The 115,343-nt window shown below is 57.7% G+C and carries 93 protein-coding genes, 1 tRNA gene and 1 riboswitch (2 of these 95 running past the window's edge); of the genes, 56 read left to right on the plus strand and 38 right to left on the minus strand.

Going from position 1 to position 115,343, the window contains the following annotated elements; all coding sequences use genetic code 11:
* The 4 genes from ACTG2T_RS16645 to ACTG2T_RS16660 all read left to right on the plus strand — a co-directional run.
* A protein-coding gene (locus tag ACTG2T_RS16645; RefSeq protein WP_005334411.1) for a YceI family protein crosses the window boundary here: on the plus strand, positions 1-532 show its 3' portion. Its footprint begins 29 nt before the window's first position; the window shows 532 of its 561 coding nt (coding positions 30-561); its start codon lies off the left edge, out of view; its stop codon occupies positions 530-532.
* The gene (locus ACTG2T_RS16650) at positions 532-1,269 is read left to right on the plus strand and encodes a hypothetical protein (RefSeq protein WP_330124784.1); all 738 of its coding nucleotides are present in this window, start codon (positions 532-534) and stop codon (positions 1,267-1,269) included. The genes ACTG2T_RS16645 and ACTG2T_RS16650 overlap by 1 nt, the downstream gene beginning before the upstream one ends.
* Before the next feature lie 182 nt (positions 1,270-1,451).
* Positions 1,452-2,576: an adenosylhomocysteinase gene (locus tag ACTG2T_RS16655; protein ID WP_005361782.1), complete on the plus strand. Its 1,125-nt coding sequence runs from the start codon at positions 1,452-1,454 to the stop codon at positions 2,574-2,576.
* A 76-nt stretch (positions 2,577-2,652) separates the two neighbouring features.
* Positions 2,653-2,961, plus strand: a complete 309-nt coding sequence (locus ACTG2T_RS16660) for a SelT/SelW/SelH family protein (RefSeq protein ID WP_330124785.1) — start codon at positions 2,653-2,655, stop codon at positions 2,959-2,961.
* Positions 2,962-3,078: 117 nt separating this feature from the next.
* Here the strand turns inward: ACTG2T_RS16660 and ACTG2T_RS16665 are convergent, their stop codons facing one another.
* On the minus strand, positions 3,079-4,788 hold the full coding sequence (locus ACTG2T_RS16665) for a lysophospholipid acyltransferase family protein (RefSeq protein WP_330124786.1): 1,710 nt from the start codon (positions 4,786-4,788) through the stop codon (positions 3,079-3,081).
* Positions 4,789-4,997: 209 nt separating this feature from the next.
* Positions 4,998-6,221, minus strand: a complete 1,224-nt coding sequence (pepT, locus tag ACTG2T_RS16670; RefSeq protein ID WP_330124787.1) for a peptidase T — start codon at positions 6,219-6,221, stop codon at positions 4,998-5,000.
* 1,014 nt (positions 6,222-7,235) lie between these two features.
* On the opposite strand from pepT, the gene speA reads away from it, so the two are divergent.
* Positions 7,236-9,137 carry a biosynthetic arginine decarboxylase gene (speA, locus tag ACTG2T_RS16675; RefSeq protein ID WP_005344160.1) on the plus strand — a complete coding sequence of 634 codons (1,902 nt, stop codon included), beginning with the start codon at positions 7,236-7,238 and terminating at the stop codon, positions 9,135-9,137.
* Between the two features lie 84 nt (positions 9,138-9,221).
* Here the strand turns inward: speA and ACTG2T_RS16680 are convergent, their stop codons facing one another.
* Positions 9,222-9,746, minus strand: a complete 525-nt coding sequence (locus tag ACTG2T_RS16680) for a hypothetical protein (RefSeq protein WP_005361774.1) — start codon at positions 9,744-9,746, stop codon at positions 9,222-9,224.
* Positions 9,743-11,740, minus strand: a complete 1,998-nt coding sequence (locus ACTG2T_RS16685; RefSeq protein WP_330124788.1) for an alkyl/aryl-sulfatase — start codon at positions 11,738-11,740, stop codon at positions 9,743-9,745. The genes ACTG2T_RS16680 and ACTG2T_RS16685 overlap by 4 nt, the downstream gene beginning before the upstream one ends.
* Positions 11,741-11,975: 235 nt before the next feature.
* Here ACTG2T_RS16685 and ACTG2T_RS16690 point away from each other — a divergent pair, with 235 nt between their 5' ends.
* A complete protein-coding gene (locus tag ACTG2T_RS16690; RefSeq protein WP_005334402.1) occupies positions 11,976-12,164 on the plus strand; it encodes a hypothetical protein in 189 nt (62 codons plus the stop codon).
* 80 nt (positions 12,165-12,244) lie between these two features.
* Here the strand turns inward: ACTG2T_RS16690 and ACTG2T_RS16695 are convergent, their stop codons facing one another.
* The 3 genes from ACTG2T_RS16695 to ACTG2T_RS16705 form a co-directional block, all read right to left on the minus strand.
* Complete coding sequence (locus tag ACTG2T_RS16695) at positions 12,245-12,532, minus strand: hypothetical protein (protein ID WP_330124789.1); 288 nt, start codon at positions 12,530-12,532, stop codon at positions 12,245-12,247.
* A 268-nt stretch (positions 12,533-12,800) separates the two neighbouring features.
* On the minus strand, positions 12,801-14,807 hold the full coding sequence (locus ACTG2T_RS16700) for a methyl-accepting chemotaxis protein (protein ID WP_330124790.1): 2,007 nt from the start codon (positions 14,805-14,807) through the stop codon (positions 12,801-12,803).
* Between the two features lie 203 nt (positions 14,808-15,010).
* A complete protein-coding gene (locus tag ACTG2T_RS16705) occupies positions 15,011-16,306 on the minus strand; it encodes an amino acid permease (RefSeq protein ID WP_110302463.1) in 1,296 nt (431 codons plus the stop codon).
* A 251-nt stretch (positions 16,307-16,557) separates the two neighbouring features.
* On the opposite strand from ACTG2T_RS16705, the gene ACTG2T_RS16710 reads away from it, so the two are divergent.
* From ACTG2T_RS16710 to ACTG2T_RS16740, 7 genes are all read left to right on the plus strand, one after another.
* On the plus strand, positions 16,558-16,941 hold the full coding sequence (locus tag ACTG2T_RS16710) for a Rid family detoxifying hydrolase (RefSeq protein WP_005344164.1): 384 nt from the start codon (positions 16,558-16,560) through the stop codon (positions 16,939-16,941).
* A 22-nt stretch (positions 16,942-16,963) separates the two neighbouring features.
* Positions 16,964-18,253: an L-cysteine desulfidase family protein gene (locus ACTG2T_RS16715; protein WP_330124791.1), complete on the plus strand. Its 1,290-nt coding sequence runs from the start codon at positions 16,964-16,966 to the stop codon at positions 18,251-18,253.
* Between the two features lie 64 nt (positions 18,254-18,317).
* Positions 18,318-18,971, plus strand: coding sequence for a helix-turn-helix transcriptional regulator (locus ACTG2T_RS16720; protein ID WP_005334376.1), 654 nt, complete (start codon positions 18,318-18,320; stop codon positions 18,969-18,971).
* A gap of 154 nt (positions 18,972-19,125) precedes the next feature.
* Positions 19,126-19,713 carry a histidine phosphatase family protein gene (locus ACTG2T_RS16725; RefSeq protein WP_330124792.1) on the plus strand — a complete coding sequence of 196 codons (588 nt, stop codon included), beginning with the start codon at positions 19,126-19,128 and terminating at the stop codon, positions 19,711-19,713.
* 323 nt (positions 19,714-20,036) lie between these two features.
* Positions 20,037-21,662, plus strand: coding sequence for a methyl-accepting chemotaxis protein (locus tag ACTG2T_RS16730; RefSeq protein WP_330124793.1), 1,626 nt, complete (start codon positions 20,037-20,039; stop codon positions 21,660-21,662).
* Positions 21,663-21,949: 287 nt separating this feature from the next.
* Entirely contained in the window at positions 21,950-23,143 is a 1,194-nt protein-coding gene (gene fabV, locus ACTG2T_RS16735; protein ID WP_005361765.1) for an enoyl-ACP reductase FabV, read from the plus strand.
* 162 nt (positions 23,144-23,305) lie between these two features.
* Positions 23,306-24,781, plus strand: a complete 1,476-nt coding sequence (locus tag ACTG2T_RS16740; protein WP_330124794.1) for a YfcC family protein — start codon at positions 23,306-23,308, stop codon at positions 24,779-24,781.
* 63 nt (positions 24,782-24,844) lie between these two features.
* Here ACTG2T_RS16740 and ACTG2T_RS16745 read toward each other — a convergent pair whose 3' ends face one another.
* Positions 24,845-26,059 carry a pyridoxal phosphate-dependent aminotransferase gene (locus ACTG2T_RS16745; protein WP_005334367.1) on the minus strand — a complete coding sequence of 405 codons (1,215 nt, stop codon included), beginning with the start codon at positions 26,057-26,059 and terminating at the stop codon, positions 24,845-24,847.
* A 381-nt stretch (positions 26,060-26,440) separates the two neighbouring features.
* Between ACTG2T_RS16745 and ACTG2T_RS16750 the strand changes: the two genes are divergently transcribed.
* Positions 26,441-26,653 (plus strand): DUF1653 domain-containing protein, encoded by a 213-nt coding sequence (locus ACTG2T_RS16750; protein ID WP_005334366.1) that lies wholly within the window; start codon positions 26,441-26,443, stop codon positions 26,651-26,653.
* 270 nt (positions 26,654-26,923) lie between these two features.
* Entirely contained in the window at positions 26,924-27,613 is a 690-nt protein-coding gene (aqpZ, locus tag ACTG2T_RS16755) for an aquaporin Z (RefSeq protein WP_005334357.1), read from the plus strand.
* A gap of 92 nt (positions 27,614-27,705) precedes the next feature.
* Here aqpZ and ACTG2T_RS16760 read toward each other — a convergent pair whose 3' ends face one another.
* The gene (locus ACTG2T_RS16760) at positions 27,706-28,404 is read right to left on the minus strand and encodes a lytic transglycosylase domain-containing protein (protein ID WP_439973801.1); all 699 of its coding nucleotides are present in this window, start codon (positions 28,402-28,404) and stop codon (positions 27,706-27,708) included.
* A 378-nt stretch (positions 28,405-28,782) separates the two neighbouring features.
* On the opposite strand from ACTG2T_RS16760, the gene ACTG2T_RS16765 reads away from it, so the two are divergent.
* A complete protein-coding gene (locus tag ACTG2T_RS16765) occupies positions 28,783-29,223 on the plus strand; it encodes a GNAT family N-acetyltransferase (RefSeq protein ID WP_041980377.1) in 441 nt (146 codons plus the stop codon).
* Positions 29,224-29,228: 5 nt separating this feature from the next.
* Here ACTG2T_RS16765 and ACTG2T_RS16770 read toward each other — a convergent pair whose 3' ends face one another.
* Positions 29,229-29,771 (minus strand): DUF1439 domain-containing protein, encoded by a 543-nt coding sequence (locus ACTG2T_RS16770; protein ID WP_040065150.1) that lies wholly within the window; start codon positions 29,769-29,771, stop codon positions 29,229-29,231.
* A gap of 97 nt (positions 29,772-29,868) precedes the next feature.
* On the opposite strand from ACTG2T_RS16770, the gene cls reads away from it, so the two are divergent.
* On the plus strand, positions 29,869-31,350 hold the full coding sequence (cls, locus tag ACTG2T_RS16775) for a cardiolipin synthase (protein WP_005361740.1): 1,482 nt from the start codon (positions 29,869-29,871) through the stop codon (positions 31,348-31,350).
* A gap of 107 nt (positions 31,351-31,457) precedes the next feature.
* Entirely contained in the window at positions 31,458-32,720 is a 1,263-nt protein-coding gene (locus ACTG2T_RS16780) for a DUF945 family protein (protein WP_151287280.1), read from the plus strand.
* Between the two features lie 79 nt (positions 32,721-32,799).
* On the opposite strand, the gene purU is transcribed toward ACTG2T_RS16780, so the two are convergent.
* Positions 32,800-33,636, minus strand: a complete 837-nt coding sequence (purU, locus tag ACTG2T_RS16785; protein WP_005361738.1) for a formyltetrahydrofolate deformylase — start codon at positions 33,634-33,636, stop codon at positions 32,800-32,802.
* Between the two features lie 259 nt (positions 33,637-33,895).
* Positions 33,896-34,052: riboswitch (FMN riboswitch) on the plus strand.
* 106 nt (positions 34,053-34,158) lie between these two features.
* On the opposite strand from purU, the gene ribB reads away from it, so the two are divergent.
* Positions 34,159-34,812 carry a 3,4-dihydroxy-2-butanone-4-phosphate synthase gene (gene ribB / locus ACTG2T_RS16790; RefSeq protein ID WP_005334344.1) on the plus strand — a complete coding sequence of 218 codons (654 nt, stop codon included), beginning with the start codon at positions 34,159-34,161 and terminating at the stop codon, positions 34,810-34,812.
* 225 nt (positions 34,813-35,037) lie between these two features.
* Positions 35,038-35,280, plus strand: a complete 243-nt coding sequence (locus ACTG2T_RS16795; RefSeq protein WP_005334342.1) for an Lpp/OprI family alanine-zipper lipoprotein — start codon at positions 35,038-35,040, stop codon at positions 35,278-35,280.
* Between the two features lie 172 nt (positions 35,281-35,452).
* Here the strand turns inward: ACTG2T_RS16795 and ACTG2T_RS16800 are convergent, their stop codons facing one another.
* Together ACTG2T_RS16800 and ACTG2T_RS16805 are read right to left on the minus strand one after the other, a co-directional pair.
* Positions 35,453-36,301 carry a tetratricopeptide repeat protein gene (locus ACTG2T_RS16800; protein WP_005353298.1) on the minus strand — a complete coding sequence of 283 codons (849 nt, stop codon included), beginning with the start codon at positions 36,299-36,301 and terminating at the stop codon, positions 35,453-35,455.
* Positions 36,298-37,020 (minus strand): 4'-phosphopantetheinyl transferase family protein, encoded by a 723-nt coding sequence (locus ACTG2T_RS16805; protein ID WP_330124795.1) that lies wholly within the window; start codon positions 37,018-37,020, stop codon positions 36,298-36,300. The genes ACTG2T_RS16800 and ACTG2T_RS16805 overlap by 4 nt, the downstream gene beginning before the upstream one ends.
* Before the next feature lie 275 nt (positions 37,021-37,295).
* On the opposite strand from ACTG2T_RS16805, the gene ACTG2T_RS16810 reads away from it, so the two are divergent.
* The 4 genes from ACTG2T_RS16810 to ACTG2T_RS16825 all read left to right on the plus strand — a co-directional run bounded on the left by ACTG2T_RS16810 (position 37,296) and on the right by ACTG2T_RS16825 (position 41,536).
* Positions 37,296-37,784, plus strand: a complete 489-nt coding sequence (locus tag ACTG2T_RS16810; protein ID WP_005334331.1) for a C40 family peptidase — start codon at positions 37,296-37,298, stop codon at positions 37,782-37,784.
* Positions 37,785-37,932: 148 nt separating this feature from the next.
* Positions 37,933-38,904 (plus strand): 23S rRNA (adenine(1618)-N(6))-methyltransferase RlmF, encoded by a 972-nt coding sequence (gene rlmF / locus ACTG2T_RS16815; RefSeq protein WP_330124796.1) that lies wholly within the window; start codon positions 37,933-37,935, stop codon positions 38,902-38,904.
* Between the two features lie 245 nt (positions 38,905-39,149).
* Positions 39,150-39,875 carry a MaoC family dehydratase gene (locus tag ACTG2T_RS16820; RefSeq protein WP_019445964.1) on the plus strand — a complete coding sequence of 242 codons (726 nt, stop codon included), beginning with the start codon at positions 39,150-39,152 and terminating at the stop codon, positions 39,873-39,875.
* A gap of 245 nt (positions 39,876-40,120) precedes the next feature.
* A complete protein-coding gene (locus tag ACTG2T_RS16825; protein ID WP_021229232.1) occupies positions 40,121-41,536 on the plus strand; it encodes an SLC13 family permease in 1,416 nt (471 codons plus the stop codon).
* A 115-nt stretch (positions 41,537-41,651) separates the two neighbouring features.
* Here the strand turns inward: ACTG2T_RS16825 and ACTG2T_RS16830 are convergent, their stop codons facing one another.
* Both ACTG2T_RS16830 and ACTG2T_RS16835 read right to left on the minus strand, forming a co-directional pair.
* Entirely contained in the window at positions 41,652-42,638 is a 987-nt protein-coding gene (locus ACTG2T_RS16830; protein ID WP_330124797.1) for a DUF481 domain-containing protein, read from the minus strand.
* 39 nt (positions 42,639-42,677) lie between these two features.
* A complete protein-coding gene (locus tag ACTG2T_RS16835) occupies positions 42,678-43,634 on the minus strand; it encodes a L,D-transpeptidase family protein (protein ID WP_139460342.1) in 957 nt (318 codons plus the stop codon).
* Positions 43,635-44,035: 401 nt separating this feature from the next.
* Between ACTG2T_RS16835 and ACTG2T_RS16840 the strand changes: the two genes are divergently transcribed.
* Positions 44,036-44,125, plus strand: a tRNA-Ser gene (locus tag ACTG2T_RS16840).
* A gap of 331 nt (positions 44,126-44,456) precedes the next feature.
* Here ACTG2T_RS16840 and ACTG2T_RS16845 read toward each other — a convergent pair.
* On the minus strand, positions 44,457-44,900 hold the full coding sequence (locus tag ACTG2T_RS16845; protein WP_330124798.1) for a hypothetical protein: 444 nt from the start codon (positions 44,898-44,900) through the stop codon (positions 44,457-44,459).
* The gene (locus ACTG2T_RS16850) at positions 44,851-45,498 is read right to left on the minus strand and encodes a winged helix-turn-helix domain-containing protein (protein WP_330124799.1); all 648 of its coding nucleotides are present in this window, start codon (positions 45,496-45,498) and stop codon (positions 44,851-44,853) included. The genes ACTG2T_RS16845 and ACTG2T_RS16850 overlap by 50 nt, the downstream gene beginning before the upstream one ends.
* A gap of 969 nt (positions 45,499-46,467) precedes the next feature.
* Between ACTG2T_RS16850 and ACTG2T_RS16855 the strand changes: the two genes are divergently transcribed.
* The 13 genes from ACTG2T_RS16855 (at position 46,468) to ACTG2T_RS16915 (ending at position 62,995) form a co-directional block, all read left to right on the plus strand.
* Positions 46,468-47,253: an ABC transporter permease gene (locus tag ACTG2T_RS16855; protein ID WP_330124800.1), complete on the plus strand. Its 786-nt coding sequence runs from the start codon at positions 46,468-46,470 to the stop codon at positions 47,251-47,253.
* Between the two features lie 3 nt (positions 47,254-47,256).
* Complete coding sequence (locus ACTG2T_RS16860; RefSeq protein ID WP_330124801.1) at positions 47,257-47,907, plus strand: ABC transporter ATP-binding protein; 651 nt, start codon at positions 47,257-47,259, stop codon at positions 47,905-47,907.
* A 93-nt stretch (positions 47,908-48,000) separates the two neighbouring features.
* Positions 48,001-49,194: a sugar transporter gene (locus ACTG2T_RS16865; protein WP_330124802.1), complete on the plus strand. Its 1,194-nt coding sequence runs from the start codon at positions 48,001-48,003 to the stop codon at positions 49,192-49,194.
* Between the two features lie 222 nt (positions 49,195-49,416).
* Positions 49,417-51,006 (plus strand): polysaccharide biosynthesis/export family protein, encoded by a 1,590-nt coding sequence (locus ACTG2T_RS16870; protein WP_330124858.1) that lies wholly within the window; start codon positions 49,417-49,419, stop codon positions 51,004-51,006.
* A gap of 51 nt (positions 51,007-51,057) precedes the next feature.
* Positions 51,058-52,053 (plus strand): KpsF/GutQ family sugar-phosphate isomerase, encoded by a 996-nt coding sequence (locus ACTG2T_RS16875; protein ID WP_330124803.1) that lies wholly within the window; start codon positions 51,058-51,060, stop codon positions 52,051-52,053.
* 150 nt (positions 52,054-52,203) lie between these two features.
* Positions 52,204-55,668, plus strand: coding sequence for a hypothetical protein (locus ACTG2T_RS16880; protein ID WP_330124804.1), 3,465 nt, complete (start codon positions 52,204-52,206; stop codon positions 55,666-55,668).
* Between the two features lie 90 nt (positions 55,669-55,758).
* The gene (locus ACTG2T_RS16885) at positions 55,759-56,499 is read left to right on the plus strand and encodes a hypothetical protein (protein ID WP_330124805.1); all 741 of its coding nucleotides are present in this window, start codon (positions 55,759-55,761) and stop codon (positions 56,497-56,499) included.
* 196 nt (positions 56,500-56,695) lie between these two features.
* Positions 56,696-57,493: a 3-deoxy-8-phosphooctulonate synthase gene (kdsA, locus tag ACTG2T_RS16890; RefSeq protein WP_330124806.1), complete on the plus strand. Its 798-nt coding sequence runs from the start codon at positions 56,696-56,698 to the stop codon at positions 57,491-57,493.
* A gap of 138 nt (positions 57,494-57,631) precedes the next feature.
* Complete coding sequence (gene kdsB / locus ACTG2T_RS16895; protein WP_330124807.1) at positions 57,632-58,426, plus strand: 3-deoxy-manno-octulosonate cytidylyltransferase; 795 nt, start codon at positions 57,632-57,634, stop codon at positions 58,424-58,426.
* Between the two features lie 110 nt (positions 58,427-58,536).
* Complete coding sequence (locus ACTG2T_RS16900) at positions 58,537-58,929, plus strand: hypothetical protein (protein ID WP_330124808.1); 393 nt, start codon at positions 58,537-58,539, stop codon at positions 58,927-58,929.
* 90 nt (positions 58,930-59,019) lie between these two features.
* Positions 59,020-61,119 carry a capsular polysaccharide biosynthesis protein gene (locus tag ACTG2T_RS16905; protein ID WP_330124809.1) on the plus strand — a complete coding sequence of 700 codons (2,100 nt, stop codon included), beginning with the start codon at positions 59,020-59,022 and terminating at the stop codon, positions 61,117-61,119.
* 14 nt (positions 61,120-61,133) lie between these two features.
* Positions 61,134-62,378, plus strand: a complete 1,245-nt coding sequence (locus ACTG2T_RS16910) for a capsule biosynthesis protein (RefSeq protein ID WP_330124810.1) — start codon at positions 61,134-61,136, stop codon at positions 62,376-62,378.
* A 113-nt stretch (positions 62,379-62,491) separates the two neighbouring features.
* Positions 62,492-62,995, plus strand: coding sequence for a hypothetical protein (locus tag ACTG2T_RS16915; protein WP_330124811.1), 504 nt, complete (start codon positions 62,492-62,494; stop codon positions 62,993-62,995).
* A gap of 393 nt (positions 62,996-63,388) precedes the next feature.
* Here the strand turns inward: ACTG2T_RS16915 and ACTG2T_RS16920 are convergent, their stop codons facing one another.
* Positions 63,389-66,523: a multidrug efflux RND transporter permease subunit gene (locus tag ACTG2T_RS16920; RefSeq protein WP_330124812.1), complete on the minus strand. Its 3,135-nt coding sequence runs from the start codon at positions 66,521-66,523 to the stop codon at positions 63,389-63,391.
* A 15-nt stretch (positions 66,524-66,538) separates the two neighbouring features.
* Complete coding sequence (locus ACTG2T_RS16925; RefSeq protein ID WP_330124813.1) at positions 66,539-67,696, minus strand: efflux RND transporter periplasmic adaptor subunit; 1,158 nt, start codon at positions 67,694-67,696, stop codon at positions 66,539-66,541.
* Between the two features lie 157 nt (positions 67,697-67,853).
* Between ACTG2T_RS16925 and ACTG2T_RS16930 the strand changes: the two genes are divergently transcribed.
* The 3 genes from ACTG2T_RS16930 to ACTG2T_RS16940 all read left to right on the plus strand — a co-directional run bounded on the left by ACTG2T_RS16930 (position 67,854) and on the right by ACTG2T_RS16940 (position 73,973).
* Positions 67,854-68,582 carry a response regulator gene (locus ACTG2T_RS16930; RefSeq protein WP_330124814.1) on the plus strand — a complete coding sequence of 243 codons (729 nt, stop codon included), beginning with the start codon at positions 67,854-67,856 and terminating at the stop codon, positions 68,580-68,582.
* The gene (locus ACTG2T_RS16935; protein ID WP_330124815.1) at positions 68,579-69,685 is read left to right on the plus strand and encodes an ATP-binding protein; all 1,107 of its coding nucleotides are present in this window, start codon (positions 68,579-68,581) and stop codon (positions 69,683-69,685) included. Before ACTG2T_RS16930 ends, ACTG2T_RS16935 begins: the two co-directional genes overlap by 4 nt.
* A gap of 412 nt (positions 69,686-70,097) precedes the next feature.
* Positions 70,098-73,973, plus strand: a complete 3,876-nt coding sequence (locus ACTG2T_RS16940; protein ID WP_330124816.1) for a DEAD/DEAH box helicase — start codon at positions 70,098-70,100, stop codon at positions 73,971-73,973.
* Between the two features lie 156 nt (positions 73,974-74,129).
* Here ACTG2T_RS16940 and ACTG2T_RS16945 read toward each other — a convergent pair whose 3' ends face one another.
* Complete coding sequence (locus ACTG2T_RS16945) at positions 74,130-75,023, minus strand: DNA replication terminus site-binding protein (protein WP_139741342.1); 894 nt, start codon at positions 75,021-75,023, stop codon at positions 74,130-74,132.
* 526 nt (positions 75,024-75,549) lie between these two features.
* Here ACTG2T_RS16945 and ACTG2T_RS16950 point away from each other — a divergent pair.
* Positions 75,550-75,759: a DUF1127 domain-containing protein gene (locus ACTG2T_RS16950; RefSeq protein WP_005337823.1), complete on the plus strand. Its 210-nt coding sequence runs from the start codon at positions 75,550-75,552 to the stop codon at positions 75,757-75,759.
* A gap of 294 nt (positions 75,760-76,053) precedes the next feature.
* The gene (astE, locus tag ACTG2T_RS16955; RefSeq protein WP_158112368.1) at positions 76,054-77,079 is read left to right on the plus strand and encodes a succinylglutamate desuccinylase; all 1,026 of its coding nucleotides are present in this window, start codon (positions 76,054-76,056) and stop codon (positions 77,077-77,079) included.
* A gap of 160 nt (positions 77,080-77,239) precedes the next feature.
* On the opposite strand, the gene ACTG2T_RS16960 is transcribed toward astE, so the two are convergent.
* Together ACTG2T_RS16960 and gloB are read right to left on the minus strand one after the other, a co-directional pair.
* Positions 77,240-78,793, minus strand: coding sequence for a lytic transglycosylase (locus tag ACTG2T_RS16960; protein WP_216953219.1), 1,554 nt, complete (start codon positions 78,791-78,793; stop codon positions 77,240-77,242).
* 70 nt (positions 78,794-78,863) lie between these two features.
* The gene (gene gloB / locus ACTG2T_RS16965) at positions 78,864-79,628 is read right to left on the minus strand and encodes a hydroxyacylglutathione hydrolase (protein WP_005337817.1); all 765 of its coding nucleotides are present in this window, start codon (positions 79,626-79,628) and stop codon (positions 78,864-78,866) included.
* Between the two features lie 72 nt (positions 79,629-79,700).
* Between gloB and ACTG2T_RS16970 the strand changes: the two genes are divergently transcribed.
* Positions 79,701-80,423, plus strand: coding sequence for a methyltransferase domain-containing protein (locus ACTG2T_RS16970; RefSeq protein WP_005361718.1), 723 nt, complete (start codon positions 79,701-79,703; stop codon positions 80,421-80,423).
* On the opposite strand, the gene rnhA is transcribed toward ACTG2T_RS16970, so the two are convergent.
* Positions 80,411-80,875: a ribonuclease HI gene (gene rnhA / locus ACTG2T_RS16975; protein WP_005353268.1), complete on the minus strand. Its 465-nt coding sequence runs from the start codon at positions 80,873-80,875 to the stop codon at positions 80,411-80,413. The two genes, ACTG2T_RS16970 and rnhA, sit on opposite strands and share 13 nt — an antisense overlap.
* Before the next feature lie 79 nt (positions 80,876-80,954).
* Here rnhA and dnaQ point away from each other — a divergent pair, with 79 nt between their 5' ends.
* On the plus strand, positions 80,955-81,689 hold the full coding sequence (dnaQ, locus tag ACTG2T_RS16980; protein WP_110302430.1) for a DNA polymerase III subunit epsilon: 735 nt from the start codon (positions 80,955-80,957) through the stop codon (positions 81,687-81,689).
* Positions 81,686-82,951 (plus strand): TIGR03503 family protein, encoded by a 1,266-nt coding sequence (locus tag ACTG2T_RS16985; RefSeq protein ID WP_330124859.1) that lies wholly within the window; start codon positions 81,686-81,688, stop codon positions 82,949-82,951. The genes dnaQ and ACTG2T_RS16985 overlap by 4 nt, the downstream gene beginning before the upstream one ends.
* A 93-nt stretch (positions 82,952-83,044) precedes the next feature.
* Here the strand turns inward: ACTG2T_RS16985 and ACTG2T_RS16990 are convergent, their stop codons facing one another.
* Positions 83,045-84,562, minus strand: a complete 1,518-nt coding sequence (locus tag ACTG2T_RS16990) for an HD domain-containing phosphohydrolase (RefSeq protein WP_005361714.1) — start codon at positions 84,560-84,562, stop codon at positions 83,045-83,047.
* A 324-nt stretch (positions 84,563-84,886) separates the two neighbouring features.
* Between ACTG2T_RS16990 and ACTG2T_RS16995 the strand changes: the two genes are divergently transcribed.
* The 6 genes from ACTG2T_RS16995 (at position 84,887) to ACTG2T_RS17020 (ending at position 91,927) form a co-directional block, all read left to right on the plus strand.
* The gene (locus ACTG2T_RS16995) at positions 84,887-85,690 is read left to right on the plus strand and encodes a siderophore-interacting protein (RefSeq protein WP_330124817.1); all 804 of its coding nucleotides are present in this window, start codon (positions 84,887-84,889) and stop codon (positions 85,688-85,690) included.
* A gap of 278 nt (positions 85,691-85,968) precedes the next feature.
* Positions 85,969-87,936 (plus strand): TonB-dependent receptor domain-containing protein, encoded by a 1,968-nt coding sequence (locus ACTG2T_RS17000; RefSeq protein ID WP_330124860.1) that lies wholly within the window; start codon positions 85,969-85,971, stop codon positions 87,934-87,936.
* A 125-nt stretch (positions 87,937-88,061) separates the two neighbouring features.
* The gene (locus ACTG2T_RS17005; RefSeq protein ID WP_330124818.1) at positions 88,062-89,078 is read left to right on the plus strand and encodes a FecCD family ABC transporter permease; all 1,017 of its coding nucleotides are present in this window, start codon (positions 88,062-88,064) and stop codon (positions 89,076-89,078) included.
* 7 nt (positions 89,079-89,085) lie between these two features.
* The gene (locus tag ACTG2T_RS17010; protein WP_231719633.1) at positions 89,086-90,123 is read left to right on the plus strand and encodes a FecCD family ABC transporter permease; all 1,038 of its coding nucleotides are present in this window, start codon (positions 89,086-89,088) and stop codon (positions 90,121-90,123) included.
* Positions 90,123-90,926, plus strand: coding sequence for an ABC transporter ATP-binding protein (locus ACTG2T_RS17015; RefSeq protein WP_330124819.1), 804 nt, complete (start codon positions 90,123-90,125; stop codon positions 90,924-90,926). Before ACTG2T_RS17010 ends, ACTG2T_RS17015 begins: the two co-directional genes overlap by 1 nt.
* Positions 90,927-91,009: 83 nt before the next feature.
* Entirely contained in the window at positions 91,010-91,927 is a 918-nt protein-coding gene (locus tag ACTG2T_RS17020) for an iron-siderophore ABC transporter substrate-binding protein (protein WP_330124861.1), read from the plus strand.
* Between the two features lie 119 nt (positions 91,928-92,046).
* Here the strand turns inward: ACTG2T_RS17020 and ACTG2T_RS17025 are convergent, their stop codons facing one another.
* From ACTG2T_RS17025 to ACTG2T_RS17040, 4 genes are all read right to left on the minus strand, one after another.
* Positions 92,047-92,400: a copper-binding protein gene (locus ACTG2T_RS17025; protein WP_042018794.1), complete on the minus strand. Its 354-nt coding sequence runs from the start codon at positions 92,398-92,400 to the stop codon at positions 92,047-92,049.
* Between the two features lie 44 nt (positions 92,401-92,444).
* On the minus strand, positions 92,445-95,573 hold the full coding sequence (locus ACTG2T_RS17030) for an efflux RND transporter permease subunit (protein WP_330124820.1): 3,129 nt from the start codon (positions 95,571-95,573) through the stop codon (positions 92,445-92,447).
* Positions 95,570-97,078 carry an efflux RND transporter periplasmic adaptor subunit gene (locus ACTG2T_RS17035; RefSeq protein WP_330124821.1) on the minus strand — a complete coding sequence of 503 codons (1,509 nt, stop codon included), beginning with the start codon at positions 97,076-97,078 and terminating at the stop codon, positions 95,570-95,572. Before ACTG2T_RS17035 ends, ACTG2T_RS17030 begins: the two co-directional genes overlap by 4 nt.
* Before the next feature lie 297 nt (positions 97,079-97,375).
* Positions 97,376-97,876: a hypothetical protein gene (locus tag ACTG2T_RS17040; RefSeq protein WP_330124822.1), complete on the minus strand. Its 501-nt coding sequence runs from the start codon at positions 97,874-97,876 to the stop codon at positions 97,376-97,378.
* Between the two features lie 394 nt (positions 97,877-98,270).
* Between ACTG2T_RS17040 and ACTG2T_RS17045 the strand changes: the two genes are divergently transcribed.
* From ACTG2T_RS17045 to ACTG2T_RS17055, 3 genes are all read left to right on the plus strand, one after another.
* Positions 98,271-99,455, plus strand: a complete 1,185-nt coding sequence (locus tag ACTG2T_RS17045; protein ID WP_330124823.1) for an OmpP1/FadL family transporter — start codon at positions 98,271-98,273, stop codon at positions 99,453-99,455.
* A 284-nt stretch (positions 99,456-99,739) separates the two neighbouring features.
* The gene (locus ACTG2T_RS17050) at positions 99,740-100,045 is read left to right on the plus strand and encodes a hypothetical protein (RefSeq protein WP_330124824.1); all 306 of its coding nucleotides are present in this window, start codon (positions 99,740-99,742) and stop codon (positions 100,043-100,045) included.
* Positions 100,042-101,127 (plus strand): HlyD family secretion protein, encoded by a 1,086-nt coding sequence (locus tag ACTG2T_RS17055; RefSeq protein WP_005353238.1) that lies wholly within the window; start codon positions 100,042-100,044, stop codon positions 101,125-101,127. The genes ACTG2T_RS17050 and ACTG2T_RS17055 overlap by 4 nt, the downstream gene beginning before the upstream one ends.
* Before the next feature lie 60 nt (positions 101,128-101,187).
* Here the strand turns inward: ACTG2T_RS17055 and ACTG2T_RS17060 are convergent, their stop codons facing one another.
* From ACTG2T_RS17060 to ACTG2T_RS17085, 6 genes are all read right to left on the minus strand, one after another.
* Positions 101,188-104,292 (minus strand): efflux RND transporter permease subunit, encoded by a 3,105-nt coding sequence (locus ACTG2T_RS17060; protein WP_330124825.1) that lies wholly within the window; start codon positions 104,290-104,292, stop codon positions 101,188-101,190.
* A 9-nt stretch (positions 104,293-104,301) separates the two neighbouring features.
* Positions 104,302-105,501, minus strand: coding sequence for an efflux RND transporter periplasmic adaptor subunit (locus ACTG2T_RS17065; RefSeq protein WP_005353223.1), 1,200 nt, complete (start codon positions 105,499-105,501; stop codon positions 104,302-104,304).
* A 398-nt stretch (positions 105,502-105,899) separates the two neighbouring features.
* Positions 105,900-106,706 carry an exodeoxyribonuclease III gene (gene xthA, locus ACTG2T_RS17070; RefSeq protein ID WP_005337776.1) on the minus strand — a complete coding sequence of 269 codons (807 nt, stop codon included), beginning with the start codon at positions 106,704-106,706 and terminating at the stop codon, positions 105,900-105,902.
* 251 nt (positions 106,707-106,957) lie between these two features.
* Complete coding sequence (locus ACTG2T_RS17075) at positions 106,958-107,920, minus strand: ion channel (RefSeq protein WP_164536449.1); 963 nt, start codon at positions 107,918-107,920, stop codon at positions 106,958-106,960.
* Between the two features lie 66 nt (positions 107,921-107,986).
* Positions 107,987-109,633, minus strand: coding sequence for a tetratricopeptide repeat protein (locus ACTG2T_RS17080; RefSeq protein ID WP_330124826.1), 1,647 nt, complete (start codon positions 109,631-109,633; stop codon positions 107,987-107,989).
* Positions 109,634-109,792: 159 nt separating this feature from the next.
* On the minus strand, positions 109,793-110,839 hold the full coding sequence (locus tag ACTG2T_RS17085) for an FAD:protein FMN transferase (protein ID WP_330124827.1): 1,047 nt from the start codon (positions 110,837-110,839) through the stop codon (positions 109,793-109,795).
* Positions 110,840-111,174: 335 nt separating this feature from the next.
* Here ACTG2T_RS17085 and azu point away from each other — a divergent pair, with 335 nt between their 5' ends.
* On the plus strand, positions 111,175-111,615 hold the full coding sequence (azu, locus tag ACTG2T_RS17090) for an azurin (RefSeq protein ID WP_139428543.1): 441 nt from the start codon (positions 111,175-111,177) through the stop codon (positions 111,613-111,615).
* A gap of 114 nt (positions 111,616-111,729) precedes the next feature.
* Here the strand turns inward: azu and ACTG2T_RS17095 are convergent, their stop codons facing one another.
* The 4 genes from ACTG2T_RS17095 to ACTG2T_RS17110 all read right to left on the minus strand — a co-directional run.
* On the minus strand, positions 111,730-112,287 hold the full coding sequence (locus ACTG2T_RS17095) for a HutD family protein (protein WP_330124828.1): 558 nt from the start codon (positions 112,285-112,287) through the stop codon (positions 111,730-111,732).
* Positions 112,288-112,371: 84 nt separating this feature from the next.
* The gene (locus ACTG2T_RS17100; RefSeq protein ID WP_139428384.1) at positions 112,372-113,031 is read right to left on the minus strand and encodes a YceH family protein; all 660 of its coding nucleotides are present in this window, start codon (positions 113,029-113,031) and stop codon (positions 112,372-112,374) included.
* Between the two features lie 139 nt (positions 113,032-113,170).
* Positions 113,171-115,309: a diguanylate cyclase domain-containing protein gene (locus ACTG2T_RS17105; protein ID WP_330124829.1), complete on the minus strand. Its 2,139-nt coding sequence runs from the start codon at positions 115,307-115,309 to the stop codon at positions 113,171-113,173.
* Positions 115,306-115,343, minus strand: the final stretch of a protein-coding gene (locus ACTG2T_RS17110; RefSeq protein ID WP_330124830.1) for a sugar ABC transporter substrate-binding protein. 1,156 nt of this gene lie beyond the right edge of the window; only the last 38 of its 1,194 coding nucleotides appear in the window; the start codon falls outside the window, past its right edge; the stop codon is at positions 115,306-115,308. Before ACTG2T_RS17110 ends, ACTG2T_RS17105 begins: the two co-directional genes overlap by 4 nt.

Below are 115,343 nucleotides of genomic sequence, written 5' to 3' on the forward strand. Positions count from 1 at the left end.
CTGCCTGTTTATGGCGACCCCTCTGATGGCGGCGGATTACGATGTGGATGCGGCGCACACCACGGTGCAGTTCAAGGTGGGTCACCTGGGCTTCTCCGAGCTGGTGGGTCGCTTCAACACCTTCAGCGGTACCTTCAGCATGGATGACGCCAACCCCGCGGCGGCCAAGGCGAGCTTCGAAGTGGATGCCGCCAGCGTTGACTCCAATCACGAAGCCCGCGACAAGCACCTGCGCAGCCCTGACTTCCTCGACGTGAAGCAGTATCCCAAGATGACCTTCGTCAGCTCCGCTTACGAGGGCACCAAGGATAAAGGCGTGCTGAAAGGGACTCTGACCCTGCACGGCGTCTCCAAGGAAGTGGCCTTCGATCTGGTCAAGATCGGCGAAGGCAAGGATCCCTGGGGCGGCTACCGCAGCGGTTTCAACGCCTCCACCACCATCAAGCGCAGTGACTTTGGCGTGAGCTACATGCTGCCCGGCATTCCGGACGAGATGAACATCAACCTGTTTGTCGAAGGCGTGCGCAAGTAATGGGCGCGGAACTTCTGCTGCAAACCCTGGCGGCTCCTCTGGGAGCCGCTTTGCTATCGTGGCGCTGGCCGCGACTGGGGTATCTGTGGGGCGCGCTGGCGCTCTGGCTGGTGGGATCCTGGCTCGGCGGCTTCTATGGCATGCCGGAAAAGGCGTGGCAGTGGCTGCCGCTGACCCTGCTGGTGCCCGCCATTGCGGCTCAGGTGAACGATCTGCGTGGCTCGCTGCTGCTCTTTGCCGTGATCAGTGTGCTGGTGTGGTGGCAGGGATTGGCCTCGGTACTGGCGAGCGAACCCGGGATCTGGCTGGCGCTACTGCCCGCCATCCTCTGGTTTGGCTGGAGCACCTTGCGCTGTGATAGCCGCGAGGGGCTCGGGTTTGCCCTCGGCTTTATCTGGTTGGCACTGGTGATCGGCATCGATGGCAGTCTGCTGATTGCCCAGCTGGCCGGTGCGCTGGCCGCTTTCGCCGGTTTTCGCGCCCTGCTTGCCACCTTTGTTGACATCAAGGTAGCACCCGCCGGTCTGGCGCTGGCCCTCGCCTTCGTCCAGATGCTGGCCTGGCAATATGTGGAGGTGCCGCTGGTGGTGTTGCTGCCGGTCTGGTTGCTGCCGCTGCTGGAGTGGGCGTTACGTGACACACCCTGGCCAGTGCGTTGGGGTGGGCTGATCCTGCTCGCAGCCGCGGGAACCGGGCTCAGCCTATGGTGGGTGTGGCCTGCTGCTTCTTTGTACTGATTTTTGCATGAAAAACAGGCAATTACAGTCATTTTTGCATACTCGCTCATACTCTTGGCAGATAATGATTGAGCCCCATATGTGTTTCAGATAAAAAGGATTTTCATTTTATTTGGACACACACAGAACCCGGCCGCGCCGGGTTCTGTTTGCCTGCTTTGCGGCACATAAGGAGGCCACAGTTGCGCAGTCAAGGATCTGAGCATCTGTTTTTTCGCCATTTCACCGGACAGGGACGTATCGATGGTCTCTGCATTCTGCTGGTCACTCACCTGCTTCCCGATCGCCCCCGTTTTATCGACGCTCTCGGTCAGATTGGACGGATTGGCGCCATTTTGCCCAAACCGAAATCGGTACACGGTCCGACCCTGGAGTGGGTATCCCAGCACTATCCGGTGCTGCCCCTCAACCGACGCTGGACCAATGAACCCGACAGCATCATCCAGCAGATTGCGCCGCTGGTGGCCCCCCACGAGCGGTTGCTGATCCTCGATATAGGCGGTTACTTTGCCAAAACCCAGGTGATCTTGAGTGAATACTTCGGCCCCCGTTTCCTAGGGGTGGTGGAGATGACCGAGAACGGCCACCAGCGCTATGAGCAGGAGGTGCTGGCGACCCCTGTGGTGTCGGTGGCGCGCAGTCCCCTCAAGCAGGCCGAGGATATCCAGATTGGTTTGAGCGTGGTCTACTCCGCGGAGTCGTTGGCCCGCAACCTCAACCGTACCTTCAACGTCTGCGAAGCCGTGCTGTTTGGCTATGGCAAGGTGGGGCGCAGCATCGCCCGTGACCTGCGTTGTCGCAACCTCCATCTCGGGCTGGTGGAAACAGATGTGCTGCGACAGGTCGAAGCGCTCTCTCACGGTTTTCGCTTGATCACCAAGGCTGAAGCCTTGAGCCGCGCCGAGCTGGTGATCTGCTCTACCGGCAACGGCTCGCTGGATTTGGCGGATCTGCAGGCGCTGCGCCCCGGCACCATGGTGGCCTCGGTCACCTCGGCCGACGACGAGTTTGCCTTCTCGCTGGCCCAGTTGCCGTGGCCGAGCGAAGAGGTGTGCCCCCATGTGCTGGCCCTCAACCGGCCGGATGGTACCCAGATCTACCTGCTCAACCGGGGCGAGGCGGTCAACTTCGTCCATGGCGCCGTGATTGGCGAATATGTCTATCTGGTGCTGGCGGAGATCATGGAAGGGATCCGGATGCTGGCGGCAGGCCCTCTTGCACCCGGCCTGTTCGAGCTGCCAGAATCGGCGATGCGTACCATTGCCCGCCATTGGCTGGCCGATTTTCATGGGGTTGATCAGCACTGATTTGACCAAACCGGGATCGGCCATTGGGCAGCGGTACCCCACTTCCCGCCATTGTCGTTTTTTTATGGAGTCACTCATGACCGAGTCTGAAACCCTGATCAGCAAACCCCGCATCGAGATCCGCTACTGCACCCTCTGTCGCTGGATGCTGCGCGCCGCCTGGCTGGCGCAGGAGCTGCTCTCCACCTTCGACAGCGATCTGGGGGAGGTGGCGCTGGTGCCGGCCAGCAAGGGGGAGTTCCGCATTCTGGTGGGCGGGTTGCAGGTGTGGGATCGGGTGGTCGATGACGGCTTCCCCGAGGCCAAGGAGATCAAGCAGCGGGTGCGTGACGTCATCGCCCCTGAGCGGGATCTCGGCCACTCGGATCGCAAGGCGGCCGAGTAACGCCAGATGGGCCGAGCGCCTCGAAAAGGTGCTGAGCATGAGAGCGAAAGGAGAGGGAGGCGATGGCCTCTCTCTCCTTTTTTTTTTCATTTGGCTGTTTGCCTGGCTCCAGCAGGGCTATAAGCGCGGCTCGGCCAGATGACTGCCGATATAGCGGGCCCGCTTGTGGGACTTGATGCGGCTCACATCGACCCACACCAGCCCATCGATGCAGTGGTTGAAGTCGGGGTCGATGCCAAAATCCATAAACTGGACGCCGCCCGGCTCGCACAGCTCGGAATACTGCTTGTAGAGGGTAGGGATGGCGCAGCCCAAATTGTCGAGGCGGGCCTTGAGTGCTTTGAGGTCGGCGCCGTAATCCAACCCCTCGAACAGAGGTTGCGTCTCGGGGTAGGGACGGCGGGAGGGAGCCAGCGCCAGCTCGGGGGCAAAGTGCTGGCGGTAGAAGCTCACCAGCAGATCCTTGGCCGCTGGCGGCAGGCTGCCGGAGAGCGACACCGGGCCAAACAGGTAGCGGTAGCGGGGATAGCGGGCCAGATAGGCACCGATGCCGAACCAGAGATAATCGAGCCCCCGCTTGCCCCAGTAGGCGGGCTGGATAAAGCTGCGGCCAAGCTCGATGGCCTGCTCCAGTCGGGGCAGCAACTTATCCTCGAAGCCGAACAGGGTATGGCTGTAGAGACCATCCTTCCCCTTGCTGGCCAGCAGCTCCACCACTGGGGCAAAGCGGTAGGCGCCGATAATGTCGAGTCGGGCCGGATCCCAGAGGATCAGGTGGTGATAGTCGTTGTCAAAGCCATCGAGATCCCGCCGCTTGCCGGATCCTTCCCCCACAGCACGAAAGGCGATCTCCCGCAGTCGCCCCAGCTCGCGCAGGATCACCGAGTGACTCAGTTCATGGCGGCGGTAGAGGTAGATCCCCTGACCATCCGGGGTGGTGCCGAGCTGTTCGCAGCTTTCGATGGCCTGTTTGAGCTGGCGGCGATCCTCCGGCAGGGCGATGGGGGCCTCGGTCTGCAGGCGCCCTGCCTTGCCCCGGCCAATCCGGTAGAGGTGGTTGCGCACCAGCCGCGCCGCCGTCTTGGCGGGCAGCTCATGAAAACTGCCGAGTGGAATGCGCGCTCCTATGGTCACCGGCAGGGTCTGCCCCTGCTGGCGAAACAGCTGGCGTACCAGCAACAGGGCGGAGGCGGGCTTGTTGAGCCAGGAGGCGAGATAGAACCAGAGGCTATTGCGTCCCCCCAGATGGATGGGCACCAGCGGGGTGCGGGTGCGCTGGGCCAGCTTGATAAAGCCTGCCTGCCAGGGGCCATCTTTCACTCCCTTCAGGCCAAGCCGGGAGACTTCGCCTGCGGGGAAGATCACCAGCGCCCCTTCATGGGCGAGGTGCTCGTTCATGGCGAGGATGGCCTGTCGATCGGTCTTGCCCTCCATATTGTCCACCGGCAATAGCAAAGGGCGCAGCGGCGCGAGCTGGGCCAGCAGCTGGTTGGCGACGATCTTCACATCGGGGCGGATGCGACCGAGCAGTTGCAGCAGCGCCAGTCCATCCAGCGAGCCGATGGGGTGGTTGGCAACAAGAATGACCCGGCCGCTGGCGGGAATATGCTCCAGTTGCGCCTCGCTGACCCGATAGTCGAAATCGAGCTGGGTCAGCGCCTGCTCGACAAAGTCGAGGCCGCGCAGGTGCGGGTAGCGGGCGGCAAAGTCGGCAAAGGCACGTTCGTTGAGCAGCCAGCCCAGCAGCCGCTTGAACAACGGGGTGAGCAGGGGGTAGCCAAGCAGGCGGGGGAAGTGCTGGGTCAGCAGGGTATCGATAGTGAACATCTGGAGGGCTCCGGCGATCCGTTGCTCCCAGCATGATGTGGCACTGTTCCCGCGACATGTCAGCGGGATGACAGTTTGATGGCAGCGGCAGCCAGTAGCTCCTGAGCGACCCTCCCCGGTTTACCTTTGTTGATGGGTGATGGCCAGATAGCAAGGGGGGCCGGTTGACCGGCTCCCCCTTGGTTGTCGCGGTAAAGATAGCGACCCGATTAACCGCGCCAGGCTGCGGTGAGGCGCACCAGCTCCACCAGGGTGGCGACCGATTTCTCCATGGATTGCAGCGGGATGAACTCGTGCTTGCCGTGGAAGTTGTGGCCACCGGTGAAGAGGTTGGGGCAGGGCAGGCCCATAAAGGAGAGACGGGCGCCATCGGTACCGCCGCGAATGGGCTTGATTTTCGGCACCACGTCGGCGGCCTCCATGGCGGCCTTGGCCAGCTCGACGATATGCATGTGCGGCTCGATCTGGCTGCGCATGTTGCGATAGCTGTCGGTCAGGGTCAGCTCGATGCGGGCCTTCGGATACTCGGCCAGCAGGGCTGCCACCCGGTTCTGCATCTCGGCTTTGCGTGCGGCAAAGTGCTCGTCGTCGAAGTCACGGATGATGTAGTGCAGGGTGCTCTCCTCCACGGTGCCGCTCATCTGGGCCAGATGGAAGAAGCCCTCATACCCGTCGGTGCACTCCGGGGTCTGCTCGGCAGGCATGGCGGCGTGGAAGCGGGCGGCCAGGGTCTGACTGTTGATCATGCTCCCCTTGGCGGTGCCGGGGTGGACGTTATTGCCGATAAAACGAACTGTGGCGCTGGCGGCGTTGAAATTTTCATACTCCAGCTCGCCCAGTTCGCCGCCATCCACGGTATAGGCCCACTTGGCCGGGAATCTCTCCAGCGGGAACAGGTTGGCGCCGCGGCCGATCTCTTCATCCGGGGTAAAGCCGACCCAGATATCGCCGCGCGGGATCTCGGGGTGGGCCTGCAGGTGGTCGATGGCAGTGAGGATCTCGGCGATACCCGCCTTGTCGTCGGCGCCAAGCAAGGTGGTGCCGTCGGTAGTGATAAGGTCCTGACCCAGATAGTTTTTCAGGAAGCGGTAGTCACGGATGGCGAGCACCTCGTCACCCTTGCCAAGGCAGATGTCGCCGCCCTGATAGTTTTCGATGATTTGCGGTACTACGTGCTCCGCCTCGTAGTCGGCGGTATCCATGTGGGCAATCAGGCCGATGGCGGGGGCGTCCGGCTGGTTGCCCGGCAGGCAGCCGGTGAGGTAGCCGTGTTCATCCAGGGTGACCCGGGTTAGCCCCAGCGCCTTCATCTCTTCTTGCAGGGCGCGGGCAAAGATCAGTTGTCCCTTGCTGCTCGGGCAGGCTGGATTGGTCTCATCGGAGCGGGTATGAAAAGTTACGTAACGCAGAAAACGCTCAAGCAGGGTATCCATTAGTCAGCCTCTAACCGATTGTGAGCGGTCATTGTGGCCAATCCGTGCGGGGCACTCATTGCGTCAGCGCAGGTTTTTCCCATTTTTTGACGCAAGGGGAGGGTGGGGAATGTGCGGCGCACGGCGCAACCTCGGGGAGGGAGATCGCATAAATGTTGCGTTTATCGCGATATTTAGGCGCTGGCGGTGGTGGCCAAATTCCCCTCAGTGACCGCACAGCAAGGCGTCAGCCCAATCATGGCGTTTTCACACACTTTTCAAGGGGAAACCGGGCTGTCGCATAACCTGCGCCATCCCAGAGCCCGCCTGCCCGCCAGCAAGATTTGATCGACTTATTAAAAGGGGATTTTGAACACTATTTTTTATTGTCACTGCCCGCGGTAAGTGTGTACACTCCGCGCCGATCCAAGGGTAACCCTGAAGCAGGCAGAGCCGCCAGAAACCCGACCGATCATACGCCTATAGGGCGAGGCACGCAGAAACGACAGACACTGCTGGGGAATGGTTTCTTTAATACCGGTTAGGCTCCGGTATCAGGGAGAACAACAGACTCTCATCCTTCATTTGACCGAGTGGGCCACCGGCTCATCATCTTCCCTTGTCATGGGCGGTCACTGACGGTGAGGTGGGCTGTGGTTGTTGTCGTCTATCAACACGCATGCGTGCTGGCGCCTTCGCTTCTCTTCCTTGGAACCCTCTCCTTCTGTCGGGATCGCTGCCGAATGATGAACTGACGGCGTGGCTGATGTCGTCTGTCATCAAAGTACCGCGGCGCTACGGCATAGTGGCACCGCATACCGTTGAGCTTGATGTAAAGCCACCAGCCCCACATCAAGACTCGTTACTTCCCCAAGATCCACCAGGCAGCCTCTGGCTTGCCGCGATGTGCAAAAGGTTGGTTTGGGTGGCTGCGTCTCGTGATGGCAGCGCTCGCCGTACTCTGCACTAGATGGTCTGGATGTGATTGAGGGTAACGAAGGCGACTTTGGGTCGCTCATTTGCGAGGCATAGCCCATGACTAACTGGTCCAGCAAGGACTCCTTGAAGGTCTACAACGTTCCCTACTGGGGTGCGGGTTTTTTCAATATCAATGACGCCGGTCATGTGACCGTCGCCCCCGACAAATCACGCCCTGACGCGCATATTGTGCTCTCTGACGCCATCGAACAGTTGCGTCAGTCCGGGCTGACCACCCCCGTGTTGCTGCGCTTCCCCGACATTCTCAAGAGTCGGGTCGATGCGCTGTTCAACGCCTTTGGTCAGGCCATCGAGAAGTCAGGCTATGAAGGGGACTACCTCTGCGTTTACCCGATCAAGGTAAACCAGCAGCGTCGTGTCATCGAGACCATCAGCCAGTCCTACAGCGACAAGCCCCGGCTTGGCCTGGAAGCTGGTTCCAAACCGGAACTGCTGGCCGTGCTGTCCCATCACCATGAGCAAGGCTCGGTGATCGTCTGCAACGGTTACAAAGACCGCGAATATATCCGCCACGCCCTCTTGGGCAACCTGATGGGCCACAAGGTCTACATCGTGGTGGAGAAGCCCTCCGAACTGGAAATGGTGCTGGACGAGTCAGCTCGTCTCAACATCAAGCCCAACATCGGGGTGCGTGCCAAGCTCGCTTCCACCGGCTCCGGCATGTGGGAATCGAGCGGTGGCTCCATGTCCAAATTTGGTCTCTCCGCCTCCCAGATCCTGGCGCTGATCGAGCGTCTGCGCGGGCTGGGCAAGCTGGATTGCCTGCAACTGCTGCACTTCCATCTGGGTTCCCAGATCGCCAATATCCGCGACATTCAGGGTGGCATCCGCGAGTGCGGCCGTTTCTACGCTGAACTGCGTCGCCTCGGTGCCAACATCGAAGTCGTGGACGTCGGTGGCGGCCTGGGTGTGGACTACGAGGGAACCCGTTCCCAGAGCCACTGCTCCGCCAACTACAGCCTCTCCGAGTACGCCAACAACGTGGTATGGGGCATCGGCGATGTCTGTCGCGAGTTCGATCTGCCGCACCCGACCATCATCAGCGAGTCTGGCCGTGCCCTGACCGCCCACCACGCCGTGCTGGTCACCAATATCATTGGTGCCGAAGGGGTGGAGATGAACGACATCAGCGCGCCGGACGAAGATGCGCCGACCATTCTGCAGAACATGTGGAAAGGCTGGCTGGATCTGCGCAGCGAAGATCCCTCCCTGCTGGAGATCTTCCATGACTCGGTGGCAGATCTGGGTGACGTGAATACCCAGTACACCATGGGCCTCTTGAACCTTGAACAGCGTGCCTGGGCCGAGATGCTGCACCAGAACACCTGTCTGGCGCTCAAAGAGATGCTCAACCCGGTCAACCGCAACCACCGTGCGCTGGCTGACGAACTGAGTGAAAAGCTGGCGGACAAGTGCTTTGCCAACTTCTCCCTGTTCCAGTCTCTGCCGGATGCCTGGGGTATCGGTCAGGTATTCCCGGTGATGCCGCTGGCTGGTCTCGATCGTCCGCTTAGCCGTCGCGGTATCCTGATGGATATCACCTGTGACTCCGACGGTCAGGTCGAGCACTATGTCGACGGTCTGGGGGTCGAGAGCACCCTGCCAATGCCGGTCTACGGCGAGAACGAAGAGTGCCACGTCGGCTTCTTCCTGGTGGGTGCCTATCAGGAGATCCTCGGCGATCTGCACAATCTGTTCGGTGACACCCACTGCGCGGAAGTGTGGTTGGACGAAGAGGGCAAGATGGACATTCGCAACGTGGTGCGTGGCGACACCGTCGACCAGCTGCTGCGTTACGTCAACATCGACCCGTCCGTGATCCGCGAGAACTACCAGCGGATCGCTGCCCACCCGGCGCTGGACGATGCCACTCGCAAAGCCCTGCTCGACGAGCTGGAGCTGGGCCTGCAAGGCTACGCCTATCTGGAAGACGAATAAGCGCCCGCGCTTGACGTTCGCGGTGAAGGCATAAAAAAGGGAGGCATTTGCCTCCCTTTGTCCTATCTGTTTCTCCTGTGGTGGTCAGGTCTGCGAGCTCAGCGCCTTGTGCAGATCCCGCTGCAACTGCTGATTGTCGTCTCTTTGCAGCTCCACAATACCCAATTGCAGCCCCTGCTCGATGGTGAGCGACCCATTCAACATGGCGTTGATGGCGGCTTCACTCAGCAGCATCACCCGGTCTTTGGGGTTTGGGCCGCTGGTGTGCAACTGGAGCAGTAGGGACTCCTTGCCTCGTACTCTGGACCAGAGTCCTGAGTCGATAAGCAGGATGGAGATCCCGCCACCTACCCCTGCCTGCTGGAGTCGACTTTTGAGGGTTTGTAGCCATGCCTGGCTACGGGAGAAGCCGGCTTCGCCTGTCAGGGCTGCCAAGGGGGGCAACTGCTCACGGCTCACCGCAGTCGCCGTCGCCATGGCAATATTGACCGTGCCGGGCCAGCTCTGTTCGAACGGATTGGGATAAAGGGCATCATAACCACAGCTCTGCCCTATCCCAGGGATGAGGCAGAGCAGGACCATGCATGCGCGCAAGGTGCGTTGCATCATGGCGTCACTATGTTGAACCAGAAGTTGAACTTGTCGAGCAGGCTGATGAAGTCACTGAACGTCTGCTGATCACCCTCGATCTTGATCTCGCCGTTGGCGATCTTCTGCTCCATGGTGCCCTGACCGAGCTGGATATCATCCAGCGTCTTCTTGCTCAGGGTAATGGTCACATCAGGCTTGGCGGCATAGCGGGTTGTGTGGTTGAGCACCGAGTTCTCCAGACTCAGGGTATGTTTCTCCTCGATGTCGGTGAACGCCATGTTGATGACCATCTTCTTGCCCGCCGCTTTCTCGGGATTAATGCGCACCGAGAGATAGTCAAACAGCATGCTGGGGCTCATGGCCCGGATGGTGTCCGGTGAGGCGGTGACTGTTCCGCCAACATTAGGAACGCCATTGCGCAGCTCATAGGCGCCTTGCAGATAGACGGAGCGCCACGGGCCGGATTCAGCCTGATAGCCCAGCTGCTCCAGTGCATCTGCCAGCAGCAGCTTGCCCTCTGTGTTGTTCGGGTTGGCAAACACCAGATGTTTGAGCACTTCTGCTACCCAGCGATATTCCCCCTTGTCGAACGAGGCCTTGGCTTTTTTCAGTACCTCCTGCTCGCCCCCCATGAACTCGATATATTTGGGGCCGACCATTTCTGGGGGCAGGTTGTCGAGATCGGAGGGGTTGCCGGAGTACCAGCCCATATAGCGCTGATAGATGGCGCGGCTGTTGTGGCGCAGGGTGCCGTAATAACCGCGGTTCGGCCAGAAGTCGTTGAGCTCGGGGGGGAGGGTGATTTGCTCGGAGATCTCCTCGCCGGTGTAGCCCATGTTCATCAGGCGCACCGACTGGTCGTGGATGTATTTGTAGAGGTCACGCTGCTTCTTGAAGTAGTCGACGATATTGGTATTGCCCCAGCGTGGCCAGTGGTGGCTCTGGAACTTGACCTCGGCCTGATCACCCCAGGTTTCGATGGTCTCGTTGAGAAAGCTGGCCCACTTCAGCGCATCACGCACCTGGGCGCCGCGCAGGGTGAGGATATTGTGCATGGTGTTGGTGGTATTTTCGGCCATCCATAATGCTTTGCTGTCCGGGAACCAGGTGTTCATCTCGGCCGGGGCTTCGGTGCCCGGGGTCATCTGGAAGACCATCTTGACGCCATCGACCGTCAGCGTCTCACCGGTTTTGGTGATAAAGCGGGTTGGCAGCAGCAGCGAGGGCACGCCGGTGGAGGTGGTTTGCCCCAGACCGCCATTGACGCCCCCCTGCGGGTTACGCGGCAGCAGGGCGCCGTACATGTAGACGGCGCGGCGGGCCATGGCATTGCCGGCGATGACGTTCTCCGACACCGCGTGTTCGGTAAATCCTTCCGGCGCGATGATCTCGACGCCGTTCTTTTTCACCTCGTCCAGCGAGTTGAACAGACCGGCGGCACCGCCGTAGTGATCCACGTGGGAGTGGCTGTAGACCACCGCAGTGACCGGGCGCTCCCCTTGGGTCTTGTTGATGAAGGCCAGCGCCGCCTTGGCGGTTTGCGGGGAGATCAGCGGATCGAACACCACCCAGCCCTTGTTGCCTTCGATAAAGGTGATGTTGGAGAGATCAAAGCCGCGAATTTGGTAAATCTTGTCGGTGACCTTGAACAAGCCGTACTGCATGTTGAGCTGGGCATTGCGCCACAGGCTGGGGTTGACGGTCTCCGGCGCGGCCTTATCGAGGCCGATGTAGGTCTTGTACTGCTCCAGATTCCACACCACGTTGCCCTTGTCATCCTTGATGGTCAGGGTCTCCGGTTTGGCGATAAAGCCACGCTGGGCATCCTCGAAATCCTGCTTGTCATTGAAGGGCAGGGTATTGAGCACCTGCTGGTTTGCCTTGATGGTAAATTCGCTGGCAGGCTTGGGGTCGATGGCGGCCTTGGCCGACTGCACAAGAGCAGGCTGCACAAGCAGTGCGCCACAGAGCAAGAGCGAGAAAATCGTGGGGGTGGAAAGCCTCGGTTTCATCGGTATGGCTCCAGATGGTGGTGTGGGTCGACAGGGCTAAGTGTAGTCAGGCTCAAGTCAGGGAAGAGAAGAAAGGGGGACTTGCGCTACACAACGCCATCCGGGAGGAAAACAGCAGGAATTGCGCCTGCAGGAGCACTGCCGTTGCACATCTTGATCTGTATCAAGATAGGTCGCAACGGGTTGTCTTACGGTCAGGAGTGATGTTGATGGGATGTAACAAAAGGATGTGCATATGGAACTGAAAAGGGACCCGAGATGCTATACCGACGTTTGTATCGACGGTAAGTGGTATCACTACGACCACTGCAGCACCAACGTCTATATGCTGATGGGAGGCGCCGCGCCGAGCCTTCAGCTAGCCTATGAGCCGAGCAGCGAAGAGGAGCTGATCGAGATGCTCCAGCAGCTGGGGCGCTTCTGACTTACCGAATTGATGTCTTGCCATATGGCCATCGGGCGCGTTGCCACGATGGCCACCACTCTTCACCGCTGTACCTTATCTCAGCGGTTTTTATTGCCCAATAACCCCTTGCCAATCTCCAGCATGGCGACGGCCGCGGCGTAGCTGCTATCGGACTTGCCAATCTCATCCGCCACATAAAGAAAATTGGACTGGTACTTCTCGACGGCCTCTCGCGGGCTGGCTGCGTCAATAAAGTCCTCCTCCACCTCGAATCCTTGGGTCAGCAGTGCCGCCTTTTCACTCAGAAAAGTCGGAGACGCCATGTCGATAAAGGTGTATTGCTGCCGATTGGACACCGGAATGGTAAAAAACTGGTATCTGGCCATGGGTAAATCCTCGCTTGAAGCGGGTGATAGATGACGTGACGCTGGTTTTAATCTGTGGCTCGCAGGCGGCTTCGTTTCCCTCGACGTCGCAGACCGTGCATGTCGGGAATGCCGCATTTTGTTTTCGTTCGAGACTACTTTGTTGGCGTTTGCCCGGCAAGTGGGTCGCAGAGATTTTCTGGATGATCCGAGCAACCGAGATGTTGTGGGCAGGGGCGAGACCGGGATAATGCCGGGCTCACGTTGAGCCCGGCTTGTCAGCGCTCTGTTACAGCACGAAGCTCTGTACCATGGCGCGCAGCTGTTCGGTGAGCTGGTGGATCTGGCGGGCGGCATCGCGGGCGGCGTTGGCCACTTGCAGCGCCTCGTCACTGCCATCGGAGATGCGCACCACGTTGCGTTCGATCTCGTTGACCACGGCTCCCTGCTGCTCGATGGCGCTGGCGATGATGGCGTTGGTATCGACCATTCGATCCACCTTCTCGGTGATGGCGCCGAAAGCCTGTTTTGCCTCCTGCGCCAGCCCGACCCCCTCCTGCGCTTCATGGCTGGCCGCCGACATGGCGGTGACCGAGGCGCGGGCACCGGATTGCAGCTGTTCAATCATCTGCTGGATCTCGACGGTGGCCCCCTGGGTGCGGTTGGCAAGAGACCGCACCTCGTCGGCCACCACCGCAAAGCCGCGACCCTGCTCACCGGCCCGGGCAGCTTCGATGGCAGCGTTGAGGGCCAGCAGGTTGGTCTGTTCGGCGATGCCGCGGATCACGCTGATGACGCCGCCAATCTGGCTGCACTGCTGTTCCAGTTGGCCTATGGTGTCGGCGGTACGCAGCACCTCGCGGTTGATATGGTCGATGGCCTTGATGGTTCGTTCCACCACATTCTCGCCCTGACCGACCACGTTCTGCGCCTCCTGGGTCATGCGGGCAGCTTGCAGGGCGTTGCCCGCCATGTCTTGTGAGGTGGCGGCCAGCTCCTTGATGGCGGTGGCCACCTGATGGGTCTCCCCTTGCTGATCGGCAATGACCTCCTGCGAGCGGCAGGTGCGCGCTTCGATCTCGGTGGCGCTCTTCACTACTGTGACGCCATTTTCACGCACCCGCAGCATCAGGGTGCGCAGGGTCTCCAGGGTCACGTTGTAATCCCGGCTGATGGCGGCCAGCTCGTCCTGACCGACGATCTCGATGTGCTGGCTGAGATCCTGGGCGTTGACCCGGGCGGCGATATCACGCACCCGCCCTACGGTGCCGCGCAGGGAGAGATAGGCACCGATCATCAGGTAGAGGTAGAGCAGCAAGCTGGCGGTCAGCGGCGCGGTGATCCACCAGAAGTGGCGTTGGTTGGCGGTCAGCCGCTGATGTAAGTCGGCCTCCAGCCGCTGGCGTACCTGGCCTGCCAGTGCAGTGATGGCCTCGTCCATCTTATCCCCCAGTGCCTGCACCTCCTTGGTGGAGAGCTGCACCAGCTGATCCTTCATCATCTTGTTTTCCATGGTCTCGACCCCCTGACGCACCAGCTGTATCAGAGCATCGGTCTGCTGACCCAGCTCGGCGCGGTAGGCCGGTTCCATCTGGTAGAGCAGGGTCAGATCGGCCTCCAGCTCCTGCAGGGTGGCGCTGATAAGGTCGAGGCGAAAACGCAGGCCGCTGTAGCCCTCTGCCTGAAACAGGCCGAAGTCGGCGATGGTGGCGGCGCGATCTCGCACTTGAGCCAGCAGGTCGCGCAGCTGCGGCAACCGCTCGCTGGCGAGGATCACCATGTAGTAGGTACCGAGCGCCGGATCCTGGATCAGGCTGCTACTGGCAGTAATGTGCTTGTAGAGGTGGCGCACCTCGGTCAGCAGCTTGTCGTGGCGCAAGTTGCTCTGCTCCACTTCCAGCTTGCCCGCTTCATTCTGCAAAGCGGCCCAGCCCTGCTGGATTACCTCAAAGGAGGGGGTGTTCTGGCGGGTGTCGGCAAAGGCTTGCAGGCTCTGATCAACGGCTTGTGCGGCTGCCTTGACCTGATCATCACCGACCGGATCCACCTCATGGGCGTGACGGGTCACCAGATTGCGATGGGTGAGCAGGGCTTGCTCGATAGCGGGCACGGGGGCGAGATTGACCACTCCCGCCAGCTCGCGGTTGGCCTGGACGTTGTCATCCTGCAGCCGCCCCAGCAGATTGGTCATGCTGTAGGCCAGTGGCAGCAGCATCAGGCAGGACCAGAGCAGGAATTTGTATTTGAAGGAGAGCTGATTGCCCAGCCGGATGGCGGGGTTGAAAATCCATTTCATGTTAAGCCTCGATACCTGAGTGCGGGCGTGATTCGTGTTGCCTGAATAGTACTCCGAGCGGCCTCCCTTGGGTGATGGCCGGTTGCAAGTTGTGATCCCCTTGGCTTTTTACTTCCGGGCGGGGGCGCGGTCAGCCGAGCCAATAGAAAACGGGCCACCCGAAGGTGACCCGCGGTCGATAAGGGGATATCCGCCTGCAACCGTCAGTTGAACGCCAGGAAGGGCGAGACGCAGAGCAGCAGGCCGGTGACGATGATGATGTAGAGGGAGGTGCCCTTGTACTTGTGTAGCGCCGGTACCTGATAGACCAGATAGGCCGGGATGAGGCAACCCACCATACCGAAGATGGGGCTGCAGATGGAGGTGAAGCTCAGTACCGGTGCGTTGAGCACGATGGCACCCCAGGAGAGCATGACGGTAAACACCATGATCCCTTTGCCTACCAATCCTTTGTTGATGCGGTTTTCCGGCAGCACCCGGCGCAACAGGTTCATCGCCAGACCCTGACAGGCTTCACGGAAACCGAGGTAAACGCCGAAGTAGGCGGTCATCACCGCGAAGATGTTGAGGGTGAGGCTGAGCAGCTTGAGGGTCTGGCCGGGCATCCCCTGGGCTACCATCGCCAGTGCGGAGATGTTCTCTTCAGAGGCTTTGACCGCCTGATCGTGGCCCATGGCCAGAGTGAAGGAGATCGCGTAGAAGAACACCACCACGAACAGGATGCCGAAGGCGATATTCATGGCGCGCATCGCCTTGAAGCGGGCTACTTCCAGCGACTTTTCCCGCGAGCGGTAGGAGATCACCATGGGGCTCAGGCTCTGGATAAAGAGGATGGAGGTGAGGGTAAAGGGCAGCATGATGATGGCATCCTTCATCCAGTCACCGGCAGCGGGCATGGCGGTGATGTTGGCCGCATCCCACTTGTCCACCATCATCAGGCCGAGCACGGCCACCACGCTGATCTTGGTCAGCACCATAAAGGTGGAGATCTTGAACAGCAGGTTTTCGCCGCGCGATGCCAGTGCCACCAAGCCACAGATCAGCACCAGACCGTAGAGCGGGTTTTCGGAGAGCAGGCCGTCGGTGACGCCGAAGCTCTGCAGGAAGGAGGCGCTGTCATTGGTGATGGCGGTGGAGTAGACGAAGACCCAGATCACCAGCATCACGAAGTAGAGCGCGCCGAGCAGCACACCCCAGTTCTTGCCAAGGTAGCCGGTGATGACGCTGGGATAATCCTTGCACTCCGGCGAGGTGGCCAGGGTGTTGATAAAGAGGCGCTGGAACATGTACATGGCGGGGTAGCCGATCACCGCTGAGAGCAGAAAGACCCACAAGCCCATCAGACCCACCTGTACCGGCAGGAAGACGATCCCTGCGCCGATGGCCATGCCGATGCTCATGATGATCCAGCCCCAGTCGGTGCTGTCGAAGCGAACCGCTTCTTTCCATTCCAGCGTGCCCATCACGGGGCTGGCGAGTGTAGTGCTATGCGCGTCCATTAAAACCTTCTTTTTTGTAGGGATGTGGGAAAGCGGCGCAAATATAGTTGAATAAAACTGTCATAAACAATGCCCATAAGAGTACTTTTGTTCAAATCAGGATGGTGATCACGGTTTATATTGAGGCCGAAAGGTGCCTTTAAACGCCATTTCTGTATCTTTTTGTTGAATGGATAAAATAAAAAGCAAATAATGTTGAGCGGAATGAGATTCATAATTGCAAAAAAAATTGCACAAACAGGAGTGGCTATATGAAACGCATCATCACAGCAGCAGCGGCACCTGACGCTATCGGTCCCTACAGCCACGGCACAGCCTATGGCGACCTTATCTTTACCTCCGGTCAGTTGCCGGTTTGCAAGCAGCAGGGTGGTGTGGTGGAAGGGGGGATTGCCGCCCAGACCCGCCAGTCACTGGAAAACCTGAAATCCGTGCTGGAAGCCGCTGGCGGCTCGCTGGATACCGTGCTCAAAACCACCTGCTACCTCGCCGAGATCAGCGATTTTGCCGCGTTCAACGAGGTCTATAAAGCCTATTTCCAGAAAGATTGTCCGGCGCGCAGCTGCTTCGCAGTGAAGGATCTGCCGATGGGCGTCAAGGTTGAAGTGGAAGCGATCGCCCATATCGCTCGTTAATGCTGATAAAAAGGTTCAAGTGATGAAACAAGCGTGGCAGCAGTATCTGCAGATTATTCAACAGGTTGTCAAACCAGCGCTGGGTTGTACCGAGCCAATTGCCGCCGCCTATGCCGCGGCTGTCGCCGCCCGGCAATTGAGCTGTGAGCCCGGTCGCCTCGAGGTTGCGGTGTCGGACAACCTCTATAAAAACTCGATGGGTGTTTATGTGCCGGGCACCGGCAAGATCGGTCTGGCCATTGCGGCCGCGGCCGGTGCCATCGGCGGCAACGCTGATGCCGGGCTGGAGGTGCTGGCCGCGATCCAGCCAGAACAGGTGGAGCGTGCCCAGCAGCTGATCGATGCCGGCAAGGTGCAGGTGAGCCGCACCGCCGCCCCCGAGTTTATCTTCTGCCGCGTGACCGTTTATGGCACTGATGACAAGGGTGAAGAGCACAGCACCGAAGTGACCCTCTGCGGCGGTCATACCCGCATCGTCGAGCAGCGCCGCGATGGCGAGGTGACCTTCACCGCCGATCAGAGCCAGGGCGGCGCCACCGGTTCCATCTGCGATGGCGTCGATATCAGCATCGCCGCCATCTACGAGTTCGCCACCCAGGTGGAGTTCGAGCAGATCAGGTTCATCCTCAAAGCCTCCGAGCTTAACGGCAAGCTCTCTGCCGAGGGGATGAATAACCCCTATGGCCTGGAGATTGGCCGCACCATGCAGCAGAACATCGATGCAGGTCTTATCGGCGAGGATGTGATGAACCGCATCGTGATGATGACGGCGGCTGCCTCCGATGCCCGCATGGGGGGGGCGACCCTGCCTGCCATGAGCAACTTCGGCAGCGGCAACCAGGGCATTGCCGCCACCATTCCGGTGATGGTGATTGCCGAGCGCTTTGCGGCCAGCGAAGAGCAGCTGGCTCGCGCCCTCATCATGAGCCATCTGGGCGCCATCTATATCAAGTCCCACTATCCGCCGCTGTCGGCCTTCTGTGGCAATACCGTGACCAGCGCGGCCGCCTCCATGGCCATGGTTTATTTGGCGGGCGGCAGCTTCGAGCAATCCTGCTTCGCCATCCAGAACGTGCTGAGCGACAGTGCCGGTATGGTATGTGACGGGGCGAAGGCCTCCTGTGCCATGAAGGTGAGTACCTCCTCCGGCGCGGCGGTGCGCGGCTTCCTGATGGCCCTCAACAGCCACTCGGTGTCGGGGCAGGGGATCGTCGCCGGCGACGTGGATCAGACTATCCGCAACGTCGGCCAGATGGTGAAGGAGGGCATGTCTGCCACAGACAGCACCATTATTGATATCATGTCCGCCTGATGTCCCTGTCGGTTGCTGCCCGGCGTCCATTGTCCGGCAGCAACCCTTGCAAGAAGGTCCCATTGTGAAGCTGCAAGAGTTGAGTCCGAGCGATTTTGAGATCCTCAAGTCGATGGAGAACATAGTGGATGGCATCGCCGCCATGTATGGTCAGCACACCGAAGTGCTGCTCCACAGTCTGGATGCGCGCAATCCCTCGATCGTCAAGATTGCCAACGGTCATATCACCGGCCGCAGTGTCGGCGCCCCCATCACCAACCTGGCGATGATGAAGCTCAAGAGCGGGCAGGATATCTCCAGCCCCTACATGACCAAGTGCGCCACCGGCAAGACCCTGCGCTCCATCACGACCGTGATCCGCAACGGGGAGCACAGGGCCATCGGGTTGCTCTGTATCAACAGCGACATGGATGCCCCGCTGCAATCCGTGCTGCGCACCATGATGCCGGAGTGCATGCATCCCCACGAGAGTCATGCCACCCCGGAGGTGTTCGCCCGCAACATCGACGAAGCGCTCAACAGCACTATCGACACCGTCAGTGCCGAGGTGCGCGGCAACGAGGCTGTGCCCCCGTCCCAGAAGACACGGGTCATCGTCAACCAGCTGCACGATATGGGGATCTTCGAGTTAAAAGACAGTGCCCAGATTGCGGCGCGCCAGCTCGGCATCTCGGTCCACTCCATCTACCGTTATCTGCGGGAGATCAAGAAGGGCTGAGCCGATACACTCTGGCCAAATTGGCAGCAAACGGGTCAGCCTTGACCCGTTTTTTACGCCCGCTTTAGCCTCTCTGTTTGGGCCATCCTTCGGGCTCATCTGCTATCATCTTCCCCCTCTATTTTTCTATCTCTCTGAACGTACTGGAGAAATCATGTCTCGACTCATCTATCTGCTGCGCCATGGCCAGACCCGCTTCAATGCCGAGCAGCGTCTGCAGGGGCGTTGCAACTCCGATCTGACCGACAAGGGTGAGGCGCAAGCCATCGCCATGGGGCGGCGCCTTGCCGCCGAACTGGCGGATCCCGCCCGCTGGACCGTCTATGCTAGCCCGCTCGGTCGCGCCCGTCAGACTGCACTGCTGGTGTGCGAGCAGTTGGGGCTGTCAGCTGATCGCATCATCTGGGACGACCGGTTAATGGAGCTCGGCATGGGGGAGTGGGAGAGTTGCCAGATACCGGTGCTGCTGCTCGCTCATCCCGAGCTCGATACCGGCAAGGGGGACTGGTATCTGCAGGCACCGGGGGCCGAGAGCTTCGAGAGCATTCAGCGCCGGGCACACCAGTGGTTGCAGGATCCCGCCATCACCGAGCGGGCCATCGTCATCTCCCACGGTCTGCTCGGTGCCATGTTGCGTGGCGTCTATGCCGATCTCGACTATGAGGCGACCTGGTCACAGGAGTTGCCGCAAGATGCCTTCTATAAGCTGCAGGATGGCCACATCACTCGCATCAGCTGTTAGTTTCGTGGACGTTGCCGCCATCAGTGCATGGACGATGCAGGCTGCAAAACGCTACGGATTTTGCTTTGCGAAGATTAGACATCAATGAAATGATGAATAGACTCAAAAAGCGCATTATCAATAAGGGCATTAGCCCTGCTCCTGCGGTGATGTGTTTAAGGTCTGGTTTTGCGAACAGGTTGCAACTTGCATTGCACTATGGTGCACAGACCGCGCTTTTTAATGAGGTAAGCGGGTGATTGTATTGAAATGAGTGGTCGCGTGATGCTTGGTGTATCAATTGCATATTAAACGACCAGTGGCCTGAGTATGAGGACGACACCATGAAAGGGATCTCGGTTCGTAGCAAATTATTGATGCTGGTTGTGGTACCGCTGTTTTGTATGATTTTGCTGTGCACTCTCTCCCTTTGGGGGATGCGCCTGATGAATCAGGCTGCCCATCAGGTGAATGAAGAGGAGGTGCAGCAGTTATCCGAACTGAAGCTGATTTCAGACTTGTATGCGGTCAGTGTCGTTGATGCGATCAATAAAGCGCATGTTGGATTAATCACCCGTGAAGAGGCAAAACGTTCCGTTACTGAAGCGCAGTTAAAAGCCGCAACGGAATGGAAGCGTTACATGGCCCAGAAGATGTCTGCGGAAGAGCGGGCGATAGCGGAGTCTGCCCAGGTATTGATGAACAAAGCCGACATTATACTGGATGGTATTAAGAGTGATCTTTCATTAAAAGCTCCTCTTGATAAGGCAATTCATCAGTTATACAGCACGGTTGATCCTTTTAATGAGGAGCTGGGCAAGCTGGTTGAACTCCAGCTGAGATTTGCAGATGAGCATGTTGGTACCCTGGAAAGTCTGGCCGTTGATTTTTCATTTGCCTTCCTCTCCATTACCGGGATTGCCCTGTTCGCTTTATCCGTGCTGGGGATCTGGATTTTTCGCGGGATCAGTCAACCGCTCACCGCTTTGCGCAGAGCACTTTACAAATTGCAGCATGAGCAGGATTTGACCGTCACCGTCCCCGTCATTCGGGAAGATGAATTGGGGCAAGTCGCACGGGCGCTGAATGATATGGTTAGCCATTTCCGCAGATTGATTGGCGAAATGGATGACGTGGCCGAACAGTTATCGACAGGCGCCGATGCACTGAACGAGCTGGGACTAACCAGTGCAGAGCAAATGGCCCAGCAGCGTCTGGAGACAGATCAGAGCGCTGCGGCGATGAATGAGATGAGCGCAACGGTTAACGAAATCGCTCAAAATACAAATAGTGCTGCAATTGCCGCCCGTCAGGCTGAAAACAAGGCAGAAGAGGGGCAAGCGGTTGTCAAGGAGACCATTGGGAATATGGCTCTGCTCTCTGGTCAATTGCAAAATACATCCACTGTGCTGCAAAACCTGGCCATCGAAAGCAATAACATTACCCAAGTGATGGGGGTTATTCGCTCGATTGCCGAACAAACCAATTTACTGGCACTGAATGCGGCAATTGAAGCCGCCAGAGCTGGTGAGCAGGGGCGTGGCTTCGCTGTTGTGGCTGATGAAGTCCGGGTACTTGCTCAGCGCACCCAAAACTCTACCGGAGAAATCCAGAATACCGTCAATCGCCTGCAACAGAATGCAACTATGGCTGTTGATAGTATGAATATCGGATTATCTGAAGTGGAGAAGACGAATACCCTGATGCTGACCTGCGGCGTCTCTTTGGAAGAAATTGTGAGTGCCGTGGATGATCTGAATAATCTCAATGTGCAGGTCGCCGCTGCAGCCGAAGAGCAAAGCAAAGTCACCGAAGAGATGACGCGCAGCATGGTCAATATTGCCGATATCGCAGTACATACCTCGGACTCGGCAGCCCATGTATCGGCCAAGTGTCAGCGTCTTGATGAGATGGCCAAGTCAATGAGAACACAGATTAATCATTTTAAATGGCGATCACATGCCGCTTGATATAGTTCGATGACATTACCCCCAGGCCCCGAGAGTTCGGGGCCTTTTTGTATCATGTTGGTCGTACTGCACCTGTGTTGAAACATGTCATCGGTTTCCATAGATATGGGAAGATTCATTACCGGACTGATGAAGTGAGGCTTTCCGAAAAATTGTGCATTTTTGACGGCAGCTGTCACCCTGAATGGCCATTTTTGCCGCAGTTCAACACATCAGAGCACCTTATCGCGGCAAGATGAGGTATCTTATGCCCCGATTTCATCCATTAAACGGATCCGAGACCCCATATGATCATCAAACCCAAGGTTCGCGGCTTTATCTGCACCACGACTCATCCGGTCGGTTGTGAAGCCAATGTTCGTCGCCAGATCGCTTATACCAAGGCCAAGGGCACCATCGAGAATGGTCCCAAAAAGGTGCTGGTGATCGGCGCTTCCACCGGTTATGGCCTGGCCTCCCGGATTGCGGCTGCCTTCGGTAGCGGCGCCGCCACCCTCGGCGTCTTCTTTGAAAAAGCGGGCACCGAGTCCAAGACCGGTACCGCTGGCTGGTACAACTCTGCCGCCTTCGACAAGGCAGCCAAAGAGGCGGGCCTCTACGCCAAGAGCGTCAACGGCGATGCCTTCTCCAACGAGTGCCGCGCCAAGGTGATCGAGCTTATCAAGCAGGATCTGGGTCAAATCGATCTGGTTGTCTACTCCCTGGCCTCTCCGGTGCGCAAGATGCCGGAAACCGGCGAAGTGGTGCGCTCTGCCCTCAAACCGATCGGTGAGGTCTACACCACCACCGCCATCGATACCAACAAGGATCAGATCATCACCGCCACCGTCGAGCCGGCGAACGAGGAAGAGATCCAGAACACCATCACAGTGATGGGCGGTCAGGATTGGGAGCTGTGGATGGCCGCCCTGCGTGATGCCGGTGTGCTGGCTGACGGCGCCAAGTCCGTGGCCTACTCCTACATCGGTACCGATCTGACCTGGCCAATCTACTGGCATGGCACTCTGGGCCGCGCCAAGGAAGATCTGGACCGCGCCGCTGCCGCCATCCGTGGCGATCTGGCTGCCAAGGGCGGCACCGCCCATGTGGCCGTGCTGAAATCCGTGGTGACCCAGGCCTCTTCCGCCATTCCGGTGATGCCGCTCTATATCTCCATGGCTTTCAAGATCATGAAGGAGAAGGGCATTCACGAGGGTTGCATGGAGCAGGTGGACCGCATGATGCGCACCCGTCTCTACGCGTCCGACATGGCGCTGGACGATCAGGCTCGCATCCGCATGGATGACTGGGAACTGCGCGAAGATGTGCAGCAGACCTGCCGCGACCTGTGGCCATCCATCACCAGCGAAAACCTCTCAGAATTGACCGATTACACCGGCTACAAGCAGGAGTTCCTGCGCCTGTTTGGTTTCGGTCTGGATGAGGTCGATTACGATGCGGATGTAAATCCGGACGTGAAATTCGACGTAGTCGAGCTCTGAGTCTGACTCAAGTGAAAACAGGGCCCCGCGGGGCCCTGTTTTTTTGGCAAACATTCCGCTAATTTGCGGAATTTTATTATCAGCGATCACCTTTTCCCCATATCAAACCCGCTAGTCTTGCGCTGATCGGATCACAGACGGCATTGCCGAGGTACGGAAGCTATGACCACTCCAAACGAGGCGCCCAAGAAGCGCCAACTCCCCACTGTTTATACCCTGCTTTTTATCATCATCGCTCTGATGGCCGCCCTGACCTGGGTGCTGCCAGCGGGCAAATATGACTATGTCACCGCCAAGACCCAGCAGCCGGTTGCGGCAGCGGCCGTGGCTGATTACAGCGGCGACGAGCGGCTGTTGCCGGTGCCCGGCAGCTACACCAAGTTACCCGCCCACCCGCAAGGAGTGTTCGAGGTGCTCAAGGCCCCCATTCAGGGCTTTCACAAGGCAGCCGACGTGGCGCTGTTTGTGCTCATCATCGGTGGTTTTCTTGCGGTGACCATGCAGAGCGGGGCGCTGGATGCCGGGGTGGGGGCCATTGTGCGCGGCTTTGCCGGGCGTGAGCGGCTGCTAATTCCTGTGTTGATCGCCCTGTTTGCCCTCGGCGGCTCCACCTTCGGCATGGCGGAGGAGACGGTAGCCTTCTGGGCGCTGATTGTGCCGGTGATGATGGCGGCGGGCTTCGATCGCATGGTGGCGGCGGGCATTATCCTGCTTGGCTCCGGGGTCGGGGTACTCGCCTCCACCGTCAACCCGTTTGCCACCGGCATTGCCTCCGGTTTTGCCGGTATCCCCATCGGTGAGGGGATTGGCCTGCGGGTCATCCAGTGGCTGCTGCTGGTGATCTTCGCCTCCTGGTTCGTGATGCGCTACGCCAAGCAGGTGCAGCAGGACAAGTCCCGCTCCGTGCTGGCCGACATCGTCTATGACGACGAGTTCTCCCAGATGAAGAGCGGCAACCTCGCCTTCACCGGCAAGCAGAAACTCACCATGCTGGTCTTCTTCGGCACCTTCCTGCTGATGATCTATGCGGTGGTGCCTTGGTCAGATCTGGGCATCGATCTGCTGCCCACCTTTGGCTGGTGGTTTGACGAGCTATCCACCCTGTTCTTCAGCGCCTCCATTCTGATTGCGCTGATAAACCGGATGCCGGAGTCCAACTATGTGGCGACCTTCCTGAGCGGCGCTCGGGATCTCATCGGGGTAGCGCTGGTGGTGGCGGTGGCGCGCGGCATCTATGTGGTGATGGAGCAGGGCGTCATCATCGACACCATTTTGCACTGGGCTGAAGGGCTGGTGACCGGACTCTCCTCGTCGGTCTTCATCCTGATGGCCTATTTGGTGCACATCATCCTGAGCTTCTTTATCCCCTCCACCTCGGGGCTGGCGACCGTCTCCATGCCGCTGATGGGGCCGCTGGCGGACTTCTCCGGTATTTCGCGGGATCTGGTGATCACCGCCTATCAGTCCGCCTCCGGCTGGATCAACCTGTTCGCCCCCACCGCCGCCCATCTGGTGGCCGGTCTGGCGCTCGCCAAGATCCCCTACGATCGCTTTGTGCGCTGGGTGCTGCCCTTCATCATCGGGGTGGCTCTCATCACCATGGCGGTGCTGGTGGCCGGTGCCCTGCTGCACGGCTGATGGCACGGATAAAACCACAGATAACAAAAAGGCTCCCGCGGGAGCCTTTTTCATGAGCTTTGCTTACTGCTTGTAGCCCTTGAGGAAGCGGGCGAGGCGACCGATGGCATCCTCCAGCTCCTCTTCGCGGGGCAGGAACACCAGCCGGAAGTGATCCGGCGCCGGCCAGTTGAAGCCGGTGCCCTGTACCAGCAGCAGCTTTTCCTGTTGCAGCAGGTCGAACACCATCTTCTGATCGTCGCGGATGTCATACACCTTGGGGTCGAGGCGCGGGAACATGTAGAGCGCCCCCTTGGGTTTGACGCAGGAGACCCCGGGGATCTCGTTCAAGAGCTCCCACGCCTTGTCCCGCTGCTTGCGCAGGCGACCGCCCGGCAGGATCAGCTCGTTGATGCTCTGATAGCCACCAAGGGCTGTCTGGATGGCGTGCTGCATCGGCACGTTGGCGCACAGCCGCATGGAGGCCAGCATCTCCAGTCCTTCGATATAACCGCGGGCACGGCCTTTGGGGCCGGTGATGACCATCCAGCCCTGACGGAAGCCGCAGGCGCGGTAGGCCTTGGAGAGGCCGTTGAAGGTCACCACCATCACATCGTCACACAGGGTGCAGACGCTGGTGTGGGAGATATCGTCGTAGAGGATCTTGTCGTAGATCTCGTCGGCGAAGATGATGAGGTTGTGCTGGCGGGCGATCTCGATCACCTCCAGCAGGAACTCGCTGCCGTAGACGGCGCCGGTCGGGTTGTTGGGGTTGATCAGCACCAGGCCGCGGGTGCGCGGGGTAATGCGGGCGCGGATGTCGTCGAGATCCGGATACCAGTCAGCCCCTTCGTCGCAGCGATAGTGCACCGCATGGCCACCGGAGAGAGTGACGGCGGCGGTCCAGAGCGGATAGTCAGGGGAGGGTACCAGCATCTCGTCGCCATTGTTGAGCAACGCCTGCATCGCCATCACGATCAGCTCGCTGGCGCCATTGCCTATGTAGATGTCGTCGATATCGACCTTGCGCATCCCTTTTTGCTGGTAGTACTGCATCACCGCTTTACGGGCAGAGAACAGCCCCTTGGAGTCGCAGTAGCCTTGGCTCAGCGGCATGTTGAGGATCACATCCTTGATGATCTCTTCCGGCGCATCAAAGCCGAACGGGGCCGGGTTGCCGATGTTGAGCTTGAGAATGCGGTGGCCTTCGTCTTCGAGACGGCGAGCCTCTTTATGCACCGGGCCGCGGATGTCATAGCAGACATCGTCGAGCTTGTGCGACTTGTCGATTGTGAACATGGTGACAGTGATTCCTTCCCCACAGGGACGCGTTGGCGAAAAAGGCGATTTTTAGTATCAAATTTCTTTTCCCCTATTCTTCACAGAATTGAATGCTAGAACAATCCTCTTTTTAGAAGAATTCCCTGATTTTTAGCCCTAAAACAGGGTTGCTAGAACGTTAAATTCAGCACGATCTTTGGTGCTAACCAAGGTTAACTAGTGAAACATGGGGAACGAATTAACAAAGCTGCCTGACTGTGTTGCAATATCCGGATCCTGTGGCACGATTGGCTTGTGTAAAAAATCGTCTTCGTCCCCCTTTTCGATGAGTTGAATGGCACTCATGGTGTCATCTTTATGTGGTTCGCTCATCGGCGTTCACTTCTGCGAGGTTTTCCCATGCAAGCACCCGTTCCAGGCCGCTATCGTCACTTCAAGGGGGGTTACTATCAAGTGCTTGCCTTGGCTCTGCATACCGAAACCCAGGAGCAGCTGGTCATTTATCAATCCGAGCAGGATGGTCAGGTCTATGCCCGTCCCGTCGCCATGTTTATGGAGTGGATTGAGCATCAGGGGCAGGTTGTCAGCCGTTTTGCCCCTGCAGGAGACTGACCACGCCTCCGTTTATATCGTTCAAGGGATGAGCACTCGAGCTAAACGGTGTCACAAGTTGTCGCATGACGCCCTTGGGTATGAGATGTGCAGCCAGCTGTCTTAATGATAAATCCCTTATCTAATCAACTAATTGTGACGAACATCACATTCAATGAGACCTGCCTGCCGGGTTCGCAATCTGGACTCACACTCCCATAATGCTGCGCTTGTTCAAGCATGGGCCCTTCTCGGGTCTTGTTCGGTGTTATCTCAAATGGGAGAAATAATGTGAAACCTGTTGCTGCTGAGTTTATGGGCACTTTCTGGCTGGTATTGGGCGGGTGCGGCAGTGCCGTGCTGGCTGCAGCCTTCCCTCACGTCGGGATTGGTCTGCTGGGGGTCTCGCTGGCTTTCGGTCTGACCGTGCTGACCATGGCGTTTGCCATCGGCCATATCTCCGGTTGCCACCTCAATCCGGCCGTGACCGTCGGTTTGTGGGCGGGTGGTCGTTTTCCGGCATCCGGTGTACTGCCTTATATCGTGGCGCAAGTGTTGGGTGGCATTGCCGCCGCTGCCGTGCTTTACGTGATTGCCAGCGGTCAGGCCGGGTTTGATCTCTCTGCCGGTTTTGCTTCCAACGGCTACGGTGAGCACTCTCCGGGTGGTTACAGTCTGACTGCCGCACTCGTATGCGAAATGGTGATGACCGGTTTCTTCCTGTTCGTCATCATGGGGGCCACTGATAGCCGTGCGCCTGCCGGTTTCGCGCCGATCGCCATCGGTCTGTGCCTGACCCTGATCCACCTCGTCAGCATTCCGGTGACCAATACCTCGGTCAACCCGGCCCGCAGTACCGGTGTTGCGCTGTTTGTCGGTGACTGGGCTATCAGCCAGCTGTGGCTGTTCTGGGTTGCCCCGATTGTCGGTGCCATTCTGGGTGCGCTGGCTTATCGCCTGGTGGCGACTGAGCAGAAGTAATCATTTGCGAAACAAAGTGTGGTATCGACACGCCTGCGGGCGTGTTTTTTGTTTCTGGAGGGGCGAGAAAAGAGCATTAACCGAGGCTAACCTCAGAGCCCTTTGACCTGCAGCATCTCTTTGTAGCGCAGGTGGAGGAGCTGGACGCGCTCCACATAGGCACGGGTTTCCGCATAGGGCGGGATACCGCCATGTTTTTGTACGGCGCCCGCGCCGGCGTTGTAGGCCGCGGTCGCCAGCGCCACGTTGCCGTCATACTGCTTGAGCAGTCCCGCCAGGTATTTCACCCCGCCGAAGATATTCTGCTCCGCCAGCAAGGCATTGCCGACCCCCAACTCCCGCGCTGTGGCGGGCATCAGCTGGGTCAGCCCCATCGCCCCCTTACGGGAGACCGCCAGCGGATTGAAAGCGGATTCCGCATGGATCAGCGCCCGGATCAGCGCCGGCTCAACCTGATAGGTTTTGGCGGCCGCCTTGATGGTGCTGGCATAGTCATAGAGAAACAGCCCTGTGGTCTGCCAGTTGACGCTGGATTTGGGGTCGCAGGCGAAGCAGTCGTTGAACAGCAGCAGCTCGTAATGGCCCTCTTCGGGTGCCATATCGGAGTAGCGAACCACCCCGTTTTGTTGCACCGATTTATAGACCTGGATCTGCTTCTTGCCGTTGGTGGCGACTGCCGCTGTTTGAGCGGTGTCGGGTTGTGAGGCGGGAGTGGCATCTTTGCTCGGACGCAAGGGGGAGGGAGCTGCGGTCAGGAAGATCACCTCCGCGGGGGGGGAGTCTGGCTCCATCCGCTCAGGGGGATCAACAACATATGGCCTGCCAGCATCCATGCTTTCAACCCTGATACTCCTTCTTGTGATGACCATGTTGAGTAAAGCATCATGACGAGGGCAGAACAAGCGGCCAACAGGGGGCAAATGATCCGATTCGGTGACCGGGATCAAAGTATCCGCCGCAATAAAGGATTGTCATCATAAAGCACGGTTTTGGCAGTCGGGCGGTGGGTCATGGCCTCTTCCACCGGGTAAGCAAGCTGCCCACGACGTCCGCTTTTTTGTTGACGAAAGGCATGCTATCGTGCTGGCGTCATGTGGTCGGATTAGCGCACCGTATCTGGCACTAATAACTGATTATCAAAGGATTTGTCTGTGACAAGCAAGCTGGCGATGGAACTCACTTTCGAAGAGTACTGCGATGCCGACCTCTCCCTTATCAGGGACTATTACGAGACGACGTTTTCCCACTATGTGCCGGATCTGGCCGAGCGGATCTTTGTCGTACGTGATGCTCACTGGCTGGTGGGGGCGGTTCGGTTGCGGGACGAGGAGGAGTTTTACCATCTGTGCGGCTTTCGCCTGTTGCCCCACTACCAGTCGCTGGGATTGGGGTCACGGCTGCTGCAGCACGCCTGTCACGGTCTGTTGGACAAACCTGTGGTCTGTCAGGCGCTGCCCTTCGAGAAGCCTTTCTATCTCAAGGCCGGGTTTGCCGATATGCCCCTCAATCAATTGAGCGGGTCGCTTTTCTCCCTCTACGAGCGGCAACAGCAGCAGGGGTATCAGGTGGAGCTGCTGGTACGGGATACCACCCAGCCCCTCCTGAATTGAGCGGTTTAGCGGGGTTTGGTAAGCAGGTGGATCTTGCCCGGTGACAGCTCCAGCCCCAGCAGATTCTCCTTCAGCCACGCCTGATCCGGATCCTTGTCATTGAGTTTGTAGACCGGTTTGGTCTCGAGCCGCTTCTCCATGCTCTGCAGCAGCATGTTGAGCATCAGCCCGAACTTCTTCTCGGCCGCCTCCGGCTCCAGCTTGTACTCCACCAGCTTCATGTTATCGAGAAACAGCGCGCTCTGGCTCTTGTCATAGCGGGGCCTCGCCTCATAGGTCATCTGCAGGCGGGCGTCATATTCGGTATTGTCTGGCAGGGCGATTTTGAGCTTGCCCTTGCCATAGACCCGGGCGGTATCAGGGCGTTGGCGACCGATTTGGACGTCGCTCTGCTCCAGCTGCACATGGGCCTTGATGATGCCCGGCAGCTCCAGCTGTTTGTCGACTTGCACCTGAGATTGCAGGTACTGGTTTATCTGTTGCTCATTGATGTCATATGAGCCTTGGCCTAGCATGGCCAGGCTGAGCAGCATAGATTGCAGGATCATGCGTGCGACCTGATAGAATGGATTTGCCTTACAGCATACCATCCCGGCCGGTTGGGGTCTGCCCACCGCGCTGTTTGTCGATTAGAAGGAGTCCCCGTTGTTTAACGGTCTGGAACACGATCTTCAACTGCTGTTTTCCCGTTTTCTGGGTTGGCTGCTACTGCTTTTTCATACCGTGATTGTCACCGGGGTGTCGTTTCGGGTGGTGATGAAACGCCGTCCCATCGGGGTGTCGCTGGCCTGGCTGGCGCTGATCTATGCCATTCCGTTTGCCGGGGTGGGTTTCTATGTGCTGTTTGGTGAAATAAAGCTGGGGCGCCGTCGTGCCGAGCGCGCCCAGGCCATGTATCGCCCTTATGCCATCTGGATCCGCCAACTGGCCCGTCTGTTCCCGCAGCACTGCTGCGAAGTGGGCGCCAAGGCACAGCCGCTGCACGATCTCATCCAGGGACGGCTCGCCATGCCGATGCTCTCTGGCAACCGCATGACCTTGCTCAACAAGCCGGACTGGATCTTGCGCGAGATTGCCCAGGATATCCGTCGCTCGACGCTCTCCTGCTATCTGGAGTTCTATATCTGGCATCCGGGCGGCGATGCCGATGAGGTGTGCGAGGCGCTGATTGAAGTGGCGCAACGCGGCGTGGATTGTCGCTTGCTGCTTGATTCGGTGGGTAGCAAGCAGTTCTTCCGCTCCCACTGGCCCAAAAAGCTGCGCAAGGCGGGGGTCAAGCTGGTGGAGGTGCTGCCGGTCGGCGCCTGGCGCATTCTGTTCCAGCGTCAGGATCTGCGGATGCACCGCAAGCTGGTGGTGATCGATGACAGGGTGGGTTACACCGGCTCCATGAACATGGTGGATCCCCGTTTCTTCAAGCAGGATGCAGGGGTCGGCCAGTGGGTCGACATCATGATCCGGGTGCAGGGGCCCATGGTGCCGCTGATGTGGTCGATCTTTGTCTGGGACTGGGAGATGGAGACCGGCGAGCGGCTGCTCGACAGTCTGCAGCATGAGCCGGAGGCCTGGCCCCAGACCAACTACCGCGCCCAGCTGATCCCGTCCGGCCCCTTCGTCGGCGGCGACTGCATCCAGCAGAGCCTGCTGCTGGCCATCTATCAGGCCCGCAGCCATCTGGTGCTGACGACCCCTTACTTTGTACCCGACGATCCGCTGGCGGCCGCACTCAGTTCGGCGGCGGCGCGCGGGGTGCAGGTGCAGCTGGTGTTGCCAGCACGCAATGACTCCATCATGGCCAATTACGCCTGCAACGCCTTTATGGAGGAGCTGCTGGCGGCCGGGGTGGAGATCTACCGCTACGATGCCGGTCTGCTCCATACCAAGAGCGTGCTGGTGGATGATGACTTCGCGCTGGTGGGGACGGTCAATCTGGATCGGCGCAGCCTCTGGCTCAATTTCGAGGTGACCCTGCTGGTGGATAACCCCTCGTTCGTGGCCCAGATGACCCGGCTGGTACAGGGCTATATGGCGGAAGCCACCCCGATGACCCTGGCCCAATGGCAGGCCCGCCCCTGGTACAAGAAGGCGATGGAGAACATCTTCTATCTCTTCAGCCCCTTGCTGTGATGTTGTGGCGAGCCGCAAGAAAGTGGACTCGCCATCTGATTGGACTTGCCTAGCCCCGAGTCCGCCCCGTAGAGTGCAGTGACAACTCCCTGGAGACACATGGATATATGAAAAAGATAGTGGCCCTCGCCGTGGGTGCGGCACTGGTAGGTGGTGGTCTGGCTGCGTGCTGGTACACGGGCAACAGCTTCGACAACATCATGGCGGAGCAGATCGCCAAGGTGGAGAAAGAGAGCGGGCTCGACATGCAGTGGCAGCCGGGCAGCAGCAACCTCTTCACCCGTGACGGGATCCTGAAGGTCGTGGTGACGCCGGAGGAGCTGGCTGCCATCGACAGCGAGCTGGAGGGCAGTCAGCCCATCGAGTTACAACTGGTGGTCAAGAGCCAGATCCTGCCGCTCTACATCAAGAGCCACTTCCTGCTCGATACCCATAATGGCACGCTAGCGCCGGTTTTCACCGCACTGGGCATGGAGCAGTGGGAACTCGGTCTGGAGTCGGTCACCAGTCTCTGGACCCAGGGTAACAGCAGCCGTTTCTGGGCCAATGAATTCAAGATCAAACAGGGGCTGGACGAGTTCAGCTTCCTGCCCCTGAGCGGCGAGTTCCACGGCAATCTGGAGGGGAATGGTCACCTCACCATGACCTGGCAGGGGATGACGGTCCATGAAGAGCAGAGCAAGATGGACTTGGTGCTGGCCGATCTGAAAGGGAGTGCCGACATTGCCGAGATCAGCGGTGTGCTCCTCTCGCCCCAGAGCGAGATGACCCTCTCGGCCCTCACGGTACAACTGCCTGACAGTGTCAAGGTCGCCCTGCAGGGGATGACAACCGAGACTCAGCTGACTGGTGATGATGCCCAGACCCTCTCCAGCAGCTATCAGATGAAAATTGCCAAGCTGGAGCTGGAGAACGAGACCGACACCCTGGCGGTGACCGACAGCAAGCTGGCGCTCAACCTCAACGGTCTGGATCTGGAAGGGTATCAGGGGCTGCAGGCCGCCGGTGGCAAGGGAGTTGAAGATGCCGCTATCCAGCAGGCGCTGGACAAAATGCTCAAACGTGGCGCGACCCTTGAACTGGCCGATCTCAGCGCCAAGCTCAACGGTGAGGCGGTGACCATGAAGGGGGACGTGAAGCTGGCCTCTACCTCGCTGGAGCAGCTGTTCAACAGCGACGCGGGGATGCAGGCCCTCTCCGGCGTGCTGCATGCCAGCCTCAGCGACAAGCTGGGCAAGGCGGTGCCGCAACTGGCCCCCATGCTCGATCAGCTGACCCTGATGGGTTATCTGAAGGCCGACAAGCAAGCGCTGACCTCCGAGCTGAAGCTGGAGAAGGGCGCGGTGACGGTAAACGATCTGCCGCTCTGACACTCGGCGCAGAAACAACAACGGCTCCCGCGGGAGCCGTTGTTGTTTCTGGCGTTTGCATATGGGCCGTGTGGGCGAATTACTTGAAGACCACCGTCTTGTTGCCGTAGACGAACACCCGCTCGTTCAGTACCAGCTCCAGCGCGCGGCTCAGCACCGATTTCTCCACATCCCGACCCGCCTTGGCCATATCGTCCGCACTGAAGGCGTGACCGACGTGGATCACGTCCTGTTCGACGATGGGGCCTTCATCCAGATCGTCGGTCACGAAGTGGGCGGTGGCGCCGATCAGCTTGACGCCGCGATCAAACGCCTGCCGGTAGGGGCGGGCACCGATGAAGGCGGGCAGGAAGGAGTGGTGGATGTTGAGGATCTTGCGCGGATAGGCCTCGACGAAGCTCGGGGTCAGCACCCGCATGTACTTGGCCAGGATCACATAGTCAGGCTCATAGCTGTCGATGATGGCGCGAACCTGCTCCTCATGTTCAGTCCGGCTCAGATCCTCGTGACTGACGGTGTGGAACGGGATATCGAACTTGCCGGTGAGCTCGGCCAGTGTATCGTAGTTGCCGATCACCGCGACGATATCCATATCCAGCGCACCCGCGTAGTTCTTCATCAGAATATCGCCGAGGCAGTGGGTCTCTTTGGTCACCAGGATGACGATGCGCTTCTTGCCCGCCTTGACCAGACGGCGCTGGGCACCGGTGGGCAGGGCATCATCGAGGTCGGCCAGCAGGGTCTCGTCGTTGAAGCGCCCCTCCAGCTCGGTACGCATAAAAAAGCGGCCATTCTCGTGATCCACAAACTCATCGTTCTTGATGATGTTGAGCTGGTGCTTGTAGCAGATGTTGGTGATCTTGGCGATGAGCCCTTTGGCATCCGGGCAATCCGTGAGCAGTATTTTCTTTTCCATCTCTGTCATTTTCCGTTTGTGGTGTTGGCGCTGCTGTCTGCGCCGGCAGCGTTGTTCAGGCTCTCTTTTCGGGCGCTGTTTTTTTGTTTCGGGAACTATGCCATAAACCGATCCGAGCCATAAAGAAATTCGCCAGTCATGGCCTCTCGTGCTGGCGAGCGTGCCGCAGAGCGGGATCCCGGGCGCAATGTTGAAACGCTTTTCAGCCTGCGGGGGATTTTGGCTGGTATCTGCAACCGTTTTTCTTTAGGCTGTCTGCGCTTATTCTCAGGGCGGGGCGCAATTCCCCACCGGCGGTATCCCGATTGACTCGGGGAGCCCGCGAGCGCCCGACCCGGCTGATTGCCAGGTCGGGGTCAGCAGATCCGGTGAGATGCCGGAGCCGACGGTCATAGTCCGGATGAAAGAGGATAAGACAGACCTTGCCGTGTTGGCCCTTTTGTGGGCTGGCCGCTGCATGCCCGTCTCTGTCTGCCTTTCCATGCCCTGATTCTGGTCCTTGTCTTGTTTAGGAGTTTTACCATGAATCAGTCTCTACTCAGTGAATTCGGTGATCCCGTTGCCCGTGTCGAAGCGGCCCTGTCTGCCTTGCGTGCCGGAGGCGGCGTGCTGGTGGCCGATGATGAAGATCGGGAGAACGAGGGCGACCTCATTTTCGCCGCCGAATCCATGACCAATGAACAGATGGCGCTGATGATCCGCGAGTGCTCCGGTATCGTCTGCCTCTGCCTGCCCGACGAGCGGGTTCGCCAGCTCGAACTGCCGATGATGGTGGAGGCCAACTCCAGTCACTACCAGACCGCCTTTACCGTGACCATCGAAGCGGCGCAGGGGGTCACGACCGGTGTCTCGGCGGCTGATCGCATCACCACCATCCGTGCAGCCATCGCAGACGGCGCTAAACCGGGCGATCTGCACCGCCCGGGTCATGTTTTCCCGTTGCGTGCGCGAACCGGTGGGGTGCTTACCCGTCGGGGTCATACCGAAGCGACGGTCGATCTGATGCAGCTGGCTGGCCTCAAACCGTTTGGTGTGTTGTGTGAATTGACCAAAGAAGATGGCTCGATGGCGCGTCTGCCAGACCTGGTTGCGTTCGGTCGCAAGCACCAGATGCCGGTGCTGACCATCGAGGATCTGGTGCAATATCGTCAATTGTTGTCAGAACGTACAGCCTGAGCCTCATACGAAATTGTAATAAGGCAAAAATTTGGTTAACCTTTGTCCGTGCCCCCACCACACGGCACTCATTTTTTAGACGAATCTGGACAAAAACTGTTCATTCAAAAAAAAATGAGGGTTTTAATGCATTTATCTGTGGTGGGGACTATGCAAAGTAGGATTTTTTTGTGCCATAATCACGCCGCTTGCTAAACGTCTGGCGAGTTCAAGGGAGCTTTAAAAATGAAAAAATTGTTGTTGGTAGGTGTTGTTGGTCTGTCCGCTCTGCTGGGCGGTTGTGCAAACACCAGCGAACTGGAAACTTCCGTTCAGAATCTGTCTAACAAAGTTGACCAACTGGCTCAAGATGTTAGCGCAGTTCGTGCTGATCAGTCCAAAATCGCTGCTGATGTTGCCGAAGCCAAGCAAGAAGCTATGCGTGCTAACCAGCGCATCGACAACATGGCTACTTCCTACAAGAAGTAATCCATGCGAGAAAAATGGCGCAGTTTTGCGCCATTTTTTTTTGCCTGAAATTCACCGTATCTCCACTATTCCCACAGCACCTTATTCCCACAATACCTTCTTCGTACTTGACCCATGAGGTCATGCCGGTCTCCCGGCACTCCCCCATCATTACCAGCCAGTTCGATTCTGATCAGTAGAGCAGACTATAGAGTTTGCGACGGTAGCTCTGCGCCGCCGGTGTGCTGCCCATGGTCGCCAGAATATCGAGATAGGTCTTTCTGGCATCGCCGAATGCCAAATCCCGCTTGAGGATCTCCAGCAGCAGTCCCAATGCCTCTTCCTGACGACCAGCCTGGTTGTATTGCACCGCCAGCTCCTGAGCCAGGGCAAAATCATCAGGCTGTTCTGCATGGCGGGCTTCCAGCGCGCGCAGCTCCGGGCTGTCTGCCGCTTGCAGGGCCAGCGCCAGTCGTGAGCTCAGGGTATGGAAGTGGCCATCCTGCGCCGCCATCGGGATGGTGCCGAGGCGCTCCTGCGCTTCATCCAGCAGGTTGAGGTCGAGCGCAGCTTGAATGAGCCACAGGCTGATGTCGTGACGTTCAGGAGCCAGCTGGTGTGCCTTGGTCAGATGGGCATAGGCGATGCTGGGCTGCTCGTCAGCCAGCGCCTGTTGCCCCTTGGCCAGCAACTCTTCCTCTTCTTTGGGGGCGAAAGCGGCGAAATACTGGCGCAGGGTGGCTTCATCCTGCGGTCCTTCGATGATCCCCTGTTCGTCAGGGCGCCCCTGATGGAACAGCACCAATGCGGGCAGGGCGCGCAGGCCGAGCTGACTGGCCAGCGGCTGCAGCTGGGGATCGTTCATATCCACCTTGGCCAGGGTGACCTGCTCATTGGCGGGCCCAACCAGTGATTCAATCAACGGTGTCATCCCCTGGCACTCTGGCATCTGCGGAGCATGGAAATAGATGACGACCGGCTTCTTCATGGACGCATCGATAAGTTCAGCGTGAAAATTCTGGGGAGTAATGTCGACGATCATGAGTTGGACTCTTCAGAAAGGGTGTTGAGTAACATGGGGTTAAGCGAGTGGCAATTCAAGCGCTCATCCAGCCGGTAAAAGGTCACGGGGGCTGCCGTCGCCGCGAGACTGAGCCAGCCGCTGGCAAAGGGCCAATCCTGTACCTGATAAGGGGTGTCATCGAGCCGGTTGTCGAGTCGCCATTCTTCCTCCGGGAGAAACCGCACCTTCTCCAGTCCCGCCGCTATGCCGCCACCGTGGGCTTTCAGTACCGCCTCCTTGCGCGACCAGAGCCGGTAGAAGGCACTCTCCTGCTCTTGGGCAGGCTGTGCGCAGAGCCACTCATATTCACTCTGTGCATAAAACCGGCGGGCCAGGGGGAGGGGATGATGCCGCCGTTTGCCCAGTTCGATATCCACCCCAAGCGGCCCCTGCGGGCAGAGCGCCAACACCAGCCAGCTGCCACTGTGGCTCAGATTGAACTGCCAAGCATCATCATGCAGTCGGGGCTTACCCTGGGGGCCGTTGCAAAATTGCAGAGTGGCTGCAGGTTGTTGCAGCCGCTCGGCCAATAGCTGGCGCAGCAGGGCGCGGCTCACCAGATATTCCTGACGCCGTTCAGGATGGGTCATGGCTTGCCAGATATGCAGCTCATCGGTTGACAGCCATTCAGGCAATTGAGCAAGCAGCTCTTGGCATACCCTGGCCGGTTTTAACAAAAAAAGATCGGTTTCGATCATGATTTTTCACTTTAAAAAGGTGCTGAAGCAGGGATAAAAGCCAGTTATCTATGAGGCCCAAGGCTCTTTTTGCGATTGTATATTGTTTGGGCATGATCACATTAATTATGAAAAATCGTGCATTTCCTTGCAAAAATGTGAGCTTGATAGGGATTTTCACTTGCCTCGATAGAATTCTTGGATATAGTCGGGTGCTGTTGCCTTATAAATTGCCCTTTGGGGCCGTATTTTAACAAGATTTACTATTTAGCGGGGATAAAGGATTGCGCCACCTGATGCTACTGCTGGTCGCACTCGGAATGGTGGGTTGTGCCTCGGCACCCCAACCCGAGGTCGCGAGCAAGATCGAAGTTTCCATGGTCGAACCTGTCATCGAACCGGAAGCTTCCCAGACACCCGATGTGAATGAAATCCTGACTGTATATAAAGAGTGGCGTGGTGTTCCGTACCGGATGGGTGGCAGCAGCCAGCGCGGTATCGACTGTTCCGCCTTTGCCCGTGAAGTGTTCCGCAATGCCGTCGGTATCGAATTACCCCGCGATACCCGCTCCCAAGTCCATGAAGGGACGCGCGTTTCCAAGCAGGATCTGGTCGAGGGTGACTTGGTCTTCTTCAAAATCAATCGTCGTCTCAACCACGTTGGTATCTATGTCGGCAATGGTGAATTCATCCACGCCTCGACTCGAGCCGGTGTGACGCGCTCCAAGTTGGATAGCCAATATTGGCGCAACAAGTTCTGGCAAGCTCGCCGGATCGATATCTGAGTCAGGCTGGACAAACGGCTCGCAGTACGGACTGTTTTTCCAACCTCACTTGAACCGGGCTCGATAGCCCGGTTTTTTATTGCCCTCGTTTAGACTTTCCCGAGTCAAATCACTATAGTGTGGGCCCGTTTTCTTCGGCAGGCTCAGTATGAAACCCCGCATCCCATCAGCCGGTGGCCCCAAGTCGGGCGACCGCAAATCCGGACTTCACTCTCGTAATCGCCATCAGGCGGGTTACGACTTTGAGGCGCTCTGCCTGCGAACTCCCGAGTTGGCTGCCCACGTCTTTATCAATGACTACGGCACCCGCACCATCGATTTTGCCGATCCCGATGCAGTGAAGACCCTCAATTGCGCCCTGCTGGCCAATCACTACGGGATTGCCCACTGGGACTTGCCTGCCGGTTACCTCTGCCCGCCTATCCCGGGACGGGTGGACTACCTGCACTGGGCGGCCGACCTGTTGGCCGAGAGCGCAGGCCAGCTCCCTACCGGCAAGGGGGTGAGGGTGCTGGATATCGGGGTGGGGGCAAACTGCATCTATCCGCTGCTCGGCTGCCGCGAATATGGCTGGCGTTTTGTGGGATCGGATATCGATCCGGTCTCGGTCAAGGCGGCCACCCTGCTGGCCAAGAGCAACGGACTCGGCAACCAGATTGAGTGTCGTTTGCAGGGTAACCCCAACCATGTGTTTCGCGGCATCATAGGGCCGAAGGAGCGCTTCGCCCTGACGCTGTGCAATCCACCGTTCCATGCGTCGCTAGAAGAGGCGAGCAAGGGGACGGAGCGCAAGCTGCGCAATCTGGGCAAGGAGGTGACAGGCGCCCCTGTGCTTAATTTTGGCGGCCAGAAGGCAGAGCTCTGGTGCGAAGGGGGCGAGGCGGCGTTTCTGGCCAACATGATTGCCCAGAGCAAGGAGTTTGCCACTCAGTGTCTCTGGTTCAGCTCGCTGGTGTCGAAAAAAGAGAACCTGCCGGGGGCGAAAAAGGCGTTGAGCCGGGTGGGGGCGCGTCAGGTACGGGTGATCGACATGGCACAGGGCAACAAGGTGAGCCGGATCCTCGCCTGGTCCTTCCTGGATGAAGAGGGATTGCGTCGCGGCTGGTCGAGCGCGCGCTGACTCCCCACCACAAGGCCCGACGAGGGCCTTTTTTCATAACGACCCCGATGAATTTCCCCTGCTGGCGGCATCTTTGGCAATCGATTTCCTCATTGGCAGATCGTGCTGGTTTACATGGTCTAAGTAGTTACTTCCGCCTTGGTACAGGTGTACGCCGAGATTTTTTTGCACTTACAGCTGAAACTTTAATAAAATAGGACTGGTTAGACCTCTTTACAGGCATTGAATCAAATAGGGATCGGTAGATGAAAGTTGTCGATTTTCTGAAGCGCAAGCGCGAAATTCTGGCGCAGCACCCCTTTGAGCTCAAGGATTGGCTCTCTCCGGCGATCCGCGACTACTGGCGTGAGTTTCAGCAAAAGGCACATCTTCACCCTTTGCTGGGGCGTGTGCTGGACTTGCAAGCCGAGTCCCAGAGCGAGCAGCAACAGGATGCAGCAACCGTGGCACAAGTGGCCAACGGTCAGCCTGCCGTGGCTCAGGAACCCGCAGTTGAGCTGGGGGCCGAGGCGGCCGAGCTCTATGCCGCCCTGCAGGCCCGCATCGGTGAAGAGACCCATGTCGGCGAGTGGCTGCACGTCAGCCAGCAGATGATCGATCAGTTTGCTGCCGTGACCGGGGATCACCAGTGGATCCACACCGATCCGGAGCGTGCGGCCGCCGAGTCGCCTTTCAAGACCACCATCGCTCACGGATTCCTGACCCTGGCGCTGTTGCCGCAGTTGACCGGCTCGGTCGATGAGGCCACCCCCGAGTTCCCGACCGCCCGCATGGTGGTGAACTTCGGGCTGGATCAGGTACGTTTCCCTTATCCCATCAAGGTGGACAGCAACATCCGCGCCCGCACCAAGCTGGCCCGGGTCACCCCCATCAAGGGTGGGCTGGAGCTGCTCAAAGAGATCAAGGTCGAGATCGAAGGGATCCGCCGCCCGGGTTGCGTCATCGAGTCGGTGACCCGCATCTACTTCTGAGCCCCCTCATCGGCATGAATGGTGAAACGGGCCCGCTGTCGTGTGCAACGAACAGCGGGCCCGTTTTTTTGCCTGTTTGCTGCAAGGGGTGAGGCGTCAGCCATAGCGCGCCGACCCCAGCTTGATATGACTCACAAAACGGTGCGCCGTGCAGTTAGCCAGCTCTCATTTTGGCGAGTTGGCCGCGTGAGGCGATAGCATGTTATGCCACTATTGGCTTCTTACTCCCGATCCTGGAGACAATAGTGCCCATCAATAACAAGATTATTCTGCCACTGCTGCTGAGCCTCGCCATCCTGCTGATCCCGACCCACTGGATCCCGCTGGAGGGGATCACCGTCATCGAGCAGCGGGTCGTGGCCATTTTCGTGCTGGCCGCCCTCTGCTGGATCCTGGAGCCCATCCCTATCTTTGCTACCTCGGTGCTGATTATCGTGCTGGAGCTGCTGCTGCTCTCCGACAAGGGGCTCTGGTTCATGACTGCCGACAAGGCTGAACCGGGGTTTGGTGAGCTGCTCAAGTCCACCGAGGTGATGGCGACCTTTGCCTCGCCGGTTATCATGCTGTTTCTCGGTGGTTTTTTCCTCGCCATTGCGGCGACCAAGTACCATCTGGACGTCAATCTGGCGCGGGTGCTGCTGCGCCCGTTCGGTCAGGATCCCCGGATCGTCATGCTGGGGCTGATGTTGATCACCGCCACCTTCTCCATGTTTATGAGCAATACCGCCACCACCGCCATGATGCTGGCCATCCTTACCCCGGTGCTGGCGGCGTTTCCCGACAAGGACCCGGCCAAAATCGGCTTTGTGCTGGCCATTCCGCTGGCGGCCAACCTCGGCGGGATCGGCACTCCCATCGGCACTCCGCCCAACGCAGTGGCCCTCAAATACCTGACCGGCGAGCATGCCATCTCGTTCGGTCAGTGGATGGGATTTGCGGTGCCCTTTGTGGTACTGCTGTTGCTGCTTGGCTGGTTTCTGCTGGGGCGCTTCTTCCCGAGCACCCTCAAGCGGATGGATCTCAAGATTGAGGGGCGCTTTATGCAGACCCCTCGCGCCTGGGTGGTCTACCTCACCTTTATCACCACCATAGTGCTCTGGCTACTGGGGGATCTGCACGGCATGAGTTCCTACGTGGTCGCCATGATCCCGGTAGCTGTGTTCCTGACCACCGGCATCATCACCAAGGACGATTTGCACAAGATCTCCCTCGACGTGCTCTGGCTGGTCTCGGGCGGTATCGCGCTGGGGCTGGCGCTGGAGGACTCCGGGTTGGCCGAGCGGCTCATCACCCACATTCCGTTCCACGAATACTCCACGCTGGCGGTGCTCATTGGTGCCTGTCTGCTGGCGGTGGTGATGGCCAACTTTATGTCCAACACCGCAACCGCCAATCTGTTGCTGCCACTGGTGGCGGCACTGGCAGTCAGCATGCCGGAGCTGGCAGAGTGGGGCGGCAGCCACACCTTGATCCTGGCCGTCACTATTTCGGTTTCGCTCGGGATGTCGCTGCCCATCAGTACCCCGCCCAATGCGCTGGCCCACGCCACCGGTCTGGTGGAGAGTCACCAGATGGTGCGCATCGGTGTCATCATGGGGTTAGTCGGCACCCTGCTGGCGATGGTATGGATCTACCAGATTGCCGCCTGGGGGCTGATCTGAGCGTACGGCGGTTTCTCATCTGTTGCCTGCTCCATCATCGGAGAAGTACCATGGCAGGTGATGACCAAAACAGAAAGAGGAGCCAAATTGGCTCCTCTTTCTGTTTGCAGTTGACTCAGAAACTGGCGCCCAGATTGAGCAGGTGCCTGAATTCGGTCTCTTTGTACTTTTGCTCGAGACCGACGAAATGCACTTCGCCATCTTCCCACTCCATCTCGCTCGACCAGGAGAGGCGCAGGTGGTCGTTGAAGTAGTAGCGCAAGCCCACGCTGCCGGTCACATCTCGCTTCAGAGTGATATAGGGGGAGGGTTGATCCAGATAGAGCAGATAGCGCCCCTGACTGAACAGCTCCAGTTTTTCCCGCCATATCGGGATGGGTTGGCGATAATCCCAGTTCATGCTGGCAAAGGGATAGTCGATGATCCGGTTGCCTTTGAAGAGCAACCCAATCCCGCTCTCTTCCCTGAAGTAGGTCTTACGCAGACCCCCCTGCGCTACGAACTCCAGCCGACGGCGCTTCTCGTTCCAGAAGCGGTAACCCGGCCCGGTACCATAGTCGAGGCTGAGGTAGTTGCTCTCCAGCATGTCATATTCGGCATTGAGCGAGCTGCGCACAAACCACTGTTGATCGAAAAAGTAGTCAATGGTCGGGTTCAGTTTGTAGTCGTGGTTATCGGTGACGCTGTCAGACGTTTCGTAGGAGTACTCTCCGGAGAAGCTGTAGCGCCAGTCCAGATTGGCCAACTCGGTCTTGCCCTTGAAGTTGACGTTGTTGGTGTGCTTGTCCTTATGTTTGAGCTTGATGTTGAGATCGCCACTACCGGTCCAGAGCCAGGCCTTGCGTTCATCCTGCTCATCCTTGAACAGGGTGAATCCACCTTTGGCGGTCGCCTTGGGTTTATCCTGATGCTCTAGTCGCCAGCGCTTGATGGCATCCCGCTTGACGGTAACGGCACCGGTATAGGGCAAAGAGATGCGTACCGACTCATCGCCAATCTCTTCGATGGTACCGGTCAGACGATCGCCATTGTTCATCCAGAGAATGTCCTTGGCCCACAAGGAGTGACAGGCCAACAGGAGTAGGAGGGGCAGGAATTTCATGAGGTAAGGTGACTCCGGTGCGACTTGGGCGCTGGTGACTTAGCCACTGACAAGTTGGCTGCTGATGGGGCGGGGCAGGCCGTTTTTGCTCTCCAGCGCCGCCGTCACCTCATCCTGCATCACGTCAGGTGCACTGATAAAGCTCTCTATGGCCGGTGATAGCATCAGCGGGGCGCCATTTTCAAGCTCCTCTTCGGTGCGGGAGAGCGGGGAGTGTACCTCCAGCCAGCGCCGACCATCCGGTTCGATGGCTACCTTGACCGGTTGATTGATGACCCGCACCGGCGTGCCGATCGGCACAATCTTGAACAGGGCCTCGATATCGTCAGGTCGCAGCCGGATGCAGCCTGCACTTACCCGCAGGCCAACGCCAAAATCCTTGTTGGTGCCGTGGATCAGGTAGTCGCGCTTGCCATAGCCAAGGCGCATGGCGAACTTGCCAAGGGGATTCTCCGGGCCGGGGGGTACCACGGCGGGCAGGGTGATCCCTTTTTGCTCCAGCCAGGATTTGCGCACCATGGGGCCGGGTACCCAGGTCGGGTTGGGATTCTTCTCGATGACGGTGGTGGTCATCTCCGGAGTCTCACGGCCGATATCACCAATCCCGATGGGCAGCACGATGACCTCGTTCTTCCCTTTCGGGAAGTAGTAGAGGCGCAGTTCGGGCAGATTGATGACGATCCCCTCACGAGGCACATCAGGCAGCAGCATCTGGGTGGGCAGCGTCAAGCGGGTGCCCGGCTTGGGTAAATAGGGATCTACACCCGGATTTGCCTCAAGCAGCGCCAAAAATCCAATTTGCGTATTTTTGCCAACCAGTTCCAGATGTTCATTCTGCTGGATGATGTAATCCTCCAGCTCACCGATGAGGCGACTCCCGGCAGGTGGCAGCGGGTAGCGTTTGGCCTCTGCCGGCGCCGCGCAAAGCAGGATGGCTGCCAGCAGCATGGAAAGGGCAGGCGTTATGGAGAGGGGCATGAGTTTTGGCAATCGCATAAGGAGATCCATCAGTTCAATCGGGGCGGAACATTATCAACACAGCCGCCAGAATGGCGCGATTGTTCCTCAATCAGCCCATGATTACCAGCTTGCCGCGCACCCGCAATGATGTGGGGATACATAGGAAACCGGCCAAAATCGGCATCACCCATAAATTTGAGCGCCAAGCAGGAAAAATAGACGCCTCATGGCAATGGGGGAATGTCACGATATGGATAATCGCCGGGTGTGTGAGAGGGTTAATGGCGGGTGGATGCAGGGCTATACAGGGTGGCCTCGCAACGCGAACAGCACGCGCCGCATTGTGAGCCTGCTCCCAGATAGCTGATTCAGCCATTTGATATCTAAGAAATTTTTATTGCATCCTCGGCCCAGCTTGGGTAAAAATCTCTCCCCACGGAGAGATGCCGGAGTGGCCGAACGGGATTGACTCGAAATCAATTGTGGCAGCAATGCCACCCAGGGTTCGAATCCCTGTCTCTCCGCCACATACCAAGCCCAACCTATTGAATAGGTTGGACTTTTTCATTATTTTACTTTTGCTGATGTACCATTCAATATGCCATCGGGTATTGACTGGCATAGAACATCACTGAACAGCGTTGGACATTTTTTCATTCCAGCTCTTAGTGAAAATTCCTCTATTTTGCTCACCCTCGGGTTCGAGGTTGGTCAGCTTGGACTATTCCAGTGGATGGGAACCAGACACCTCTTTGGCGTGATCTTCCCGAGGATAACTCATGTCTATTAGGGGGGTTAAATGAGGCCTTTTATGCTGCAAGAGTTTGAACCACTGTGAATTCGATTTGGATCGTTTGGTTACCAGAGAGACTGCTTACCGAGCGTTTTGACCTTCTGCAGGCGGTAGTAGGGATAGGTCATGACAATCCAATCTTCCTTATCTTTATGAATGATCTTGGCAATATAGAGAAAGTCGTTGTGCATCACCGAATACACATTGCTATGGAGATCCTGATGTGGTGTTGTTCGAGTCACTTTGTTTGCAATAAAAATGACTGTATCACCACGTTTCCCTAAAAAACCTTCATGTTTGAGCACTTCACCCGTAGCCTTGTTATGCACAACGCTCTTGGCATAACCAAACTTGCAGGTTGAGTAAAATGAGAAATCATCACGCTCATATTGTTGCTGATAATCACATCCTAGCCCATTGATAAATGGCGTTGCAGAATAAACTAGCAATAGAGTGAAACTAATCCATTTTATGGATTTGAAGCTGACCCAATTCTTTATCATATCCATAGAGGTAAGTTCCTTCAGACGCACTAACTTTTTTTTCAATGCATTTTACATCATGATCACTAAGCTCTGAATAACCACAAAGATTTGCCTTGTTAATCTTGTTTCGGATAATCGGAGTATCTAGTGTTGTAATAAATAGCGACCATAAGGCCATTAGCGCAAATACACTATAAAATATAATGCCAATGAAAATGGAGCCAAATTTATGTAGTTTTCTCTCATGGCTATAATTAGGCTCTATTATTTCATTTGAAGTTTTTTGGTCAACGGAAAAATCCATCAAAGAAACATCACATTCTATTTTTTTAGTGGTGCTCACGACAGAGTGAAATATATATCCTCGCCGATGACGCGTTTCAATTATGGGACCATCGGTAATTTCTGCTAACGCTTTTCTGATGTTTTTTATGGCAACGGTCAATGAATTTTGCTGTACAACCTTGCTGGGCCAGCCTGCCTCCATCAATGCCTCTTTGGATACCAGTACGTCTGGCTGATCCATCAAACATTGCAAAACCAGTATTTCACTACTGCTCAATTGTGCTGTTGTCGAGCCATTAAAAAGTAGCTCACCACTATTTATGTTTAGCGAAATCATATATCAATATCACCAAGTATCAGATCATTCAACTTTAGAATAGTGGGCGTGTTTAAAATCAAGTTGATATTGTACGTTATTTGTTAGCAACACTGCAATCAACATTCCATGATCACGTCTGTATATCAAGTTGTACGCCTGTAGAGAGCTCCATGTTTGGCGATATGTTGTTTGCAGTAGGGGATTGAAAATCGTGAAGAAAAGCATGCGCGATGATTCTCATTGAACATTAAGCCTTCAACGGATACCAAACCGCGATATAGGTCTGCAGACAGCTTCTGGCGGTTATACAGCACTACGGAGTTTTGGGTGTCTATCTATATCAGCTGTGGGTGTGCCTGAGTGGTTAATGAATGCCATTTGTAGGGTCGGCGCAGTAAGCATTGCATCTGTTGTTGAGAATAACTTTCAACAACTGCGAAAATGTGGCTTGTTAATGCTTAAATTGCCTTTTTTATAGATAGTTTTTTCACTTTTCACAGAAAAATCATCCTTTTTTCACTCAATTGTCATGGTTTCGAGTGGAAACAAACATGTCGTGTGGATATATTTTCTCTCGCCGTTTTCAAGCCTCTTAGACAGCATCAATAGGGTTGGAAATGGCGGCAAGCAGCCACAGTTGGTGAGCAAAGGTAAATCGGAAGCTTATTTATAAGTAAACTCCGGCATCCCGCTCAACCAGAGAAGGGATAACTCAAATCGTACCATTGCCTCTTTGTCTGATACGAATCGGCAGAGTGGCGGCCGTTTTTTGCATGGATGCCCACCGGAATGTGTCATTTCCGTGCGGTAGCTATGGCAAGAGAAAATTGGATTAAAGCTTATTGTCGGGAATTGTCATTTCCGTGCGGTAGCCATGGTATTTTACTAGCAGTCGACAGCCTGGCGTACAGACGATAGTGCTGGGCTGCTCATTCAAACTTGATGCTACATCCTTATCTATTAACTGAGGTGTTCAAGCCAAACGCAATGTTGATACAAAGACGCAGTCCTGCTGTGGTATTGAAAGATGTCACCTTCGGATTATTGATGCGGGAGTTGAAGACTCGCTTTGGCAATTATCGCATGGGATATACCTGGGCCTTGCTGGACCCCTTGATTACCATCGCCGTATTCTGTGTCATATTCGGTATCAGGCAGCGTAATGGTTTCGGTGGGGTTGAAGCGCCGGTGTTTATTGCTAGCGGTTATTTACCCTTTTTGATGTTTAGGAGTACTGCGAATCGCCTAATTTCGGCTGTTAGTGCCAATAAAGGGCTATTTTGCTATCGCCAGGTCACTGTCTTTGCCACCTTGTTCTCCCGATTTGTACTGGAGTCCATTATAGGGATATTGGTGGCTATTGTATTAATCCTGATTCTGGTCTGGTCTGGTTTTGATGCGATACCCGATGACCCGCTGGCGGTGATCATGGGGTATGGCACCCTGATGATCTTCTCATTTGGCCTCGGTACTCTGCTCTGCATTGTGAGCAGTCTTTCAGCCGAAGTGGACAAATTAATTCCGATCTTGATGCGTCCTCTACTCTGGATATCGGCAGTCTTTTTCCCGCTGGCGGCGGTGCCGCAAAGTTATCAGCATCTGCTGCTCTGGAACCCTATCGTGCATGCACTCGAATTGATCCGCAGTGGCTGGATTGCCGGTTTTCAAACCCAAGGGGGGAGTTGGAATTATCTGCTCGGTACCACCTTGATAACATTGGCGTTTGCGATGAGCGCCTATCGCCTGAGCCACCGTCGATTGATTGCAAGTTAAAAAATGATAACCCTCGAACATGTCAGCAAATATTACCCCACCAAATTCGGGCGTAATTATGTCTTGAAGGATGTGAACTTCACGCTGCCGGGAGATAAAAATATCGGCATTCTGGGTGCCAACGGGGCGGGTAAATCCACCCTGTTGCGCCTGCTTGGCGGCATGGATATGCCGAGCAGGGGCAAGATCACCCGCCACAATCGGGTCTCCTGGCCGCTGGCGCTGAGCGGTGGATTTCAGGGCAGCATGACTGGTCGTGAAAATACCCGTTTTATCTGCCGGATCCATGGCCTTAATGACACTCGCCGGGTCGAGGAGTGGGTCAAGGGCTTTTCCGAGATAGGCCAGCACTTTGAATTGCCTATCCGGGGTTACTCGAGCGGGATGAAATCCAAATTCTCGTTTGCAGTCAGTATGGCGTTTGATTTTGACATCTATCTGACCGACGAGATCACCTCGGTGGGGGATGCCAGGTTCAAGCAAAAGTGCATCGATGTTTTCAACCAGAAGCGAGAAACGGCGAGCCTCATCATGGTCTCCCACGATATGAATACCCTGCGCAAGCAGTGTGACATGGGGATTGTGCTGAACAATGCCAGCCTGACCCTCTACCCCGATATTGAAGAGGCCATCGCGGTCTATAAAAACCTGTAATTACCGCTCTCACATTTATTTTTCAATCACTTGCCACGATATCATTTCGGTTTGCGCGATGCGGGCCGATTGCCATCATCACTCCGGATAGTCATGAACACCAGCACCCTTAAGACGCATATCGGTCGCAAGCTGCGCAAATTCAGGCGCGACCCCAAACGCTTCCTTATCGATTCAAAGGGATATCGGGCTGCCCGTTTCTCATGGAAAAAGGCCATCAGGCTGGGCAGCTTTCTCTGGGTCTTGCTCTGCTTTGGCGTGGCGACCCTCTATTACGTTGCAATCGCCAGTGATCGCTATGTCAGCGAAGCGAGCATCATCGTCAAGCAGGCAGATCAGCTCAAGATGATGCCGGATGCCCTCTCCATGCTGGGGCTGGGTGGCAGCAATCATCAGGATGTGCAGGTGCTGCATGCCTATCTGGGTTCATGGGACATGCTGCAGCGGCTCGACAAGGCGCTCGACCTCAAGGGGCACTATCAGGGCGGTCACGCTGATTGGTTGTCACGACTCCCATGGGATGCCAGCAATGAAGAGTTTCTCGCCTACTACCGTGACCATCTCACCCTCACCCTCGACGAGCTGTCGGGGATCCTGACCATCCGGCTACAGGCATTCGAGCCCGAGTATGCCCGCGAGGTGGTGGCCCTGATGCTGAAAGAGGGGGAGGGCTTTATCAATCGGCTGGGTCATCAGGTCGCCCTCGAGCAGCTCACCTTTGTAGAAAGTGAGGTGGCTCGTTCCCACGAGCGGTTGCAGGCCGAGCGGGACAAGATGCTGGCGTTCCAGAATCGCCACAAGCTGATGAGCCCGGAGGCAACCAGCAGCGCCATGCTGGGGTTGGTGTCCGAGCTGGAGGCCGAGTTGGTGCGTCAGGATACCGAGCTCAAGCGGCTGCAAATCTACATGAATCCCAAGGCTCCCGATGTGGTGGCGGCCAAAGATCGGGTGGAAGCGCTGACCCGCCAGTTGGCACAAGAGAAGCGGCGGCTGACCAGCAACGACGAACAGTCGCTTAACGAGGTGAATGCCGACTATCAGGCGGTGCAGGTGCAGACTCAGCTAGCGGCCGACATCTACAAAACCGGCCTGGTCAGTCTGGAGCAGGCCCGGGTCGAAGCTTATCGCAAGCTCAAGCACCTGTTGGTGGTGAGTACGCCAAGTGCCGCACAGGAGGCGCAGTACCCGCGCCGCCTCTACAACCTCGCCACCATTGGCGTGCTGCTTTGCCTCTTCTATGGCTTGGTGGTAATGGGACTCGCCACCTTGCGCGAACATCAGGATTGATGGCCACTGCTACCCGCCAGCGTGGGTGGCGACCGATTGATACTCGTCCTTTTCAATACCCGATGGCTCAGTGCATAAACTTGTGCCCGGCAGGAGTTTACCTTGATTTCAACCTTGCTCTCTCGACCCCGTTACCCCGGCCGCAATCGGCGGTTAACGTCTATCCACTTCACTCTCCACTTTACTATCCGCGCCGCATCGTTGGCGCTCGTCACTGCGCTGATGATTCCGCCTGCTTACGGGCTGGGCGTCGCCCAGGAGGCGGCGCCGGTGCGCAAGGTGGTGAGCGACACCCAAACCCGCGATCCCGTCTTTGGCAACTGGCTGTTTCGCGGCGAGTTTGCCCGTGAATCATTTAACGGGTTCAACCCCGATTACCGCATCGCCATCGGCGACAAGCTGCAGGTGCAACTGTGGGGCGGGGTCGAGTTTGATCAGAGCCTGCTGGTCGATCACCAGGGCAATATCTTTCTGCCCAAGGTCGGGCCGGTCAAGGTGGCCGGGGTGCGCAACGAGCAGCTCAATGACACCTTGCTTGGCGCCATCACCCGCGTCTATCAGAAGAACGTCAGCGTCTACGCCACCCTCGATGTGAGCCAACCGGTCAAGATCTTCGTCACCGGCTTTGTCAATCAACCCGGCCTCTATGCCGGTCAATCGGGGGACTCCATCCTCTATTTTCTCGACAAGGCGGGTGGCATCTCCCCCGAGCGGGGCAGCTATCTGGATGTGGCGCTCAAGCGCGCTGGCAAAACCCTGCGCAATTTCAACCTCTACCAATTCTTGCTAAACGGCAATCTGCAGCCGACCCAACTGCGCGACGGCGATACCCTGGTGGTGGCGCCGCTGCGCTATCAGAGCACGGTGCGTGGCAAGGTGGCCAATGCCAACAAGTTTGAGATGGTCACCCCCCATATGACCCTGGCCGAGCTGTTGCAACTGGCCAGACCCGATGCCGATGCCACCCATATCCGGGTCAGCCGCAATCAGGGGGAAGATATCCGGATGGATAACTATCCCCTCAGTGATACTGCTACTTTGGCTCGGGTAATGGTCAGCAGCGGCGATACCGTGGAGGCCATCGCCGACAAGCGTTATGCCTCCATCGCGGTACGCATTGAGGGGGAGCACGATAGCGAGCAGGAGGTGGTACTGCGCTACGGCGCGCGGTTGGGTGAAGTGCTCAATGGCCTGAAGTTGACCCGTGATGCCGATATCAGCGCCATCCAGCTCTATCGCGATTCGGTCAAGGTACGCCAGAAAGAGATGCTGGGATCCTCCCTCAAGGCCTTTGAAGCGAGCATTCTCACCGCCCGCTCTGCCTCCGATGGTGAAGCGAGCTTGCGCAAGAGCGAGGCGGATCTGCTGATGCAGTGGGTTGCGCGGGCCAAAGAGATCGAGCCGAGCGGTCAGGTGGTGCTGGCCAACGCCCCCAATCTGGAAGAGGTGCGTCTTGAACCCGGCGATATCATCCGCATTCCGCGCCAGACCAATCTGGTGATGGTGCACGGGGATGTGATGTTCCCGAATGCCATTCTGGCGGATCAGAAACGCACCGTGGCGGACTATATCAATCTGGCCGGTGGCTTTACCCAGAAGGCGAGCAACTCGCGCATCCTGTTGCTGCATCGCGACGGCACCTTTAGCCAGATAGAGAAGGGGGAACTGGACGATAGCGATATTCGCGTCAGCCCGGGTGACGAGATTTTTGTCTTGCCGCAGGTTGAAACCAAATCGCTGCAAATTACCAAAGACTTTACCAGCGTGCTTTACCAGATCGCCGTGTCGGCAGGTGTGCTAGTGGCGCTCTGATGCGTATTTCTCAATATATTTTTCAACATCAAACCGGGATAAGGTGAATCCATGAAAAGCCAGCCATCTGTGGATATTCGCAGTTTTTATGATGAGGTGCCTTTTGGCGGAGATGTCATCGAGAGCATCAAACTGACGTTCAAACAGCAGGGGAAAACCCTGCTTGATCTTGCCGCCACCTTCAATAAGGCACAATATAAACTGGCCTTGTCACTGATGATCCAGTGCAAAGGGCATGTGATTATCTGCGGCATGGGAAAATCAGGTCATGTGGGGCGGAAAATATCGGCCACCCTGGCCTCTACTGGCACGCCAAGTTTTTTCGTTCACCCTGCCGAAGCGTTTCACGGGGATCTGGGGATGATCACCCCCGATGATGTGGTGGTGCTGATATCCAACAGTGGTGAGACCGATGAAGTATTGAAACTTATTCCATCACTGAAGAACTTTGGAAACCGGATTATTGCCATTACCGGCGGGATGCAATCCACGCTGGCAAAAAATGCCGATGCTGTGTTGGAAATTAAAATGCAGGGAGAGTCTTGCCCCAACAACCTGGCACCCACTACCTCGACCACCCTGACCATGGCGATTGGTGATGCACTTGCATCCGCCTTGATGAATAAACGAAACTTTATGCCCAATGATTTTGCCAGATTCCATCCCGGTGGCAGTTTGGGGCGCCGACTTCTGACCCGCTTAAAAGATGTTATGAGTACTCACCTGACTAAGGTAAGTCCAGAAACTTCACTGAAAGAGGTGATAGTGGCAATGACTAAAGATCAGCATGGTATTGCTCTGGTGATGGAAGGCGATAAATTAGCTGGAGTGATTACCGATGGAGATCTGCGTCGTTCGATGATGCGTGATGATTTTGATATAAATAAAATGACCGCAAGTTTTATCATGACTCAATCACCTATAACAGCCTCTTCGCATACCATATTGAGTCATGCTGAAGAATTGATGCGTGCAAATCATATCAAGCAACTATTGGTAGTTGATTCATACTCTCACCCAGTGGGTATTATCAACTTTTATCACTGATTTTAAAACTTTAAAACATAGTATTCTGTTATTTACTCAATTTTGTAATGATATTATATGTTTGACGTGTTGGTTATATAATAAAATCCGTCAGTTTTAATTAAGATGTTGATAACTAACCATACTCTCTATGAACATCGGAGTCTACTTATGAAAATACTTTATTTTATTGAGCCTAGAGAGGAACTTGGTAAACCTCTCTTTCGTTTTGGCTCTGTGCGCAACCATATTCACAAAGAGATAATTGCATTAAACTCCTTGGGGGAAGGGTGCGACGCACGAATTTTGACTAGTGATATTATTAAAAAAGAAGCTATTAAAGAGAATATTCTATCACAAGATGTTTTTTTTACAATTTCACAAAGGAATTTGAAAAAAAAATTTCCGAATGAACGCATTATATCCAATAAGTTTTTCAACAATACTTACTCTCAGAAAGATTTTGAAAACATGCGTCACCTATGCAAAGATGCGATTGGTGATTGGATCCCTGATGTGATTGTGTGTTATGAAGGTGCAGCCCCATACTTAAAGGATATGTATCCTACAGCTGCATTCTTGAACAGTTGCCTAGGGCTTTTTTCACGTGCGCCCTTCCCTGAGTTAGGTTGTTTTGATCCCTGTGGATTATTCAAAAATAGCTTTATAAAAAAGTTTGAAAAAGAGTTAAAAGAGTTACAAGCTACTGCATATCAGATAGAGCTATTGAATAAACTTAGAAAAACATATGAAGAATATATAGATGCACATAATCCAATCAAGGCTTCAGATATTAAATGTGGTTTTGATAAAGTCATTTTAGTCCCTTTGCAAGTTTCAGGTTATTTTGCATTTGATGACAATCTGCCCAATGATATTGAGTGTAAAAGCCAGCTAGACTTTATCCATTATGTTCTCGAAAAAACACCACCATCCATAGGTGTTTATGTAACTCTACATGGTGTAGAAGACCAATTTCTTGATGATTATAATCTGGAACAATTAAGGGGAAAATATCCTAATTTTATTTTTTGTTCAGAAGTACAAAAAGTGAAATGGTGTTCGCAATGGATTCTTCCATTCGTTGATGGAGTTGCAACAGTATCGAGCTCAGTAGGTCTTCAGGCTGCACTCTGGCATAAGCCTGTATTTACTCTAGGTGATTCACATGTTTCTGTGTTTAATGCTGGTGATTTATCTAATGCTGATAAAATCCTTGGTCGTGAACATAATTTCGATGGAGCGTTGTTCTATCTTTTGACAAGATATTACCCCCATATGCAGGATCAAGTGCAAAATCCTGAATGGTTATACTCATTTTATAAAAAAGCCATCAATAAAAATCACCATGGTGAAATTAAATTTGATTACTATGAACCACCTAAGAATGAATATGCTACAATTCATAAAATAATTGACAGTTTGAATAATGTTCAAACACTTAGTGACTTGGGGCGTTTTGCATCTCATATGTTGAATAATAAGGTTGTAGATGTTGCTCTAGCTAAAAAACGCATATTAGAACATGATGTTATTTCATTTGATATATTTGACACATTGATCACTAGGCAGCTTATGCACCCAAATCATGTTTTTGATTTGATGTGCGATGAAGCAAAAACGATTTTTAATGAAAGTGAACAAGATTTGGATAGTTATGGTGGTTATCGAAATCTTCGAGAAAGAGCGGCAAATAGGGTTTATAGAAAAATAAAATCTCAAAACGGGGAGGAATTATTATTTAAAGATATTTACAATGAAATTAGAGCTCTTACAGGGTTGACTCATAATGCGATTTTAAAACTGCGAACGCTAGAGCTAAAAACAGAAAAAGAAGTAATGACTGCTCGCACATTAGGTCAAGAGCTATATAAATTTGCCCTGTCTCAAGGGAAAACAGTGATTCTTGTGTCTGATATGTATTTAGCAAAAAATGATGTCGAATTCCTTCTGCGAAAGAATGGCGTTGATGTATATCATCAAATTTATCTCTCTAGTGAACACAATAAATTAAAAAAATCTGGCTCGTTGTTTAATGTTGTTAAATGCGATTTTAACAACAAAAATATCATCCATTTTGGAGACAACTATCATTCTGATGTTTTAAAGGCCGCAGAGTCAGGATTTACATCGATGCACTTACCATTGATTAACGATACATATCTGGAGTCACGCTTGGCTAAGGATACGTTAACTGCATCTGAAGTAACAGATTCTATAGGTGCCTCAATCATGCATGGCGTTATTTCAAGGAAGTTTTACGATAATAAATTATTTGAAAATAGCTGGTTTGATAACTCACCCTATCGGATGGGGTTTGAGGCTTGCGGGGCAATTTTACTTGGCTTTACTAAGTGGGTAATGGAGAGTGCTATACGTGATGGTGTTGAAGACCTTTATTTCTTAGCTAGAGATGGCTTTCTTGTTAAAAAAATATATGATCAAATATCAAAATATGTTCCCAATGCACCTAAATCCCATTACTTACTTGCATCAAGACGTTGTTATAGCACTGCAAGTTTAAAAACAGAGCAAGACATAATCAGTTCAACGTCATTAAGTTTTTCAAAAGTTCCTTTGTATAAAATCATGGAATCACGCTTTGGCATTTCTACGAATGAAATAAGTGCCAAGGCAATAAAAGAGGCTGGTTTCGAGAGTTTAGAACAAATTGTTGATATTAAAAGACGTAGCCAACTGAATAGATTTAAGCGCTTTCTAACAGAAAATAAGGAACTTATACTTCGCAAAGCATTAGATGAACGAGAATGTCTGTTAGAGTATTTAAATGGGATGGGACTCAATTCGGGGCGAAAAGTATCCATAGTTGATATTGGTCATAATGCATCATTGCAGTTGAGTCTTGGTAAACTGCTGGGTAATCGAAATGATATTGGAGGATATTATTTTATGACGTACCATGCAGCTAAAAAAGTTTTTGATAAGGGATTTAATGTTCAAGGTTATTTGAGTAATTTTGAGGATAATAGAAAGTCAAACCATCCTTATTGTAAAAACATAGGTATGTTCGAGTTCCTTTTTTTACCCGCGATACCATCTTTCAAGCGATTTATTAGAAATGAGATAAATGGAGAATTAGTTCCAGAGTATGTTGGAGGTAATGAGGTCGCCCGCTTTAAAGTTATTGAACGTGTTCATAAAGGTGTTGCCGATTATGTTGACAATGTGCTGAGAGTAACTAATGGTAATCTTTTATCATATGACCTATCAAAAAATGCATCTATAAACACATATATCAAATTTATCGAAAACCCATTGCCTCTAGATGCAGAGATGCTTGATGGATTATCATTTGTTGATCAATTTGGAGGGAGTGATGCCAGATATCTTATTGCCACTCCTGCATATCATAAAATAACGCGTGAGAACTATAATGACTATATAGTAGATAGCTGGTGGCGTGAGGGAGCAAAATCATTAATAAATAATGGTTACAATAATTTTAATGAGGATGGAGTTGCTACTAACATTACAGATATTTTTAAGAGAAAATATAGGGAAAAAAGCATTGCAAAAAGAAAGCTAAATAAGTTGATCAATAACCCATTGAAATTTTTTAATGATGCGAAGCTGATAAAAGCCATTGTTAATAAAGCCAACAGCCTGCCGAGTTGAACTTTTAAAAATGACATTGTGGAAATGCAATGCATATTTATGATAAATATCAGATTCAAATTTTAAAAATATCAACGCTGAGGATATACAGTGACCATTCAGACATCATTTGTCCACATCCGTAATACTCCTAATACTGGAGATCTTCATTGCACACCATTTGACTATTTTTATTTTCCTGAGGCTAGAGTTTATGATATAAATAGCTCCATACCCAAAAGCCATACTGTAATTTATGGTGGGGGAGCAATAGAACCTAAATTACGTACAGATAAAATACATCATAATGTAGAGGCAAAATATAAAATCGCTTGGGGGGTTGGAACATCTTTGAGCGGGCGTTCTACATCTCCTGAGCTAGTTGATGATATGGATTTGGTCGGCCGCCGTGAGTGGGGTAGGAAAGGTGGCATATATGTCCCATGTGTTAGTTGTATGTCAGACCTTTTTGATAAAAAATATGAAATAGATAAAGACGTGATTGTATATGCTCACGCAGTAAAACCAGGTGTTAAAGAAATCTTGGAATATGGCTTCCCAACTTTAAATAATAGAGCTCCATTTAAAGATGTGATCGAAAGTCTTGGCTCTGCAGAAACGATAATAACAAATTCTTTTCATGGTGCTTACTGGGGCACTTTACTGAATCGAAAAGTTATATGTGTACCTTTTTCCTCTAAGTTTTATGGCTATAAACATACCCCGTTAATGATTAAAGGTAGCGGTTGGAAGGAGTCATTATCAATGGGGGTTAATTATCCAGATGCGTTGAGTGATGCTAGAACACATAATATTTGTTTCTATAATCGTGTAATGGACCTAATTTCATAAACTTATGAGGTACGCTTCATAAGTATAAAAATAGTCAGAGTTTATATAAATGAAATTAAGTGTAATACGTGTGTTTACGATGTAGTACAAGGCATGGCTAGTTGTATTTGTGGGTGTAATGTAAATTAACAGCTGGTTAGCGCGTGTTCATCAAAATAGGTGCTAAAAATCAATATAATAAAGTTAAGGTTGAGTTATGTTTTTAATCGCAGGCCCCTGTGTAATTGAGTCCGAACAGCTGGTGATGGATGTCGCCGGTCGTATTAAAGAGATTACCAACAAACTGGGTATGGAATATATTTTCAAATCCAGTTTTGACAAAGCCAACCGTAGCTCAACTGGTAGTTTCCGTGGCCCCGGTATGGAGCGTGGTTTGCAGATCCTGCAAAAGGTGAAAGAGACCTATGGTTTGCGGGTGTTGACTGACGTTCATGAAGATACGCCAGTGGAAGAAGTTGCCAGTGTTGTCGATGTGCTGCAAACCCCGGCTTTTCTGGTTCGCCAGACCAACTTTATTCAGCGGGTGGCGCGCTGTGGCAAGCCGGTCAATATCAAGAAAGGGCAATTTCAGGCCCCTTGGGATATGGAGCAGGTTGTCAAGAAGTGCCATGAAGTGGGCAATCAGGATATCTGGTTGTGTGATCGTGGTACTTCCTTTGGTTACAACACCCTGATCTCCGATATGCGTGGTTTGCCCATCATGCGCCGCACCGGTTGCAAAGTGGTATTTGATGCAACCCACTCGGTACAGCAACCGGGCGGACAGGGGACCACCAGCGGTGGTCAGCGCGAGTTTGTGCCCGTGCTGGCTCGCGCCGCGGTTGCGGTGGGTGTGGATGGTCTCTTTATGGAAACCCATCCCGAACCAGCCAAGGCGCTCAGCGATGGCCCGAATATGCTGCCTCTTTCCGTCATGGAGGAGATGCTGACCGTATTGGCCGAGCTTGACAGCGTTACCCGTACTCATCGCTTCCTTGAAGACTCGCTGGTCTGAGTTATCTGATTGATGCCGTGCCGGTTTACTCACGCGATTGCGGTCGTGCGCCGTACTTTAGTGGCAAGTGTGAGCCGGTAAACAGGGAGTGCCTTGCGGTACTCCCTTTTATTTTTCTATTAAATGGTTGGTTCTGTTATGGCCTACAAAATTGTCATTCCTGCCCGATATGGCTCAAGCCGCCTGCCTGGTAAACCCCTTGCAATGATTGGTGCCAACCCCATGGTATGGCACGTCTGGCAGCGAGCGCTGGAAACCGGGTGTCCTGCCAGTGATATCTGGGTTGCTACCGATGATCAGCGGATCATGGAGGTGGTCGCCGGTTTCGGCGCCAATGTGATGATGACCGGCATCCATCACAGTTGTGGCTCCGACCGGTTGGCTGAAGTGGCTGCCATCCGGGGGTGGGGAGAGGATGAGATTGTGGTGAATGTGCAGGGGGATGAGCCCTTGCTGCCAGCCGGGATGATCGGATTGGCGGCCACTACGCTGGCGAATGATGCGGAGTGTGGTATTGCCACCTTGGCATGCCCTATCACTGATATGGCACAGGTCATGGCCGCCCAGTGTGTCAAAGTTGTGACCAACAAGGCTGATCAGGCTCTCTATTTTTCCCGTGCTCCGGTGCCGTGGGCGAGGGATCATTTCACCTCTTTGCAGAATGGGGGCGTCATGCCAGATAGCTCCTCTGCCCACTGGCTGCGGCATATCGGTTTGTATGCCTACCGCGTCAAGACGCTTAAGGCGTTGAGCCATTTGCCGCCAGCCCCCATGGAGCAGCTGGAATCACTCGAGCAGTTGCGTGCGCTTTGGCACGGTATCCGGATTGCGGTAGCGACGGTGGAGCAAGCGCCTCCCCATGGGGTCGATACTCCGGAGGATTTGGCCCGAATTCAGAGCCACTTCCTGCATGAGGTGGTGGCTGAACGTTAATTGAGAAGGGTCCGTCTCTGTGGAGCTCACCTCAACCGGCCAACCATCCTTTTATATGCTTACCTGATTGTTCCATACAGGGGCTGTAGCCCTCTTCCTCTGGACGATTTATGAAACCTGTTCTTGTTGTGAATTTGAAAGCGACCTATTCCGCTGGTCGTCATCCTGAAAGCTGTGCCCGCTCTTCGTGGCGAGTGGCCGCTGCTCGGGTGCCTGATATTGATACCGTGGTCGGTGTCTATGAAGGCATGGTGGTGGCGGTGATCCGCGGTTGTTCTCTGGTGCCGAGTACGCCCGAGGTGGTGGGTGATGATTGGGATGAGGCTTGTCGGGGACGCTATTACGCCTTGGGCGGCGAGGCTTTTACCGATCGGGATGTGTCTGTCTGGTCACTAACCCGCTGCCCACAGTTGCTGGCGCCCTTGTCGAGCGTACAGGGGATCCGTTATCTCTTGCGCGACGAGTTCGACAGGGTCCCGATGGGAAATGTGCAGTTGAAGTGATCCGGAGTGGCAATCCCCTTGGTGTTCGATTTAACCGATATTTTTAAACCATCCCTCTTTTATCCCCCTTACTGAAACCCGAGATTTTTCATGACTCTATGGACACAATCCAGCGGCATTCTGGCGCGCAGGCGGCAGATCTCTGCCTGTCTCGGCCAACCATTGGCCCGACTTGAGCCCTCTTCTGAGAGCTTGCCACAAGCGGGCGATGTGCTGGTCGGCTGGGGCCAGAAGGCCAATACCGGTCAGATTAAACAGAAGGCGCAGGAATTGGGGTTGCCCTATTGGCAGCTGGAAGATGGCTTTATCGGTTATATCGGCCATCCCGCCAGAGAGGGGGTGGCGCTCTCTCTTATCGCCGATCCGGTGGGCATCTACTACGATGCTCGCCAGCCCAGCCAGCTTGAGCAGTTGATTGCCACCCCTTGTGATACCGAGATGCTGGCGCGCGCCGAGCGGCTGCTCAGAGAGTTGGTGCACCTTGGCATTACCAAATACAACTGTTATGCCACTCATCCCTATGAGCCTGTCACGCAGGCTCCGTATGGTGAAGAGCAGGGGGGGCTTGTCTCTTTGGCCGAGGGGTTGCTGCAAGATGGCAGGCCAAGGGTATTGCTGGTCGATCAGGTGGCGGGGGATCTCTCCATCCCGGGGGCGTTGGCTTGTAATGCCGATTTTCTGGCGATGGTGGCCGCCGCTCGGCGCAATCATCCCAGTGCCCGTCTGCTGTTGCGCACCCATCCTGATACGCGTATTGGCAAAAAGAGCGGCGTGCTGGCGCGATTGGCACAAAAGCTCCCTGAGCTGGCTGATCTGGAGATAGTGAGCGAGCCCTGTCATCCCCATCTCCTGTTCAAGATGGTGGATGCGGTCTATACCGTCTCTTCCCAACTGGGGTTCGAGGCGTTGCTGCTTGGCAAGCCGGTCCACTGCTTTGGCATGCCTTTCTACGCCGGTTGGGGATTGACCCATGACAGCAAGCTCTGCTTGCGACGTGTTCTGGCAAGGGCCGATGAGGCGGTTTCGCTGCCACAATTGGTGGCGGCGGCGCTTATTCGTTATCCCCGTTATGTCGACCCTGTGCTGGGGGAGCGCTGCGAAGTTGAAGATGTCGTCAAGCTGCTGGCCCGCCAGCAGATGGCGCCAGCTCGTTTGCGGCGACTTTATCTGGTGGGTTTTTCGCTCTGGAAGCGTGCCTTTATGCGCACCTTTTGTACCCATCTGGCCGATGAGCTGCGGTTTGTCAGGCGTCCTCCCAGACGGTTGAGCTGTGATGAGCAGGTGCTGGTATGGGGTAGCCGTTACCCCGAGTTGATCTCGGCAATTAGGGTCGAGGACGGTTTTATCCGCTCGAGCGGCCTTGGCTCCAATCTTTGTCGACCGTCGTCACTCTCTATCGATCCGGTCGGGATCTACTTTGACAGTCGCCGCCCCAGTGCGCTCGAGCAGCTGCTTAACTACGAGCCGATCGACGAGGCTCTGCTGGCAAAGGGGGACCAGTTGCTGACGCTGCTGCGTGAATCCCGGGTCAGCAAATACAACGTGGGTGAGGCAGAGCCATTCCAGCCGCCGCAAGATGGTCGCGAGCTGGTGCTGGTCGTGGGTCAGGTGGATGGCGATGCCTCTATCTTCTGCGGTAGTCCGAAGATCCGCAGCAATGAGCAGCTGCTTTGGGTGGTGCGAGCCGCCAAACCGCAGGCGCATATTCTGTTCAAGCCTCATCCCGATGTGGTCTGCGGCAACCGGGAAGGGGCCATTTCAGCGCGCTGTTTGGCTGAATGTGTCGACAGTCAGGTGCTCCAGAGCGATCTCGCCTCGCTCTATCCCCATATCGACGAGTTGCACACCATGACCTCCCTCAGTGGCTTCGAGGCGCTGGTGCAGGGGGTCAAGGTCACTACCTGGGGACAACCCTTTTACAGCGGTTGGGGCTTGACCCGTGATATCCATCCACCCGTCAGACGCGAGCGCCCCTTACCGCTGGCGGCACTGATCTATCTGACCCTTGCCGCCTATCCCCGCTATATCGATTGGCAATCCGGCCTGTGGTGCAGCCCCGAACAGTTGATCCGCAAACTGGCGGCACAAAAGCCGCTTGCCATGACCGGTGCGAGCCGTTGGCGACGCTGGCAACTCAAGCTTCGTTTTCTGGTTGATACCCTCAAGCCCACTCGCTCTTTGTTCTCCTGATGGATCCTCGCCGTATGAACGTGTTGTTGTTGCAGGGGCCACTTGGTCCCTTTTATCAAACCTTGAGCCAGCATCTGGTTCGGGCTGGTCATCAGGTGGTGAAGATCAATTTCAACGGTGGTGATGAGTGCTGGCCCTGTGCCGGGATCTCTATCAGTTATCACGGCGAGCCAGATGGCTGGAATACGTTTCTGCGGCGGATGTTGAAGGAATATTCAATCAATACAGTGCTTTGTTACGGCGACTGTCGTTATTACCACAAGGTGGCGAGCCAGGTGTGTGAGCTCAAGGGATTGTCATTCTGGGCACTGGAGGAGGGGTATCTGCGTCCCGATTTTGTGACCCTGGAGCCGGGCGGCGTCAATGCATTCAGCCCCTGGTATGAAGAGCGGGCCAGATTGCCGCGGGTAGACTGGCCCGCCGAGTTTATTGCACCTCTCAAGGTGGGCAAGACGTTTGCGGCCAGAGCCTGGTATGCCAGCCGCTATCACATCAACAAAGCAATCAAGCGGCCACGTTATCCCCATTTTGTCGATCACCGCCCCTGGACGCTCTGGCAGGAAGCGAGGGGGTGGCTGAGAAGTGGGTGGATCAAATATGGTCATCGGCATCGCGATCGAGCACTACTCCATCGTTTCAAGGAACATGCCGGGCAGCTCTTCCTGGTGCCGCTGCAGGTGAGTGAAGATTTTCAAATAAGAGAGCACTCCGAGTTTGGTGACCTGGAGGAGATGATCTCGGAGGTGGTCAGCTCGTTTGCCCGCCACGCCAATCCGGATGATGTGCTGTTGTTCAAACATCACCCCATGGATCGGGGGTATGTTAGCTACCGTGACTGTATCGAGCGACTCATCGCCGAGCATGGTTTGGCGGGGCGGCTCTTTTATGGTTATGAATGGCCGCTTCCGGCCCTTTACCCGCTGCTCAAGGGGGTGATCACCATCAATAGCACGGTTGGGTTGTCAGCCCTGTTGCATCAGGTACCCACCATCTGCCTTGGCCGTGCGATCTATGACATTAAGGGGTTGACCACCACAGGTCCGCTTTCCTCTTTCTGGCAACATCAGAGCCCGGTCTGTGAAGCGACCTTTCAGCGAGCCAGAAACTCCCTGCTGCATCTCACCCAGCTTAATGCCAGCTTCTATCGCCATCTTGATATGGGGGCTGAGGCGGTGCTCGCAAGGATGCGGCTTGCCGAAACGGCGGTCACTCAAGAACCTACGTTGCACAGAGAGCCAACTCGTTCACGTGGAGCATAGATAAGCAGGGAAATAGATCGCGAGAGCCATTCCCCCATAGGGACTCCGATATTTTCAACCCACGAATTTCATTCTCTTTCGTAAAAAAATAAATAACCATCAAGGATGCTGATATGAAGACCAAGCCATATATGTTGGCCATTCCGCTATTGTGCTTGCCTGTCGTTTCGACTGCCGCGGATGATTTTTCAATTTTAATTCATGGTGCAGCAATTCATAGTGATTGCACCAAAGGGAAGGGAAAGAAAAGCAAGAGTTGTGAGTTTAATAATTTCAATCCGGGATTAGGGTTGGCCTGGGCTTTTTGGGGCGATAACGATACTGGCAAGCTGGCGGTGCGCGGAGGGGCATATAAGGACTCTTTCAGCGAGACGGCTTTATACGGTGCGATCTCATATCGCAAGGAGTGGTATTTTACCGAGCATACCTTTGCTGGTCTGGGGTTTCAGGCCGGTTATCTCAATGGTTCTGGCCTGGATGGCTTTGCTGCTTTGCCGATGGTGACGCTGGGCTACAAGTCGGTGGCGTTGGAAGTGGGATATGCGCCAAAGCTTGATTTTGCATTGGGTAGCAAGCATGTTGCCGTGACGACATTCTCTTTACGCTGGAACTTGTGACTATAAAACATCATTAATGATTGGGTTATATGTCGGCGTTCAGATTTGACATGCGTATAGTGATTTAAAACTATGTAAAGTGCATTGCGAATTTCTTTATGGATGCATATCTAATAAGATTTGTATTTTTAGGTGCAATGAAATAACAAGGGTTGCTGGCCATTTATAAAGAATAATCCTTAAGCGTTCTGGTCATTAATTTACGGTTAATGACTATAAAAATATAACCATGGCTGGCCAAGCTATTAGCTTCACCGATGAATTCCTTGTCCTCGAATTTGATACAGTGGCGAGTTGTCTTTCTGTCCATACCAAGCCCAACCTGTTTAGCAGGTTGGGCTTTTTCTTTTGGTGATGTGCAGAGGGACTATCCGGCCGCCTGTGTATCTATGGTCATCGAGCCGGGTTAATGCTGTTGGATGCTCGCCGTGCCTGCCAGGAGTGCAGGCGCTGCTGCGTCCCGATGATGAAGACAAAAAAGACCGGTACGAAGAAGATGGCCAGCAGGGTGCCGCTGATCATGCCGCCAAACACGCCGGTGCCGATGGCGTGCTGGGTCTCCGCGCTGGCGCCACTGGCGAGCATCAAGGGCACCACCCCGAGGGTGAAGGCCAGCGAGGTCATCAGAATGGGGCGCAGGCGCAGGCGGGCAGCAGTGACAGCCGCATCAAGCAGTGAGCGCCCTTCGCTGTGCAACTGGCGCGCAAACTCCACGATGAGGATGGCATTCTTGGCCGACAGACCGATGATGGTGATCATGCCTACTTTAAAGAAGACGTCGTTGGGCATGCCGCGCAGCATCACGGCCGCGACGGCACCGAGCAGGCCCAGCGGCACCACCAACATCACGGAGAGCGGGATCGACCAGCTTTCATAGAGTGCCGCCAGCACCAGGAAGACCACCAGCGCCGACAATAGCATCAGCAGGGGGGCCTGCTCGGCCGACTGGCGCTCTTGCAACGACTGTCCCGTCCAGGCCAATGCGAAGCCTGGCGGCAATTGCGCCACCAGGCGCTCCATCTCCGCCATCGCCGCTCCGCTGGAGATGCCGGGCGCTGCCCCCCCGGCAATACGCACGGCGGGGAAGCCATCGAAGCGCATCATCTGTTGCGGCGATTCGCGCCATTCCGGTGTCACCACCTCCCGCAAGGGGACCATGCCGCCGCTGGCATTGCGCACCCGCAGGCCGAGCACGTCATCGAGCTGCATGCGCGCCGACGCGTCGGCCTGCAGAATGACCTGCTGCATGTGCCCGCCGTTGGGGAAGTCGTTGACGTAGAGCGACCCCATTGCGGCCGACAGGGTACTGCTTACGCTGGCGAACGAGAGTCCCATGGCTTCGGCCTTCTGTCGGTTGATCTCGAGGTGAATGCTCTCGCCGGGAGGCAGATTGTCGGGATACACATCACTGACTACCTGGCTTTTGGCGGCCAGTTCCAGCAGTTGGGCCTGAGCGGCCAGCAGCGCGGCTTCCCCCCGATTGGCCCTGTCTTGCAGGAACAGGGTGAAGCCGGAGGCGGTGCCCAGCTCGTCGATGGCGGGCGGCAGCAGGCTCATTACCGTGCCTTCAGGAATATTTGCCATAGCCGCTTGTGCCAGATCTGCCTCTTCGGCTGCCGTGGCGCCATGACGCTGATCCCAATCTTTGAGCATGGTGAAGGCCATAGCGGCATTGGGGCCTGCGCCGGAGAAGCTGAAGCCCTGCACCACCAGGTTGGTGTCCAGCGCCTCGCGAGAGGCGACGTGAGCCTCGAAGGCCTTGACCACCTCAAGAGTACGCTCGCTGGTGGCGCCGGTTGGCAACTGGATGGAGGTCATGAAGTAGCCCTGATCCTCGTCCGGCAGGAAAGAGGAGGGCAGCTGGGCGGCGGTGATGGCCAGCACGGTGCAGAGGGCGGCAAAGGTTGCCATCATCCGTCCGCTGCGCCCGACCAGCCGGGTTACCCGCGCACCGTAGCCTGCCGTGAACCGCTCGAAACCCCGGTTGAAGGCACCGAAAAAGCCGCGCTTCTCATGATGATCCGGACTGACCGGGCGCAGTAAGGTGGCGCAGAGCGCGGGCGTCAGGGTCAGGGCGAGGAAGGCCGAAATGAGAATCGACACCGCCATCGACAGGGTGAACTGCTGGTAGATGACCCCCACCGAGCCGCAGCCAAACGCCATGGGGAGGAACACCGCCGTGAGCACCAGGGTGATGCCGATCACCGCCCCTGTGATCTCCTTCATGGCCTGCGAGGTCGCCTCCCGGGGCGACAGCCCCCGGGTGGCCATCAGGCGCTCGACGTTCTCCACCACCACGATGGCGTCGTCGACTATGATGCCGATGGCCAGCACCATGCCGAACATGGTGAGGGAGTTGATCGAAAAACCGGCCAGCAGCATCACCGCGAAGGTGCCAAGCAGAGCGATGGGGGCGACGATGGCCGGGATCAGGGTGTAGCGCAGGTTCTGCAGGAAGAGAAACATCACCAGAAACACCAGCACCATGGCTTCCAGCAGGGTGTGGATCACCTTTTCGATGGAGACCTTGACGAAGGGGGCCGAGTCAAAGGGGATCGAATAGGCCATGCCCGCCGGCAGGGTGGGAGCGAGCTGGGCGAGACGGGTGCGCACCGCATCTGCGGTACGCACGGCGTTGGCTCCGGGGGAGAGCTGGATGGCGGCGCTGGTGGCAGCCACGCCGTTCTCCCGGTTGGAAAAGGCGTAGGATTGTGCCCCCAGCTCGACCCGGGCGACATCACCCAGCACCAGCTTGGCGCCATCACCACCGGCTCGCAGCACGATGGCGGCGAATGCCTCGGGGGTCGTCAGCTGCCCTTGAACCGTGAGGGGAACCGTCAGGCGCTGGCCAGGCAGGGCGGGTTCGTCGCCGAGGCGCCCCGGTGCAATCTGGATGTTCTGCTGCTCGATGGCCTGCGCCACCTCGCCGATGGTCAGCCCGTAGGCGGCGAGTTTGGCCGGATCTACCCAGATGCGCATGGCCTGTTCGGCGCCAAACAGCTGCACTCGTCCTACCCCGTCGATGCGGCGCAACTCCTGCACAATATTGCGTGCCATGTAGTCGTTGAGGGCAACCTCATCGAAGCGGCCATCCGGTGAGGTCATGCCGACCATCATCAGAAAGCCGGATGAGGCGGACTCCACCTGCAGGCCGGTTTGCCGCACCGCTTGTGGCAAGCGAGGTTCGACCGCCTTGATGCGGTTTTGCACGTCCATCTGGGCCAGCTCCGGATCGGTGCCCGGCTTGAAGGTGGCAGTGATCTGCGCGCTGCCCGAGGCGTCCACAGAGGACTCGAAGTAGAGCAGGTTCTTCACTCCCGACAGCTCGCGCTCGATAAGGCTCACCACCGCATCGTTCAGGGTCTGCGGTGTGGCGCCCGGATAGGTGGCATAGAGGGTCACCGACACCGGCGCCACCGAGGGATAGCGGGAGATGGGAAGCTTGGGGATGGCGATGACCCCTGCCAGCACGATGAACAGGGCGATCACCCAGGCAAACACCGGGCGATGGATAAAAAACTGTGGCATGGATAACTCTCCGATTCAGCGAATGCCACCGTCAGCCGGTTGGCTGACAGCGGGTGGTTGCCAGGGGGAGGCAATGACCTGAACCCCCGGGGTCAGACGGTCGATCCCTTCGATCACCACCTGTTGCCCGGCACTGAGCCCGGACGCGATACGGTACTGGCTATTCACCAGTTCAGCGGTGTTGACCGGAACCAGCTGTGCCTGCCCCTGGCCATCCACCACCCACACGCTGGTCTGACCCGATGTGCGCACCACTGCCTGCTGGGGCACGGTCAGGGCGTTGGCATAGCGGGCCCGGGGGATGCGCGCCTGCACATAGAGGCCGGGCAACAGCCGCCGCTCAGGGTTATCCACCAGCACCCGCAGCAGCACGTCGCCGGTCCCGGCATCGACCTCGATGCCGGAGAAGAGGATGTGCCCCTGCATGCCCAGCGGTGTGCCATTGCTACCGAGGATCTCCACCGCCAGTTCCGGTGCCGTTGAGCCAGCCTGCTGGCGCAAGGATTCCAGCACCGAGGCCGGTTGACGCACATCGACGTAGACCTGATCGATCTGCTGTATTCGGGCCATGGGGGTGGCATCGGTGGGCGACACCAGAGCCCCTTCACTCACCAGCGCCTGATCGATACGTCCGGCGATGGGTGCCTCCACGCTGGCAAATTGCAGGTTCAGTTGGTGCCGAGCCAGGGTCGCCCTGGCCTGGGCCACATCGGCAGCCGCCTGATCCCGCTGGGAGACCGCATCGTCATAGGTCTGGCGGCTGATGGCGTCGGTGCGCAGCAGCGGCTTCAGGCGGTCAATCTGGATGCGGGCGCGGGCCAGCACGGCCTCGGCCCGTTGCAATGCGGCGGCAGCGCTGTCGACATCGGCCTTGAAGGGGGCCGGGTTTATCTGGAACAGCACAGTGCCAGCGCTGATCTCGGCGCCCTGCTCGAACAGGCGACGCTGTACGATGCCGCTGATCTGGGCGCGAATGTCGGCGCTGCGCAGTGCCGCCACCCGGGCGGGCAGATCCTCGCTGATGACAAGCTCCCGATCAGTCAGAGTCAGCACCGACACCTGAGGAGGGGCGGGTGCCTCCTGCTCTTGCGGCGCGGCATCGCACCCCGCCAACCCGAATGCGGCAATGACGGCGAGCAGGGCGCCCGCATACCGCTGTTTGACAAACATCATCCACTCACCTCGTTAAACCGTCTCTCCGGTGTGATGTGACCGGAGAGTGCATCGAGCGGCCATTATGGCGAGGGGCTATTGCGAATGATTCGAGGCTTTGTGGAGAATCCATGGAGGCGATGATAAAGTTCAACGCCACCTTTTTTCGAGTCCGACTATGTCCCATCTCAATGCTTCCGCCAGCCCGGCGGGCCAGTCACTGGTACTGATTGCAGAGGATGAAGCCGAGATCGCCGACATCCTCGCCGCTTACCTGCAACGTCATGGCTTGCGTTCCCTGCACGCCGCCGATGGCCGTGAAGCGCTGGCCATGCATCAGGCATTCAAACCCGATCTCCTGCTGCTGGATGTGCAGATGCCGCAACTGGATGGCTGGCAGGTGCTCAGCGAGATCCGGGCGCGTGGCGACACGCCGGTGATCATGCTGACCGCCCTCGATCAGGATCTCGACAAGCTGATGGGGCTGCGCATGGGGGCGGATGACTATGTGGTCAAACCCTTCAATCCGGCCGAAGTGGTGGCGCGAGTGCAGGCCGTGCTCAGGCGCACCCGGGCCGTAAAGCCTGCCACGGCGAATGTGCTGCGGGTCGGCCTGTTTCAGATCGATCTGGAGAGCCACGAGGCCAGCATTTTCCGCGATGACCAGCAGCAGGTGCTGGAGCTGACCCTGACCGAGTTCAAGTTGCTCGCCTCTTTGATGCGGGCGCCGAAACGGGTGTTCAGTCGCGCCGAACTGTTGACTCACTGCTTGCCGGAGGGGGATACCCAGGAGCGTACGGTGGATAGCCACATCAGCAAGTTGCGCAAAAAACTGGAGACACACGGCATTCTGGGGGTCCCCGCCAGTGTCTGGGGGGTTGGCTATCGCTTCGGGGGCGATGCATGAAATCGGCGCCCGGCCTTCGCAGGCAGATCATCCGCTCTCTGGGCTTGATGACGCTTGGCATTATCTCCCTCGCGGTGATCGGCACCTATGTGTTTTATGGCATCGCCGTGGCGTTTGTGCCGGGCAGCATCTCCGAGACCTGGGTGCCCTCCAGAGTCGAGATGTTATGGATCGGCTCCACCATTCTCATTGCATTGGGGATGGCGCTGTACGTGGCGGTTCGCCTCTCTCGCCGCATCCTGACTCCCCTCAACTCGGTGGCAACCAGCCTGCGTGAGGTGGCCGAGGGCAAACTCGATGCCCGTGTGCCGGAGGATGAGCAGGCGATCGGGGAGACGGCGCAACTGGTGCGCGACTTCAACGCCATGGCCGAGCGGCTGCAGAGCATGACCCGCGAGCGGGAGTTCTGGAATGCCGCCATCGCCCACGAGTTGCGCACTCCCGTCACCATTTTGCGCGGCCGTTTGCAGGGGCTGGCCGAAGGGGTCTTTCCTCCCAGCAGCGAACTCTTCGAGGGGTTGCTGCGTCAGGTGGAGGGGCTCAATCACCTGATCGAGGATTTGCGGGTATTGAGCCTCAACGACAGCGGCCATCTGGAGTTACAGCGGACCGAGGTCAGGCTGGCCGACGAGCTTGCCGTGGTGCTTGAGGCATTTGCCAGCCCTCTGGCGGCGAGCGGATTTGTGTTGCAGCGGGAGCTCGATAGCGAACTTCATGTCTGCTGCGATCTGTTTCGTATCCGTCAGGCTCTGATGGCGCTGTTGGAAAATGCCCAGAAGCACGCGCTGCCTGGCCTGCTGACCGTGCGGCTGTATCGCTCGGAGAGTGTGTGCGTCCTGAGTGTGGAAGATGAGGGGCCAGGCATCAGCGAGGAGATCGCCGCCTGTATCTTCGATGCGTTTCGTCGCGGAGATCCGTCACGCTCGCGCAAGAGCGGCGGCAGCGGACTTGGGCTCGCCGTGGTCAAGGCGATTGCAGAGGCCCACGGCGGCAGCGCGGTTTGCCAAGCTACCGGACGGGGAGGGAGCCGATTCGTGCTCTCCTGGCCCATCTCGGCCATGTCCGGTGGCCCTGAAATCTCGCCTAGGGGCGACAGGTTCTGATGAAGCTAATACAGCTGACAGCTGCCCGCACAGGGGCGTTCGACAAGCGACCGTTATAGGTTTTTCACCGCTTGTGCCGGGTGAGCAGGAGGGGTTGGGACATGGCTCATTTGGCGCGAAACCATGGTTTTTAGCCGTCAAAAATTGAAACCGTTTTCAGAAATCCTTTTCAACTGTGATCCGCTTCAAAGCTTTTTCGGACGCCAACCTCTAGCATTGGCTCCACGAATTAGGGGCTAGCGCTCCCGATTTTCCCGCTGTGGGAGGTAACCGGATGATCCGGCTATTTCCTTCGTTACTTTCGACGGTCATCATGGATGGCCGTTTTTTTTTGAGTTATTTCACGGTAAAGGGTCGAGCCGCTGGCGCTTTACCGTTAAAATTCCGCTTTTGCACTTGCCCGTGAGTCTTGATGTCTGCGTCCACCCTCTCTTCGGATAGTTATGCCCTGCTCGCCACCCTGCAATTGCAGCGCGTTGCCAGTACCCGTTTGCTGCAAGAACAACTGGCGATAGGCCATGCCCTGATCGATAAACTGACCCGACTGCAGGATGCAGGACTGGTCAGATTGCGCGGGGAGCAGCAGTGGAGCCTGACCGCCGAGGGGACGCTGGCGCTGATCCTGGGGGTGCGTGCCGGTCTCTGCCCGGCGCCGGACTGGAGCCGGGTGCCCTCATTGACCGGGCAGGATCTTACCCATGCGGTGGTGCGCGAGCTCTGCCGCGGCAAGGCGGGGGAGATCCCCACCTATTTCTCAGCCAGCGATCTGCTGACCCTGCTCGATACCCCGGACGCTCACCAGTTGCTGGCGGGCTCCAGCCCCGCCTGGCAGCAAATGTTGCTGGAGCACTTCTCGCTGCAACTCTTGCTTGATGCCCCCTATGAAGAGCGCTGGCCGCTGGCCAATGCGCTGGTGCGCTGCGCCCCCGAGGTGCAGGCCCGGGCCAAAGCGTTCGAGGCGGAGTGGCGCTGGCTCTGCGGGGATGGCGAGAGCACATCGCCAACCGGCGAGGGCAAGGATGCCGCCCCCGGCTGGCCAGCCCTGCAGGCGTTGGCCCAGCAGAGCCAGAGCGGCCCGCTTGGCGAGCGACTGCTCACCGCGCTGGGCCAGTGGCAGGCAACCGATGAGGGTGAGGCGGGCCAGTGGCCCCGTTCGTTCAGCGCCCTGCTCTGGCTTGGCTGGTTGCAGCAGGCCGATCCCGTCATCGCCAGCGAACAGCGCAAGAAGTGGCAGCGCAGTCTGACTGGCCAGTTCCCCCTGCTTGCCGACTTGCTCAGCCAGTGGGCGGGCGATCGCCACGGTCAGGCGGTCGGCCTGTTCGATACCCTGCAGCTGCCGGTGGAGGAGCTCCACTGGGGCTATCTCTGGCTCGATCTCTGCGCGCTGGCCCGTCACGGTGCCCAGAGCCCGCAGGTGGCCATGTTGCACAAGTGGGATCTCTCCCATCTGCTCGATGCCGAACCCCATCATCGCCTGATGGCATTTTGTCAGGATCTGCTGCGCATCTTGTTGGGCGAGGTGGCCAAAGGGGCGCCCTTGTGCCAACTGCGCGGCAGTGAGGAGAGTGCGCAAGAGGGCAGTGATGAGCAGGATGATGACGGGGACGAGGATAAAACCGCGGCCTCTGCCAGCTGGCTCAACTGGTTGCAGGGGCTGGGACGCTCGAGTGGCGTGCGCAAGCCGCAAGAGCGGTTGGTGTGGCTGCTCCATGCCGACGGCCCCGAGCTGGAGTGCAAGATCCAGAAACTGAGCACCAAGGGGGAGTGGACCGCCGGTCGCCGGGTCGATCCGGCCCTGCTCTCTACCCAGTATGCCGCCATGCTTGATGAGCACGACTGGGCACTGGTCCGCACCCTGCCACGGGTGATGGGACGACTGCCGCGGGATGTCTGGGCGCCGCTGGCCGATCACCCCCGTTTGTTCAACGCCAAGGGGCAAAAGCTGCAACTGGCCATCAGCGCCCCCCTGCTGCAGGTGGTGGCCACCGAACAGGGGATGAGCGCGCAGCTCTGCCCCGATGCGGCCGCCCGCGGGGCCCATATCATGCCGCTGGCGCAGGATCTGTGGCAGCTGATCCTCACTCCGCAGCCGCTGCTCGACCGCTTGCCAGCGCTCGAATCCATCCCGCTGCTGCCCGCCGAGGGGCTGGCTGAGCTGCAACGCACGCTCGATGCCATTCCCGAGTTGCCTTGGCACAGTCAGGTTGCGGGGCTTAGCGGCAACGCCGAACTGGCTCCCTGGCCGGGCATTCCTTCGGTGCAACTGGATTGGCAGGATGGTCAGCTGTCGGTCAAGCTGGTGACCCGTTTTGAGGATCTGCCGCCCCAGCCCCTTGGCAAGGGGGAGGCGATCGTGCGGCAGGGGATCAAGGCGTACCACTACTGGCAGCGGGATCTCGGGGCCGAGAAGGGGCAGGCCCAGTTGCTGCGCAATCAATTGCCCATCGGCCTGCCCGGCAGCGAGTGGCTGCTACAGGGGGAACAGGCGCTGGCGCTGGTCAATGCCCTGCCCGAGCTGGTGGATGCCGGTGTGGTCATTCACTGGCATCAGGACAGCGCTCGCCTCAAGAGCCTCGATGAAGCGGCTCTGAGCCTGCGCATCGAGCGGCGGCAGGACTGGTTCCAGGTCGAAGGGGCACTGGCCCTCGATGAGCACCAGATCCTCGATCTGCGCCTTATTCTGCGCCAGATGACCCCGGGGCAGCGCACCGTTCAGCTCGACGAGAAGACCAGCCTGATGCTGAGCGACAAGCTGGTGGAGCGGCTCTCCATGCTGGGGGCCATGCTCGACGACGAGCAGCGGATCAACCACAAGCTGGCTTACCCGCTCACCCGTCTGCTCTCGGTTATCACCACCGAGGGGGATGCGGCGTGGCAATCCCTGCAGCAGGAGTGGCAGCAGGAGGTCGATTGCCCTGATGAGTTGCTCACCTCCCTGCGGGACTATCAGAAAGAGGGGGTGCGCTGGATGGCGACCCTGGCCCATCACGGTTTTGGTGCCTGTCTGGCCGATGACATGGGTCTGGGCAAGACGCTGCAGGCGCTGATTGTGTTGCGGATGCGCCAGCACCTTGGCCCTGCCCTGGTAGTGGTGCCCAAGTCAGTGGTCACCAACTGGCAGGAGGAGGTGGCCCGTTTCGCCCCCGAGCTGGATGTGGTGGTGTTCGAGAACCCGGCCGAGCGGGAGGGGATGATTCGCGAGGCCAAGGCTGGTCAGGTGATCCTCATCAACTACGGCATGCTCGGCAGCCTGGCGGAGGCGCTCAAGTCCCGCCGATGGTCTTCCATGGTGCTCGATGAGGCGCAGCAGATCAAAAACGCCGGTACCCAGCGCGCCAAGCTGTTGTTCCAGCTGGAAGGGGATTTTCGCCTCGCCCTCTCCGGCACCCCCATCGAGAACCATCTGGGGGAGCTGTGGAGCCTCTTTACCTTTATCAACCCGGGGCTGCTCGGCAGCCTTGGCGAGTTCAAGCGTCGCTTTGGCAAGGCGGTCAAGGATCCCCAGCACATGGCGCTGCTGCGGGCGGTGATCAGCCCCTTTATCCTGCGTCGTCTCAAGCAGGAGGTGCTGACCGAGTTGCCGGACAAGACCGAGATCATTCACCACATCAGCCTCTCCCCCGAGGAGCGTCAGCTCTACGAGGCAACCCGGCGCGAGGTGGTGCAGCAGGTGCAAAGCGCCGATGGCCGCGCCCTGATGCATGTGCTGAGTGGCCTGACCCGGCTGCGCCGCCTCTGCTGCTCACCGGAGCTGGTGATGCCCGAGTGGTCGCAAACCAGCAGCAAGCTGGACGAGGCGATGGCCCTGCTGGAAGAGGCGATCGACGGCGGCCATCGGGTGCTGGTGTTCAGCCAGTTCGTCGACCTGCTGAGCCTGTTGCGGGCCCGCATCGAGCAGAAGTCCTGGGACTACTGCTATCTGGATGGGGGCTGCTCCGCCAAGTCCCGTCAGGACTCCATCCTGCGTTTTCGTCATGAGGAGGTGCCGCTGTTCCTCATCAGCCTCAAGGCAGGGGGGACCGGCCTCAACCTCACCCAGGCCGATACCGTGCTGCACCTCGATCCCTGGTGGAACCCGGCGGTGGAAGATCAGGCGAGCGATCGGGCGCACCGGATGGGGCAGACCCAGCCGGTGACTGTGTACCGGCTGGTGTGCGAGCAGACGGTGGAGGAGAAGATTGTCGCTCTGCACGACGAGAAGCGGGCGCTGGCCGATGGCCTGCTGAGCGGCCAGTCCGAGGTGCGCGGGCTGGATGTGGAGAGCCTGCGGGCCCTGCTGATGGGCTGATTGGCGACGCCGCCTTACATACCGTCTATCGATACAGAAAAGGGGAGAACATCCAGAGATGTTCTCCCCTTTCTCGTTTGGGATGCAGATGCGGGATTCATCGTTTATTGCGGCAAGGCGGCGCAGTTATCCCTGAACCAACTATCCCTGATCCAGTCACCCCTGATAGAGATAGAGGTGCAGCCGCTCGATGATGGGTTCGCCGCCAATCTTGCGATCCCGCCGCGCCTGCCGGCTCTTGGGGGGATAGTTGCCCAGATGGGTGACTGCAGGCGGGGTATCGGAGCAGAGCAGCAGAGGCAGGCTCGCCTTGATCTGCTGCTTGCGCGGGGTGCGCTCCAGCCAGAGCAGGTTGATCATCGGGTGGGTCTTGACCGGGCGGCGGATCCGCAGCTCGGCATCGGCGGGCAGGCGGCGAATATCGTACACCTCCTGATCCACCATCTTGCTCCACTCCTCGTTGTTGGAGAGGGCCGGTATGTAGCGGCGGCTGCGCTCGAGCATCTCAAGCACCTGCTCGCGACTGAGACGATTGATGGTCTGCTTGTCGGCCCAGGTAAAGCCGAGGGATTGCAGCTCACCTGTCAACAGGGTCAGCTTGCGGTAGACCTGCAGCGTGATCACGCCGGGCAGGGCGGTATGTACCAGCTCGAACTTCTCGTCCCGTCCCCCCGCCTGCTGCACCAACGCCTTGAAATCAAGCTTGTGCTGGTTGATTTGGTCGATCAGCGGTTGCAGCAAGGGGGCAGCGGCGGCAGGAAAGCGCAACCAGCCGGGCAGCCGGTGAGTCGCCTTGGTGGAGCAGCCGGGGCGGGCGCTGTGATCCCGATAGGCGGCGAGGGTGGCCGCCAGCGCGGCTTCACCGTTGAGATAGCCCACCTCAATTTGCTCGATCGGGTCGTGTTCTTCCCCCTGTGCAACTGGGGGGAGGGGATAGACATGAGCCTCCTGCAGCTCGAGTTGGCCAAGCAGATCGGCCAGCTGGTTGAGAGAGGCTTCAATGGCGGCCATCTGTTGACGCAGGGCGGCGGTCGGGGTAAAGGTATCCATCGATGATCCTGTGGTCTGACCCGCTGTTGACGAGATCAGGTATGACATCAGCTGCGGGTAGCAAAACTACTGTATAAATAAACATACCAGCATGCGGCTGGAGTGCCAAGAGGCACTTTGGGGAGGGGGCAATGTGCGCCTCTGAATGGGGATGCGGTGCTGGTTTTATTTATGTTTCATTGTGTTAAATAAAGATCGTCACAAGATCATTAAATTAACAATTTCGTGTAACTCCGCTGTTGCCAGCTGTTCACACCTTGTCCATCCCTGCATATGTAAAGCAGTAAAATGCATATATAGATGGGTGCCATGCAGCACAATATGCTGTGCGACTCTGCTGGCCAACCGTTAAAATAATTATTTGTTTAAAATCAAAGCGTTAAAATTAAATCCTGCCGTTTTTAGACATTAGATTTACTAATGTAACGTATCAAAATTCGTCAATTGAGTCGGTCTGACTCCCTGACTAAGCTTTGCGCATCAAATAAAGCCCAGTGCGTAAACAAATATTCAGAGGAGCCACATCATGGCCAACATGACTTATACCGAAACCGGTTACCAGCATTCCAGCCAATTGAATCTGGTTGCTCGCGTTAAAATGACCGTTCTGACCTGGCTGGAGCGCAGCCGCAGCCGTCGCCAGCTCTCCGAGCTGCCCGAGTACCTGCTCAAAGACATCGGCCTGAACGAAGCTGACCGTTATCAAGAGACCACCAAGCCGTTCTGGCGTGGTTGATCTACCGGGCATGGATGCCTTGTTTTTCTGCTGAGTCGTTTGCTGTTCTGCCCCTGTGGAGACCAACTGCCAGGTCTGTTATTGTCTGTTTTATCTCCCCCCGTTTTCCCCCTGTTATTTGCTGATCCTTTTTCCTCTCCTCTTTATTCCACATCGCTACTGTCATTGCTGTCATCGTTAGATTGTTATCACACTTGTATCGTTAATGTTTGAATTTGTTTAAAAAAAGATTTTAAGCCACGATGCCTTGCGTATAATCCGGCCATAGTATTCCAGAGCGAGAGGGTGAGACGGATGATTCCCCAGCACGATTTTTTGGCCTTGACCCGCAGCCATGAGTGGCAGCTTGAGCCCTTTGAATTTGCCCTGCCCGATGGTGCGCGGGTCAGCGTCTGGGATACGGGCGTGCTCTGTCTGGAGCCTGCCCGTGGCGCGGGCGATCAGCCGGGAGGACGCAAGGATATCGTCCTCTCCTGCGGTATCCACGGCAACGAGACTGCCCCCATCGAGATCTGCAACCAGCTGCTGAGCCGTCTGCTCTCAGGCGAGCTGAGCGCCCGCCATCGGGTGCTGTTCCTGTTTGGCAATCCGGCGGCGATGAATCTGGGGCTGCGAGAAGTGGAGGAGAACATGAACCGGCTCTTCTCTGGCGCCCACAGCAAGGGGGAGGGGCTCTGCAATCGGGAGCGGATCCGTGCCATGCGCCTCGAGCAGTATGTTAGCCGCTTCTTTGCCGATCCGGCTCGTCCCCGTTACCACTACGATCTGCACACCGCCATTCGCGGTTCGCGCCACGAGAAGTTTGCCGTCTACCCCTTTCCCCACGAGCGGCCCCACTGCCGCGAGCAGGTGCAGTTCCTCGGCGCCTGCGGGGTGCGCACCATTCTGCTCTCCGCCAGCCCGACCACGACCTTCAGCTACTACAGCTCCCGCCAGCATGGGGCCCATGCCTTTACGGTGGAGCTGGGCAAGGTACGGCCATTTGGTGAGAACGATATGACCCGCTTTATCGAAACCCGGCAGGCACTGCAGGAGCTGGTCACTCAGGATGAAGTGGCACTGGAGCCGTGGCGGGCGGACGATTTCACCCTGTTTGCCATCGATCGGGTGATCACCAAAAAATCGGAGCAGTTTCGCTTTCTATTCGCCAGCGATGTCGACAACTTCACCGAATTTCCGCAAGGGTTCGTGTTGGCCGAGGATGGTGAGCTGCGCTACACGGTCGAGAAGCCGCGTGAGGCGGTGGTCTTCCCCAATGCCAACGTGGCGATCGGTCAGCGCACCGTGCTGATGGTGGTGCCGACAAGGCTCTGGGAATAGCGGTGATAGTTTTGCCTGCAGAGCGGTGATGCATCCGCAGGTGGCGCCAAGCCATTGTTTTAGTCGGCGGCTCAGACACAGCAGCGGTTAGCCGCAGTAATAAAAAACGGGGCCAGTCAGATGACTAGCCCCGTTTTTTATCGGGTTCAAGCGGTGAGGCTTAGGTGTTGTTCTTCACAAACAGAGTCAGCTCCTGACCGGGCTTGAGGTAATCCCCTTTATCCAGCTGGTTCCAGCGCATCACATCGTTGATGGCCACCTGGAAGCGAGCCGCGATGGAGGAGATGGAGTCGCCACGACGAACCTGATACACCATCGATTTGTCGCTCTTCTTCCCTTGCTTGGGATAGACCACCAGCTTCATGCCTGGCTTGAGCGCCGACTTGGCATTCAGACCATTCCACTTGGCGAGCTCTTCGTGGGAGACACCGTGCGCCTGGCTGATGCTCCACAGGTTGTCACCCGAGCGCACCTTGTAACTGACCTTGGCCTTCTGGCTGCTGCCACGGCTTGCCAGCTGCTGCGGTTTGCTGGCGGAGCTGGCCTTGCTGCTGACCTGACCATGGGTCGGGATCACCAGTTGTTGACCGCGACGCAGGTTGTTGCTGCGCAGATTGTTGGCCAGTTTCAGCTCGCTCACGCTGACGCCGTGATTCTGGGCGATGCGCGACAGAGTATCGCCACTGGTGACCTGATAGGAGCGGGTACGAATACGCTCGCTCTTGGGCAGATCAGCTAGTGCCAGCTCCAGGGTATCGGCATACTCCACCGGTACCAGCAGGCGGTAAGGGCCACGGGGCGACATCACGCCACGGCTCAGGGCTGGATTGACCTCCTTGAGCTGTGACGTGCGCAGACCTGCCAGTTGGGCGGCCACATTCAGATCGATCTGGCTGCCAGTCTCAACCACACGCAGCTTCGGCTCGTTGGCGAGCACCGGCAACTGGATATTGTACTTGTCCGCATTGCTGATCATGTCAGCCATGGCGAGGATCTTGGGCACATACATCCGGGTTTCGCGCGGCAGATCGAGCGACCAGTAGTCGGTCGGCTTGCCTGCGCGCTGGTTACGCTGTATGGCGTTGCGCACCCGTCCTTCCCCGGCATTGTAGGCGGCTAGCGTTTGCAGCCAGTCACCGTCAAAGAAGCGGTTCAGGTACTCCAGATAGTCGAGCGCCGCATTGGTGGAGGCCAGCACATCGCGCCGTCCGTCATACCAGTTGTCGTGGCGCAGACCGAAGTTTCTGCCTGTCGCTGGCACAAACTGCCAGAGTCCGACGGCATTGCTGCGGGATCGGGCATGGGGATCAAACATGCTTTCGATCATCGGGACAGTAATAAGCTCCATTGGCAGCTCACGCCGTTCAATCTCCTCTACCATCAGATAGAGGTAGGGTTCAGCCCGGCTGGCAATGGTCGCCAGATGCTTATCATTGCGCAACAGCCACTCACGTTGCTGGCGGATGCGCGGGTTGTCCGGAGTTTCCAGTTGCATATCATCGCTGATACGCACCCACAGATTGTCCGTCTCTTCCATTTCATCCAGTTGTTCATCGCCAAACAGGAAATGGGAAGAGTGTTTTTTATGCGCTTTTTTCTTGACCTGGGGGGACTTGATCGGCTCGATTGCCGTTAGCGCCCGGTCATCCTGATGGCTCAGGTTTTGGCAGCCGCTGAGCAACAGCGCTGCCAATAAGGCCGTTCGTACCTTCATCTCGTTCCGGTCATTTTTGGGAAAAACAGCCCGCATCATAAGGGGCAATGGCCCCCTGATCAAGGTTTGTTCAAAAAACGTCCTTCCACTGACGCAGGATGGTGAAGGTATCTACCGGATTTTCCACGCATTTTAGCCCATGCTTTTCAGCAGAAAATTTCACTGAATCCTGTTCGCAGCGCAGAAAAATGTTGAAAGTGCGTTCGTCACCCAGCCGGGTTGGCAGGCTTGGCAGCCCTTGTTGCCGCAGTTTGCTGATCAGCCCGATCTGGCGGCGGATCGCCGGGTTATCCGGCTCGACCGCATAGGCAAAACGCAGGTTGGAGAGGGTGTACTCGTGGGCACAATAAATGAGTGTCTCATCGGGCAGGGCGGCGAGTCGTTGCAGCGAGTGGTACATCTGCTCCGGCGTCCCTTCAAACAGGCGGCCACAACCGGCCGAGAAGAGGGTATCGCCACAAAAGAGCATGCCGTTGCCGTGGTAGGCGATGTGGCCGCGAGTGTGCCCGGGCACATGGATCACCTCGAGGGCGAGGCCGTGCCAGTTGATCTGATCGCCATCTTCCAGCCACTGACCGTGGTGATCCGGCATGGGGTCAAGTTTGGGGCCATAGAGCCGGGCGTGGGGGAAGTGGGCAAGCAGGTCGGTGACGCCCCCGACATGGTCGTGATGGTGATGGGTCAGCAGGATGGCATCGAGCACCAGTCCTAATGCCTCAAGCCGCTCCAGCACGGGTGCGGCATCGCCCGGATCGACCACCAGACAGTGATTTTCGTGGCGGATCAACCAGATGTAGTTGTCATTAAAGGCTGGAACTGTGATCACTGGATACATGAGTCTGCTTCTCTTTAGGGAGGGTATCTTATATAACAGGATGGCGTTCGAAACCCCGAGTTGAGCCCTATTATGCAGGTGGCACGTACCGAACAACAAATCGAGATCCCGACCAGCTGGTCTGCATTGCCTATGGGGGACTGGGTGGCGGCCGAGATCCAGGATCGGCTCGACAACTGGTGCCCCAATCTGTTTGGGTATCATCTGCTGAAAATTGGCGCCCTGAGCGCTGAACTCTCCTGCAAACGCTCCTCCATTCGTCACCAGATCGGGGTCGCCCCCGGCGGGCGGCTGCTCGACATGTATGGCGACCCCCTCGATCTGCCGGTACGGACCGGCAGCGTCGATGCCTGCCTGCTGGCTCACTGCCTCGATTTCTCTGCCGATCCTCATCAGGTGTTGCGCGAAGCCGAAAGGGTGCTGACCGACGATGGCTGGCTGATCATCAGTGGTTATAACCCCATGAGTCTGGTCGGGATCGGTCACTGTGTGCCGTTCTTGCGGCGCAGAATGCCCTGGTCGGCACGGATGTTCACCCCGGGGCGGGTGACGGACTGGTTGCATCTGTTAGGATGCGAGGTGATGTTCGACGAGCGCTTTGGTTACTCGTTTATGGGGAAACAGAGCTGGCACAGCTGGTGGCGGGAGAGTATCGGACGGGATTATTGCAGGGCGTTTGCATCGGTATACGTGATTGCGGCCCGTAAACGGCGCTTTCCACTGATCCCGGTGCGGCGGCGCTGGCAACTGCCAAAGTCCCTCGCCACACCGGGAATGGCCCGTCAGGGCTGGTAGCCGGTATCCTCGGCCAGATCCTTGCCGCAGGCGGCCTCTCTGGCCAGCTCGTCGCACCGTTCGTTCTCCGGGTGGCCGGAGTGACCCTTCACCCAGAGCCACTCAATCTGGTGGCGACCCACTTCCGCATCCAGCTCCTTCCAGAGATCGACGTTTTTGACCGGCTGACGGTTGGCTGTCATCCACCCCTTCTTCTTCCAGCCGATGATCCACTGGGTGATCCCCTGGCGGACATACTGGCTGTCGGTGGTGAGGCGCACCTTGCAGGGCTCGTTGAGGGTGCGCAGCCCCATGATGGCGGCCATCAGCTCCATTCGGTTATTGGTGGTCAACTTGAATCCGGCGGAAATCTCTTTGCGGTGCTTGCCGTAGACCATCACGGCCCCGTAACCACCCGGGCCCGGATTGCCGAGGCAGGAGCCGTCGGTATAGACATCAATCTGTTTTAACATGAGCAATCAATCTGTTTTAACATGAGGCTTGGGGTAAACTAGCGAGTAAGTAAAGCCGAAGTTTGACATAGATTGGATCATGAACACACCCCAACTGAATCGCCAGATCATTCTGGATACTGAAACCACAGGTATGAATACGGCGGGCGGCCCTGTCTATCTGGGGCACCGCATTATCGAAATCGGCTGTGTGGAGGTGATCAACCGCAAGCTGACTGGTAACCACTATCACGTCTATATCAAGCCTGATCGTCTGGTTGACCCGGAAGCGATCCAGGTGCACGGTATCACAGACGAGTTTCTGCGTGACAAACCGTCGTTCAGCCAGATTGCCGACGAATTCCTCGAGTTCATCCGTGGCGCCGAACTGATCGCTCACAACGCGCCGTTTGACGTGAGCTTCATGGACTACGAGTTCAGCAAGCTCGGACTCAACTTCAAGACGGCGGATATCTGCACCATCACAGATACCCTGGCGATGGCGCGGGATCTCTTCCCCGGCAAGCGCAACAACCTGGATGTGCTCTGCGATCGTTACGGTATCGACAACTCCCACCGTACCCTGCACGGGGCTCTGCTCGATGCGGAGATCCTGGCGGACGTCTACCTGCTGATGACCGGCGGCCAGACCAAACTCAATCTGGCCACCGAGAGCAACGAAAACGAAAACAATCAGGACACCAGCATTCGCCGGTTAGAGAACAACCGACCCGCCCTCAAGGTGGTGCGTGCCAGCACCGAGGTTCAGGCCCTGCACGAGGCGAGACTGGATCTGGTACAGAAGAAGGGAGGAAGTTGTCTGTGGCGGCAATGAGCAAGTGGTGTGCCGGTCTGCTGCTGTTGCTCTCGCTGGGGGCAACGGCGACCGAAGTGTTTGCTCCCTCCGACATCCCGCTGCTGGATAACCGCTTTCGCATCGATTATGGGGTTAAGGAGATAACCTTCATTATCAAGCGCAAGCCGGGCACCCCGTCCGTGATCCTGGTTCGCCCCGATGGCAGCAAGCTTTACGTGGGCAAGGTCAAACCCGCAGATGTGGGTTGGCTGGCGCTGCCGGAGCATGATCTCATTACCCTGCGCAATCCCATGCCGGGCCCCTGGCAGGCGATTGGCGAGGTGGATCCCGACAACCGGGTGCGCATTCTCTCCGATATCCGGCTCGATATCGCCGCCCTGCCGATGCAGCTCTATCAGGGGGAGGTGGTCAAGCTCAAGGCGTGGTTGCTGATCAATGGTAAGCCGCCGAAAGATAAATACTATCTCTCTGATCTTGGCATGACCGTCAAGCTGCAATCGTTCAGCGATGCCGATAAGAAAGAGGTCGTGCTGGATCAAGTACTTGGCCACTATCGCGATGATGGCAAGGGGCTAGATGAGGTGCCAGGCGATGGCATCATGACGGCGGAAGTGACGCTGCAGGATATTCCCGGTGGCAAGTACCGCGCAATGTTCAGCACGGGCAATCAGGTGTTTGTCCGTGCCCGTTATCAGGATGTGCTGCTTTACCCCTATCCGTTCAGCTATAACTTGTCGCCGCCTTCGGATGAGCTGGGTGCCAAGCTCTCACTGCTAATCGACCGTGATGAGCTGGATCCCGCTTCCGTGGTGGTCAAGGGGAGTGTGACCAGCAATGTGGGCGGCCTCTACGAGTTCAGCGAGACCGCCAGCGACCCCAAGCTTGATATCGATCTCTCCATCATCAAGGAGGTCGGTCAGCATGAGGTGAAAGCAACCCTCTATGGTACCACTCGCCTCGGCCGTGAGCTGAAAATCGAGTTGCCGGTGAAAACCTTCAATGTATTCCCGCCACCGCCGCCTCCTGTAGAGGTGGTGTCGGCCGCCGCACCGGCCTCCAGTGCCGAGGCGACCCATGGAGCTCCGGCAGAGGAGGAAATGGGCTGGCTGATCTGGGCATTGGCGGGTGGTGGTGTGCTGCTGGCGGTATTGGGTGGGGTCGGGTTTGTGGTGATACAAAAACGGCGTGCCCTGAAGCGTGCTCTGGTCGCTGCGCAGGCCGAGAATCAGCAAGCCGGACAACCTGCTGCCAAGCTGGATCTCAATCTGCCAGAGCAGTAACCCTCGTACTGAAGTGGCGTGATGTCAGAGATAAAAAACCGCCCTGATAAGCAGGGCGGTTTTTTTTAGTTCATAAACAGAACAAGCTGGCTATCAGTGTTCGCCGATATAGACATCCTTGTTCTGCTCGCGGATCTCGAGGAACTTGTCCAGATTGGCCATCATCAGCTCGACCAGCTGGGGGTCGAAATGCTGCCCCTTCTCCTCTTCAATCAGGGCCAGCACCTTGTCCAGCGGCCACGCCTTCTTGTAGCAGCGATCCGAACCCAGAGCATCGAACACGTCAGCCAGCGCCACAATCCGCCCCTCCAGCGGAATATCGGCCCCCTTCAGACCACGGGGATAGCCACTGCCATTCCATTTCTCATGGTGATTGCCAGCGATGGTGGCACCAATCTGAAACAGCGCCAGATCGCTGCCGGAGAGCATATCCTGCCCGAGCTGGGCGTGGGTTTTCATGATCTCCCACTCCTCCGGTGTCAGCTTGCCCGGCTTGTGCAAGATGGCATCGGGAATTCCCACCTTGCCAATGTCATGGAGCGGCGAGGCACGTTTCACCAGCTCGCTCTGCTCTTCGCTCATGCCCATCAGGTGGCAGAACTGTTCGGTATAGAGCGCGACCCGCTTGACGTGCAGCCCTGACTCTTTTGAACGGGTTTCGACCAGTTCGCCGATGCGATAGATGATCTCCCGCTGGTTGTCGGCGATCACCTCATTGAGCCGGATATTCTCCAGCGCCACTATGATGTTTTCGGTAAACAGGGTCAGCAGACTGGTATCGATCTGGCTGAGCTGGCGGGTGGTCTCGATGTGGAACAGCAGGTGGTGGCGCGGATTCTGGCAGTAGAGCACCATCTGAGTGGCGTTATAGACATTGCTGCGCTTGCTCATAGCCTGGCGCAGGATCTCCGGCGCGTCCGTGAGGAGCATGGCGGGATGGCCGGGGAGCAGGGGCTCCAATACTTGATCCTTCACCTCATAGGCGTATTGCTTGACGTCGTATATCTGGGTTTCCCCCAGATGGAGCAAGGCGCTGAGCTGCTCCTGGGCGCCTTCGACAAACTGGCGCAAGGCCCTTTTCTCAAAGATCCCCTTGGAGGCTTCGATGACTTTTTCCAGCCCCTGGCGGTTACTCTCCAGGGTGCGAATATCCCGATATGAGCGCAGGCTGGCCCGTAGCAGGGTGCGCAGCTTCTGGGAGGTGAGCTCGGTTTTATCCTTGTAGTCGTTGATGTCGTAGTTGGTGACCACGTCATCTTCCGGCGCCTGGCCGGGTTGGCCGGTACGCAACACGATGCGTACCATCTTGTTTTGCAGATCTTCACGGACGTATTTGACGACATCAAGGCCGGCGTGGTCGACCTCCATCACCACGTCCAGCAGCAACAGAGCAACGTCCGGGGTGGTGGCCAGCAACTCCTTGGCCTGCGCCGCGGAATAGGCATGCAGAAAATCGATGGGGCGATTGTCAAACTCGAATTTATTCAAGGTGATTTTGGTGATGCGATGCACTTCAGGCTCATCGTCAACAATCATCACCTTCCAGCCCGCTTGCTGTGCGTCGGGGAGGGAGAGATCGTCATCATCAATAATCAGGATCTGGTCATCCATCATACAATCCTGTTTGGCATCCTGTGCTTACATTAACTGCTTCACTAAGGATAGGAAACTTATTGGGAAATAAAATTTGATCTCGAAAAACTATGGTCGAAATAAGCAAATGGAACCCTTTGTAACTGTGGCGTTGTCCGGCTGCTTTCTTTGCCCAATCATGGAGCTAGCGTGCATAAAGCCTATGTCTGGATTGGGGTGTGGACGCGAGTGGTTGGGGATGTTTGAATCCAGCTTGTAGCTATTAGACGAGAAACAATCTTATTTGATAGTAATTCCTATTTGCGTGTAGCATGGGCGACACACTCAACGAGGAGCCCCATCGTGTCCCCATCTCTGCCTCCCAATCGCCCCCGTCTGCTGGCTGTCAAAGCCATTACCCAGATCACCCCCCATTTGCGTCGCATCACCTTTGGTGGCAGCGAGTTGGCTGACTATCCCTTTACTTGCGGTGGAGCCCATATCAAGGTGATGCTGGCCCAGCCCCATCAGGTAGAGCCGGTGCTGCCTGCCATGACCTCGAGCGGCCCGCGCTGGAGTGACCCGGCGGACAAGCCGGTGATCCGCACCTACACCATCCGCGCGTTTCGCCGTGATGAGCAGGAAATTGATATCGACTTCGTGCTGCACGGTGAAGGCGGGCCCGCCAGCGCCTTTGCTACCCATGCCAAGCCGGGAGAGAAGGTGATCCTCTCCGGGCCGGGTGGCCCCAACCCCATGCTGCAACCGGCCGATCACTACTGCCTGGTGGGGGATCTCACCGCCTTGCCCGCCATCATGGCGATGTGTGAGGTGATGCCTGCCGGGGCCAGAGGGGAAATTGCGATTCTGGTGCCGGATCAGGCCGATGCTCAGCCGTTGACGCTGCCGGTCGGGTTGCGCTGTCACTGGTTTGTCGGCGAGCCCGAGTCCAGTGGCCTGCTGGAGCATGTGATTGCTCTGCCGCTGGTGCGCGATGGTGGCTTCTTCTGGCTGGGTGGGGAGGAGGCGCTGGTGCTGCCGCTGCGCCGCCATTTTCGTTCCGTGCTTGAGGTGGATCGCCAGTCGCTCTACGCCGTGCCGTACTGGCGTCGGGGCAAGAGTGAAGAGGCCTATCACCAGACCCGTCATGATGTGATGGATAATTAAGCGGATGCGAAAGAATACCTGATTCACTCTTGCAAATAAAAATGATTTGCATTTAGTATTGCGCCGTCCCGATGTCAGTCGGTACGGCGCTTTTGTTATTGATGGCTGCGAGTGGCATAGCACAACGCAGGGCCTGCCGTGATGCACTGATGTTCGGGGTGATGGGGCATGGACGACTGTTCATGCCAATGAACTCCATCACTTTGCACCGGGTCTGGCGAGGTCAGACAGGGATGTCGGTGGTGTTGGCCTTGGTTGTTTTATGTGGAGTGTTGATGATGCGTACATCATCCCGACGATTTGCAGTGCATCCGCTGGTGTTGTCCCTTTTTGCCCTGCCAGTTCTGGCCCAAGGGACTGCGCCTGTCGCCGCTCATGAAACTATGGTGGTGACGGCGAGTAAAACCCGGCACAGCGAGCTGACCGCCCCGGCCAGCGTCTCTGTGGTGACTCGGGCCGAGCTCGACAAGCTCAATGTCAATGATCTGACCGGCGCTCTGAAACAGTTGCCGGGGGTCAATATCAGCCCTGCAACCAGCTACGGCCGCAGCGAGATCAAGTTGCGCGGGCTGGAGGGAGATTACACCCTGTTGCTGGTCAATGGCCGGCGAATCAGCTCCCGCGATGCTCTTACCTCCGGTTATGGCAATGATTTCGATCTCTCCGCCATCCCCATTGCGGCCATCGAGCGTATCGAAGTGATCCGTGGCCCAATCTCCTCCCTCTACGGTGCCGATGCGCTGGGTGGGGTGGTCAATGTCATCTTGCGCCAACCCGGGGAGAAGACCGAAGCGGCGGCCACCTATACCTTCAGCGATCCCACCGATGGTCACGGCGGGACTATCAACAAGGCGAGCGCCTATGTGGGCGGGGCGCTGATCGACAACAAGCTGCTGGCCAACCTGGTGGTAGAAGGGAATCACCGGGATGTCTGGCAGAGCGAGCAGAGCATCAACCCCAAGGCCGATGCCATCGAGCAGCGTGAAAAGCTGGGGATCCTCTCCAACGTCAAATGGTTGATCGATGATCGTCAGGATCTGGATGTAGGGATGAACTACGCCAAAGACGATCGGGAGGCCCACTGGAACAACTACGGCCAGACGCCGCGCAATATCCAGCAGATGGAGCGACTGGGGCTCAATGCCACTCACGTCGGCCGTTGGGATCAGTTCGACAGCCGGGTCGGCTATGCCTTCGAGCAGGTTGACCTGTTTGACGACTCCGAACTGATGACGGCGCTGAGCAAGACCAGCGGCGATGTGAGCCAGACCAACCACACCTTCGATGGCCAGCTGAGCGGTAATCTGGGCAGCCACCTGCTGACCAGCGGTGCCGAGTACCGCATCACCGAACTCAAGCATAACGTCAACCTCAAGGGGGGCGATGTCAGCGTCAACCAGAGCGCGCTCTATCTGCAGGATGAGTTTGGCTTTGGCGATCTGGCGTTGACCCTGAGTGGCCGGGTCGATCACCACGAGACCTATGGCACCGAGTTCAGCCCCCGTGGTTATGCCCTCTACAGCCTGACGGACAACTGGGTGGTCAAGGGCGGCATTGGCAAGGCGTTCAAGGCGCCGACTATTGCCCAGTCCAACCCGGATTATGCGGTAGCCGCCTGTCGCGGTCGCTGCGCCGTAGTGGGCAACCCGGATCTGAAACCGGAAACCGCCGTCAGCTACGAGCTGGGCACCGCCTATGATGGTTCGTTCTGGGGCGCCGGGGTTACCGCCTTCCACAACGATATCAAGGACAAGATCCAGAGCGAGGCATGGACCGCCACCTGGCGTCCGGCGGTGATGACCTATCAGAACGTCAGCAAGGCCCGCATCAAGGGGGTGGAGCTGAGTGGTTGGTTTGATATTACCGATGCCCTGACCCTCTCCAGCAACGTCACCCTGATCGACGCGGAGGACAAGACCAGCGGCAAGGATCTCTATCGGACGCCGGAGCATACCGCCAACGCCAAGCTGGAGTGGCAGGTCATCGAGAGCCTGAGTACCCAGCTCGGCTGGAACTACACCGGTAGCCAGATCCTTCCGGTTCCGCGCATGAGCGGCACCACCTATGAGACCACCGCCGGATTCCACACCCTGGATATCGGGGCAGTCTGGAACGCCACTCGGGCACTGGATCTGAAGTTCGGGCTCAACAACCTGACCAATACCAAGCGTGACTGGGTTGCCACCGAGGCCGATCAGATCCTCGACGGGCGCACTGTCTATGCCGGTGTGGCCTACAAGATGTAGTGGCTGAGCGGGAGCCCGCACTGGCGGGCTTCCGTTGTTGCCACGGTATCACCTCGGGTGAAGGCTTTTATTTCAACCACATGTATGTCAACAACATGCGCATTGCCACCATAAGGAGTTAAAGGGTGTTTAGAGACCAGACCTCGCTGTTTTGGCTGGGATTTTTCCTCCTGTTCGTACTGCTTTCTCTCTCGCTCGCCACCGGTGCGGGCGTCTATGGTGCCCGCGAGGTGCTTGGCTACCTGATGGGTGACGCGCCTTGGGCGAGTGACGAGAAGCTCGCCATGGTGCTCAAAACCTTGCGACTGCCGCGCACCCTCTGTGCCATGGTGGTCGGCGCCTCTTTATCTCTGGCTGCCTCCTTGTTGCAGAGCGCGACCCGCAACCCGCTGGCGGAGCCCGGCCTGCTCGGCGTCAACGCCGGGGCCGTCTTTGCGCTGGTGGTGGGGCTCACCTGGTTCGGGGTGGAGTCCGCCTACGGCTATCTGCTCTGGGCCGGCCTCGGCGCGCTGCTCGGCAACGTGATTGTGCTGGGGCTAGGCATGATGATTGGCCGCTCCAATCCGCTGAAGCTTATTCTGGTCGGGGTGGCGCTCTCCGCCACCTTCGGCGGTCTCTCCAGCTTTCTGCTGCTCTCCAACAAGATGGTGCTGGAGCAGTACCGCTTCTGGAACCTCGGCTCCCTGTCGGCGGCCAATCTCGATGCCATCATCGCCGTGCTGCCCTTCGTGCTGGCGGCGTTTGTCATCACCCTGCTGCTCTGTCGCCAGCTGACCCTGATGCAGATGGGGGACAGTCAGGCCCAAGCGCTCGGGATCCGCCCAAACCGGGTGCGAATTGGCGTGCTGGTGGCCGCTACCCTGTTTACCGCGAGTGCCATCGCCATCGCCGGCCCCATCGGCTTTGTCGGCTTTCTGGCCGCCTACTGTGGCCGACTGGTAGAGCCGGTGAAGCTGTCGGTGCAGGTCTGTTTCTCCGCCCTGTTCGGCATGCTGTTTCTGCTGTTGGCCGATATTCTGGCGCGCTGGCTGATCCAGCCGTTCGAGCTGCCCAACGGGGTCATTCTGGCCCTGATTGGCGCGCCTGTACTGATCGCCATCGTTCACCGCGGGGGCTTTCGTACCCTGCTGACCGTCAAGTGAGGGGCTGATGCGTACACCTACCGATATGCTCTGCCTGCGGGCCGGCAACCGCTCTTTGCTGATCCATCTGCCGAGCTGGCGCTGGCTGGCTCTGCTGGCCGTGGTGCTGCTGGCGCTGGCTCTGCTGGCCCTGAGCGTTGGCGGCGGCAAGCTCGGTTTTGCCGGGGTGGTCAACACCCTGCTGGGGGAGGGGACGCGGCTTGAGCAGCTCACTCTGTTCAAGATCCGGTTGCCGCGCATCCTTGGGGTGGTGGTGGCGGGAGCGGCCATGGGGCTCTCGGGCTGTCTGGTGCAGACGCTGGTTCGCAACCGGCTGGCCACACCCGACATGGTGGGGGTCAACAACGGGGCCTCTCTGGCCATCATCGTCTTCTCCCTCTACCTGACGGTTGGCAGCTGGCCCTGGTGGGCTGCCCCCATCGGCGCTATCTTCGCGGCGCTGGTGCTCTATGCCCTCTGCCGCAAACCGGGTGAGCAGGGCTATCTGTTCGTGGTGATCGGCATCGGCCTCTCCGAGCTGTTCGAGGCGCTCGGCCAGTTTGTGATGTCCACCCAGGCTTTGCTGCACCTGAGCTCCCTCTATCTGTGGAATATGGGCAGCTTTATCGCCGTGGGGTACAGCACCATCACCCCCATCGCCATCCTGTTGCTGCTGCTCTGCCCCTGGATCGTCTATCTCTCCCGTGCGCTGGCGGTGCTGCGCTTTGGTCCCGAGATGGCCAGAGGGCTTGGCGTCAACGGCGATCGGGTGCAACTGGGCATTCTGGCCCAAGCCATTCTGGTGGCGGCGCTCGGCACCGCCATCGGCGGTCCCGTGGTCTTTATCGCCATGGCGGCCCCCATTCTTGCCTCCTGGCTGGTGAAAGACCGGGTGGTGCCGCTCTGGCTGGCGGCACTCAGCGGCGCCCTGTTGCTGCTCGCCAGCGATACCCTGGTTCGGGTGCTGGCCAGTCCCCACGAGGTGGCGACCGGCATCATGACCCGCATTCTCGGTGGCCTGTTGCTGCTGTTTCTTCTCGTTAACGATCGCCAGAGGGCTGACTGATGACGCTCACCGTAAATCGCCTCCACTTCGCCTATCAGCAGACTCCCATCCTGCGGGACATCTCCTTCAGCGTGCCGAGAGGCAAGCTGGTGGGGATCGTCGGCCCCAACGGCTGCGGCAAATCGACCCTGCTCAAGCTGTTATCCGGCCAGATGAAAGCCCAACGCGGCGAGATCCTGCTCAAAGGCAAGCCGCTTGCCAGCTACCCCATGAAGGGGCTGGCGCGGGAGCTCGCCTATCTGCCCCAGCGGCCGACCCTGCCTGCCGGCATTCTGGTGGAGCAGTTGGTGCAGTATGGCCGCCACCCTCATCAGGGCTGGTTCAATCAGTGGGGTGAGGAAGATGCCCGCATGGTGCGTATTGCCTGCGAGCGGATGCAGCTTGAAAGCATCTGGCAGCAGAGCGCAGCGTCCCTCTCCGGCGGGCAGGCACAGCGGGCGTGGCTGGCGATGATCCTGGCGCAGGATAGCGACATGGTGTTGCTCGATGAGCCCACCAGTGCCCTCGATATCGGTCACCAGACCGAGGTGATGGAGGCAATCCATCGCATCACCGCTGAGGGCAAAACCGTGCTGCTGGTGATCCACGATCTGGCGATGGCGGCCCGCTACTGTGACGAGCTGATCGCCATCGGCAATGGCGAGATTGCCGCCATGGGCTCGGCCCGGGAGGTGGTAACCAAGTCCCTGATCGACCGGCTCTACCAGACCAGTGTCGACATTCTGCATGCCCCCGGCGACGGGGCGCCCATTATCGTGCCCCGTCGTCACGAACATGGCCGTTCCCTGCGTTCGGTGAGTTGAGTCATATGGGCCTGCTCTGTTGGCCCACCGAGTGTATTCACGCGGCCGATTATCCGTGCCGTGCAACGAGAAGGAGTGAGATGATGAAGCGTTTTGCCGCCCTGGCAGCAGCCATCCTGATGCTGGCCGCGCCGCTGGTTCAGGCGCAGGAGATGCGTGAAGTGACCGATGCGTTTGGCCAGAAGGTGCAGGTGCCAGTCCAGCCAACGCGGGTGGTGGTGCTGAGCGAGCTTGAACTCGATAGCACCCTGACTCTGGGGCTGACCCCCATCGGCGCCGTCAATGGCCGTGGTCAGCCTACCTTGCCCCGCTACTTGCTGAACAAGGCGGATATGGGTATCCAGGTGATCGGCGATCTCGACAGCCCCAATCTGGAGTCGCTGATTGCGCTGGAGCCCGACCTTATCCTGACCGGCCAGACCCGTCCCGAGCTGCTGACCTTGCTGGGAGAGATCGCGCCGACCGTGGTGACCAGCAAGTGGGGTGAGCCGTGGCAGGATAGCTTCCGCCGCACCGCTCACACCCTTAACCGCGACCAGCAAGGGGATACTTTCTTGCTGCAGTATGCCGAGCGGTTGACTCAGGCCCGCAGCAAGCTGGCCAAGTATCAGGGGGAGAGCATCAGCATAGTGCGCTGGAACCCCAAGGGGCCGAGCTTTATGTATCAGGGCACCTTTGCCAGCAGCGTAGTGGAGTCGATGGGGCTGGTACGCCCAAGCAAGCAGCAGGGTACTGGCGCACCCCACTCACCGGCGCTGAGTCTGGAGTCCCTCAACCTGCTGGATGCTGACTGGCTGGTGGTCGGTACCCTGAGCGCTACCGGTGATGCGGTGGATGCCATGCGTCAGGCGGAGCAGACCCCGGCGTTCCAGCAGTTGCCGGTGATCAAGGCCAAGCGCTTTGGCGCCGTGGACGGGTCGCTCTGGACCTCCAGCGGTGGCCCGCAGGCGGCCCTCAAGGTGATCGAGGATGTGGAGCAGTTGCTGGCAACCCGCAGCTGAGTGCTATCGCGCGCCAGAGGTTGACCACACGAACAGGTTGATCAAAAGAAGAGGGAGGCTGATGCCTCCCTCTTGCGTTGTCGCTATCTGTCGTGACCTCTTCGGCGAGCCAGAGCGGTTTATTGCGGCTTGATGGCTGTCACGGTGAGCTTGCCGCCTTGGCTTTCGGCATGAAAGTGGATGGCATCCCCCACCTTGAGCCCTTTGAGCTGGGCCGGTTCGGCCACTCGAAACACCATGGTCATGGGGGGCATCTTGAGGTTGTCGATCGCCTCATGCTTGATGCCGACCTTGCCGCTCTCCTCATCGAGGCGGGTAATGACCCCCTTGGTCATCACCATTGCGGCCTGTTCGCTCATCTCACCCATCTGACTCATATCGTGCCCTTCATGGTGCATCATCTCTTCGGCTTGCAGGCTGGTGTGGGTGGCAAGGCCAAGCAGCAATGTCAGGGTCAGTGTCTTGTAGTTCATGATGGTTTCCTTATCGTTCAGTCAATATGGATCGTGAAATCGGGTTATTCGGATTGCGGGTTCGCGCCCTTGCCAAGGCTGCGACTGCGCCACAGGTAATAGGCCGCTGGCAGCACCAAGAGGGTCAGCACCAGCGCGCTCACCATGCCGCCGATCATGGGGGCGGCGATGCGCTGCATCACCTCGGAGCCGGTGCCGTGGCTCCACATGATGGGCAACAGGCCAGCGATGATGGTCACCACCGTCATCATCTTGGGGCGCAGGCGCAGGGCGGCGCCGTGGATCACCGCCCGGTGCAGGCCCGTCTGGTCCGGTTTGCCGCTGGCAATGAGGTCATCCCAGGCGTGGTTGAGGTAGACCAGCATCAGGACGCCGGTCTCCACCGCTACCCCGGCCAGAGCGATAAAGCCCACTCCGACCGCCACCGAGAGGTTGAAATCGAGCAGCCAGAGGGTCCAGATCCCGCCTACCACTGCCAGCGGCAAGGTAGTGAGAATGAGCAGCACCTCCTGGAAGCGGCGAAACGCCAGATAGAGCAGCAGCACGATAATGGCGACCGTGAGCGGTACCACGTAGGCGAGGCGCGCCTTGGCCCGCTCCATGTACTCGTATTGGCCGGACCAGGTGAGGGCGTAGCCCGCCGGCAGCACCAGCTGCTTGCCCACTTCGGCCTTGGCCTCATCGACGAAGGAGCCGATATCGCGACCGCGAATATCGACGTAGACCCAACCGTTGAGGCGCGCGTTTTCACTGCGCAGCATGGGGGCCTCATCGCTGATGTAAACCCGGGCCACGTCCGCCAGCGCGATGCGCGCCCCGCTCGGGGTCACCAGCGGCAGCAGCTCGAGGCTGGCTACCGAGTCGCGATAGCTCTGGGGGTAGCGCAGGTTGATGGGGTAGCGCTCGCGCCCCTCGATGGTCTGGCCCACCTCCATGCCGCCCACTGCGGTGGCGAGCACCGCCTGCACATCGGCAATGTTGAGGCCGTAACGGGCCGCTTTGAGCCGGTCGATGTCCACCTTGACGTAACGCCCACCCGCCACCCGCTCGGCGTAGACCGATGAGGCGCCCTCCACCTTGCCGACGATTTGCTCAAGCTGTTGGCCGAGCTGCTGGATCACCTTGAGATCCGGCCCCGCTATCTTGATGCCGACCGGGGTCTTGATACCGGTGGCCAGCATGTCGATGCGGGTCTTGATGGGGGGCACCCAGGCGTTGGTGAGGCCGGGGAAGCGGATAAGGGAGTCGAGCTCCTCTTTGAGCTTCTCCGGGGTCATGCCGGGGCGCCACTGATCGCGGGGCTTGAGCTGGATGCTGGTCTCCATCATCACCAGATCGGCGGGGTCGGTGGCGGTTTCGGCGCGCCCCGCCTTGCCGAACACGTTCTGCACCTCGGGCACGGTGCGAATGAGCTTGTCGGTCTGCTGCAAGATCTCCCGCGCCTTGCCCACCGAGATATTGGCTGCGGTGGTAGGCATATACATGATGTCCCCCTCATCGAGCGGCGGAATGAACTCGGAGCCCAGGTACTTGAGCGGCCAGAAGCCCGCCACCGTCACCACGGCGGCGACAGCCAGAGTGGTTTTCGGACGGGCCAGCACGGCTTTGAGCAGCGGCACATATGCCTGGCTTAAGCCACGGTTCAGCGGGTTGGCCTGCTCCGCCAGCACCTTGCCACGGATGAAGTAACCCATGATCACCGGCACCAGCGTGATGGCGAGCGCGGCAGCCGCCGCCATGGCATAGGTCTTGGTGTAGGCGAGGGGATGGAACATCCGCCCCTCCTGCGCCTCCAGCGCAAATACCGGCAGGAAGCTGATGGTGATGATGAGCAGGGAGAAGAAGATGGCAGGCCCCACTTCGATGCTCGCCTCTGTGATGATGCGCCAGCGGTTCTTGTCGGTGAGCGCCTCCCGCTCCATGTGTTTGTGGACGTTCTCGATCATCACGATGGCGCCATCCACCATGGCGCCGATGGCGATGGCGATGCCCCCCAGCGACATGATGTTGGCGTTGATCCCCTGCAGATGCATCACGATAAAGGCCACCAGAATAGCGATGGGCAGGGTGATGACCACCACCAGCGACGAGCGCAGGTGGAACAGGAAGGCGAGGCAGACCAGCACCACCACGGCAAACTCCTCCAGCAGCTTGCCGGAGAGGTTGTCGATAGCGCGCTGGATAAGGTCGGATCGGTCGTAGACGGTGACCACTTCCACCCCCTCTGGCAGGCTGCTTTTCAGCTCCGCCAGCCGCGCCTTGACCCCATCAATGGTGTGCTGGGCATTCTCGCCGTAGCGCATGACGATGATGCCGCCCACCACTTCCCCTTCGCCGTTGAGCTCGGCAATGCCGCGCCGCATCTGGGGACCGGTGACAACATCTGCCACATCCCCCAGCAGCAGCGGGGCGCCGCGTACCGTGGTGCCGAGCGGGATCTGCTTCAGGTCCCCGACGCTTTTCAGATAGCCATTGGAGCGCACCATATACTCCGCTTCCGCCATCTCTATGACGGAGGCGCCGGTCTCCTGATTGCCCTGTTTGATGGCGGTCTCGATAAGGGAGAGCGGGATGCCGTAGGCGCGCAGCTTGTCCGGATCGACCCGCACCTGATACTGGCGCACCATGCCACCGACTGTAGCGACCTCGGAGACCCCCTCCACCGTCTGTAGCTCGTACTTGAGGAACCAGTTCTGCAGGGAGGTGAGCTGGCTGAGGTCGTGCTTGCCGGTTCTGTCCACTAGCGCGTACTGGTAGACCCAACCCACCCCGGTGGCATCGGGGCCGAGCTGGGGGCGGGCGGAGGTGGGCAGATTGGGGGCCACCTGGCTCAAATACTCCAGTACCCGGGCGCGGGCCCAGTAGAGGTCGGTGTTGTCGTCAAACAGCACATAGACGAAGGAGTCGCCGAAGAAGGAGTAGCCGCGTACCGTGGTCGCCCCCGGCACCGCCAGCATGGCGGTAGTAAGCGGGTAGGTGACCTGATCCTCCACCACCTGGGGCGCCTGCCCCGGGTAGGTGGTCTTGATGATCACCTGCACGTCGGAGAGATCCGGCAGTGCATCCACCGGGGTTTGCTTCACTGACCAGAGTCCCCAGGCGGTGAGCATGAGGGTCAATAACAGCACCAGAAAGCGGTTGCCGATTGACCAGCGAATAATCGAGGGGATCATGGCTTGGCTCCCATATTGTGCTGGCTATGGCCCATCCCTTCCATCTCATCTTTTGCCTGCTCAAGAGCATGGCCGCTGGTCGGGGCCTTCTCCTGATGGATGGTGGTGATGCGGTACTCCTCCCCCTCCTGCATTACCTGCAGGTGCAGGGTCTGCCCCTCGACCAGCTTGCTGATATCGACCCCGTCGGCGACGGTGAACTCCATCTCCATGGCGGGCCACTGCCACTCGGGGATGGGCTGGTGGGAGACCATCAGGGTTCGGTTGGCCTGATCGATGCTTTCAACCTCGCCCTGGGTCCACACCTGAGCGGGGCGCACCGCCGTCATGCGCTGGAAGTCCGAATCGATGGCCGACTCGGAGTCGAGCAGGAACTGGGCCGAGCTGACGATGTTATCCCCAGCCTCTACCCCTGCCTTGATGGCAACCTTGTCGCCAAACTGGGGGCCGAGAGTGACGGCGACCGACTTGAAGTTGCCATCCCCCAACGCCAGCACCAGCCGATCCTGACTGCCGGTGCGGATTACCGCTTCGCTCGGCACCACCAATTGCGGCTCTCCCTGCCCGGTGCGAATGCTCACCTTGGCAAACATATTGGGTTTCAAAAACTCGTCCGGGTTGTCAAAGCGCAGCCGCACCTTGAGGGTGCGAGTAGCGGCATCGAGGGTCGGATAGAGGTAATCCACCTTACCTTGCCAGCTGCGGCCGGGGGCATAGTCGAGGGTCATGGTGACCGGATCCCCCACTTTCAGCTGGGCGGCCTGGCGCTCGAACACCTCGGCACTGACCCACACCTGCTTGAGGGTGCTGATGTTAAAGAGCGCCGCAGCGGGCTCAACATACTGGCCCTCGCGCACCTTGAGCTCGGAGACATAACCGCTGCTGGGGGCGTAAATGCTGATGGTTTCGCGCACCTGACGGGTGCGCTTGAGGACTGAGATTTGATCTGCCGGTACCTGCAGGGACTTGAGCTTGCCCTCGGCGGCGCGCAGCAGCAGGGGGTTGGCGGTGTTGAGAGCGAGCAGGTATTCGTGCTGGGCGTTGACCAGATCCGGTGCGTAGAGCTCGTAAATAAGGCTCCCCTTGCTCACCTGCTGCCCTTCACTCTTGATGGCGAGGGTGCGGATCCAGCCCGCCATGCGGGCGTTGATCGCCTCCAGCTGATCCTCGTCATACCCGACATAGCCCACCGTCTCGATCTGCTGGTGGATAGGCAGTCGCTCGACCTTAGCCAGTCGCACCCCCAGGTTCTGCTGGATCTCGGGGCTGATGGTGACTGTGCCCGGCGAGCCGTTTTTTTGTTCCTCATAGACGGGGATAAAGTCCATCCCCATGTTGTCCTTGGCAGGGGCATCGCGCTTGTCGCGGGGATCCATGGGGTTGACCCAGTAAAGGGGCGTCTTCTCTTTGACACTTGCGCCATCGGAGGTCTGTTTGGCGGCCCAGTAGCCGCCACCAGCTCCAAGGGCAAGTAGCAGGGCCGACATCAGGACGGTCTTGTTCATGACTGGCCTCCGGCGCGGATCTGCATGCAGAAAGTGCAGGAGGGTAATGCGCCCGCAAAGGCAGCAACCTTGGACGGTGAAAAGTGGGCTGGTGACATAATACGTCTTCTCTTTTGCAGGCCGCCGGTCGGGTGAGGTGCAAGGCATCACCAAAGGGGCTGGCGGCAAACGGGGCGCAGCTGTATCAGTGCGCACGGCTCCCTGTGAGCGGACCGGTTTGGCCGGGGCACAGGGTCAAGGCAAGGCGGCAGGAAACGGGCAAGTTAAAGCTTGCCTGTGCCGCAAGAGAAGGACTTTCTAGTGGCGTAACACCGACAGCATCAGATGTCGGCGCGGCCAGGAGGGAGGGTGAGTGCCGCGCGATCGCAGGAAGGGATCTCGCAACCAGTTGTCTAGCAGCGAACTGGCGAGGGGACTGCCTGACAGCAAGGGAAAGATCAGCACGGTGACCAGTACCCCAAGCAGAGCCATCGCGCCGAAGGAGAGAGCGTTGACGCCGGTCTGCATCTGGCACTCATCGCCCATGGCTGACCCCTTGTCTCCCTGATGGCAGGAGAGGGGCATGACATCGCCCGGGTGATCCATAGCGGGCATTGTATGAGAGATATCGCCATCCACCATCGCCATGGATGAATCGAACATCACCATCGACTGGGCGCTGTTTGGGGTCGGCTCGGAGGAGAGGGGAGAACCATGCCAGCTGATGCAGAGGGTCAGATTGCAGACGAGCAGCAGCGCCAGCAATAGCCGGGCCAGAGCAACAGAGGGCAATCTTGCAGCAAGCTGGGTGAGTGACAATCCGGGCATCCTTCGGGAGCAGATGGCGGGACTGTAAACCTTGCCACGAGGTGAAGGTCAATGGCGCCGGTGATGTCATAGAGGTGCTGTGTTGGGGGGAGGATATTTAAGCAATGCTTAACCATTGCGTATGCCCAACCCTAATGAAGCATGCCCCTCATCCCGTTAGGATGCCCCCTGTCAGTTACCACGATGGCGTGATGGTTCACTCTTTTGCTCCGGCATAAATGATTGCGGCAGGAGTGCTTGCCGACCTCATCCATCCCGTGACGCCATGAGCGAGCAGTATAAAGCCGCAGGTCTCCCGGATGCTGACAATCAAAGAGTCAAACCGTGTTTTTGAGCAGCACACCTTGCCGGGTGCTCACCATGTTCACTATTCAGGAGTATTGAAATGCAGCCACGACTGTTGTCGCTGATGCTTGCCGCTTTGCTGAGTCCATCAGCCATGGCTGGCGGCCTTGCCCTCTACGAGACCAGCACTGCCAACAGTGCGCTGGCCAACGCAGGGTCTGCCGCCCGTGCCCAAGGGGCAGATACTATCGCAAGTAACCCGGCCGGTATGACCAAACTGGAAGGTACCCAGTTGCAGGTCAATGGCGGTGTGGTATACGGCGACCTTGAGCTGGATCTGGACAACGGCGGTAACAACGGTGGAAATGCCCTGCAGACCGCGCCGCTCGGCAGCCTCTATCTGACTCATGCCATCGACGATCAATGGGTCGCAGGTATCGGCGTCTTTGGCAGTCACGGTCTGGGTATCGATTATGGCGATGGCTGGGATGGTCGTGGTTATACCCAGTCGGCCAAGCTGACCGGCATCGCCTTTGCTCCGAGTCTGGCGTACCGCATTGACTCAAATTGGTCGGTGGGAGCCAGCCTGATCGCCATGAATGGTTCGCTGGAAGCCTCTGTGGATCTGACGTCCGGGATGGGGGAAGGTCGGGAATTCTCCAACAGCGACTGGGCGTATGGCACCTCCTTCGGGGTACTTTACGAGCTGGATCAGCACTCCCGTATCGGCCTGAGCTACTTCTCCGAACTGAAGTGGGAGCTGGAAGATCAGCTCTTCCCACGTGCTGATGTGGCAGGTCTAGGGGTCGAGATCATGATTCCGCAGACCATTACGCTAAGTGGCTATCACCAGCTCAACGACCAGTGGGCCTTGCTGGCCAGTGCCAACTGGCAGCAGTGGTCCCGTTTTGGCGATATCGGTGTAGCATCTGCCATGGGCAGCCAAACCATTGATATGAATTACAAGGATACATGGCATGCCAGCCTGGGGGCACAGGTTGATGTCACCCCTGCACTGCGTTTGAGCAGCGGAATCGGCTATGACAGTAGTGCAGTGAGTGATGAGTACCGTACTGTGATGCTTCCAGTGGGTTCTGGTTGGCGCTGGGGTCTGGGGGCCAGTTATCAGTTGAGCCCAGCCACCAAGGTGGAAGCCAGCTATACCCTGGCCTGGCTGGGTGATATGCCAGTGGATCAGGACGGGATCGGTCGCCCGCACTTGTCCGGCAGCTACAACAACAGCTACCTGAACTTCTTCAACATCGGTGTGCAACACCAGTTCTGAGTTGTGAGCCTTGCAAGCCTTCACTGATTGGGGGCTTCTCCACCCTGCCCGTCGCGCCGATCCGGCGCGTTATTAGCTGGGTGGCTCGTGAGGTCCACTTGTTTGCTCATCCGTTACTCAAGGAACAACATCAAATGTCATCACAATCAACCTCTGCGTTAGCGCGGTGGCTTTGGCGCCTGACGTTTATATTGGTCACGGTCGCTTTGGTTGTCTTCTTCTCGAAAGGTGCCCACATCTATCCAATTGAGGCGACCAGGTTCAACCATGCTTTGCCAGCCATCATGGTACTGCTTGATTCCGAGATCTTTATGGGGGTGATTACTGTGATCTCTCTCTATGTGGTCCTCTATCTGGTCTATCTGCTGTGGCAACTGCATGAGATCGCTGTGCATCGTGCCAAGGTGTCTGAGTCGGTGCATATCACCCTGGTGTTTGCACTCTCCTTGTGCGGACTGTTTATCGACAAGACCTGGTGGGTGCTTGCCGTCATCATCGCTTTTGCCCGTTGGGATGTGCTGAGCGAGCGGATGAGCCTTATTATCGGCCATGGTATTCGACGTGGCCGTCATGAGGGGGAGGCATCATGAAAGAGATCCTGCTGCCCTATATCCTGATCGTCTGGTTGCTGGTCAAGCTGAACATATTGCCTTGGAACCTAAAAACGGGTTTTTGGAGTACCGCAATTGGCGCGTTATTGGCGCTTGGTTTGTTGACTACCTCTCGCCATTTGGCTCCGGTGGATTTTACCGATTCGGCGACGGTCAAGGCACCTCATGCGGTGTTGGGACCATTACTAGGCATCAACCAGTTTCATCAGATAGATCAGATTTATGTTGCGCATAATCAGCGCGTTGCGCGTGGTCAGCCCATTTATAGTCTTGCGGACTGGGAGAGTAACGGTAAGGCTCAGGCGTTGAGCTATCAGATTGACGCCCAGCATGCCCAGGTGGCGTCAGAGGTAAGCCAGCAGCGAGCGATCCAGTCACGACTGAACCTCAATCACAAGGAATTGGCTCGGCTGACCCAGTTGGGTAACTTTGCCAGTATTCAGAGCCGTGACCAGCTGCAGACCCAAATTGATGGCGATCTGGCGCAACTGAGTGCCAGTGAAGCGAAGGTTCAGGCGATTGAAGCTCAGGTGCTGAATCTGGAGACAGAGCTGGCCTTGCAGGAGCGACGGAATGAAGAGAAGGTGATCAGGGCTCCGTTTGATGGTCAGGTCTCGATAGTCAATATTGCCAGCGGTTCCCGTACCGGCAACATGCACCTATACGACACTTCTCGCAAGTTTCTGGAGTTTCGCATTCCGGATCAGAGTTTTCGCAACATAGCACCAGGCCAGTTTGCCGAGTTTTATGTAGATGCCTATCCCGGGCGCATCTTTCGGGCACGAGTGCACTCAGTACTTACTGGTACGGGGGAGGCCCAGATGAGTGTTGCGCAGGGGGATCAGGATGTACGGCAGCATGTGGGCAACAACATGTCGAGCCATGGCCGGACAGTGGTGCTCGACATGCTGGTGCCGGACGGTGTGGACTTGCCAATTGGGGCAACCGGCTCAGCCTGGATTTCGGCACATAAACCTCATCCGCTGCTTGGCTTTATCGACATCATCGGTGCCGCCACCGTGCGTCTCAAGGCGATGAAGGCCTATCTGTTTGCGATGTAACGAACCGACATAAAAAAGCCCCTCCGTGAGGGAGGGGCTTGGTGAGCGAGACCGCAGTGGTCAGGCCCGTTTCTCCGAGCGGCGCATGATGAGCCGGAAGAAGAGCGGGATAAAGAAGATGGCGATAAAGGTGGCGGCCAGCATGCCGCCGATGACCGGCCAGCCGAGGGCGTGACGGCTTGCCGCGCCGGCCCCGCTGGAGGTGACCAGCGGCACACAGCCGAGGATGAAGGCGAGCGAGGTCATCACGATGGGACGGAAACGCAGGCGCGCCGCCTCCAGTGCCGACTCGATGAGGCTCATTCCCTCTTCGTGCTTCATCACCGCGAACTCCACGATCAGGATGGCGTTCTTGGCGGCAAGGCCGACCAGGGTCACCAGCCCGATCTGGAAGTAGACGTTGTTGGTCAGCCCCACCAGCCAGGTGGCGAGCAGGGCACCGAACAGGGCGAACGGTACGGCGGTGATCACCGCAAACGGCAGGCTCCAGCGTTCATACTGGGCGGCCAGAATGAGGAAGATCATCACGATACCGAAACCAAAGGCCATGCCTGCGCTGCCTGCGGCCGCTTTCTCCTGATAGGCGGAGCCGGTCCACTCCAGCTTGGCGTCGTTGCCAAGAGCCTCATTGGCGACCTCTTCCAGCGCGGCGATGGCCTGACCCGAGCTGTAGCCTGGGGCGGGCTGGGCCATGATCTTGGCGGCCTGGAAGATGTTGAAGCGTTCGACCAGTTCGGGGCCGGTGGCATCACGCACCGTCACCAGACTGCTGAGCGGGATCATCTCCCCCTTGTCGGAGCGGACATAGACGTTGCGGATGTCGCTCTTCTTGGCGCGGTAGTCGGCCTCGGACTGCAACTGCACCCGGTAGGTACGGCCGAACTGGTTGAAGTCGTTGACATAGACCTGGCCGAAGGTGGCCTGCATGGTGTCGAACACCGCATTGATCGGCAGCCCCAGCGCCTTGGCCTTTTCGCGATCCAGGTCGAGATAGACCTGTGGCACGTTGGCGCGGTAGGTGCTGGTGACGCTGGCAAACTCCGGGCGTGCCTTGGCCGCTTCGAGGAAGCGCTGCACTTCGCCTGAGAAGGCCTGGGCGTTGCCGGTGCCACGGTTTTGCAGATAGGCCTCAAGGCCACCTGTGGTGGACATCCCCTGAATGGGAGGCGGGTTGAAGGAGGCGACAAAGCCATCCGCCAGCCCCATCAGGCTCAAGCCCTGGAAGGTCTTGGCCAGCGAGAAGGAGTCCTGTCCTGTCCCCTGACGCTCGCTCCAGTCCTTCAGGGTAATGAAGGTCATGCCGCTGTTGCTGATGATGGCATTGGAGAGAATGTCAAAGCCCGAGAAGGTGATCACATCCTTCACATGGGGGTTGGCCATGGCGATCTTGTCGAACTGATCCGCCACCGCCTGGGTCCGGCTCATCGCGGCGGCATCCGGCAGCATGACGGCGGAGATGAGGTAGCCCTGATCTTCGTTCGGTACCAGTTCGCCCGGTACTTTCAGGAAGAGGCCGTAGATGGAGAGGATCAGCACGGCGATGATGGCAAAGGCGACCCCCACCCGACGGTTCAGGAAGGCCACACCCCGTACATAGCCGCGGGTCAGCTGGTCAAATTTATCGTTGAACCAGACGAAGAAGCGGGCCGGTTTGTGGTGTCCCTCTTTCAGCAACACGGCGCACAAGGCCGGAGAGAGAGTCAGAGCCACCAGACCTGAGATGGCGACCGAGACCGCGACCGTGATGGCGAACTGCTTGTACATCACCCCTGTCATGCCGCCCATAAAGGCGACTGGCAGGAACACGGCGCAGAGTACCAGCACGATGGCGACCACCGGACCGGAGACCTCCTGCATGGCGAGGATGGCGGCTTCCTTGGCGGAGCACTTCTTCTCGCTCATGATCCGCTCGACGTTCTCGAGCACCACGATGGCGTCATCCACCACGATACCGATGGCGAGCACCATGCCGAACAGGGTCAGCAGGTTGATGGAGAAACCGAGCACCAGCATGCCGGCGAAGGTCCCGATGAGCGACACCGGCACCGCGATACAGGGGATCAGGGTGGCGCGGAAGTTTTGCAGGAACAGATAGACCACCACGAACACCAGTACGATCGCCTCGAACAGGGTGTGTACCACCTCTTCGATGGAGATCTTCACGAACTCGGTGGTGTCATAAGGGATCTGGTACTCGATATCCTGCGGGAAGCGCTCCTTGAGTCGCTCCATGGTGGCGTGTACCGCATCGGCAACCGCGACGGCGTTGGCGCCCGGTTGCAGATAGGTGGCGATACCGATGGCCGGTTTGCCGTTGGCGCGGGCCACCAGATCATAATCCTTGCCCCCCAGCTCGACCCGGGCGACATCGCGGACCCGGATCTTGGAGCCATCGGGCATGGAGCGGACGATGATGTTCTGGAACTCCTTCACATCCTCAAGGCGCCCTTTGGTCTGCACCGTGTAGGTGAAGTCGATGGGGGCCGTGGTGGGCTGGGCACCGATCTTGCCTGCCGCGAACTGGGTGTTCTGCTCGCGAATGGCGCCAATCACGTCGCTCGGGGTGAGCTCGAGCTGGGCCAGTCGATCCGGCCGCAGCCAGATGCGCATAGCGTAGTCGGTACCGCCAAACAGAGTGGTATCACCGATGCCGGGAATCCGCTTGAGCTCGTCGATAATGTTAAGCAGGGCGTAGTTCGACAGATAGGTGGTATCAAACGAGCCGTTCGGTGACTGGAGGGTGACCACCTGCAGGATGGAGGTCGATTTCTTCTTGACCGTCACCCCCTGCTTTTTCACCTCTTCCGGCAGCTGGGCCATGGCGGCCGAGACCCGGTTGTTGACGTTGATGGTGGCCTGATCCGGATCGGTGCCGATCTCGAAGTAGACGTTGAGGTTCATCTGGCCGTTGGAGGCTGACCCCGATTGCATGTAGATCATCCGCTCGACGCCGTTGATCTGCTGCTCCAGCGGCGCAGCCACGGTCTGGGAGATCACCTCCGGGGTTGCGCCCGGATAAAACGCCGTGACCGAGACCACAGGCGGGGTGATCTGGGGATATTGCTCGATGGGGAGCGCCCGCATCGCCGCCAAACCGCCCAGCACGATAATGATCGAAATCACGCTGGCGAAGATGGGGCGTTCTATGAAGAACTTGGAAAACATACGGGCTCCTTACTTGGCCGCAGACTGGCTGACCACCTTGCCGGTGATCGCCTTCATCTCGTCGGCAGAGACAGGTTTTACCACGGCGCCGGGGCGAGCCTTCATCAAGCCTTCGACGATATAGCGCTCACCTGCCTGCAGGCCGCTCTCGATCAGCACGCCGGAGTCGACCGCTGCGCCCAGGGTCACCGGACGGGGCACTACCTTGTTGTCGGCATCGACCACCATCACCATGCGGTCAGCCTGGGACTGGACGATGGCGCGCGGCGGCACCACGATGGCATTTTTGCGGGTGCCCAGATCGATGGTCATGCGGACAAACTGGCCGGGAAGCAGTACGCCGTCCTTGTTGTCGAAGATGGCGCGGGCACGGATGGTGCCGGTCTGGGGATCGACCCGGTTGTCGGAGAAGTTGAGCTTGCCCGCCTCCGGATAGAGGGATCCATCGGCCAGACGAATATGGGTGCGCCAGGTGGTGGCATCCTTCGCCTCAATCACCCCTTTTTTTACCGAGTTTTCGAAGTTGAGGCGATCCTGCTCCGAGTAGGAGAAGTTGACGTAGAGCGGATCAAACTGGGTGATGGTGGTGAGCAGGCCGTTGTCGCCGCTGGTGGAGATAAGGCTCCCCTCGGACTGGGAGCTCTTGCTCGCCATGCCGTTGATGGGGGCGGTCACCTGGGTGTAGCTGAGGTTGAGCTCTGCCTCTTTCACTTTGGCCTGAGCGGCCTGATGGCTGGCGATGGCCGCTTCGTAGTTGGCGATGGTGTCGTCATAGTCCTTGCGACTCACCACCTGACGCTTGAAGAGGGGAATGATGCGATCCCGATCGGCACGGGCCTTGTTGAGACGGGCCTGCTCCTGAGCCAAAGTCCCTTTGGCTTGCTCCAGCGCCACCTTGTAGGGCTCAGGGTCAATCAGAAACAGCTCCTGACCGGCGGTAACCGGCTGGCCTTCCACATAAGTGCGCTTGAGCAGGATGCCACTGACCCGGGAGCGCACATCAATCTCGCGAAAACCGGCGGTCTCTCCCACCATCTCGGTGGTGAGCGGCACATCGGTCAGCTTGACCTCGGCGACCACCACAGGGACGGCGGGCATGGTCTGTGCCGTCTGGGTCGTCTCGCCGCCACAGGCACTCAGACCGCTGATCAGCGCCAGGGTCAGCAAGCTGCGTTTGTAAACCTCTCTTCCGGCATTGGGCACCTTCATCATCACACTCCTGTTGGATCGATTTCGGCTGCTGCGTTCAGCATGTTGCTCCATACACATCATTAACTTCATGATTAAAAAAACAACTTCTTTATGATTGGAATGGGAGATGATAGGGCGGCAACCTTGAACACAACCTTCTCAAAGTGGCAATTAGGGTTGCCGATTGACGAAAAAAGTCTGACTTTTCCGATATGGGCGGGGGGCTTCGGGGATGTTCATCCCGGGCCAGGGCTCTTCGCAACCGTATCACGCCAGCCACTCCTTGCTGCAAAAAAATAAGGTGCCATAAGGCACCTTGTCTGGATGGGTTTTCTACGCCCTTTTATCGCGGGCAACCGCGAGCCGCTTCACAGTTTACGAATTCGTCGCGGCTCATCGGTTAATCTTGCGCCGCATCAGGCAAAGCAGGCCCAGATGGGGGCGTGGTCGGAGGGTTTCTCGATACCGCGCAGCTCGTAGTCGATACCGGTCTCGGTCACCTTGTCCTTGAGGGCGTCGGAGGCCATGATGAGGTCGATGCGCAGGCCGCGGTTCTCGTCAAAGCCCTTGGAGCGGTAGTCAAACCAGGAGAAACGCTCGCACTCGGTGGGATTGGCGGCGCGGAAGGTGTCGGTCAGGCCGAACCCTTTCAGTCGCTCCATCCATTCGCGCTCGATGGGTAGGAAGGAGCATTTGCCATCCCGCAGCCAGCGCTTGCGGTTTGCCTCGCCGATGCCGATGTCGAGATCGGTGGGGGAGATATTCATATCCCCGATCAGCACCAGCTGGTCGTCCGGGGTGTGGTTGGTCTCGAGGTAGTGCTGCAGATCCTCGTAGAACTTCTGTTTGGCCGGGAACTTGGTCTCATGATCCTGGCTTTCACCCTGCGGGAAGTAGCCGTTCATCACCTTGATGAGGGAGCCGTCTTCGCGCTCGAAGGTGGCCATGATCATCCGGCGCTGGGCCTCTTCATCATCGGTGGGGAAGCCTTTCTCCACCTTGACCGGCTTCTGCTTGCTCATGATGGCGACCCCGTAGTGGGCCTTCTGGCCGTGAAACTCCACGTGATAGCCCATGGCCTCCACATCGGCCAGCGGGAAGGCTTCATCGTGCACCTTGATCTCCTGCAGGCCGATCACATCGGGCTGGTGCTTGTCGATGATGGCTTGCAGCTGGTGCAGACGGGCGCGCAGGCCGTTGATATTGAAAGAGATGATCTTCATGTCCGGGATGCTCATGTCATTTTTATAAGTGGCTATTGGACTAGGAATCGGCTGTGGATGCAAGTTCGGGGGCTGTGACTGGTGCAGCTGCTTGGTAACCTGTTCACGATCCGTCGCGAGAGGCTGTCAGCAAGGTGAAGCGCAGCGCAGGAACCGGATTGTATATGTATACATGAGCACTCTTGGTTACAAAAAAGCGAGCAGCACATGAGCCTTGATCACAGCCTCGCAGTAGGATCGTGGACAGGTTTTCAGCGGGTCATCTTTTTGACGAATACCACCACAAACAGCGCCAGCGTAAAGCTGCCGGTGAAGGCCTCGAAGGCGGCGAAGATCCTGGAGAGACCGACCGGAGTGAAGTCACCGTACCCCAATGTGGTGAAGGTGACCACGCTGTAGTAGAGGCATTCGAGCAGGAAGATGGCATTTTGCTCGAGCGGGGCAGCGGGCTGGTAGATGAGGTGCTCGCCCTGAAAATGCAGTCCGCAGAAGAAGTAAAAAATGCTGCAGATAAAGATGAGCAGCAACGAGAAGAGCACCACCCGCATCGGGGCCTCGCCATAGCCGCAAAAGAGATCGACCACCCAGGAGGTAAAACGCTGGGTCGACCAGAACGGCAGTTGCAGGCGGCGCATGGTGAGCTCCTGCTGGATATAGTTGCCGGACATGGTGAAGATCCCCTGTGCCTCGGAGGCTTTGCGTAGATCCCGGTAGGTCTCTTCAGCCTCCTTGAACCATATGCGCGCCTGTTTGGGATCCCGTTCGCGGCGCCCCTTGCGATCCTGCATCACCCGTTTGCCGGTCTGCATGTTGTCGAGCCGGGTGTTGTGCCAGCGGATGCCGAGCAGGTTGACGTCATCGAGGGTAGCGCACTGGAGGTTGGCATCACTGAGATCGGCCTTCATCAGGCTGCCGCCCTTCATGCGCAGGCCGTAGAGGTGACCACCGCGCAGGTTGGCGCGATAGAGGTTGCACTGCTCCAGCAAAAATCCCTGATCGGACTCCTTGTTGACCAGATTGAGGCCCGCCAGATTGGCCCGTGACAGCTGCAGGCCGTGGCAGAGTCCGCCAGCGCGAACGTACTGTTCAAGCGCCTCGGCGCTGCGGGCTTCCTGATGGGTATGGTGGGGATCATGCCAGTGGCAGAGATCGTGCTCGCCAGCCTCTTCACTGCAGTGGCGGCCATCGGCCACCAGATAACGACACATCGCCATCTTCGTTTCCCTCGCATTGCCGAACTGGTTTCAGCATAGGCGGGGAAAAGGGGGCGCGGCGGCGTCTTAGCTGAACTGGTTGAACTCCTGACGCAACTTGCGAAAACGCTCCTGCTGGGCCGGGTTGAGGGGGATGCCGTCGAGCACGTCCAGGGTGTCTTTGCACTCGGCACCAAATTCCGGACTCTTGCGGTTTTTCTGCATCAGTTGCAGCAGCACCTGGATCTTGTTGAGAGCCGCACCGGTATTGGCGGGGGCGCGGCGCAGGGCCTCGCGAAAATGACCGAGGGCCTGCTCCAGCTCGCCGCTCTGATAGGCCTTGATCCCCAGATCGTTGAGCTGCTGGTAGCGCTGACGCCGTTCCAGCACCGTCTTGTCATCGCGGGTTGCCTGAATGCAGGTGGTGAGCAGCCGATCTTCGTCCTCCGCCAGCAGCCCTTGCAGGCTTTCGGCATATTCAAACTCGCCGAGCTGATAGAGGGCGAGGATGGTCTCGCCAAGCAGGGCGGGGGGCATGGTGGCCGGTTCATCGAGCCAGTTCTGATTGGCGCGATAGAGCATCTTCTTGCCCTTGAGCAGCTCGCCCAGCGCAATCTGCACCCGGGCCTGACAGATCTGCTCGAACACCGGGTAGTTGAACTCCGACATCATCAGCGAATCGCGGATGCGCGACAGGGCCGAATTGACCTGCTTTTGCAGGTTGGCGATGTGGTAGCTGTCGTTGCTGTTGAGGGCGTAGAGGGTCAGGGTCTGGATATAGGCCCCCAGATAATGGGGCGTGCGATGGATGGAGTTGCGTGACAGGTCGATCAGCGACATCAGCACATCCTTGGCCTGGGCGTAGTCGTGACGCTGCAGGCACACCTCTGCCAGCCGACGGGAGAGTTGCACCGACTGAGGGGAGATATCCACCGCCCGTCTGAGCTCCTGCTGCGCCTGCTCGTCATTGCCAAGGGCCAGCAGGGATTCTGCCACCCAGAGGTGAGCCTCCACCATCAGCGGGGTATTCTTGAGGGTCGCCTGCAGATGGCTGACCGCCTCTTCGTGGAGCCCCAGGGTGTTGCACGCCTTGCCCAGCGTCAGGCGGGCCCAGCTGTTCTCCTGCCCGGCCAGCAGTTGGCGCATCAGGGCGCGTGCCTCCTGCGCCTGACCCAGCTTGAGGTGGGTATCGGCCTGCAGGCAGCGGCAGTAGTTGGCAAAACGGGGCACCGCATCGGCCCGCTCGGCACAGGCGGTAATGAGGGCTGCCAGATTGTCATCGGCCAGCGCGGTAAAGACGCTAGCCAGCGCATTGCGCCGGGCGAGGGCACGCTTCAAGCGAAACGAGAACTGCTCCTGAGAGAAGGGCTTCATCAGGTATTCGTCGGGCTCGGCTTCCAGTGCGCTCAGTACCATGGCGCGGGAGCTGTCGCCACTCACCATGATCACCACGCTCTGGGGCGGGATCAGATCTTTGTCGCGCAGGCTTTCGAGCAGTTGGCGACCATTTTCGCCAACCCCCAGATCGTAATCGATGAGATAGATGTCGAAACTGCCCTTCTGGCAGCGGCGTCGCGCATCCTCGGCAGTATTGGAGTAGGTGATGTTGCTGATGCCCAGATTGAGCAGCATCGCCTTCATCATCACCTGAAACGAGCGCTGCTCATTGACCATCAGAATGCGTTGTGGCTTGGCTGGGCTCTTTTTTTCTGGCTCTTGTTCGGGTGTCTGCATCTGTCTGGGTCGAGGCGCTACGGGCTGATGGGAGAAAGTGTGCCACCAAAGCGCCCGAAGAGGCAATTGGCCAAGTTGTCGATTGCGAACCATCTCCGTTTGTCCGCCTTTTGTCCGCGATGAGTGAAAGAAAAAGGCCCTGTTGCCAGGGCCTTGAACTCACCGTTTTTTCTCTGCCAGATAGGGAGCAAATTGCGGCGTGTACTCAGCCTTGAACCCCTGTTCGGTCTTGATGATGAGATAGACCGCCAGCTGGTGCTGTTTGGCAAATGCCATCCCCGCTTCAGGCCCCATCACCATCAGCGCGGTATCGAGAGCATCGGCCTCCAGCGCGGTCGGGGTGATGACGCTGGCGGAGACCAGCTTGTGGGTGACCGGCTGGCCGGTGGCGGGGTCGATGATATGGGAGTAACGCTGGCCATCCATCTCGTAGTAGTTGCGATAGCTGCCCGCAGTGCTGAGCGCCATGCCGTTGGGGATGACGATATCGGAAAACGCTCCCGGCTGATCGGAGGGTTCGACGATGGCCACTTTCCATGGCGAGCCCTTGCTGTTGTTGCCCTTGCTGCGCACCGCACCGGCCACTTCGATCAGGTAGTTGTGTACCCCCTTCCCCTCGAGCAGGGCGGCGATTTCATCCGATGCCGCCCCTTCGCCAAGGGTGGAGAGGTCGAGATAGAGATCCGGGATCGTTTTTTCGAGCAGGAAGTGATCCCCTTGCGGGGTCAGGGTCAGCTTGTCGATCCCCACCTTGTGGCGGGCGGCGACGATGGCCGCCTCATCGGGCCGCTTGACCGGCCGTTTGTCCGGGCCAAAGCCCCACAGATTGACCAGAGGCCCCACGGTCACATCCAGCTTGCCGTCGGTCAGCTTACCGGCATCAATCCCCTGCTGGACTATGATGGCCATGGCGGGCGGGATGGCAAACGGGGTGTTGGCGGGCCCTTGATTGAAACGGGAGATGAGCGAACCCGGATCGTAGGTGGAGATCTCCTTGTTCATCCGGGCCAGCAGGCTCTCTACGTCGCTTTTGAGGGCGGGCTCCCCACCGGGGTAGCTATCGCTCAGGGTCACCACATAGTAGGTGCCCATGGTTTTGCCCTGAATACGGGTCTGGGAAGGCGGGGTGGGCTGGCAGCCGGCCAGCGCCAGCAGCAGGGTCAGCAGCAGGCCGCGCATGGCCGCCACGGGGGTTATCGCAATCATCCGGCGCTCTCATCTGGAGAAGGTTCATATCGGGGCGCTAGCTTAGCCAAGGGGCGCCCGCTGGGCGAGCCCTGATAGGGGCAATCGGAGGGAAAAGGGCAGAAAAAATTAAACAGTTTTGAACCAGTGACAGCCGAGCGCCGTATCGTCCATCCGTGAGGGAGAGAGTGGCGAATAGAGCTCCGTCTGGTGACTTGGCCCGCAGCTTTGGCCAAAAGCCATAGCCGATTGAAGACAATTGAGTAAAATGAAGGTCGATTTAGACGGCATCTTTGCGAAGCGTTCACCGCATCCGCCAAGTCGTTGCCATCCATTGCCAATCAAAGGAGAAGATGATGAAAAAGGCGATCACCCTGCTGTTTCTGAGTACCCTGGCTGCCCCCGTGCTGGCGGATGAGTGTGCACTGGTCATCGAAGGCAATGATGCCATGCAGTACAACCTCAAAGAGATGAGCGTGCCGGCCACCTGTAAGGAGGTGACGGTCACCCTGAATCACACCGGTAAGCTGCCTGTGACCGCCATGGGTCACAACTGGGTGCTGGCCAGCACCGCCGACTATCAGACAGTGGCGACTGCCGGGATGAGCGCCGGGGCCGAGAACGGCTATCTGCCCAAGGATGATTCTCGTGTGCTGGCTCACACCAAGCTGATCGGCGGCGGCGAGAGCAGCAGCGTCACTTTCAAGACCGACGGTCTGGCGGGCAAGGATCTCACCTTCTTCTGCTCCTTCCCCGGCCACTTCGCCATGATGAAGGGCTCCTTCAAGGTCAACTAAGGTGCTGACTGGCTCGAGCCGGTTGCCTCAATAGCAAAAGCCGGGATTTCCCGGCTTTTTCATCTCTGCTGTTTGTGTGTGGCGTGGCATGACTGCACACCGCCGACTTTTGTGCTATTTGGCCTGCAGGGTAAAGAAGGCGATGGCGGTCTTCTTCTGGCATTCGAAGTGAATGCTCTCTTCACCGGTCACCACCAGCGTTTCGTTGATGGCCACCTCTTTGCCCTGCACAGTCAGCTGGCCACTCAGCAGGTGACAGAGGTAGGTATTCTCTGGCTCGAGGGTAAGGGTCAGCGGGAAGGGGAGGTTCAGCACTCGCACGTTGGCGCTGATGCGATCCGGATGGTAGATAAGCCCCAGATCGGTCACCTCTTTTTTCAGCAACTCGCAGTGGGTCTCCTCATCGCCGCTAAAGTGCGCCGCCTCGAAGGTGGCGTAGGGGTGACCATTGAGCACAAAGCCAGCCCCGCTCACCGGCAGCAAAATGCGCTGATAGCCAGGAAAGGAGGAGAAGGGACCCGCGCTCTTGATGGGGGCCGAGCTCAGTCGATAGTCAAAATCGAGTTTGGCAAGGCAGCTCCCCTTGGGGGAGATGAGGATCTGGCTGGTAGTGCCCTGCTGGTTTTTCCAGGGCATCTTCTGGTGGTCAGACTCTTTAATCAGGGTGATCACGGGCACTTCCTCACGATAAAAAACGCAGGGAGCCGGGGACATCAGCCCCGGCTCCCTGATAGAGAGTGGTGATGGTAAAGGCGATCAGCCCTGACCATCCAGCGCAGCCAGCCGCGCTTCCATGGCGGCGAGACGGCTCTTGAGCTCGCTCACTTCCAGCTCCAGCTCGCTCAGACGGTCGGCGGCAGGGGAGGCATAGGCCGCGGCGGGGGCAGCATCCATCATCGCCTGAATATCCACTTCGCCGCTAAACAGGTGGGCGTAGCGGGATTCGCGCTTGCCCGGCTCGCGCGGCAACTTGACCACGTAGGGGCCACGCTCGATGAGTTGGGTCAGCACCGCATCCACCTCGGTGACATCATCGAAACTGCAGAGGCGGTTGGTGCGCGAGCGCAGCTCCCCCGGGGTTTGCGGGCCGCGCAGCAGCAGTTCGCAGACGATGCCGAGCTCCTGGGCGTTGAATTTCAGCTCGCCAAATTCGGTGTTGCAGAATCTGTGCTGGTAGCGGGGCACCCGGGCGTTGAAGCCTGCAGTGTTGACCACCAGCCGCTTGCGGATCAGCTCGTCCACCACGGCGCGGATATCGAGCTCGGAGAGCTCCAGCACCGGCTCGCGGTTGCTCTTCTGGTTGCAAGCGTTGACCAGTGCATTAAGGGAGAGGGGATATTGATCCGGGGTGCAGATCTCTTTTTCAATCAGACAGCCGATGACGCGGGCTTCCAGCGGGCCAAGTACTAACTCCATTTCCTACTCCCTTCCAAATCGAGACATCAAGAGCCCCTATCTTAGTCATGGTCCGCGCCGCGTCTAGCGTTGCGCGCCATTTTTGCGAGCTGATCAGGGCGTTGGCGAAAGGCTCGCCAACGCCGCAGACCTCCGCTTTTTATCGCTGCCCCTGATAGAAGCGCGCCTTATTGGCATACATGGCGTCGTCAGCCACCCGGCTCAGCTCCGCCAGCGGGGTCTGGTCGCTGCTGCTCCAGCCGATGGCAAAACGCAGCGGGAAGCTGTGCTCCCCATGCTGCACGATGGCGTGCTGCTGGCTTGCCTCCAACCTGCCTGCCAGCTGCTGGCTGGCGAGGTGATCCGCCTCCGCCAGCAGGACGAACTCGTCGCCGCCGATACGGAAAATCTTCTCATCCTGACGGCAGAGGGTGCGCAGTTGGCGAGCCATCTGGATCAGCAGGGCGTCGCCCGCCTCGTGCCCATACTGGTCGTTGGTGCGCTTGAGGCCGTTGAGATCGAGCATGAAGAGGGCGAGGTGGCGCTCGGGATGGCGTGCCAGCACCGCCTGATAGTGATGGAAGGCCTCTTCGAACGCCTGCCGGTTGGGCAGCCCGGTGAGGTTGTCGGTGCGGGCGACCCGCGCCAGCTCGTCGGTGAAGAGACGCCCCTCGATGCCCACCGCCAATTGCTTGGCAAACAGCCGCAAGATGGCCCTGTCTTCGGACTCCAGCCCTTCTGCGCTCACCATCAGATAACCAAACAGCACGCCACTTTGGCTACCGGGCAGAGTCATGATCTTCCAGAGTGCGTTTTCCCACTGGCATTCGGAGTGTTTAACCTCCTCATCCATCAGTTGAGCCAGTTTCTCCTGCAAGGCATCCCGCAAGGGGGCATCGACCCCCTGGGTCAGGGAGTAGTGGGGCTGCCCGTCTCGGCGGATCACCAGTCCCCAGCGGTGGCCGGGATAGAGCTGCGAGAGCTGCAGCAGGGCGGAGCTGGCCAGCTCGGCAATATCGATATCCAATTGCTGGTGCAGACCGAACTGCAGCCAGGATTGCAGGATATGGCGGCTGCGCTCCTCCCGGCTCAGGGCCGAGCGCAGGGCGGTCGTTTGCGAGGCGACCTCTTGCTCCAGTTCGTCGTTGAAGCCGAGCAGCCGCTGGTTGAAGGCCTCTTTCTCGCTATTGGCCTGCTGCAGCTGTTCATTTTGCTGATAGAGCGCCCGCACCTGATCCGAGATGGTGCTGGCCATCTCTTGCAGCAGCTGGCGCACCTCGTCGTACTCCACAAAGCGCAGCGGCGCCTGCCGTTGCTGGTAATTGCCCTTGCCATAGCTGCGCACCAGCGCGGCCAGCGAGCGCAGCGGTCGGGTGAGCCAGCGGGTGAGCCAGACGCAGCCGATGGCTACCAGCAGCAACATGACGGCGATGCTGACGGTCAGCAGCTGTTGGGATTTGTTGAGCTCGCTGACCCTGTCATTGCTGTAGCTGTAGAGGGTGATGGTGGGGGTGATCTCCTGCTCCAGCTGGGACCAGCCAATGGCCAGGGGCTGCGCCAACTTGCTTGGCTCCCTGTCATCCATGGCGTTGGCGTTCTGGTGAGCCCCTTCGTAGAGACGGTTCTCGCCCTGGGAGATCACCAGATATTCGCTCCCCTTGAGATAGGGCTCCAGCAACTGGGCCATCTGTCGCCAGGGGAGGATGGCCATCACGAAGCCGGAAGGGGTCTGCATCACCCCTGCTCGCTGGTGGTTGCGATAGATGGGGGCTACCAGCGCCAGCCCGCCGCTGCGGTTTTGCTCCATGTCGTCGACCAGCACGGGATCATCGACGGGCAGCAGCAGATGCTTGCCCTGTTTTGCCTCGCGGGTCTTGCCCCAGGCCATCAGCTGCGGCATCAGGTTGCTCGACTCGAGGTGGGAGGCCTGACCATTGATGTACTCCACCACCAACCCCTTGTCATCGATGAGGTAGGCCGAGGTGATCAGGCTGTTGGATTTGACAAAGGTGGCCAGCGCCAGCCGGGCATGGCTGGAGAAGAGGAAGTTGTCGAGGGCCTGATGGAGCACCCGATCCTGACTGAGTTGATTGATCTGGGTGCCGATCAGCTCGCTGCGAAAGCGGGCCTCGCGGGTCATGCTGGTGAGGGCCCGCTCCAGCTGTGACTGCTCGCTCTGGGCGATGATCTGGTGCTGGCGGATCAGCAGCACAGTGCTGGCCAGCAGTGCTGGCAGCAAGGCGACGGTGAACAGGATGATGATGAGGGTCGGGCCGAGCCGAAAGGTGCGATGTTTCATGGTGCCTTGACCTGCCGGTACTGCTGATCGGCCA

This window comes from Aeromonas sp. 75A (assembly GCF_051919425.1).
Classification (GTDB): domain Bacteria; phylum Pseudomonadota; class Gammaproteobacteria; order Enterobacterales; family Aeromonadaceae; genus Aeromonas; species Aeromonas veronii.

Coding starts and splice junctions, on each gene's coding strand:
- ACTG2T_RS16650 (WP_330124784.1), top strand. CDS start 532: ATGGGCGCGGAACTTCTGCTGCAAACCCTGGCGGCTCCTCTGGGAGCC.
- ACTG2T_RS16660 (WP_330124785.1), top strand. CDS start 2,653: ATGACCGAGTCTGAAACCCTGATCAGCAAACCCCGCATCGAGATCCGC.
- ACTG2T_RS16665 (WP_330124786.1), bottom strand. CDS start 4,788: ATGTTCACTATCGATACCCTGCTGACCCAGCACTTCCCCCGCCTGCTT.
- pepT (WP_330124787.1), bottom strand. CDS start 6,221: ATGGATACCCTGCTTGAGCGTTTTCTGCGTTACGTAACTTTTCATACC.
- speA (WP_005344160.1), top strand. CDS start 7,236: ATGACTAACTGGTCCAGCAAGGACTCCTTGAAGGTCTACAACGTTCCC.
- ACTG2T_RS16680 (WP_005361774.1), bottom strand. CDS start 9,746: ATGATGCAACGCACCTTGCGCGCATGCATGGTCCTGCTCTGCCTCATC.
- ACTG2T_RS16685 (WP_330124788.1), bottom strand. CDS start 11,740: ATGAAACCGAGGCTTTCCACCCCCACGATTTTCTCGCTCTTGCTCTGT.
- ACTG2T_RS16690 (WP_005334402.1), top strand. CDS start 11,976: ATGGAACTGAAAAGGGACCCGAGATGCTATACCGACGTTTGTATCGAC.
- ACTG2T_RS16695 (WP_330124789.1), bottom strand. CDS start 12,532: ATGGCCAGATACCAGTTTTTTACCATTCCGGTGTCCAATCGGCAGCAA.
- ACTG2T_RS16700 (WP_330124790.1), bottom strand. CDS start 14,807: ATGAAATGGATTTTCAACCCCGCCATCCGGCTGGGCAATCAGCTCTCC.
- ACTG2T_RS16705 (WP_110302463.1), bottom strand. CDS start 16,306: ATGGACGCGCATAGCACTACACTCGCCAGCCCCGTGATGGGCACGCTG.
- ACTG2T_RS16710 (WP_005344164.1), top strand. CDS start 16,558: ATGAAACGCATCATCACAGCAGCAGCGGCACCTGACGCTATCGGTCCC.
- ACTG2T_RS16715 (WP_330124791.1), top strand. CDS start 16,964: ATGAAACAAGCGTGGCAGCAGTATCTGCAGATTATTCAACAGGTTGTC.
- ACTG2T_RS16725 (WP_330124792.1), top strand. CDS start 19,126: ATGTCTCGACTCATCTATCTGCTGCGCCATGGCCAGACCCGCTTCAAT.
- ACTG2T_RS16730 (WP_330124793.1), top strand. CDS start 20,037: ATGAAAGGGATCTCGGTTCGTAGCAAATTATTGATGCTGGTTGTGGTA.
- fabV (WP_005361765.1), top strand. CDS start 21,950: ATGATCATCAAACCCAAGGTTCGCGGCTTTATCTGCACCACGACTCAT.
- ACTG2T_RS16740 (WP_330124794.1), top strand. CDS start 23,306: ATGACCACTCCAAACGAGGCGCCCAAGAAGCGCCAACTCCCCACTGTT.
- ACTG2T_RS16745 (WP_005334367.1), bottom strand. CDS start 26,059: ATGTTCACAATCGACAAGTCGCACAAGCTCGACGATGTCTGCTATGAC.
- ACTG2T_RS16750 (WP_005334366.1), top strand. CDS start 26,441: ATGCAAGCACCCGTTCCAGGCCGCTATCGTCACTTCAAGGGGGGTTAC.
- ACTG2T_RS16760 (WP_439973801.1), bottom strand. CDS start 28,404: ATGGAGCCAGACTCCCCCCCCGCGGAGGTGATCTTCCTGACCGCAGCT.
- ACTG2T_RS16765 (WP_041980377.1), top strand. CDS start 28,783: ATGGAACTCACTTTCGAAGAGTACTGCGATGCCGACCTCTCCCTTATC.
- ACTG2T_RS16770 (WP_040065150.1), bottom strand. CDS start 29,771: ATGATCCTGCAATCTATGCTGCTCAGCCTGGCCATGCTAGGCCAAGGC.
- ACTG2T_RS16780 (WP_151287280.1), top strand. CDS start 31,458: ATGAAAAAGATAGTGGCCCTCGCCGTGGGTGCGGCACTGGTAGGTGGT.
- purU (WP_005361738.1), bottom strand. CDS start 33,636: ATGGAAAAGAAAATACTGCTCACGGATTGCCCGGATGCCAAAGGGCTC.
- ribB (WP_005334344.1), top strand. CDS start 34,159: ATGAATCAGTCTCTACTCAGTGAATTCGGTGATCCCGTTGCCCGTGTC.
- ACTG2T_RS16795 (WP_005334342.1), top strand. CDS start 35,038: ATGAAAAAATTGTTGTTGGTAGGTGTTGTTGGTCTGTCCGCTCTGCTG.
- ACTG2T_RS16800 (WP_005353298.1), bottom strand. CDS start 36,301: ATGATCGTCGACATTACTCCCCAGAATTTTCACGCTGAACTTATCGAT.
- ACTG2T_RS16805 (WP_330124795.1), bottom strand. CDS start 37,020: ATGATCGAAACCGATCTTTTTTTGTTAAAACCGGCCAGGGTATGCCAA.
- ACTG2T_RS16810 (WP_005334331.1), top strand. CDS start 37,296: ATGCTACTGCTGGTCGCACTCGGAATGGTGGGTTGTGCCTCGGCACCC.
- rlmF (WP_330124796.1), top strand. CDS start 37,933: ATGAAACCCCGCATCCCATCAGCCGGTGGCCCCAAGTCGGGCGACCGC.
- ACTG2T_RS16820 (WP_019445964.1), top strand. CDS start 39,150: ATGAAAGTTGTCGATTTTCTGAAGCGCAAGCGCGAAATTCTGGCGCAG.
- ACTG2T_RS16830 (WP_330124797.1), bottom strand. CDS start 42,638: ATGAAATTCCTGCCCCTCCTACTCCTGTTGGCCTGTCACTCCTTGTGG.
- ACTG2T_RS16835 (WP_139460342.1), bottom strand. CDS start 43,634: ATGCGATTGCCAAAACTCATGCCCCTCTCCATAACGCCTGCCCTTTCC.
- ACTG2T_RS16845 (WP_330124798.1), bottom strand. CDS start 44,900: ATGGATATGATAAAGAATTGGGTCAGCTTCAAATCCATAAAATGGATT.
- ACTG2T_RS16850 (WP_330124799.1), bottom strand. CDS start 45,498: ATGATTTCGCTAAACATAAATAGTGGTGAGCTACTTTTTAATGGCTCG.
- ACTG2T_RS16855 (WP_330124800.1), top strand. CDS start 46,468: ATGTTGATACAAAGACGCAGTCCTGCTGTGGTATTGAAAGATGTCACC.
- ACTG2T_RS16860 (WP_330124801.1), top strand. CDS start 47,257: ATGATAACCCTCGAACATGTCAGCAAATATTACCCCACCAAATTCGGG.
- ACTG2T_RS16865 (WP_330124802.1), top strand. CDS start 48,001: ATGAACACCAGCACCCTTAAGACGCATATCGGTCGCAAGCTGCGCAAA.
- ACTG2T_RS16870 (WP_330124858.1), top strand. CDS start 49,417: ATGATTCCGCCTGCTTACGGGCTGGGCGTCGCCCAGGAGGCGGCGCCG.
- ACTG2T_RS16875 (WP_330124803.1), top strand. CDS start 51,058: ATGAAAAGCCAGCCATCTGTGGATATTCGCAGTTTTTATGATGAGGTG.
- ACTG2T_RS16880 (WP_330124804.1), top strand. CDS start 52,204: ATGAAAATACTTTATTTTATTGAGCCTAGAGAGGAACTTGGTAAACCT.
- kdsA (WP_330124806.1), top strand. CDS start 56,696: ATGTTTTTAATCGCAGGCCCCTGTGTAATTGAGTCCGAACAGCTGGTG.
- kdsB (WP_330124807.1), top strand. CDS start 57,632: ATGGCCTACAAAATTGTCATTCCTGCCCGATATGGCTCAAGCCGCCTG.
- ACTG2T_RS16900 (WP_330124808.1), top strand. CDS start 58,537: ATGAAACCTGTTCTTGTTGTGAATTTGAAAGCGACCTATTCCGCTGGT.
- ACTG2T_RS16905 (WP_330124809.1), top strand. CDS start 59,020: ATGACTCTATGGACACAATCCAGCGGCATTCTGGCGCGCAGGCGGCAG.
- ACTG2T_RS16910 (WP_330124810.1), top strand. CDS start 61,134: ATGAACGTGTTGTTGTTGCAGGGGCCACTTGGTCCCTTTTATCAAACC.
- ACTG2T_RS16915 (WP_330124811.1), top strand. CDS start 62,492: ATGAAGACCAAGCCATATATGTTGGCCATTCCGCTATTGTGCTTGCCT.
- ACTG2T_RS16920 (WP_330124812.1), bottom strand. CDS start 66,523: ATGCCACAGTTTTTTATCCATCGCCCGGTGTTTGCCTGGGTGATCGCC.
- ACTG2T_RS16925 (WP_330124813.1), bottom strand. CDS start 67,696: ATGATGTTTGTCAAACAGCGGTATGCGGGCGCCCTGCTCGCCGTCATT.
- ACTG2T_RS16930 (WP_330124814.1), top strand. CDS start 67,854: ATGTCCCATCTCAATGCTTCCGCCAGCCCGGCGGGCCAGTCACTGGTA.
- ACTG2T_RS16935 (WP_330124815.1), top strand. CDS start 68,579: ATGAAATCGGCGCCCGGCCTTCGCAGGCAGATCATCCGCTCTCTGGGC.
- ACTG2T_RS16940 (WP_330124816.1), top strand. CDS start 70,098: ATGTCTGCGTCCACCCTCTCTTCGGATAGTTATGCCCTGCTCGCCACC.
- ACTG2T_RS16945 (WP_139741342.1), bottom strand. CDS start 75,023: ATGGATACCTTTACCCCGACCGCCGCCCTGCGTCAACAGATGGCCGCC.
- ACTG2T_RS16950 (WP_005337823.1), top strand. CDS start 75,550: ATGGCCAACATGACTTATACCGAAACCGGTTACCAGCATTCCAGCCAA.
- astE (WP_158112368.1), top strand. CDS start 76,054: ATGATTCCCCAGCACGATTTTTTGGCCTTGACCCGCAGCCATGAGTGG.
- ACTG2T_RS16960 (WP_216953219.1), bottom strand. CDS start 78,793: ATGAAGGTACGAACGGCCTTATTGGCAGCGCTGTTGCTCAGCGGCTGC.
- gloB (WP_005337817.1), bottom strand. CDS start 79,628: ATGTATCCAGTGATCACAGTTCCAGCCTTTAATGACAACTACATCTGG.
- ACTG2T_RS16970 (WP_005361718.1), top strand. CDS start 79,701: ATGCAGGTGGCACGTACCGAACAACAAATCGAGATCCCGACCAGCTGG.
- rnhA (WP_005353268.1), bottom strand. CDS start 80,875: ATGTTAAAACAGATTGATGTCTATACCGACGGCTCCTGCCTCGGCAAT.
- dnaQ (WP_110302430.1), top strand. CDS start 80,955: ATGAACACACCCCAACTGAATCGCCAGATCATTCTGGATACTGAAACC.
- ACTG2T_RS16985 (WP_330124859.1), top strand. CDS start 81,686: ATGAGCAAGTGGTGTGCCGGTCTGCTGCTGTTGCTCTCGCTGGGGGCA.
- ACTG2T_RS16990 (WP_005361714.1), bottom strand. CDS start 84,562: ATGGATGACCAGATCCTGATTATTGATGATGACGATCTCTCCCTCCCC.
- ACTG2T_RS17000 (WP_330124860.1), top strand. CDS start 85,969: ATGCGTACATCATCCCGACGATTTGCAGTGCATCCGCTGGTGTTGTCC.
- ACTG2T_RS17010 (WP_231719633.1), top strand. CDS start 89,086: ATGCGTACACCTACCGATATGCTCTGCCTGCGGGCCGGCAACCGCTCT.
- ACTG2T_RS17015 (WP_330124819.1), top strand. CDS start 90,123: ATGACGCTCACCGTAAATCGCCTCCACTTCGCCTATCAGCAGACTCCC.
- ACTG2T_RS17020 (WP_330124861.1), top strand. CDS start 91,010: ATGAAGCGTTTTGCCGCCCTGGCAGCAGCCATCCTGATGCTGGCCGCG.
- ACTG2T_RS17025 (WP_042018794.1), bottom strand. CDS start 92,400: ATGAACTACAAGACACTGACCCTGACATTGCTGCTTGGCCTTGCCACC.
- ACTG2T_RS17030 (WP_330124820.1), bottom strand. CDS start 95,573: ATGATCCCCTCGATTATTCGCTGGTCAATCGGCAACCGCTTTCTGGTG.
- ACTG2T_RS17035 (WP_330124821.1), bottom strand. CDS start 97,078: ATGAACAAGACCGTCCTGATGTCGGCCCTGCTACTTGCCCTTGGAGCT.
- ACTG2T_RS17045 (WP_330124823.1), top strand. CDS start 98,271: ATGCAGCCACGACTGTTGTCGCTGATGCTTGCCGCTTTGCTGAGTCCA.
- ACTG2T_RS17050 (WP_330124824.1), top strand. CDS start 99,740: ATGGTACTGCTTGATTCCGAGATCTTTATGGGGGTGATTACTGTGATC.
- ACTG2T_RS17055 (WP_005353238.1), top strand. CDS start 100,042: ATGAAAGAGATCCTGCTGCCCTATATCCTGATCGTCTGGTTGCTGGTC.
- ACTG2T_RS17060 (WP_330124825.1), bottom strand. CDS start 104,292: ATGTTTTCCAAGTTCTTCATAGAACGCCCCATCTTCGCCAGCGTGATT.
- ACTG2T_RS17065 (WP_005353223.1), bottom strand. CDS start 105,501: ATGAAGGTGCCCAATGCCGGAAGAGAGGTTTACAAACGCAGCTTGCTG.
- xthA (WP_005337776.1), bottom strand. CDS start 106,706: ATGAAGATCATCTCTTTCAATATCAACGGCCTGCGCGCCCGTCTGCAC.
- ACTG2T_RS17075 (WP_164536449.1), bottom strand. CDS start 107,920: ATGGCGATGTGTCGTTATCTGGTGGCCGATGGCCGCCACTGCAGTGAA.
- ACTG2T_RS17080 (WP_330124826.1), bottom strand. CDS start 109,633: ATGCAGACACCCGAACAAGAGCCAGAAAAAAAGAGCCCAGCCAAGCCA.
- ACTG2T_RS17085 (WP_330124827.1), bottom strand. CDS start 110,839: ATGATTGCGATAACCCCCGTGGCGGCCATGCGCGGCCTGCTGCTGACC.
- azu (WP_139428543.1), top strand. CDS start 111,175: ATGAAAAAGGCGATCACCCTGCTGTTTCTGAGTACCCTGGCTGCCCCC.
- ACTG2T_RS17100 (WP_139428384.1), bottom strand. CDS start 113,031: ATGGAGTTAGTACTTGGCCCGCTGGAAGCCCGCGTCATCGGCTGTCTG.
- ACTG2T_RS17105 (WP_330124829.1), bottom strand. CDS start 115,309: ATGAAACATCGCACCTTTCGGCTCGGCCCGACCCTCATCATCATCCTG.